This window comes from Larkinella knui (genome assembly GCF_003858645.1).
Taxonomy (GTDB): domain Bacteria; phylum Bacteroidota; class Bacteroidia; order Cytophagales; family Spirosomataceae; genus Larkinella; species Larkinella knui.
In genome coordinates this window covers 115,344-230,686 of sequence record NZ_RQJP01000005.1, presented here as the reverse complement: position 1 = coordinate 230,686, position 115,343 = coordinate 115,344, and the positions used below count along the sequence as shown (strand labels likewise).

Below are 115,343 nucleotides of genomic sequence, written 5' to 3'. Positions count from 1 at the left end.
CGTACTGTTTATTGCCTTTGGGCGTGTCGGCCATTTTGCCCTGGCTGTAATGAACGTCTTTCAGGACCTCCATCGGGAAGCTGATCGAGTAGCCCTCTGCGCCCATTTTTTTCAGTTCCGGATTGGCGTATCGGTTGGCAAGCTGCGTGAGTTTCCTGCTAAAAACCGGCAGATTGGGCCAATCCCGGAAAAGGACGTAGGTGTAGCACGGAAAATCATCTTCCACCCATGAGCGGCTCCCAGTAAACACTTTGGACAACAAGGCGCTCACCGGCAGATCGGTATTGCTCGGCGCATCGGCCATGACGCCGGTAATCTGGTAAAGCTGCTTGTTGAATTCGAGGGTTTTCCCGAGCACATCCGTTTTGCCAAAATACGTTTTGGCCAGCCGTTCGGTCAGAACCGCACTGTTCGGATTCGCCAGCGCCGAAGCCGGATTTCCCGCCAGAAAGGGGTGCGAGAAAACCGAGAAAACGTTGTTGTCGGCAAAGTAGACGTCCGGCTCTTTGAACACCTTGTCCTGATGCCGCACCACCGCCGAAGCAGGCAGCAAACGGACGGCGGTTTCGACTTCCGGATAATCGCGTTTCAGGGCCTCCGCCAGCGGAACCGGGCTGGAAGCTATCGATAAAACCGACTCCGGCGTTTTCATATCGGTCGTTATGCGCACAATCCGGTCGGCGTTGGTGTGAAACCCGTCGTACGAAAATTCATGATCGACATACAAAGCCATCAGCAGACAGGCCGCCAGCCCGATGGCCAGTCCACCGACGTTCAAACCGGTGTATAACTTGTTGCGCCAGAGGTTGCGCAGGGCGATTTTAAGGTAGTTGCTCAGCATGAATTATATATTGTTTGACTAACCCATTTAACATGGATAGGAACACGGATCGAGCGGATGGAACGGATCAGAACTGATTTTTCATCCAATTTTATCCGTGAAAATCCGGTCCATCCGCTCAATCCGTGTTCCTATTCCGACCGCAGACTCTTCACCGGATTCGCCAACGCGGCTTTGATGCTTTGAAACGAAACCGTTAACAAGGCCACCAAAACCGCCAACCCACCCGCCAGCGCGAACATCCACCACGAAAGGTCAATTTTGTAGGCAAAATCCTTTAACCACTGGCTCATGGCGTAACCCGCAATCGGCGACGCAATGACCATAGCAATCAGTACCAGTTTCAGGAAGTCTTTCGAAAGCAGCGCAACGATGCTGGCGACCGATGCGCCCAGCACTTTCCGAACGCCAATTTCCTTAGTCCGCTGAACCACCACCAGCGACACCAGACCGTATAAACCGAGTCCGCAAATCAGAATGGCAATCCCGGCAAACGTATTGACCAGCCGGAATAGCAGGTTCTCGGTTTCGTAAAATTGCGCCAGTTGCTCGTCCAGAAATTCATACTCAAAAACCGCATCGGGATACAATTTCTCCCAGACGTTCCGGATGCGCTGAACGGTTTGCTGCGGATTAGACCCCGAAATCCGGATGCCCAGCCGCTCGTACATTTTAAAATAGCTGGCAATAAAGCACGGCGCTATTTCGTCGCGCAACGACCGCAAATGAAAATCTTTCACCACGCCCACAATCGGCAGCGCAACCGGCGACAGGTAATACTGCATTTTGCGGCCCAGCACCTGCTGCGGATCACGGATATTCAGCTTCCGCAGCAGGGCTTCGTTGATCAGGTATTCCCGAATCGTATCGCTTTCCGAAATATTCCGGCCCGCAACGAGTTGTAAACCGTACGTATTGAGGTAACCGGCATCGGCCAGCCGCTCCCGAATCGGAAAAACCGTCCATTCGGCCTTGTCGCCAAACTTAAACGAACCCCCGTTCATAATCAGCGCCGATGGCGGGCGGTGGCTGGCACTGATCGATTTGATTTCGGGATACTGAAGCAGTTCATTTTTAAACGTTTCCCGCGCTGCTTTCTGCGGATTGGGCAGGTTTACCACCACGACGTTGTCTTTCCTGAAACCCACATCGGCGTTTTGAATATACCGAACCTGCGTGGCCACCACCAGCGAACCGATGATCAGAGCCTGGCAAATCACAAATTGCATGACAATCAACGACTGCCGGACGGAATAGCTACCCCCGGATTTGGCCGACAGTTTGCCTTTCAAAGCCGCCCACGGACTAAAACCCGACAAAACCGCAGCCGGATAACCGCCCGCCAGCAGAATGACGACGCCAATCAACAAGGCGATAAAACCGAGCGTCGGGCCGTCCAGACGCAGCGATAAACTGATACCGACCCACTGGTTGAAAACCGGCAGGCTCAATACGGCGATCAGCAGGGCTAAACTGGTGGCCGCCAGCACAATCAGGGCGGTTTCGAGCAAAAACTGCCGAACCAGTTGCGCCCGGGTGCTGCCGAGTGTTTTGCGAATCCCGACTTCTTTGCCCCGCCGAAGTGCCTGGGCCGTGGCCAGATTGACGAAATTGATGCAGGCCGTCAGCACCAGAAACAACCCCACCAGCCCCAGCGACCAGAGCAGCGACGGGCGGATGGCGGTGGCGCCACCCATCATCCGCCGAACATCGAAATGACTTTCCCGGAGCGGCTGGAAATGAAATTGGAGGACATTACTACCCAAATGCTTCTTGACCAGAGCGGGCATGGCGGCTTCCAGACTACCGGCCGATTCAGGGTCTTTGAGCGTCACAAAAAGCCGGTAATTGCTATTGAGCCAGCTCCAGTCCGCCTGGTTATAATCCGGGCTGAACACCTTGAGGGTTGCCAGAGAAATAAAAAAACGAATATCGGTGTCGGTGGTTTTGGGCGGGTCGGCCAGAACGCCGGTTACTTTGGCGTCGATCCCGGGTTTTAGATTCAGCGTTTGGCCCATTGGGTCGGCGTCGCCAAAGTATTTTTTGGCCCACGATTCGGTCAAAACCACACTATTGGTTTCCCGGAGGGCGGTTTTCGGATCACCGCGCAACCACGTATAATCCAGAATAGCAAACAGTTGCGGCTCGACAAACGCCGTACCTTTGTGTTCCATGAACCGAACCGGTTTTCCGTTTTTCAGATAACTGACGGTCAGTTCGCGGTTCATGATCAGAAAAGCCGCCTGCTCAACCTGCGAAAAATCCGTTCGTAAGACCTGCGCCATTGGAAGCGGGGCTTCGGGATAATACTCGACAGAGCCATCGTCGAGGTGCATGTCCGTTACCACCCGAAAAATCCGGTCAAATTTGGCGTGGTGCCGGTCGGTGCTCAGGTGGTAGTGGACGAACAAAAAAATGAGCAGCCCACCCGCCATTCCGACGGACAAACCGAGGATATTCAGCAGCGTGTAGCTCCGTTGCGACGTTAAATTTCGCCAGGCGATTTTGAAGTAGTTCTGTAGCATACATCCCGTTGGCAAGCCGGTTTTGGTTGCCCTAAAGGTACTCGCCATCCCGTTTCCGCCATCGTTCTACCTTATAAACAGCCTGTTAAAAAAAGTTAAGAGTGAAGAGTTGGCTGACGCAAGCTGAAACACGTGCGTCAGCCAACTCTTCACTTTTCATTTTTAACTCCATCGGAGCGAAACCGTTGCCAATGCAATGATAACCGCCATAGCGCATGGCATACCAAGCGATTCAACTAGCGAGGGCTGTACAGACGCCAACTACCCGGCCTGTTTGCTGATCGGCGCGGTGGGCACTGGCAAAATTGTTGTTTCGAAAGGTCGGTCGGGACGGTACCGAAACCGGTCATGAACACCCCGTCGATTCACGATTAGCGGGTCGGATTAACCGACAGGATTACTTGGGGCCGCTGAAGAAAATCGCCGACAGGTGACTATTTTTTAACCGGTTTTGACTCACTTTTGACTTTTATAGTTCCAATATTTTATTATTAATATTCTATTATTAACTTAACGTTGAAATTCAGACTTTACAATTGGCCTGAGGGTCGTCAAAGCTGAATTTGGAAGAAGTCAAATTTTACCAAATTTTGTCCCAATCAATGGCAATAGTATGTTGATATTCTCTACTTAATTGTTACTAATTGACGAATAAATTGGGGAAAATAGTTTTCCTTTGTCTTATTCAATCCTACTAAACCATCTCTATTAATTATGATAAACACCTACTTCCATTATTTGAGTTTTCCCCCGGTATAAGTAGTTCCCACTCAATTCCTGAATGCGGTTTCCGGCATTAACAGACGCCGGAGTCTTAGTGACAACTATGCTCTTCCTGCTGTCCACGCTTGCTGTACGTGAGAGTCTTTTTACGCTTTAATGCTTACCAACTCTATTTCTTACTTAATCTAATCCCTCTTATGTGTATGAAAAAGTCTACTCATGGGATACCTCCAGAAAATAGGTATCTATTGGTACTTTATCTAATGATTGCTACTGTCACCGGGGCATTTGCTCAAAGCTCGACCATAAAAGGGAAGGTCAGCGGGGGACAGGGAGACGCACTCCCTGGCGTGAGTATTGTGGTCAAAGGCACCACGCAGGGAACAACGACAACGGCGGATGGTACTTACACCCTCAACGTACCGAATAAGAATGCAACCCTGGTCTTTTCATTTATTGGCTACGTAAGTCAGGAAGTCGCGATTGGAGGCCGCTCGGTTGTTGACGTCAAGCTGGTGGACGACATCAGTACGCTCAACGAAGTGGTGGTCGTGGGCTATGGTGAGCAGAAAAAAGAAACCATTACGGGTTCTGTAGCCACCGTAAAAGGAACGGACTTGGTTAAATCACCAGCCATGAACATGAGTAACTCCATCGCGGGACGGATGCCGGGCGTTATTGCCACTAACTCCAGCGGTGAACCGGGTTATGATGGTTCTAAAATCCGGATTCGGGGTTCCAACACCCTGGGGAACAACGACGCCCTGATCGTAATTGACGGGGTTCCGGCGCGGGCCGGGGGTTTCGACCGGATCAACCCGGCCGATGTGGAAAGCATCTCCGTTTTGAAAGATGCCGCAGCCGCCATTTACGGTTCACGGGCTGCCAACGGGGTTATTCTGGTAACGACCAAACGCGGTAAAACCGGTAAGCCGGAATTATCCTACAGCTTCAACCAGGGCTTTTCGCAGCCAACGGTTATTCCAAAAATGGCAACCGCTGCGCAATATGCCCAGTTGAACAACGAGATCAATGTGTATAACCTGCCCGCTCAGTACTGGAAAGCCGCTTCGGATGCGTTCAATACCACGGGAACGTTTACCCGGCCGGATAACGGAGCCATCGCCAAAGCCGCCTTCACGCCCGACGATATCAAGAAGTTCAACGACGGTTCGGACCCCTGGGCGCACCCCAACACCGACTGGTTCGGCGACGCCCTGAAAAAATGGTCACCACAGGTGAAACATACGTTGCAATTGATTGGAGGAAGCGAAAACATCAAATACCTCGTATCGGCCAACTACCAGAATCAGGATGCCTATTACAAAAACTCCGCAACGGGTTACAAGCAGTATGACTTCCGCCTGAACCTGGATGCCAAAGTCAACAAGTACATCAATACCGTGGTTGGTGTGGTTGGTCGTCAGGAAAACCGGTTTTTCCCGACCGTTGGTGCGGGTGCTATTTTCCGGATGCTGATGCGGGGGTATCCCAACAAACCGGCTTTCTGGCCAAACGGGCTACCCGCTCCTGACATCGAAAACGGTCAGCAGCCGGTTCTGGTGACAACCAGCGCAACGGGTTACGACCGCGATACGCGCTACTACCTGCAAAGCAATGCCACCGTTAACATCACCAACCCGTGGATTGCTGGTCTGAAATTCAGCGGTAGCGTAGCTTTGGACAAATACATTCAGCAAGGCAAAACCTGGCAAACGCCCTGGTACGTCTATAGCTGGGATTACACATCGTACGATGCCAACAAACAGCCTATCCTGAACCGGGTAGCCAAAGGACCGGCTCAGGCAACCCTCAACCAGTATACGAACGACCAGTTCAACTCCCTGCTGTCGGGTATTTTGACGTACGACCGCGTATTTGGTGCGAACCACGGCATCACCTTGCTGGCGGGGATCACCAAAGAAGCCTCCAACTCGAACGGTTTCTCGGGCTATCGGAAGTATTTTGCTTCAACGGCCATCGACCAGTTATTCGCCGGTGGTAGTGCCGAAAAAAACAGCAACACCACCGCTGCCTGGGAACGGGCCCGGATGAGTTATTTCGGTCGGGCGGCTTATAACTACAAAGAAAAGTACCTCGCCGAGTTCCTGTGGCGGTACGATGGTTCCTACATGTTCCCGAAAGCAAGCCGGTGGGGTTTCTTCCCGGGCGTATCGGCGGGCTGGCGTATTTCCGAAGAAAACTTCTTCAAGAATGCCATTCCGGCCATCAACTCCCTCAAATTGCGGGCGTCATACGGTCAGTTGGGGAACGACCAGGTCTATTTTAATGATGCCCTGCGCGAATACGATTACCTGCCAACGTATGCCTATGGCGATGCGGCCAATGCAAACTGGGGTTATGTAACGGGCGGCCAGGTGGCCCAGACGCTGTATGAAAACGGCGTACCGAACACCACCCTGACCTGGGAAGTAGCTAAAAATGCGGACATTGGTCTGGAAGGATCGGCCTTGAACGGCAAGATTTTCTTCGAATTCGACGTATTCAAGAACAATCGCTCGAACATCCTGTGGCGCAAAAGTGCTTCCATTCCGCAAACCACCGGTATGACCCTGCCTGCTACCAACATCGGTAAAGTAAGCAATAAAGGGTACGAATTCCGGGTGGGTTACAACGGCCAGGCCGGTGAACTGAAATACAGCGTCAGCGTAAACGGCGGTTATGCCAAGAACACCATTACGTTCTGGGACGAAACACCGGGCGCTCCCGAATGGCAACGGTCGACGGGCAAGCCTATCCCGAGCAACGTCAACGATCCGAACCAAGCCAACGGTACACTGCTCTACCAATATGACGGTATCTTCGTTTCGCAGGCCGACATCGACAAAAACACCCTGGATTACAGCGGTGTCGGTGCCAGCTTGCTGCGCCCCGGCGACATGAAACTGAAGGACATCAACGGTGACGGCAAGATTAATGGCGACGACCGAGTTCGGGCCGACCGCAACAACCAACCCCGCTTCCAGGGCGGTTTCAACGGAACGCTGGCCTGGAAAGGCTTCGATTTCAGCATGCTGATCCAGGCATCGGCGGGTGGCCAGATCTTCCTCCAAACGGAGTCGGGCACCATCGGTAACTTCCTGGCGTGGAGCTACGATCACCGCTGGACAGTTGACAACCCAAGCTCGGTTGATCCCCGCATTGTTGACCGGAGCAACCAGTACTTCTCCAACGGTACGAGCTACTGGCTGAGAAAAACCGACTACATCCGTCTGAAGAACGTCGAAATTGGTTATTCGCTGCCTAGCACAATTGCCAGCAAAATCGGTCTGAATAACTTGCGGGTTTACGTAAACGGACTCAACCTGGCTACGTACGCTCCGGCGATGAAAGGTATTTTCGATCCGGAATCGACCAGCGGCAGCGCGCAGTATTATCCACAGGCACGGGTTCTTAACGCCGGTTTAACAGTTAGTTTCTAAACCAAACGCTCAATCAAGACATTATGAACTATATAGTAAAATGCCTGTCGTCCACCCTGCTGTTGGGCGCGACAATGGTAGCTTGCAATAGCGACTTTCTGGACACGAAACCGCTCGATAAAGTGTCGGGCGACGCGGTCTGGTCGGATCAAAACCTGGCAGAAGCTTTTGTGACGGGCGTCTACAATGGCCTGCGGGACGGCATTCTGGACCAGATGAGTTTGGATTGTCAGACCGACAACGCCCTCTACAGCTTTGGTAAACAGGACGTTACTGAAGCAAACGTAAGCCCTTCCAATTTAGGAACGGTTAAAAACACGATGGAATGGGGTGCCATGTATGCCCGCATCCGGGCGGCCAACATTGCCATTGCCAATCTGGCGAAACCCAAGTTCGACAATGCAACGGTTGCCGATCGGATGAAGGGTGAAATGTACTTCATGCGGGGTTATTTTTACAATCAGCTCCTGCGTTACTACGGTGGCATTCCGATCATCAAGTCGCCGTATACGCTGGACAACCCCGATTTCACCATCGCCCGGAATACGTACGAAGAGTGTGTGAATGCCATCGTGAGTGACCTGGATTCGGCCGCCATGCTGCTGAAAGGTAAAACCCTCACCAGTGGCCGTGCTACGCAGGGAGCTGCCCTGGCGCTGAAATCGCGGGTGCTGGTGTATGCCGCCAGTGATTTGCACGACATTCCGACCGCCAAAGCCAAGTCGACCGTTATTGCCGCAGCGACCAAACCCGAACTTCTGGGGTATGTCAGTGGCGACCGCGTTGCCCGCTGGACGAAAGCCCGCGATGCCGCCAAAGCTGTGATCGACCTGAACCAGTACGGCTATAAACTGAACCTGACGGCTCCTGTTTCGGCTGCGGAAGGCCAACAGAACTACATCAATGCGTATTTGTCGCGCAACGGTGGAGAAGCGGACGGTATTTTCCTGAAATACTACATCCGCGCTTCATTCGACGACTGGGGCTCGTGGTATCCGCGCAACAACATGCCGAACGGCTATCACGGCTGGACATCGAGTGAACCAACCCAAAATCTGGTAGACAACTACGAAATGATGGACGGTACGAAGTTCGACTGGAAAAACCCGGCCCACGCTTCGGCTCCCTACGAAAACCGTGATCCCCGTTTCTACGCTTCCATCCTCTACGACGGCGCTCAATGGAAACCCCGTACGCCCGATGGAGCCGGTATCGACCCGGCCGGTCAGATTCAAATGGGTGAATACGAAGTAGGTAGCTCAGCCGCTCCCACGAAGTATTCCGGTTTGGACACGCGGAACAGCTCGATCGAAAACTGGAACGGAACCTGGACGGGTTACGCCATCCGGAAGTTTATGGACCCGGACCCAACCCTGGTGGATCAGAACATCCGTCAGGAAGTACCTTCCATTCAGATTCGGTTTACGGAAGTGGTGTTCAATTATGCTGAAGCGCTGATTGCACTCGGACAGGAAGCCGAAGCCAAGACGTGGATCAACAAAATTCGCTTCCGGGCGGGTATGCCGGCCATTACCGAAACCGGTGCCGCGCTGGTGACCCGGTTCCAGAACGAAAAAAATATCGAAATGCTGTTTGAAGAACAGCGGTTCTATGACGTTCGACGCTGGATGACGGCCCCGGCTACCCAGGGAAAACAGGCCCAGATCATCATCATTTCGGGCAAACTCAAACCCGGCAAAACCGTCACGACGTATAAGTATAGCAAAGACAACTACAACTATACGTACAGTGTGCAGGATCTGGGGACTGGTAAGGAAAACCGGAAATGGCACGACAAGATTTACTTCCTGCCGATCAGTCGGGATGAAATCAACCGGAACAATAAACTGGTACAAAATCCCGGTTATTAAGTCGGTCTGTTGGTTTAGCGTAAAACTGGTGCCAGCACATAGCTATGTGCTGGCACCAGTTTTTGGTAATAATTCGCTCTTCTGCCATGAAACGAATACTCTTTATACTAGTAGGACTTGGATTCGTTACCCAGCATACCATTCTGGCCCAGGCCACCGAAGTGATTCGGATCAAGGCCGGAACGGGGGGAGAAAAGGCGGTTCCTATGGCAGCCCGGTATCGATACGAGCAGTTTCGCGACGGCAAAGTCGTGTACGTCAACGGAGTGATGTCCGCAGCCCGCTTCAACTACAACGTTTTGCTGGGCGAAATGCAGTTCATCGATTCGCGGGGTGACACGCTGGCGCTGACCGAAGAACCCCGGGTTAGAATGGTTGGTGTTGGAACAGACGTATTTTTGTATGATCCCCAAAAAGGGTATCTGGAAATCATTGCCGATTATTCAACCGTAAAACTGGTCGCGAAGCGGGGATTAAAAATGGCGAGAAATGAGCGAATGGGCGGGTATGAGCAATCGTCCGGTTCGTCGGCCATTACCCGGTATGACTTTTATTCGTCGGAAAATGCGTCGATGAATAAGCTCGACGGCCGGGGTGATCTGGTGGTAATAAAAGGCAAAGACTATTTTATTATTGACCGGAATAACCGTTCTTACCCGATGAATAAAGCGAATGTATTGAAAGCGTTTAGCAAACACCGTGAAGAGGTAACGGCCTTCCTGACGAGCGAATCCGTTGATTTCCACCAGGAGAACGACTTGAAAAAATTGCTCAAATACTGTAGTGAATTGCAATAAATAATCCTTCTGTGCCTTTATCTGCTGCTAATTTTATGACGTTCTATTTTCGTGCGGTCGGTGTTTGTTTTATTCTGACGATGGGCTGGTTTTTGAGTAGTTGCCGGGAAACGTCTTCGACCACTGAGCAGAAAGCACCCGACAACACGCCCCCGCTTTTTACCCTGCTTTCGCCCGAGCAAACCGGCGTTACGTTTACCAATACGTTGAACGAAGGACTGAATACCAACGTGTTGATGTACGAATATTTTTACAACGGTGGCGGGGTGGCCGTCGGCGATCTGAACGGCGACGGTTTGGAAGATCTTTACTTCAGCGGCAACATGGTGCCGAATCAGTTGTATCTGAACAAGGGCAGCAAAACCGCTGGCCCCATTCAGTTTACCGACGTAACGGCTGCTGCGGGCGTGGCCGGGCGCGAAGGCCCCTGGCGGACGGGCGTGGCGATGGCCGATGTCAACGGCGACGGGCGGCTCGATCTGTTTCTTTCGTATTCCGGAAGTTTGCCGGCTCCTAAACGAATTCCCCAATTATTCATCAACGACGGCCCCGATGCGCAGGGCATTCCCCATTTTTCCGACCAAACCGCGCTCTGGGGTCTGGATAAACCGGGTCAGACGACGAAAGGCACGTTTTTCGATTACGACCGCGATGGCGATCTGGACCTGTTGCTGCTCAATCATAATCCCCGGCTTTTGCCCATTCTTGATCCGGACGCGACGGCAGAACTGGTAAAACAGGTAAACCCGGAAATCGGCATCCGGTTGCTGCGCAATACCGGAAAACGGTTTGAAGACGTCACCGAAAAATCGGGGCTGTCCAGTTCCGTGCTGAGTTATGGCCTGGGCGTGGGCGTTTCGGACCTGAACGCCGATGGCTGGCCCGACCTGTATATTTCTAATGACTACAACGTTCCCGACTTTCTGTACATCAACAACCGCAACAAGACATTCACGAACCAGCTAAAGAATAGCATAGGCCATACGTCCCATTTCTCGATGGGAAACGATGTGGCCGACGTCAACAACGACGCCCGGCCCGACATCATGACCCTCGATATGTTGCCCGAAGACAACCGGCGGCAGAAACTTTTGCTGGCCCCCGATAATTACGAAAAATTTGATCTGGCCGTCAATTCGGGCTTTTATTATCAGTACATGCGGAATATGCTGCAACTCAATGTCGGCAATGAGAAAGGGGCCGTCGGAACGCCTGAGTTCAGCGAACTGGGGCAATTGTCGGGTATTTCGAACACCGACTGGAGCTGGGCACCGTTGCTGGCCGACTACGATAACGACGGCTGGAAAGACCTCTTTGTCACAAACGGCTATTTGCGCGATTATACCAACCAGGATTTTCTGAAGTACATGGGCGATTTTCTGCTAAACCGGAAAGTCATGCGTGAAGATCTGCTGCAACTGGTGTATAAAATACCGGCTTCCGACGTGACCAATTACGCCTTCAAAAACAACGGTGACCTGACGTTTTCGAATGTCAGCCGGGCGTGGGGCATGAATCTGCCGTCGAACAGCAACGGAGCGGTTTATGCCGACCTGGACAACGACGGCGATCTGGATCTGATCATCAACAACATCAACAAACCGGCTTTTATTTACCGGAACGAAACCAATACCCGTTCCAAAAACCATTATCTGCGCGTAAAACTGGAAGGTTCCGGCGCCAACCGGTTTGGGCTGGGCACCCAACTAACCTTGTCCCGGAAAGGCCAGCAACAGTACCTGGAGCAAATGCCGTCGCGGGGCTACCAGTCGACCGTATCGCCCATCCTGCATTTTGGGCTGGGCACCGACGCTACCATCGACACGCTGCGGATCGTCTGGCCAACCGGCAAACAGCAAGTGCTGACCAACGTAAAAGCCGATCAGCTGCTGGTGGTGTCGGAAAAAGAGGCAAAAACCACCCCAGGCCCTTCGTCCCCTGCTCCTACCCTGTTTACCGAAATCAAATCGCCGGTTGCTTATCAGTCCGCCAAAAACAGTATCAATGACTTTAAACGCCAGCCGTTGCTGGTCAATCCGCAGTCGTTTGCCGGACCCTGTCTGACCAAAGCCGATGTCAACGGCGACGGTCTGGAAGACGTGTTCGTGGGGGGCGGAAGCGGTCAGGCGGGGGGCGTTTTTCTCCAGCAACCGAACAAACAGTTTCTGCAAAAAGCCCAGCCCGCGCTGGAAACCGACAAAGCCAGTGACGATACCGACGCGGTTTTCTTCGATGCGAACGGCGACGGCTTTCCGGATTTGTACGTTTGCAGCGGTGGCTACGCGAATTTTCTGCCCGACGATGTGCTGCTGCAGGACCGGCTTTACCTGAACGACGGAAAGGGCAATTTCACCAAAAATCCGGCGGCATTACCCGTCATGCGCACCAGCAAAAGCTGCGTCCGGGTGGCCGACATCAATGGCGACAAAAAGCCGGATCTGTTCGTGGGGGGCCGGGTGATTCCGGGTCGGTATCCCGAAACGCCCCCGAGTTTCCTGCTGATCAACGACGGAAAGGGCAATTTCAAAGACCAGACGGCCGCTCTGGCCCCGGATCTCCAGCGCATCGGTATGGTGTCGGATGCGGCCTGGACCGATCTGAATAATGACAAAAAACCGGAGTTGGTCGTGGTGGGCGAGTGGATGCCGGTGGCGGTTTACGGGAATGTGAACGGCAAATGGACCGATCAGACGAAGACCTACTTTGAGAAAGAATACCGCGGCTGGTGGAACAAACTGCTGGTCGACGACCTGAACGGCGATGGCAAACCGGATCTGGTGGTGGGCAATCAGGGACTCAATACGCAGTGCAAAGCCAGCGATAAAGAACCGGCTGAACTGTTTTACAAGGATTTCGACGACAATGGCGCCGTCGACCCGATTCTGTGTTTTTACATTCAGGGCAAAACGTATCCGTACGTAACCCGCGACGAATTGCTGGATCAGATCAGTTTAATGCGACCGCGTTTCCCGGATTACAGCAGCTACGCCGATGCCACGATGCAGACCATTTTCACCGAAGACGAACGGAAAGACGTCAATCGACTGGAGGCCAATTTCCTGAAAACCGCCTATTTTGAAAGCTCCGCTCAGGGGAAATTCAAGGAAAAAGCGTTGCCGGTGGAAGTGCAGATTTCGCCGGTTTTTGCCCTGACGGCGTTCGATTATGACCACGACGGGCAGAAAGACCTGCTCCTCGGCGGCAACATCAACCGGGCGCGGTTGCGGTTTGGGAAGTACGACGCGAACTACGGTATTCTGTTGAAAGGCAACGGCAAAGGCCAGTTCGCGTATGTTCCGCAATCTCAATCCGGTTTCCTGCTCAAAGGCGACGTCCGAAGTATGTTGCCGCTTGGAAATACGGTTTTGTTCGGGGTGAATCAGCAAGGTGTTAGGGCCTATCTTTATAAATGAGTTATAACACAGGGTTTATCAGAGGAAATCAGAGCTTATCAGAGAAACACTTTGGTTAACTCTGATGCTCTCTGATAAACCCTGTGTAACAACCTCTTATAGTCAATGAAAAAAATCTTTTTCTCTTTTTTACTGATACTTGTTGTAAGCGCTTGCAAGACTGAAAAGACGCCGGAGCTCAGCAACCGGGAGATTACCAGGGTTATTACCGAGATGACCGAAGTCATGATTCACGACGTGACCAACCCTCCCCTGGCGGCCCGGTTTTTCACCTATGCCTGTCTGGCCGGCTACGAAGTGATTGCTCAGAACGACAAAGCCTACCGGAGTATGCACGGCGTTTTGAACGACTATCCGGCGATTGAAAAACCGCAGGATGCCAGCGGCTATGCCACCCACCTGAGCGCGATTCTGGCGATGCTCAAAACCGCCCAGAAGATTCAACCGTCGGGCAACCGGCTGGAAGCACTGGAAAAGCAGTTGGTCGATTCCTGCCGGACCGCGGGGTTTTCCGACGACGTCATTACCCGTTCGACAAACTATGCGGTGGAGATCAGTAAACAGATTTTGAAATACGCCAAAGCCGATCGATACAACCGGATCAGCAATTATCCCCGGTATACGCCCTCCGAAAAACCGGGGAGCTGGTATCCGACCCCGCCGGGTTATTTTGCCCCGGTCGAGCCGTATTTCAATACCGTCAGGCCGTTTACGCTGGATTCGGCGGCTCAGTTTAAGCCTGCGCCCCCAGCCGCCTATTCTACCGATACGAAGTCGGCTTTTTACCGGATGCTCCTTCAGAATCAGCAGGAAGGTGGAGCGACGCTCGCCGAAGAGCACCGGCAAATCGCGGCTTTCTGGGATTGCAATCCGTTTGCGCTCGAAAACAACGGCCACATGCTGGTGGGTTTAAAGAAAATTTCGCCCGGTGCCCACTGGATGGGCATTACCGGAATTGCCTGCGCCAAAGCAAAGAAAAGCTTCGCTGAATCGCTGAAAATTTATACGGCGGTAGCGATCGGCCTAACCGACGGTTTCATCTGTTGCTGGGACGAAAAATACCGCAGTAACCGCATCCGCCCCGAAACCGCCATCCGCAAGCTCATCGATCCGGACTGGAAACCGTTTCTGCAAACACCTCCCTTCCCCGAATACCTGAGCGGCCATTCCACCATCTCGTCGGCTTCGGAAGTGATTTTGACCCATTATTTCGGTGATCATTTTGTGTACACCGACACGGTTGAAGAGCGCTACGGCCTGAAAGCCCGATCGTTCCATTCCTTCCGCGAAGCCGCCATCGAAGCCGGTCTTTCGCGGTTCTACGGCGGTATTCACTTCATGGACGCCATCGACCAGGGCCGCGCGCAGGGTTTGAAAGTGGGCGAATGGGTGGTTAAGAAGGTGGAAAAATAGAACCGCCCTGTTTTTCTGCTTAGCCCCTTACTCCACCTTTACATTCTGTACGCTATTTCTGCCCGGCGGAAAGGTGTGCCGCCATTTTTCGCCATAAACCGACTTGTAGACAATCGTTATCTTCACTTTACTCAGACTCTCACGAATCGCCCGCTCGGCTTTTTTATTGCGCAATTCAATGAGAGCCACCCGTTCACCCTGCGGGATAACTTGTTCTTTCCAGAGATCGCTGACCATGCTCGTGCTGTCGACAACGTGAGCCTGCTTTAAAATGGCATTTTCAAAATCGGAGACGGATGCGTATGCTTTCCCGGCATAATTAAATGAAGCTTCTTCAATAAAAGCGGGACCAAGCCCATTGTTTCCAATCATAATGGCATACCCATAATTCCCGTCTTCCATTTTAGAGGTATTGTAGCTATCCAGAATCGGCATTACGGATGCATATTGCTGTGTACGTTGCAGATACGCCTGGTAAAACGTGATGCCGATGGCGCAAAAACTGGAAACAACCGCCAGAATACTCAAATAAGTATCCAGCGATACGACGACTTTACGGGTCCGGTTAGCCATAAATGACAAAGAATACTAGTTTAATCCTTTCATTTTAAGTACCAAATTAGTTAATTCCAGTCGGACCATCCCACTAATTCTATCCCAATTTCCTTTCCCATATGAAGTCAACTGTAGTGGTTTTGCTTTTACTAGGCAGCCTTAAATCGTTTTCCCAGGAAATTAAAAACCCGTCCCCAAAACCGGATAGTAGCATTCAACTCGATTTCGAAAGTGCGAAAGCAATTACCAATCTGTTTACCAGAACGAAAACAAGCGACGCCGAACTGGAACAGATTGCCAACCTGTATGGCAGCCAGCAGTTGATTAAAAAGGTTTCCAGTTACGATAAAACCGGAACGGAAACCGTCTTCAAACAAACGCTGCGGGACATGGTGGAAAGCAAAACCGTAAAAGGCAATGATCCTTTCGACTGGAAAGCCGTTAAAACGAAACTGCCTGAAATCCGGCAATTAATCCGGCAGCTGGAGACAAAACCGTCACTCGTATCGGATGTAAAAGCCCTGATTGCGCCCTATTCGCCCGCTGATCTAAAGGTAACGGCCCGGGCTTGCTTTTTGGTCGGCGGAGGATCCCTGGGATTCACCATTGGTGGCGACGATACCTTTAATGTGGCTTTGCAGAAAATCGGTAATGATTATGACGGATTGATCTACCTCGTTGCGCACGAACTTTATCACACCATTCAGCAGGTGGGCGAGCGAAACCGGACAAAACAAAAAACCGCAACCGCCCCCCCAAAGCCGATTATCAATACATACATCCTGCTGGCCAATCTTTGGGCGGAAGGATCGGCGAATCGGGTCGGTGATTTTACAAAAATCAGGAATCCAGGCAAATTTTCGGAATCGCAACAGAAAGACTATGCGCGGAACGGCGCACGCGCACGGCAGAATTTCGCCTTGTTCGAGAGTCTGCTATTTTCCGCTTTTCACGATTCCACCGCCAACATTAGCGAACTTTACAACATTGGTTTTACCGTCGCTTTTGACGAAACCTGTTACTTTACAGGATACCGGATGGCCACCGTAATCGAAGAATACCGGGGAAAAGAAGTTCTGGCCGGTTTAATAAACAAAGACCCCATCGAATTCTGCCAACTATATATCGCTATTTATAAGCAATTTCCAGACAAGAATATAATTCGGTTCAGCGGCTCAACCGAGGCTATTTTAACAAAAATGGACGCCTGGAAAAATAAATTTTAACGCGATTATAGGCAATGTCCGACTTATCAGCGGGCAAATTCCCGCCGATACCGGCAAATCAACCGGAACCGGATACGTCCATAGAGTAGGCTTCGGCCCGCAGTCTGGCTAACGACTTCCGATACCGGAATCAGGCTCCCAGATATAAAGCCACCAAGGTATCGAGTTGCTCCTGCTGGGTAAATCGATCCGATGAAGAAGGCAGTTCCCAACTCAGCTTAGCACCGGTAAAGGTTTCTACCGTTCCGGCAATTCGCTGCAACATCTGCTCGAGTTCCCCCGGAGTCATCTTTGATAGGGTGGCCGGATTGGCCGTAAATTGCTCAATAATTCTTTTTTCAAGTAATGCGGTCATAGGAGTAGTTCGTTAGTGTGGTTAACCAGGGTGTTGAGTAAATCAGAAAACATTCCGTCATTCATGTACTGTTTATAGACAGGAAATGTTTACCGGAGGTTGTCAAGAAAACCAAAAAATGAGGGTATGAAGATAAATTTTTAATTCAGTGGCAAGCGTGATGCATTAACGCGCCAATCAGCCGTCCTGTAGTAAGACGTTGCGAATCGAAAAAGTAACGGATCGGAGAAAAATAAATTGCCGGAACAGACGATTTCGTTCCGGCAACTCGCTATCGGATTTAATGTAGAGCGAAACCGTGGTTTATGAACCAGGGTTTGAAGCGGTTTTTCCGATTATACAGTACGAAAACCGGCAGAGTTATTCACACTGGTTCCGACAAAAAGACGCCAGAGGCTACAATTTAATTAGTCGTTTACGCGCTTATATTTTTCAATGATAACGCGGTCGATACCCAGTTTTTCAAGCTTTTCAACGCCTTTCTGAACCAGCGTATCATTTACAATTTTCACCACAAACTGAAACGTATTATTTTCCCATTCCTTGTCGATAAAGTATTCCAGATGCTCGGTATACGTACTATCGACTAACGTATATTTTCCGCCCCCTGCCGTAAAGGCAGCAGCCGAAGAGTCCTTTCCCTGGTTTACCGGATGACTTAAGAAAGCAAAATGAGTGGCGTTAATAATTTTAATCATTTTCTGTTTCGGATTAAACGTAGAAAAAGTGGTGTCTTTTTCCGTTGCTGTTGCCGAAATCAATTGCCAGGTGCCCACAATCGGCACCGAAGCCGGTTTTGAATTACACCCATACACCATCAAAACAACGACTAGTAAAATCCGTAAACGGTCGTATTTTCCATTCTTAATTTTTTGATTCATAGCCGGCGGGTAACGGTTTAATGGGTAGCTAATGTAGTCTGTTTATTCCGTAAAACTACTAGCAACAAAGGACTAACCAAGTAGCAATACGCACAAATTCTGATACCAATAACGGCCTGATCAACGCATCCCGCGTCGTTCGTCCGAATGCTCCCTACGTTCGGCTGTCGTCGATCGGGCAGCAGGTCCGGTGACCGCTAAAATCCGGTCGCTTCGCCCAGACCACGACGGCTTGCCGCGGCCTCACTTCTTCAGCAGGAACAGTTGCAAATACCGCTCTTTTCCTTTTGTAACAAACCGGTTATACGCCAGCTTATCGCCTTTATTCGACCAGACAATACCGTTCCAGGGCTTTGCGTCATCCGGCGCGCGGGGCGTCAACCGCTGGAAATCGCCCGTCGCTACCTCCGTCACAAACACGCTGTTATCGGCGGCATAGGCAATCCAGCGGCCGTCGGGGCTAAAATTGAACGTCGTCTGAATCGGGAAAGGCTGCCGGGTCAATTGCCGGATGGCGCCACCGTTGGGCGAAACACCAAAAATCTGAATCGTTCCGGTCGGATCTTTCGCCAGAAAACCGATCACCGAACCGTCCGGTGGCGTCCGCAACCAGTGGCGGGGTCCTTCTGCGCCCTGCTCCGTAAACGTGATCCGGCGCTGACGCACGCCTTTGGGCGGGTTCGGACGGGTGGTTTCGGTACCCTCCAAAGGCTGACCGTCAGCAGCTTGGGTCAGGTCGTCGGGCAGGTCGGCCACGAAGATTTCCGTAACGGTTTTGCCCGCCTTGTTTCGTACGTTACCCTGAAAAGCAATGGCCCGCTTCTGCCGGCTTCCGTCCGGTTTCAGGTAACCATTGCTGCCAATCCACCCCTCGTCGAAGGCCTTGTCAATCTCGTCACTCCCCGGTTTGGGCGATTCCGTCGCTTTGGTCACCACCACCGAAAACAGTTCGCCCGGGTTATTTTCCAGGGAACCGTCGTCGGCCACGGTCACCTTACCCAACGGGGCCATTACGCCCACCACGCGCAGGTCTTTCACCGCCGGATTGGTTTTGCTCAACACCCTGAGCGGATAATCATTGTACGTAAAGCTAATCCACTGACCGTCCGCGCTCCACATGTGCGCGTGCGTACCGCCCCGCAATGCCCCCGGCGTAAAGGGCGGTTTGACGTTTCGGGCATCCAGAAAAATCGGTTTTCCGGGTTGGTCGATATCAATAGCGACGCCCGTCCGACGGTCAAAATCGTACGGTTTCTGCTGGTTGGCATTGCGAATTCCGTGAATGAACAGGACCCGGTTTTGCGTGGGCGAAAAGGTGGCCGCGCCCACGCCGGGGCCAAACTCGGTCTGGTGCTCAGTCTGATAAAGCGGCCGGATTTCGCCGGTTTCGACGTTCACCATTTCAATGGAGCCCGTGCCGCCAATGCCGCCGTCCTGGTTTCGGGTGTCATACACCAGCCACTCGTCGGAAGGAGAAAAAGCCTGGTTGTTGTGAATCGTATGCCCTTTGGCATCAAACGTAAGTTGGTGTTCGGTAAAATTAAAATTCATTCGTGTGTGAGGTTTAGGAGCGCAGGCCTGTATGCCCACGCCAAAAAGTAGCCAGCCGATCCGGGATTTCATTTGGGTTTGTTATTGGAGATAATTTCGCTTGTATTCGAGTGGGGTTACGCCTTTGATCCGCTTGAAATGCCGGTAAAAATTCGACAGATTATTAAAGCCGCTTTCAAAACAGATGGACTCGGCGCTCAGTTTATTTTCGACCAGCGCCCGGCACGCGTGACTAACGCGAATTTCCGTCAGAAATTCATGGTAGGTTTTGTGCGTCATCAGTTTGAAATACCGGCAAAATGAGGTCACACTGAGATTGGCAATGGACGCAATTTCTTCCAGACCAATTTCTTTAGCATAATTCGACAAGGTATAACTGCAAACCTTATTGAGTCGCACCGTTTCCAATTCGTTCGATTGGTAAAAAGCCCGCTCCGATGTAATAGTCTCCATATCAGCGGATTGCGACAACAATTCCAAAATCGACAGCAGCACAATCAGGCGTTGCAGCGAGTGGGCTTCAACGGCTCGGTGCAACAGATCCGCCACTTTTTCGCTTGTTTCTCCCTTGATCAACAGACCCCGCAACGCCTTTTCATACAGCCGCCGGATGGGCTGGGTTTCGGCCAGATTCAGAAAATCGCGACCCAGACAGTCGGGCCGGAACTGCATCACGATCACCTCGACCGGCAAAGCGGGGTCTTCCTGGAAATACGCTTCGTTACACCGCCAGGTATGCGGCAGGTTTTCGCCCACCAGCAACATTTCGCCGGCCGAAAAATTACTGACATTGTCACCAATAAATCGAACGCCCTCGCCCCGGATGATGTAATGCAATTCAAGTTCGGGGTGGTAGTGCCAGATGTTCCCAAAATTGGATTTAACTTCGTGCCGGACGCTAAACGAATCCTGCGCGTTGACGGGTACTTTATGAAATTGCGGCTTCATCCATCAGGAAATGAGACATGATAAAATCGTATAGTAACTAGAAAAATCCAAACAACACAATTGCCGTCGAATGTATTATTTTTGCCAGTAAAATGAAATAAAATACTAGCGCAGTCATATAACCGCGTTTGCAAGCTAATCAAGAAGTATTTATTTTCGTTCACGAACTGAAAAAATTCTTATAAATTATCGTACTTCTCACGCAAGCAATGGCGCGGGAATCCTGATCTGAACCAATGAAAACTCTTCCCGTTGTTGATTTGCTGGTAATTGTAGCCTATCTGGTCGGGATGATTGCCGTTGGCATTTATTTTTCCCGCAACAACAAGAGCGCCGAGCAGTTCACCAAGGCATCAGGCAAGATTCCGGGCTGGGCCATCGGCATGTCGATTTACGCGACCTTTCTCAGCAGTAATACGTTTTTGGGCGTACCGGGCAAAGCCTTCGGCAGCAACTGGAATTCGTTCGTTTTTAGTCTCGCCATGCCGCTGTCGGCCTGGGTTGCCGCCCGGTATTTCGTTCCGTTCTACCGCAATACCGGCGAAGTGTCGGCGTATACGCACCTCGAACACCGCTTCGGGGCCTGGGCCCGGACCTACGCCGTTAGCTGTTTTCTGCTGACTCAACTCGCCCGCATGGGCTCGATTTTCTTCGGAATTGCCCTGAGCTTGCAGGCGCTGACCGGTTACCCGATGGCCACGATCATGATCGTAGTCGGTATTTGCATCATCCTCTACACCGTCATGGGCGGTATGGAAGCCGTTATCTGGACGGAAGTGGTGCAGGGCGTCATCAAAACCGCCGGGGCGTTGATCATTCTCTGGCTGGTCGTCGACGGAATGCCGGGCGGGGTGGACAAAATCATTGAAATTGGTAAGGTCAACGACAAATTCAGCCTGGGCAGTTTTGCCCCTGATTTCTCGCAATCGACGTTCTGGGTGATTTTTCTGTACGGTTTCTTCATGAACCTGAACAACTTCGGGATGGACCAGAATTACGTCCAGCGGTATCACACCACCACTTCGATCAAAGAAGCAACGCGCTCCATCTGGCTGTGTGTTTACCTCTACGTACCGGTTTCGCTGATGTTTTTTGTGCTCGGTTCGTGCCTCTACGCCTATTATATGACCAATCCGGAGTTGCTCGACTCCATCCGGATGCAGGTCGCCGGAGAACGCTTGCCCGACGGCAGCCCCGAAGCCATCCGGCAACTGGCGGCCACGCTGAGCCCGGCCGAATTTGGCGATAAAGTGATGCCGCATTTCATGGTCAACAAGGTTCCGGCGGGTTTGGTCGGCCTGATCGTTGCCGCCATTTTGTCGGCCGCCATGAGCACCATCAGTTCGAGCATGAACGCATCGGCCACGGTTTTCTCGGTGGATATTTACCAGCGGTATCTGAAACCCGATCTGTCGGGTGCCCAATCCCTGCGGCTGTTGTACGTAGCCACCACGGTTTTCGGTGTGCTGGGCATGATGGCCGGTATTGCCATGATTGGCGTCAAAAGCGTGCTGGATATCTGGTGGCAACTGTCCGGTATTTTTGCCGGAGGCATGCTGGGCCTGTTTTTACTGGGCATGATTTCCCGGCAAACCCAGAATACCGAAGCGCTGACGGCCACCCTTGTCGGCGTCCTGGTCATTATCTGGATGACGTTTTCACCCCAGATTCCGGATGAATATGCAGCTCTGCGCAGTCCGTTTCACCTGAATATGATTATGGTCGTGGGAACGCTGACGATCTTTCTGGTCGGCCTGCTGCTCACGAAACTCAAAGGAAAAAAGCTTGAACCTGTTCCTGAACTCAACCCAAAAGATACCGTCCTTAAACTGTAGATTATTCCTAAACCCTAACTTGTTACTGTTCCTCAACCCTAACCCTTTCTTAAGTTGCTACATCGCGTCGATCAGAGAAACAAAGAGCAATTTTGACAAACTCGATGTTCTCTGATTGACCCGGTGTACTTGTTGTTCGAAATCTTCACGTACTCACCATGCCATCCTCTATTTCCTCCGTTGGATCGTTACCTCGTGGTTTCATCCCCGTCATGCTCACTCCTTTTCAGGAATCCGGTGCCGTCGATACGGCAACGCTGGCGCAACTGACCGAATTCTACATCGAAGCCGGAGCCGCCGGGCTGTTTGCCAACTGCCTGTCCAGCGAAATGTATGAACTAACGGAAGCGGAGCGGCTGGCGGTTACGAAACTCGTTGTCGATCAGACGGCCGGACGCGTGCCGGTGGTGGCCACCGGAACCTTCGGCGGACCCATCGCCCGGCAAGCCGACTTTGTGAAACGCATCTACGATACCGGTGTTCAGGCGGTTATTGTTATCACCAGCCTGATTGCCGATGCCGATGAATCCGATGCGGTTTTTCTGGAACGGATGCACGAGCTGATTCGATTGACCGACAACATTCCACTGGGTTTCTACGAATGCCCGGTTCCTTACAAGCGACTGATTAGTAGTGATATACTAAAAGAATTGATTCCCACCGGACGGGTTATTTACCACAAAGATACCTGTCTGGATGAAGCTGAAGTAGCCCGCCGGATTGCCGCTGGTGCCGGGTATCAGTTCGGGTTATACGACGCCTACATGGTCAATGCCGTGTCATCCTTGCGGGCCGGAGCGGCTGGTTTGTCGTGTATTCAGGGCAACGAGTTTCCGGAATTGATCGTCTGGCTGGCGAATAACTACAACAATCCGGACCGCCAGGACGACCTCAACCGCGTGCAGCAATTCTTCGTGGATTGCATGGATCTCGTTCATTCCGCCTACCCGACCATCGCCAAATACACGCTGCAAAAACGCGGATTGCCCATTTCGCTGTATACGCGCCGGGATGTTGATCCGCTAACACCCGCTTTGCAGCACGACATGGATGCGCTGATCGAAACCGCCAACCAGCTTCAGCTGGAGCTGGGAATCGAGCCGGTTCAGGTTGGAAAGCTAATCAGTGAATAGCCCAATTTTAACCCCGGAGGGGTTTCCTGTCAATAGTACAACAACCAAACAATCACCTAAGCCCCAGCGGGGCGTTCTAAAGCCAGGACGCCCCGCTGGGGCTTAGGGACATCCTTCAATATTTTTCCCTGGTAACAGGTGGCTCCTCCGGAGCCAAACAGCCCGGAATCCTTGTTCTTTTTTCAAATTGACACAAAGCTTTTCCGGAGCCAGATAGCCCGGAATTCTTGTGTTCTTTTCAATTAACAGGACGCTCCTTCGGAGCCAGAATAGCTCATACTTATACCATTGACAGGACGCTCGTCCGAAGCCGGGCCATCCTTACTCTTCGTTTCTTTATGAACTACATCAACTTGCTTTTCATCTTTTTATTCGTTTCAAAAACCGCCTTCGCTCAGGAAAGCAACACCATCGGCATGAAGCTGGTCTCCATTCCGACGGGGCGCTATTACATGGGCTCGGAGGGCGAAGGTGAAAATGCCGACGAAGCACCGGTGCACCGCGTCGCCATCAGCAAACCGTTCCGAATGGCGGTTACGGAGGTGACCAATGCGCAATACGAAGCGTTTGACCCCGACCACAAAAAGCTGCGCGGGAAAGCCGGTTTTTCCAAAGACGATGACGAAGCCGTCGTGTTCGTAAGTTATCCCGAAGCCGTAGCGTTCTGCGACTGGTTGAGTAAAAAAGAAGGAAAGCCGTATCGACTGCCCACCGAAGCCGAGTGGGAATACGCCTGCCACGCCGGAACCGTTACCGATTTTTCGACCGGGCGGTTTTTACCCAAAAGCTACCAGAAAAGCCAGAAAACCGACCGTGATCCGGTCGTTGTGTCGCTGAAAGTGGGTCAAACGCCTGCCAATCAATGGGGCATCCAGGACTTGCACGGCAATGTCGAAGAATGGTGTTCGGACTGGTATGGCCCATACGAAGCCGCCGACCAGCGCGATCCGGTGGGCCGGGCATCCGGTTGGTTCCGGGTCACGCGTGGCGGAAGTCACGGCACACCGATGACCTATTTACGGGCCACCAACCGCCTGGGCATGATTCCCGAAGACAAACACTGGCTCGTCGGTTTCCGGGTTGTTCAGGCCGAACAGCCCGCCAGTCAGCCGCTACCGGCCATTCCTGCCAAAGCCAATGCCCAGAATGTTTCTCAAAAACCGTTTTCGTGGAAAACCGTGTCGTCTTCGCAGCCGGTTTTCAGAGAGCCGATTCGGTATGCCAACAAGCCGGATTGTGATGCGGGCGTTCCGTATTATTCGCACAACCACCAACCGGCCATTAGCTGGTGTTCCAACGGCGATTTGCTGGCGATCTGGTTCTCGACCGAAAAGGAATCCGGGCGGGAAATGACCGTGGTAGCCAGCCGGTTGCGCGCGGGACAGTCGCGTTGGGATGCGCCCTCCGAGTTCTTCAAAGTGCCGGATCGCAACATGACGGGAAGTTCGCTCTTCCACGACGGAAAGGGAACTCTCTTCCACATGAACGGCGTCGAAGCCAGTGGCGACTGGCAGAACCTGGCGATGGTTTTACGCACCAGCCGCGACAACGGTGCCACCTGGTCGGCCCCGCAACTGGTGGCACCAGAACACGAAAGGCGGCATCAGGTCATTGCCGGACTGTTTCAAACTAAAGAAGGCTGGTTGGTTCAGGCGTGCGATGCCGACGCCAGTTCGTCGGGTGGCACGGCGGTTCACGTCAGCAAAGATGGCGGCAAAACCTGGGTCGCCCCGTATACGGACCCGCAAAAACCGGACTTTAAAACCGGCGCTTCCGGCGGACTGATTGCCGGGATTCACGCGGGTGTTACGCAGTTGAAAGACGGCAGTTTGATGGCCTTTGGTCGCAACGACAACGTCTCCGGCGCGGACGGTATTCCCAAAATGCCGATCAGTCTTTCGAAAGATATGGGCAAAACCTGGACGTATTCGCCCTCGGAATTTCCGCCGATCGGGGGCGGCCAACGGCTCATTCTCCGCCGGCTGAACGAAGGTCCGCTCCTGTTGGTCGCGTTTACGCATCATCCCGAAGAAACCGACGAAACCCGGAAAGGCATGCTGTTTACCGACGCCAGCGGAAAACCGTACAAAGGCTACGGCATGTATGCGGCTCTTTCGTTTGATGAAGGGAAAACCTGGCCCGTAAAAAAGCTATTGACCGACGGAAAATACCGGTATTTGAACGGTGGAGCCTGGACCGGCGCGTTTGAAATGGATGCCACCAACGCCGAACCGCGCGGCTATTTGGCCCTCACCCAAACCCCTGATAATCTGATTCATCTCATCAGCAGCAGCATTCATTACCGGTTTAATCTGGCGTGGTTGCAGGAAAAAATGGTGCGGGAAACGGCCAAGCCCTAAAAAACAGTCCACGGTTTCAACCGTGGGTTCACAGGGACAAAACGCAATGGCAAAAACCGTTTCAACGGTTTCGGGATATCAAAACCGTTGAAACGGTTCCCAGTCCCGTCCCATGATCCTATTAACCCACGGTTGAAACCGTGGGCTGGGATTCGCCGATACCGTAATCGCTTTTACTACGGTCACAAAACCGGATTCTATCCGTATTTTTGCGGGATGAAACCGCTTCGCATTGCCACCGCCCAATTTGAACACCACAATGGCGACAAAGCCTACAATCTGTCCATTATTCGCCAGTTAGCCGCGCAGGCATCCCAACAGGGAGCCGATGTCATTGCTTTTCACGAATGTTCCATCACGGGTTATACGCACGCCCGGCACCTGTCGCGTGAACAGATGCTGGAGCAGGCCGAACGATTACCGGACAGTGACAGCATTCGGGCATTGACCGAAATCGCCCGTGAACACCACATCGTCATTTTAGCCGGTTTGTTTGAAAAAGACGAACAGGACCGGCTTTACAAGCCTTATGTGTGCGTCGATGAAAACGGGCTGATTGCTAAATACCGCAAACTCCATCCGTTTATCAATCCGCACCTGTTGCCGGGGGATCAGTACGTCGTTTTTGAAATCAAAGGCTGGAAATGCGGGATTCTGATCTGTTACGATAACAACATCATCGAGAACGTTCGGGCCACCACCCTGCTGGGAGCCGATATTATTTTTATGCCCCACGTCACGATGTGTACGCCCTCAACGCGCCCCGGAGCCGGTTTTGTCGATCCGGCGCTCTGGGAAAACCGGGAGCAGGACCCCACTTCGCTGCGGCTGGAATTTGACGGCATGAAAGGCCGGGCGTGGCTGATGAAGTGGCTTCCGGCCCGGGCCTACGACAACGGGATCTACGTGGTTTTCTCCAATCCAATCGGCATGGACGACGACCAGCTCAAAAACGGCTGCTCGATGATTATCGACCCGTTCGGTGATGTGGTGGCCGAATGCCGCACGTTGGGAAATGAGCTGGCCATTGCCCTTTGTACTCCCGAAAAATTGAAAATGGCGGGCGGGTACCGCTATAAACAGGCGCGCAGGCCGGAGTTGTACCGCGACATTATCGGACAGGAACACCAATCCGAGCAGAAAGTGGTTTGGTTAAATCCTGAAGCCGATTCGTAACCGGGGTGCTACTTAACCAGCCAGTCGTACGAAAACCGGGTGTAGACAATTCTGGCGTACTTATCCTTTTCGTATAGCAGGCCAATGTTGCCATCTTTCTGAATCACCAGATCGGAATAAGCCGCCGGACCGCCGTAAATTTCCTTCCCCGCCGACCAGCTTTTGCCGTCGTCGGTACTCACCCGAACGGTTAACTTCGTCCGGCTGGTCTGGCTGTTGGGATTCGAAAACAGCAGAACGTGCTGGCCCCGGCGGGGTTGGTAGTCGATCATGCTGGCCTGACAAACCGGGTCGGGTAAATCCGCGGCCACCCGCACCGGTTCCCAGCTTTCCCCGGCATTCCTGGAAACCGTCAGCAACCGGTTTTTGACGTCCCCCGACTGATTCCGGCTGTTCATCAGCAAACCGCCGTCCGAGGTTTCGGCGGCAATGCTTTCGTTGCTGCCGGGATACGCCACATCCGGGGTTAATTTCCAGGTTTTCCCATGATCGTCGGAATAAAAACCATGCGCCCGGCAATCGCGAAACTGCGGCTGGGCCGGACCGGCGGTGTGGTTGGCTGCGACAAAAATCCGGCCCTTGTAACGCCCTTTCTGTACCTGCAACGCGTGGCCCGGCGTGTTGGCATACCACCGCCAGTCTTCCGCAAACGCATACGCCGGGTTCACATCGGGTTGGTGGGGCCTGGAAACCTGCGTGGTAATGTTCACCGCATCGGTCCAGGTTTGTCCGGCATCGGTGCTGGTTCTGTACCAGATTTCGCGAATGGCGACTCCGGTCCGCAAGTCGCTTTCCGAGACAACCCCGGTGTTGTAGATCAGAAACAGTTTTCCCTGCGGCAAGCGGCTTTCGGTCTGATCAAAAACCGGGGCGGGGTTTCCGGCCTGAAAATTTCCATTGTCGGCAGCCACCTGAAGCGGGCTCCACGTCTGGCCGTTGTCATTACTGATGCGCAGGACAATGTCGATGTCGCCAAAATCGTCGCAATCTTTCCGCCGGGCTTCCGCAAAAGCCAGCAGATTGCCGTTGGGGGCTTTCACAATGGCCGGAATCCGGAAGCACTGATAACCGCCGTCGCCATTCTGAAAAACCGTCGTTTCGGCAGCGGGCGGATTGGAAGCGGTGATCCCGCCAGAAAAAATCAGTTGACAGAGCAAAACGCTGACGGAAAGGAGCACTGTTTGGAACATATTCTGAAGGGTTAGGAAAGGAATTGTTTCGTTTTTCAATGAACCGGATATCCCAGATTGCGCTTGATTTCTTTGAGAACAAAGGTGCTGTTCAGGGTGCCAATGTTCTCAATTTCAGACAGTTTGTACTTCACAAAGTTGTGATACTCGTCTAAACTGCCGACGTGGATTTTCAGCAGAAAATCGACCTGGCCGGCCATGTGGTAACACTCCTGCACTTCGGCCAGCTTCTTGATTTCTTCTTCAAACTTATTGATGAAGGCCTTGTCGTGATACCGCATCGACACCTGGCAAAACGTAGTGATGGGCTGACCCAACAGGTTTTTGTCCAGAACAGCGACGTATTGTTTGATAAACCCAATTCCCTCCAATCGCTTGATCCGCTCATAAACCGGCGAGAGTGTCAAGCCCAGTTGAGCGGCCAGTTCCTTGGTGGTCAGCTTCGCATCTTCCTGCAAAAGCCGCAGGATTTTCTTGTCGATTTCATCCAGTTGTTCCATGCCGAAAATTTTTCTTTATCCCGCTAAATCCGCTGTTGCGCTTCAGTGATTTTATTTGCTTAAAAGCAGTATCTCAACAATATTAACTGATTTATTGAAATAGTATCCAAAAATAATCTGTATAAATATATTTGTACCGTAAATAAGATCGAGCCTGACCCGGTTAGGCCCGACCGTATGGTTTCTTCAGGTTACACTTCCAACGACTTTAAAAATGAAACGCGAAACCATCTTAGTCATCGGGGCCAACGGCCAGATTGGGACGGCACTGCTGCCCCGGCTGCACGCGATTTACGGACTCCGGAACGTCATCGGGGCCGACCTGCGACGGCCCGATCGGGAGCAGGGGCAGTTTGAATGGTTGGATGCCACCCAAGCGGACGAACTGGCGGCCCTGGTCCGGCGTCACCGGGTCACCCAGATTTACCATTTAGCGGCCATTCTCTCGGCCAAAGGCGAATCCGACCCGATCTGGGCCTGGAACCTGAACATGCAAACGCTCCTCAACGTCCTGGAAGTAGCGCGCATCCACCAGATCCGGAAAGTGTTCGTTCCGAGTTCGATTGCGGCTTTTGGCGACGATGCGCCCAAGTATGAGACGCCCCAGACGGCCGTTCTGGACCCGGCCACGGTGTACGGAATCAGCAAGGTTGCCGCCGAAAACTGGTCCCTGTATTACCACAAACGCTACGGTCTGGATGTTCGCTCGCTGCGGTTTCCGGGCCTGATCAGCTACCAGTCCATGCCGGGTGGCGGCACCACCGACTACGCCGTGGCCATCTTCCACGCGGCCGTTCAGGGAAAATCCTACGATTGTTTTCTGGCCGAAAACACGCTGCTTCCGATGATGTACATGGATGATGCCCTGCGGGCCACGCTGGAGCTGATGGAAGCGCCCGAAAGCCGGATCAGCGTCCGGACTTCCTACAATCTGACCGGTATGAGTTTTACGCCCGCTGACTTGACGGCATCCATCCAAACGTATTTTCCCGAATTTACGACCCGGTATTTGCCGGATTTCCGGCAGGCCATCGCCGATTCGTGGCCCAAAACCATCGACGATACGGTGGCCCGGCGGGATTGGGGCTGGAAACCGGATTATGATCTGACGCGAATGACGCAGGAAATGATCACGCGACTTTCGGCTGTTTATCAACCACTTATCCATACTTCTTAACGTCATGTATAGTATCAAAGATGAACTCCGGCAGGAACTCGACACCATTCGGGAGGCCGGTTTGTATAAATCCGAACGCATTATTGTTTCGCCCCAATCGTCGGTTATTGCGATTCACGGCGGTCGTCAGGTCCTGAACTTTTGCGCCAATAATTACCTCGGGTTGTCGTCGCATCCGGCGGTGATCGAAGCCGCCCACCAGACGCTCGACAGCCACGGTTTCGGCCTGTCGTCGGTGCGGTTCATCTGCGGCACGCAGGACATTCACAAAGAGCTGGAACGGAAAACGGCGGAGTTTGTCGGCGCAGAAGACTGCATTCTGTACGCGGCCGCTTTTGACGCCAATGGCGGGGTTTTCGAACCGCTGCTGGGCGAGGAAGACGCCATCATTTCGGACGAACTCAACCACGCGTCCATCATCGACGGCATCCGGTTGTGCAAAGCCAAACGGTTCCGGTATAAGCACAACGACATGGCGGATCTGGAAACACAACTCCGGGCGGCATCGTCGAGCCGACGAAAGCTGATCGTGACCGACGGCGCGTTTTCGATGGATGGAACAATTGCCCAACTGGACAAAATCTGTGATCTGGCCGATCGATACAACGCAATGGTGATGGTGGACGAATGCCACGCCAGCGGTTTTCTGGGCAAAACCGGTCGCGGAACGCCGGAATACCGGAATGTATTCGGGCGAATCGACATCATTACCGGCACCTACGGCAAAGCCCTTGGTGGCGCGTCGGGTGGTTTTACGGCCGCCCGGAAAGAAATCGTGGACCTGCTCCGCCAGCGTTCCCGGCCTTATCTGTTTTCCAATACGCTCGCTCCGGCCATCGTCGGCGCGTCGCTGAAAGTGCTGGAAATCTTGCAATCGTCCACGGCCCTGCGCGACAAGCTGGAGGTCAATACCCGGTATTTCCGGGAGGCCATGACGGCGGCCGGTTTCGACATTCTGCCCGGCGAACACCCCATTGTTCCGATCATGCTGTACGACGCTCCGCTGGCGCAGACGTTTGCGGCCCGGCTGCTGGAGGAAGGAATTTACGTCATCGGCTTCTTCTACCCGGTGGTGCCCCAGGGCAAAGCCCGGATTCGGGTGCAGATTTCGGCGGGTCACGAACCGGAACACCTGGAAAAAGCGGTTCGGGCGTTCACCAAAATCGGTCGCGAACTGGGCGTTATTCCGGCAGAAAAAACCCTAACAGCGACACAATCCTAACACCAAAAAGCCTGAAGGGCTTTCATCATTAACCCCGGGTATCGCCCGGGGCCGTGGATGCGAATCCAATGCATTCCGACGCGGGACCGGGTATCGCCCGGGGCCGCGGATGTGGATACAATGCGTATTGGATGGTCTCCGCCTATGCATTCCAACACGGGACCGGGTATCCCGACACGGCACCGGTATCGCCCGGGGTCGTGGATGCGAATCCAATGCATTCCGACGCGACCCCGGGCGATACCCGGGGCTAATGATGAAAGCCTTTCAGGCTTTTGATTAGTGCGTACCAAGCCATTCCAGAATGTAATCGGCATCTTCTTTCCAGGTCCGCGGGCCCAGCACGAAGTGGTTGCGGCCCGAAAATTCCTTGTAATCCAATACCGAACCATTGGGCTTATACGCATTAAAATTCCGGTAGTTCGGGGTCGGCCAGATCCCTGTCGTTCGGCTGGCGGTTTCTTAACGAGGGTTATAAAACTTTTGCTTTCAAAATAAGTTTTCCATTCGTTCCAACCACTGCCGGCGACGAAGGCTCCGGTAATGAACAGGACGGTTTTGGTACTGCTGGCTTTCCTGAGCGTTCGTTTAGAAGTTGTCTACTGCTTATTAAAACAGGACAACATTCGGCAGGATTATGGCCAATCCGTTTAACCTGGCTTAAGAAAACAAAACCGGTCGAAAAAACCGCCCCGGCAGAGCCGCGTAAAAAGCTTTTTCAGAATGTGTGACTTATTCCATTTTTCTCCGTCCAACCGTATGTAAAACCGAAAGACCGGCCTTTGTACCATCGATCCTACTTATTGCCATGAGAAAACCAACACTTGCCCTGATTGTTCTGGCCCTTATTTTCGTTCTGGCTTTTATCGCTGCCAGCGGCATACTGAGTATTCTTAGCGGTCTGGTTGCTGCGGGCCTGGTCATAACTGCCGGAATTGTTCAATCGGCAGAATGGGTAGACGAAAACTACAACCTGATTCCGGACCCGGATGCGTCCACGAGTGCCAGAATCAAGACCCGCGCCTTTGTTTCCAATACCCAATTATTCCATTAATGGGAAAACGGGATGGCATTGCGCCGATCGGGAATGGACAAAGCAAAAGCCTCCTCATCCATTCCGGCAAACTGCTTCAGCGCATGCCCCAATAAGTCAATTTCCGTCATTTGCCTTTCGACTCTTTTTCTTTCATCAATTCCGCCTTCTGATCATCGCGCAGGGTCGGATAGTTGATGCCCAGTTGCTCCAGATACGTTTTGTATTTCGTTGGGTCGTAGTAGTATTTCTTCAGTTCCGGCTTGAATTTGGCCATAATCTCCCTGTTCAGATAAACCGCCGGGTATTCTTTGGGCGAGATCAGGGGCGTGTATTTGATTTCTTTCGTTTGCTCTTTGGTATAATATTCCCAGGCATTTTTGATGATTTCGGGTTTCATCAGCATGTCCAGCAACGTCATAGCCTCGGCTTTGGCACCGGCCACCACGCCCTTGTGCGCAATCGGTGTCGCCATCGAAATGGCGTTGGCCCAGTGGTGGCCCGGCAGACCCGGAATGTTGGACGGATACCGCAACACGACCGTCGGCAGCGACCAGGAAATATCGGCGATGTCGTCGGAACCGGCCCCACCCGTCGAAATCAGGCCTTGTCCGCCCATCATGGTTGTCGGAGCACCCGCCGGCAAGCCGAGCGTATCGAGTTTCATCGCCAGTCCTTCCACTTTGGGAGCCTGCAATTCTTTTTGTGATGCCTTCGCCAGCATCTGATCCTCTTCCGACCAGGTGGGCAAGCCAACTTTCTTCATATTCTGGTACATGGCTTCGGCAATCGGTTTGTTAAAGTGTCCCGGCCAGGCCGAACCCAGAATTTCGTACGTAAACTTCGTATCGGTCATCAGCGCAGCGCCTTCGGCCATTTTAACGCCCGTATCGAACAGTTTCTTGATTTTCGGATACGACCGTTCGCGGAAATAATACCAGACGGCGGCTTTCGACGGTACGACGTTGGGCTGATCTCCGCCGTCGGAAATGACGTAATGCGAGCGTTGCGTCAGTTCGAGGTGCTCGCGCCGGAAATTCCAGCCGATGTTCATCAACTCGACGGCATCCAGCGCACTTTTACCCCGCCAGGGCGCTCCGGCCGCGTGGGCAGCCTGGCCTTCAAACGAAAATTTGACCGACACCAGACCGGTATTGCCCGCATCCCCGTGGGAGACGCCGAGGTTGTTGCCCACGTGCGTAAAAATGCAGGCATCCACGTCTTTGAAATAGCCGTCGCGCACGTAAAACGCCTTCGCCCCCACCAACTCCTCGGCAACGCCCGGCCAGAGCATCAGCGTGCCCGACAGTTTTTCCCGCTCCATGATCTGCTTCACCGTCAGAGCGGCCACGATATTCAGCGCCTGGCCGGAGTTGTGGCCTTCGCCGTGGCCGGGGGCTCCCTCAACCAGCGGATCATGGTAGGCCACTCCCGGTTTCTGGTTGGCTTTCGGAATGCAGTCCACGTCGGACCCGATGGCAATGACGGGTTTGCCGCTGCCCCAGGTGGCGATCCAGGCCGTGGGCATATTGGCGATTCCTTTTTGCACCTTAAAGCCTTCTTTTTCCAGCAAAGTCGTCAGATACCTGAACGTTTCCTCCTCCTGAAAACCCAGTTCGGAGAAACTGAAAAGCATGTCGTTGATTTGCTGCGCCTGGTCTTTGCGCCTGTCGATTTCGGCAACAGCCTCCTGTTTCAGCCGCTCCAGTTTATCGGGCGACTTGGTTTTTTTCGATTGTGCAAAAAGGAGTACCGGTACAATTGTCAGCAGTAAAAAGATTTTTGTAAAGTTTTTCATGGAATAGCCAAATTTTATTTAACAATCAGTCGATAAGAGTGTTTAAATATACGGAACAAACCCCTAAAGGCACGTTTATTTGTTCATTCGCTTTCATTTCCCGGTATTGGCAGAATTGTTACCTTTGCGGCTGATTTCCTGTATCGTTCCGATGACTTACCTGGAATTTTATAAAAAGCTACAGACTCTACCTCCTCCTTATCAGGCTGAGGTAGGCGACTTTATTGACTTTCTAAAAGCAAAGCAGAAGAAGGTCGATCAACTCGGAAAACGTCCGGTTTTTGGTAGTGCGAAAGGGCAATTCAAGATGTCTCCCGACTTTGATAAACCGCTGGACGACTTCGCTGATTATATGTAATGGATTTACTGCTGGATACACACACCCTAATTTGGTTTCTCAATGGCAACACCAAAGAGTTATCGTCTACGGCCCGATCTAAGATTGAAGATATTCGGAATAGTTCATTCGTCAGCGTGGTCAGTTTGTGGGAAATGGCGATCAAAATCCGGCTTGGCACCCTTACTTTCAAACCGGGTTACGACAATTTATTAGCCTTGATTGATCAAAACGGTTTTGAATTGTTACCAATCACATTTCAGCATACCCAGGCATTATTAACATGAGATGCATCACCGTGACCCATTCGATCGATTATTGATTGCTCAAAGTCTGGTGGAAGACCTGATTCTTGTGACCAGGGACAGCAATATTCCTCCTTATCCAATCCGCTGGCTTTGGTAGCATCCGTTTTATTCAGACCATCTCCTCAGTTCCCCATTCTATTCCTCCGCTTTCGTTTCCCGGTATTGGCAGAATTGTTACCTTTGCGGCTGATTTCCTGTATCGTTTCACTTGATTGATAGAAAACAAATGGAGAAAATTAAAGTGGCAAATCCGGTTGTCGAACTGGATGGCGACGAAATGACCCGCATTATCTGGAAGTTTATCAAAGACAAGCTCATCCTCCCTTACATCGACGTTGACATTAAATACTACGATTTGGGCGTTGAATACCGCGATGAGACCAACGACCAGGTGACGATCGATGCCGCCAATGCCATCAAAGAATACGGTGTCGGTATCAAATGCGCCACCATCACGCCCGACGAAGACCGTGTTAAAGAATTCAATCTGAAACAAATGTGGAAATCGCCGAACGGCACCATCCGGAACATTCTGGACGGTACGGTTTTCCGCGAACCGATTGTGATCAAAAATGTGCCGCGTCTGGTTACTAACTGGACCGCCCCGATCATCGTCGGCCGTCACGCGTTCGGTGACCAATACCGCGCGACGGATTTCCTCGTACCGGGCAAAGGCAAGCTGACGATGAAATTTGAAGGCGAAGACGGAACCGTGCAGGAATACGAAGTGTACCAGTTCCAGGGTCCGGGTGTGGCGATGGGCATGTACAACGTCGACGAATCCATCCGCGGTTTTGCCCATGCGTGTTTCAACATGGCGTTGCAGAAAAACTGGCCGCTGTACCTGTCGACCAAAAACACGATTCTGAAAAAATACGACGGTCGTTTCAAGGATATTTTCCAGGAGATTTACGACGCCGAATTCAAAGCCAAAGGCGTTCACTACGAACACCGCCTGATCGACGACATGGTGGCTTCGGCCCTGAAATGGGAAGGCAACTTTGTCTGGGCGTGTAAGAACTACGACGGTGACGTTCAGTCGGATACCGTTGCGCAGGGTTTTGGCTCACTCGGTTTGATGACGTCCGTGCTGGTTACGCCCGACGGCAAAACGATGGAAGCGGAAGCGGCCCACGGTACGGTAACGCGCCACTACCGCGAACACCAGAAAGGCAACCCAACCTCGACCAACCCGATTGCTTCGATTTTTGCCTGGACGCGCGGTCTGGCTTTCCGGGGTAAACTGGACGGCAACCAGGCGCTGATCGACTTCAGTCTGGCCCTGGAAGAAGTGTGCGTCGAAACCGTTGAAAGCGGTAAAATGACGAAAGATCTGGCGTTGTCGGCTTTCCCGAGCGGCACCAAACTCGTCGCTGGCGAACACTACCTCAACACCGAAGATTTCCTGGAAGCACTGGATCAGAATCTGAAGGTGAAGCTGGGTTAATTGGTAAGGTAATAGATAGGCGATCCCCGCCTGGCTTACACCTGACAGGTTTCAGAAACCTGTCAGGTGTAAGCCAGGCGGGGATCGCCTATCTATTTTATTCTGCTCCGTGTTGCCAACGCCCGGTTTTGTAAATTTCGATCGAGTTGGTCTACACAATCCCGGCGCCCTTGGCATACTCCACATGAAAAGAAATACCGTTACCTGTTTACTGCTTTGGCTATTGCTGGCAATGCTGGCCAATTCCGGTTATGCCCAGAAAAAAACCGTTGCCAAAAAACCGCCTGTGCTGAGTGACCGCCAGCTTTGGCTGGCGGAAATGGATAAAATGGTCCGGCCGGTTCTGCGCAGCCTGGCCCACGATAGTCTCCGCATCGTGATGCCCCAGATCACCTCCCAACGGGTCGACAATAAGGCGCAACGCATTCAGGTACAATACCTCGAAGTGCTGGGTCGGGTCCTGAGCGGCATCGCGCCCTGGCTGCAACTCGAAGGCGGAACGGCGGAGGAGGTGGCGCTGCGCAACCAATACCGCCAGTGGACGCTGAAAGGGCTTTCGAATGCGCTGGATTCGACGGCCAACGATTACATGCGTTTCGATGTGGCTGCCCAACAACTGGTCGACGCGTCGTTTCTGGCTTTTGCGTTGGTACGGGCACCGTGGCTGTGGGAAAATCTCGACCCAAAAACCCGGGATCGGCTGGTCCGTTCCTTCAAAGTGACCCGCCGGTTTCGACCGGGATTCTCGAACTGGCTGCTTTTTTCGGCCATGACCGAAACGTTCTTCTGCCGATACGGCTACGAATGGGACCCGATGCGGGTCGATTATGCCCTCCAGCAACTGGAACAGTGGTATGTGGGCGATGGCCTGTATTCCGACGGGACGCACTTCGCGTTCGATTATTACAACAGCTATGTGATGCATCCGTATCTGGCCACGATTTCCGGGCTCATCAGCAGCAAAACCGGTTCGTACAAGGACATGACGCTGAAAATAAAGAAACGGAACGAGCGGTTTGCCGTCATTCAGGAACGGCTGATCAACCCGGATGGCACATTTCCCGCAACCGGCCGTTCGATTATTTACCGCGGAGCAGCCTTTCATCATCTGGCAGACATGGCCTGGCGGAAAGCCTTGCCGGAACAACTGAAACCGGCTCAGGTCCGCGGTGCCCTGACGGCGGTTTTGAGAAAAACGCTCGAAAGCCCGTCGACCTACCGCAACGGCTGGCTGACCCTCGGCCTGTATGGTTCGCAGCCCGACATTGCCGACGTCTACAACAACCAGGGTAGCCCTTACCTCTGCACCGCGCTTTTTCTGCCGCTCGGATTGCCCGATTCGGACCCGTTCTGGGCCGATGCGCCGGTCAAATGGAGTTCACAGCGAATCTGGAGTGGCGAAGACTTCCCGAACGACCACAGCGTTGATTTAAGGTAACTTTTTTAATAAAAACACGTTCGCGAAATCTTTCGGGCATTCTTGTATTTACAACTATAGATTTGTTTTTTCGTAAAAACTCAATTCCTGGAAGCATGGCAAGAAGTGATTTATGGACAAGAGAGCAAACTATCTTAGCCTTTAACCTTTATTATAGAATTCCTTACGGTACAATTCATGGAAGAAATCCTAAGCTTCTTGAACTTGCAAAACTCATTGGCAGGAAACCTGGAGGATTAGGTAGAAAAATGCAAAACTTGGCAAGTTTCGATCCAGTACAACAAGTACGTGGCATCAAAGGGCTAACTCATGTCAGTAAACTCGATGAAGAAATTTTCAACGAATTTGTAAATAATTGGGAAGATTTAGCATTTGAAAGCGAACGTATACTTGCGGAAAAACAACATATTTCTCTTGAGAAAAAAGTAGAAATTGAAGAACACAAATGGCAAAGTAGAAGCGGAAGCAATGTCATGCGTTCTGTTAAGGTAAGGGTTGGCCAGAGCTTTTTTAGAGATATAGTTCTAAATAATTTTGATTCAAAATGTGCAATTAGTGGTATCAACATTCCCTCAATGCTTAGGGCTAGTCATATTGTTCCCTGGTCAAAAAACGAGCACGCCCGTGTGAATCCCGAGAATGGTTTATGTTTATCAGCCTTATATGATGTGGCTTTTGACCAAGGCTTTATTGGAGTAGATACTGAATACAAAATTGTATTGGCCCAAAAACTCAAGAAACAGAAAAAAGAAATTTATTTCCAAGAACATTTTGGCAAACTTGAGGGCTTAGAAATTAGACCTCCAAGTAAATTTTTCCCTCGCAAAGAGTTCTTGGAATATCACTTAGACAAAATTTTTGATAAATGAAATACGGCACGTTAACGAATCTCATTTACGCAGAAGAGAAGGGCATTGAACCAAAAATGGTGATGTAACTACCTTACTTCACTGGTCCGACCGTCATGCTTATACAATTGGATTCCTAAGGAATCTCTCACCAAATTATAACCTCCTCCAACCTTTTCCCTCCCAAATGCGTCTTACTCTTAAAACCAGTACACCCATGAAGACGCTAACCCTGATTTTCTGCCTGCCGCTGCTCATGGCCGCAGCCTGCCAAAACGCTCCGTGGGACCACGAAGTGGCCGTCAGTGCGGATTGCCCGGCCTATGCCGAATGGAAAAAAGCCGCCGAACTGCGTGAGGTGGCGGGGACGGTCATCAACGAAGCAGAGACGTCGCAAACCAGTACGTGGCTCTACATTCGGACCAGCGATAGTACCCGCTATTTTGCCTGCAACCTGCCCGATCAGGCCCGGAAAACCGGCACGAAAGTCGTTTTCAACGCCGACGAGTTTGCGCCACCGCCGAACGTGCGACTGGCGGGTGTTCCGGTTAAACTGACGAAACTGCGGCTGGTGCCCTGAAATCAGTTAGGAATTGAGTTGCGAAACAACGCGCTGGTCGGCCTGCCGGATTAGTTTCCGAACACTCCGTAACCCCCTCAGCATGAGCCTGACCCGGAAATACAGCACAATGGGTTTCGGAAAATGTTTGCGGGCAAATAACAGGCTGCAATGGTGGTAACTTAAATTAAAAAATTTCTCTTCGATTCCCGAATCGACCCCGCCCTGATTGCTGGCGTGGTGAACGAGCGCGGCTGCGGCTACATACCCCATACGGCAACCCGCCCGGTAGGCCCGTAGTCCAAAATCGGCATCTTCGTGAACGGCGACACCCGAAAACCGTTCGTCGAACGGGCCAATTTTATCGAAAACGGAGCGCGATACCGAAAAATTAGCCCCCGTTATTACATTAACCGGTCCGTCGGTGGGGCAGTCGTCACCACCTTTAAACTTCAGATACCACGTCAGCCACGAAGGACTCAACTGGGGTGAAACGTGCGTTTCGATAATCCGTCCCTGAACGACTTCCAAACCGTTCTGATGGGCCTGAAAATGGGCCTGAATAAACGTGGATTCGAACTCGGTGTCGTCATCGATAAACAGAATGACTTCGCCCCGCGCGTGTTGCAGCCCCAGATTTCGGGCCGCCGTCAATGATGGTTTTTCGCTTTGAATGAGTCGGAAGCGGTTTTGATTGGCTTCCAGAAACTGCCGGGTTTCGGGTTCGTGCCGGCGGGTCTGATCAACCACAATAATTTCGTAGTCGTGGAAATCTTGCCGAAAAGCACACTGCAGACATTGAATCAGCAAGGCTTCCCGGTTGTAGGTCGGGATGATCAGGGATACAAGCACAAAAGTACGGTGTCAGTACGCTAAAGACGGTTTTATAATTTCTCCCGAATGAGCTTCAATACGTCGTCGGGTTTGGAAGGCAGCGGTGCATCACGTTTGATGAATTTTCCGTCGCGGCCCACCAGTCCGGCAGCGGGGATGGTCTCGGCCCGCAACGGACCCAGCACCGTATTGAACTGGTCTTCTTCAACGTAGAGGTGCAGGCCCTTCGGCTTGTTTTTGGCCACCCACTCCCGCCAGAGCGCCATCGACGTCTGGTTGGTACACACGTAGGCAAACAGGACATCACGGCTGCCGATTCGCTCCTGAAGCGCCCGGGCCGCCAATACTTCCTGCCGCGAAGGTTCCACATCGGTCGACCAGGCCAGAACATACATCAAACGCCCGCGCGCCTGCTCCCTGATCTGGTCAAAAATCTCTTTGCCGTATCCACTATACTGAATCAGCGTAACATCCGGCAACACTTCAACGGCTTCGTTGACCTGCTTTTCACCAAATTTTTTAGCGACCTCGCGCACCGTTACGCTGTCTTTCACCTCCAGCCGATACAATTCGTCCAGCGAAAGCCGGTAGTGCGGGTCGCCGACCTGCGGCATAATGTGCTGAAACAGCAGTTCCTGGCTCTTCAATTCCGTCGTGGGCAGGTTGGTCGCCAGAAAATTAGCCTTCAGGTAATCCAGCCCGGTGCTGTCCACCACTTTCCGGTATTGCGATATCGTCGTTTCGTACACCAGCAGCTTGGCCAGGGTATCCTGATGACGCTGTAAAATCCGTTGCAACATGGGCATATCCCGGCTTACCCCGGCTTTTCCGGCCTTCAGTTCATCCACCCGCTTCCGTTCTGTCTCCGACAGATCCCGGATGTACCGATCCACCAGCGTGGCAAACGTACCCACCGGAATGCCGCGTCCGGCCTGATCGGCAATCCGCGAACCGGCGTAGGCAGCAAACCGCTCCATGGCGGCCGTCCGTTGAACGGTCAGAAAAATATCGTCGGCGGACCGAAGGCTCGAACTGTTCGACAGACTTGTTTCCAGACGCGTATCCTGCTCGGCCAGCGCCCGGTCATAGAGATACGTGGACACTTCGTATTTGATCGTCGATTTGATGTACTGATCCAACAGGGGCAAAACGTCGTTGGTCTGGCGGTATTTTTCGTAGGTAGCAATAAACTCGTTGGTCAGAATCTTCCGGCTGTCTTCTGCCGACCGGCCTTCAACCCGTTTCGCTAACTGGCGGTTATCGACTTTGGGTTTATTTTTAAATTCAAACGCCTTATACCGGGTCAGTTGGTTGTTCACCTGCGCATTGGTGCCGCTAAACCGGAAAGGCGCTTCCGACAGAAACAGCGAGTCGGCATCGAGCGCGATTTCGATCGTTCCGGCCGAAGCCAGAAACGCGGTGGAAATCTGGCCGAAATTAAAATACAGTTCTTCGTAGGGATACACCAGCGGCAGCGTGACCCGGAACGAACCGTCGGGTTCCAGCGGAGCCGGGCGCGCCATTTCGCGACTGGCTTGCAGGATGTTATTGCGCGAAATGATGACGTTGGGACTCTGGCGATACAACTGAAGCGTCAGGTTTTTAATCCGGCCGCTAACAGTAACGGAATCGGATTTTAGCTGGCCGTATGCCGTGGGAAGTTGGCCGAAAAAAAAGGTCAGGAGAAGGCCTAAAGCCGGAATTAAGGTATGGCGAAGCGTTAGCATGAAGGCAATAGCTGAAGTCGATCAATTTGGTAAAGATACAAGTTAAAATGCCAACTGCACACTACCAAACGATACCGGCTTGCCGGGCTATTTGACCTTGATTCCGTGATACGTTTCAACTTCCCTGTAATCCTTCCGCAACGGATGGCCCTGCCAGTCGGTGGGGAGCAGAATCCGGCGCAGGTCGGGATGGCCCTCGAAATGGATACCGACCAGGTCGTAGATTTCGCGCTCGTGCCAGTCGGCCGTCCGCCAGACGTGGCTAACCGTCGGAACAACCGGCAGCGGTTCTCCTTCGGCGTTGCGGGGCACCACGACTTTCAGCATCAAATTATGTTCGTACGGAATCGAAGTCAGGTTATAAACCACCTCCATCGTGTTGGCTTGCAGGCCGTTATCGATCCCGGTCATGTTGGCCAGAAAATCGAAAAAAAACCTGTCATCATCCCGCAAAAACCGGCAAACGTCGGCAATTTGCGCCGACTCCACCACCAGAAAAGGCTGCGGGTTTGCGGTATTGGTTTGCAGGATAACACCGGTGCTAAAGTGGCCGGCCAGCCGTTCGGCGATTTCGGAAAAAGTCATTCCGCAAGTTAGCGAATTGAGTCTATTATGATTTCTTCCGCATCAAATTTAGAGCCCCAGCCGCACTCGACAACTTTTTTGTTGCCCGTTAACCGGTAGGTAATGACCGCCGATTTTTCCATAGATTGACCGACAAAGCTTTCAATTTTGGCCGCCGATTCGGCGTCGGGCGCGTATTTAATCTGCTTCTGCAAATCACCATAATGAAGCGTCACGTGCGTCCGGCAACCGTCTGCGGCCAGATTATCGGCGTGTAACATGGCTTCCGCTTCCAGTTCGGGGCCGGCATCTTTCTCGTCTTTTCCACAGGCGAAAAGACAAAATACCGTCAGAATGATCAGGATCGTTTTCATAGAGTTCTTCGTTTACCCGTATGACCCTTTTATCCTTTACTTGGTTGGAGCGCGTGCTGATTTTTGAAAACTAAAGTGATCCAGTTTCCGCCAGTTCATTCGCTTCCAGTGCTAGCAACGCCGTCGGCGCGGGTTCTTCGGTCAGTCGGCTGTTGCGGATTTTCTCCTGAAGTTTCAGGAAACCGCCAATCAGGGCTTCGGGACGCGGTGGACAGCCGGGCACGTAGACATCGACGGGAATGATCCGGTCGACACCCTTGACCACGTGATAACCATGCTGCCAGTAAGGCCCTCCGCAGTTGGAACACGAGCCCATCGAGATTACGTAGCGCGGTTCGGGCATTTGTTCATAAAGCCGCCGGATGCGGTCGGCCATCTTGAAGGTTACCGTTCCGGAAACAATCATGACGTCGGACTGCCGGGGCGAAGGCCGGGGGAAAATCCCGAACCGCTCCAGATCGTAGCCCGAAGCGAACGTCTGCATCATTTCGATGGCGCAGCAGGCCAGCCCGAACCCCATCGGCCACAGCGACGAGAGCCGCGCCCAGTTCAGGAGATCTTCGGCGGTGGTCAGCAGTACCCCGCCTTCGCCGGATTTAAATCGTTGGTCGAGTAACCCGCTCATTTTTTAAGAGTTGACGGTTTAGGGTTTTCAGTTTACGATAAGTTACCAGGCACTTAACCGTAAACTGAAAACCCTGAACCGTCAACCAATTACCTATTTTTATATTTCTGATTCACTTTTTCGTACAAAGACGCCGGCACCGGCGTGTTCATTTCCGGCACTTTGGGTTCCGGTTTCACCCAATCCAGATACCCTTTTGCCCAGACATACGCCAGACCGAGGGCCAGCAGGGCCACAAATACCAGCATTTCGGTCAATGAAAGCCAGCCCCACAACCCGTTTGTCTCGTCAATTAACACTTTCTGGCCAAAAACCGTTGCCCACGGAAACAGAAAAACCAGTTCCACATCGAACAGGACAAAAATGATGGCCACCACATAAAACCGAACATTGAACTGCACGTTGGCATTGCCGACCGGTTCTTCGCCTGATTCATAGGTGGTCAGTTTTTCGAGGTTGGGGCGGTTGGGCCGAAGCAGGCTCCCAACAAACAAAACCAGCCCAACAAACGTCAGGCCGGTTATGATGAACAATAAGATGATACCAAAGTCGGATAGCATCTCCATTTATTTCATATACGTTCCAAAAACAATGTCCCAGAACGGGGATGAAACGCCGTAATTTTTCTCGTGGCTTTTATAATGGTGGACGGAGTGATTGATCCACAGCCACTTAAAGAAATTTTTGGGCGGAGCGTAGGCATGAACGATAAAGTGGACGAACAAATAGCCCGAATAGCCCACCAAAAAGCCGGGAAAAAACGCGTACGAGGCCTCACCCAGCAACAGAAACATGACGCCAAACAAGGCAGCGCCCACAACGATAGCCGCGGCCGGTGGCATGGCCAGCCGGGTTTTATCTTTCGGGTACTCGTGGTGAATCCCGTGGAAGGTGTATTGCATTTTAGCCTTCGTCGGCGTGTCGGTATCCATGTGAAAAACACCCCGGTGAACGGCGTATTCGACCAGCGTAAAAACCAGCGTACCGGCAAAAAACAGCAAAACGATCCAGCCAGCCGACATATCCGTGTACGCAAAGGCGTACCAGGCAAAAAGCGTAGAAGTCACCAGATAGATTGAAATCGGAACGGCGATGTGGGTACGCGATAATCGTTCGAGAAGGGGGTTCTCGAACAACGTTTTGGTCCCACTATTTTTGGGTCTGATTTTGGTGATAGTTTGTTCCATAGAGGTAAAAATTAAATGCCGCCGGAACGTTGGGGAACGCACCAGGCGAGGTTGTATACGTATTATGCGCAAATGTAAACTACTTTTCAACAGTTAGTCAAGCAAGTTGACCGATTCCTACTTTGTAACCAACTGATCTTCTACTTTCTGTTTGATGGCGTCAAAATTCCCTTTCGGAAGTTTGGGTTTGATAATCAGCCGCAGCGATTGATCGTCGCTGAGGTAATTCCAGGCCCAGTTGATCAGAATGAGCAGGCGGTTTTTCACCCCGACAATAGCCATCAGGTGAATAAAAAGCCACACCATCCAGGCAAAAACACCCTGAAAACTCCAGAAAGGCAGATCAACAACGGCTTTTCCCCGCCCAATGGTTGCCATGGTACCCAGGTCTTTATACGTAAACGGCTCCACCGGCTGATTTTTTACCATACGAATGAAGTTTCGAGCCAGGTGTTTGCCCTGCTGAATCGCCGGCTGGGCAATTTGCGGGTGACCATGCGGGTATTTTTCTTCCGTCATCAGGGCAATGTCACCAATGGCATAAATATCCGTAAAGCCCTCCACCTGACTAAACCGGTTGACCATCAGACGATTACCCTTGCCGATGGCTTCCGTCGGCAAACCGTTGAGCGGATTGGCTTTTACACCGGCCGCCCAAACCAGGTTGTTGGTCCGGATGGTGGCACCGTCGGCCATATAAACATATCGCCCGTCGAAATCCTTCACCCGGGTATTTAGTTTCACGACTACCCCGAGCTTTTCGAGGTATTCCTGCGATTTTACGTGCGAATTCTCGGACATCGGCCCCAGCAGTTCCGCCCCGGATTCGATCAGGTAGATTTGCATCATCTTGAAATCCAGTTCGGGGTAATCGCTGGGCAACACGGTTTTTCGCATTTCGGCAAAGGTTCCGCATAACTCGACACCCGTAGGCCCTCCGCCCACTACGACCACATTTAAAAAACCCTCTTTTTCGTCTACGCTATCCACCGAGAGGGCGTCTTCGAAGTTCTGGAGTATCCGGTTTCGGAGCGTAATGGCTTCCGAAACCGACTTCATCGGCAAAGCGCGCTCGATGATGTTCTGCATACCGAAAAAGTTGGTATCGGCTCCGGTAGCCACCACCAGGTAGTCGTATTCAATGGGCCCTAAGTCAGTATCGATGGTCCTGGTCTCGGGGTGAACGGCCGTGACGGTTGTGACGCGGATATGAACATTCTGGCAGTTCTGAAAAACCGCCCGAAGCGGAAACAAAATAGAGCTGGCTTCCAGGCCGGAGGTCGCCACCTGGTAATACAGGGGCTGAAATTCGTGGAAGTTATTTTTATTGATCAGAACCACCTGAAACTCTTTCCGACTGGAGAGTTTGCGTGCGAGTTGCAACCCTCCGAACCCCGCCCCCACAATTACTACGCGTTTTCGGTCGGTACGTGGAATATTTGGGTTCATGTTCTCTAGCGTTAAACCTTTGCTGGAATAACTCCAATCGTTTCCGTAAGGTTTCAACCCGACGCCCTGACCATCATGATTTTACTTCTACGGCCTTACTTTCGCTCATCACCTTTGCTTTCCCCCGCTCAAACGTCAGGTCGATCCGTCCCAGGTAAATACCGGCGAAACCGACCTGGTTGATCAAAACCGGCAAACCGTCCTGGCTCAGAACGTTTACGGGAGCATCCAGAAAGGTGTGTGTATGACCACCGATAATCAAATCGATGTTGCGGGTTTTGGACGCCAGCACGCGGTCGGAAACGTTGGTATCATTGTACTGATAACCCAGATGCGACAGGCAGATGACGTAATCGCATTTTTTATTGTTCCGCAAATCCGCAGCCACCGCGTTGGCCGTTTCCACCGGCTCGGTATATACGGTCTCCTTGTACAACTCTTTCGGAATCAGGCCTTCCGGTTTAATTCCCAACCCAAATACGCCAATCTTCAACCCGTCTTTTTTGAAAATCCGGTACGGTTCCGTCCGGCCATTCATCGCCGTATTTTTAAAGTCGTAATTGGCAATCAAAAACGGAAAATTGGCTTTTCCGAACTGCGTCACCATGTTGTCCATACCGCCGTCGAAGTCGTGGTTGCCGATGGTGCTGGCGTCGTAACGCATCCGGTTCATGGCCTGCACTTCAGGTTCGCCTTTGTACAGATTGAAGTAGGGCGTTCCCTGAAACAGATCACCGGCGTCGAACAGCAGCACATTGGGCTGCTCGTTCCGAATCTGATCGATCAGCGTGGCCCGGCGGACAATACCACCCCGCCCGGCGTTGCGGCTCCCGTCCATCGGAAACGGGTCCAGGCGGCTGTGAACGTCGTTGGTATGCAGGATGGTCAGCTTGGTGAGTTTCGGTTTCGCCAGTGCCTCCGGTGCTAGCCCACCGATCACGGCGGCCGTACCGAATAGTTTCAGAAACTGGCGTCTATTGGATTGTAATGCGTCCATCGATGGTCGGATTTATGGGCTGGCCGGATTGGCCAAGCTGGCGAAAATAATCAATGAAAACATCCCGAAGGGCGACGTTGAAATCTTTCCGGGCCACGGCATCTTTCAGAAAAGCCGTTTTCCCGCCCCGATCGGCAATGTAGTCGCTCATCAAAACCGTATAAGTCTGATTGGGATCAAACGTCTTTCCGTTCGTAAATGTCAGGTTTGTAATGACGTTATCCTTAATCACAACCCGGACTCCGCCCACCACCAGTGACTTTTCATCGGCCTCGCTGCCCACGAAATATTCAAAAAACTGCCGCAGCATCGAGCCTTTCAGCGTCAGCATAACGAGCTGGTTGTCAAAGGGCATCACTTCATAAATGTTACCAATCCGGATCGGACCTTTGGGCAGCCCCGTCCGGATACCGCCGTAGTTCAGGTGCGAACAATCGGCCGCTTGCCCCAGCTTCTGCTGCGCATACTGCAACATGGCGTCGGTCAGCATGTTGTTGATGGCCGATTCGGGTTTAGCCCGGTCCAGCGGCACCGCCGATTGCACCAGCACCTCGTTCATGGTTTGATCCATTTTCTGCTTGTAGGGTTGCAGAAAGCGGGCCATACCGCTGTCGGCCGGAGCCGCCAGGGAGTCGATCACGACGCGCTTATACGCCTGGTCGGTCAGGTGATAGCCCGTTTGGCAAGCCGTTGTCAGCAACGCCAGAACCGGCAGAATGAACGTTTTTTGGATTCGCATGATGGTTATTCCTGAGTTTTTGGCCCGGTTTCTACCAAGGGCCGGGCGCCAAAATATTGCAATTCATACGCAAAATTCAACCAGCCCTGCGACCGGCGAATGAGCATGGTTTGCCACTCCCGCGTTGTAAACAACGTATGCCACGGTCCGTAGGCAAACCGGTATTTCAGGGGCATATTGAACCCCGGAGCATCGGCAATCCAGCGGTGTTGAATTTCGATAAAATCGCCCTTCTCGGTTACTTTGTATTCGAGCACGGGCGGGGCGGCATGGTTCAGGAACTGATCAAAGATCGGCCGCAGATCGATGTTGGTTTCCCGACACAGAATATCGATAATCTGTTTGGTGGTTACGATGGAATGTTTTCGCTCCAGCGCGACCTGGCGCAGGGCCATGAACCAGACATTGTCGTCGTCTACCACACACCGCAGCGAATGCAGCAACCACGTTCCCTTGTAATAAATGTCCGTATCCTTGTGCTGGAAATTAACACCCCGGGGGCCGATTAACGGATATTTGTTTTTAATCAGGGGTTTTTGCGTCATCAAATACTTGATGGCCTGCGGAGGGCCGTGCGTATTTTCGACGTAAATGGATTCCATGTAGGTAGCAAAGGCTTCGTGAATCCACATTTCGGCCGGATCGGAACAGCTCAGGCTATTGCCAAAATACTCATGGGCACTCTCGTGAATGAGGATAAAATCGAAGCCGAACGGATTGTTCTGGTATTTATTCCCGTAGCCGATGGCGCTTTGGTGCTCCATGCCCCAATACGGCGTTTCGACCAGCGAGTAGCCATCCCGCCAGTAAGGATAGTGACCGAAATACCACTCGTAACAATCCAGCATCCCAATCACCTGCTCGAAGTGCGCTTTGGCTTTTTCTTCGTTATAGCGCAGCACATGGTAGTTCAGGTCGAGGTATTGATAATCCCGGCTGCGGTATTGGCTCTGAATCGAGACATAATCCCCCAGGTTAAAGGTAACGTTGTAGGTATTGATCGAATACGAAACCGCCCAGACAAACTCGGTCTGGTTATCGCCAACCTCCCGCTCTTCCAGAAGCCGTCCGTTCGAGACGGCTTTCAGACCGCGGGGGACGCGGAACGTCATCTGCATCGATTCGGGTTCATCGGACAAATGGTCTTTGCAGGGCCACCACGAACTGGCGCCCAGCCCCTCGCACGAAACCCCCACCCAGTCGTTGCCGGTGCTGTCTTTGCTCCAGGAAAAACCGCCATCCCAGGGCGGATTCACCGCTTCCCGGGGCTTTCCATGGTAGGCGACTTTTATTTCTTCTACATTATCCACTTCCTGCGCAGCCCGCATCGTCACAAAAATGGCGTTGCCTTCGCGCGTGTAGCGCAATGCTTGCCCGCCCTGCGTGATCGCATCGATGCTCAGGTTTTCAAACAAATCAATTTGCATGCGTTTAAAAGGCGTCCTCACCCGATACCGGATGGTATTGCTCCCCGCAATGGATTTTGTAGCCGGATCGACCGTTAAATTGAGGTCATAAAAGACGACATTATAGCACGTTCTTTCGGGACGAAGCGAACCGCGCAGCGAATCCTGCCGGGTAAAGCGTTCGGGTTCAGAAGTTTGCTGCGGTTGTTGAGCAAGAAGAGGAATGAAACATAAAAAGGCCGCGACGGCCATTACCCATTTTTTCATGAATGCGTGTCCAAATTCTACACAATAATAAGCAATTATAGCCCGCCAACCAGTATCAGCAAGGCGTCAGTGCGATGATTTATAACCGGTTTGGTCTTATCTTGGGTCAGCAAACGCACTCCAATTCGTGGTATGAAAAAACCAGGCATTTCCGAATTCGGCGAATCAGACCGGTTTCACCTTGTGGAATCGTTTTCGATCGACGATATGAAACAGTTTTTGCTGCGCGAATTGGGCCTAACTCCACCGGTGGAAAAAAAGCCCTTTCGCCTGACGGTTAAATCGGTACTGGTCTTCGGGATTATGGCCGGATTGGGTGGGATTGTGGGCTTTTTTCTGGCCAAAAATGCCGGAACAATATCCTGGTGGCACTTTCCGGTCGCCATCGGCGGTTTGTTTCTGTTGATGCCCATTCATGAAGGCATCCACGCCCTGGTTTTCAAAGCGCTGGGCGCGCCCGATGTCGGCTTTGGCTATTCCATCAAAAGCCTGATTATTTACGCCTACGCGCAGCGATTCGTCATGTCGTTACGGGAAAATGCACTTGTGGCCGTTATGCCCTTTCTGGTTATTACAACGGGTCTGGTGTCGGCCTGGGTCATCTGGCCATCGCTGGGTTTAATCTGGGGCACCATTCTTCTGTTCCACACCCTGGGCTGTCTCGGCGATTATGTCCTGGTGCGGTATGCGGTAAAAAACCGGCACCGGATGATGTATACCTACGACGACCTCGATGAACGAAAATCGTACTTTTACGAACGTACCCACGAACCGCCGGGCGGCCCCGTTTAGTCCGTGATTACGACAGGTTTACCTCCCAAACCAACCCGCCCGAAAGCATTTCGGCACAGGAACCATCAAACCGTCTGCGAAAACAGCTGCGTCCGGGGCTGGGCATGGGCAAGCCGCGCATCGAACGCCATGCAGATATTCCGCAGGAACGGCCGACCTTCCGGAAGCACCCGCAATCCTTCCGCGTTGAAATCGATCAACCCATCAAACCGGAACGACTCCAGGCGGTCGCACAAAACCGCCCACTCGTCCTCCGTCCAGCTATCCCAGGTCCAGCGGGTTTCGCCCTGGCACATGATGTTCAGAATCTGCCGGCGCAGAAACTGATCTTCGTCACTGAGCACATGGCCGCGCAACAGCGGCAATTCGCCCGCCCGAACCCGGTTCAGGTAGGTATCCAGGTCTTTTTCGTTCTGGGCAAACGCCGACCACACATCGCCAATGGACGAGGTTCCGAGGCCGATCAGGACGCGGGTTTGGGTGGTGGTGTAGCCCATAAAATTCCGGTGCAGCGTCCCGGTTTGCAGGGCTTTGTATAAGGCATCGTGCGGGAGGGCGAAATGGTCGATGCCGATTTCGACATACCCCGCCTGTTCCAGCAACGCCCGCCCGGTTTCGTAAAGCACCCGTTTCTGTTCGCCCGACGGCAGATCTTCGTCCCGAAAACCACGCTGGCCGTTGCCTTTGATCCAGGGCACATGCGCGTACGAATAAAAGGCTATGCGGTCGGGCCGCAACATCAGCGTTTTATAGAAGGTATCGGTAATCGAATCCGGCGTCTGAAACGGCAGTCCAAACACGATGTCGTGGCTAATGGATCGGTAACCCATCTGGCGGGCCCAGTTCGTCACCTGCCGAACGTTTTCGAACGGCTGAAGCCGGTGAATGGCTTTCTGGACCACCGGAGCATAATCCTGAACGCCAAAGCTAACCCGCCGGAAACCGAACTTGTAGAGTACCTGCAGGTGTTGGCGGGTGGTATTGTTGGGGTGCCCCTCCCAGCCGTAATCCGGAGATTCGATGGGCGTGGCCCGCTCAAAGATGCCCGTCAGCAGCCGTTCCAGCTGGTCGGGCGAAAAAAAGCTGGGTGTTCCTCCGCCCAAATGCAGTTCCGCAAGGCGCGGACGTTCCGGCAGAAGGTCGCAGTATAACATCCATTCGGCCAAAACCGCATCGATGTACGGACCTTCGACGCCGTGGTTGCGGGTGATGCGTTTGTTACAGCCACAGAACGTACAGAGGCTCTCGCAATACGGCAGGTGAATGTACAGACTCAAACCGGTTGGGCCGTTTGTGGCCGAAACCGCCCGTTGCAGATTTTGCAGCCAGGCGGTTTGGCTGAACGTGGCGGGGTCCCAGAACGGCACCGTCGGGTAACTGGTGTAGCGCGGGCCGGGAACGTCGTATTTCTGAATCAGAGACGGCATACGGTTTGGGTGATTGGAGCCACAAAATTGGCAGCGTTCCCAACGGCGAACCCTGACCGGGATCAGCGCAACGGCTGACGCTCGTCAGGGTTTAACCCGGTATTCATGCCCAATTTGCCAAAAAATTAAGGTATGCCTACAGCAACCATTTCGGCCACCACCTGCTACCACTGCGGCACCGACTGTGCAGAACATCCCATCCGGTATGACGAGAAACCGTTCTGCTGTGAAGGCTGCAAAACGGTATATACCATTCTGAACCAGAACCAGCTTTGCCAGTATTATTCCATCGATCCGGAAGGAGCCGGAATCCGGCCGGGTAACAGCCTGAAAACGGAAAATGCCCCGCAAAACCGGCTCGACTTTCTGGATCATCCCGCTATCGTCGCCCAACTGCTGGAGTTTTCCAGTGCGTCGGTGGCCCGGGTTACGTTTTACGTTCCGACCATCCATTGCAGTTCGTGTCTGTGGCTGCTCGAACACCTCTACCGCATTCATCCCGGTATTCAGCAATCGCGGGTGGATTTTCTCAAAAAGCAGGTTCACCTGACCTACCAACCCGATCAGCTCACGCTTCGGCAGGTGGTCGAACTGCTCGCTTCGATTGGCTACGAGCCGCTGATCAGTCTCAACGATGTGGTTAAAGAACAGCAAAAACCGTCGTACCGCCCGTTGCTTTACCGGCTGGCGCTGGCGGGTTTTTGCTCGGGCAACATCATGCTGTTCAGCTTTCCCGAATACCTCGGCCTCGACGATCCGTCGTTTAAACACCTTTTCGGCCTGCTCAATATCGGGCTGGCGATTCCGGTGGTTTTTTACTCGGCATCGGGCTACTTTGAATCGGTCTGGACGAGCCTGAAAAAAGGCATCATCAACATCGACTTCCCCATTCTGCTGGGTATTCTGGTAGCATTTTTCCGGGGCACCTACGAAGTTCTGTTCCTCAACGGTGCCGGTTATTTCGATTCGCTGACGGGTCTGATTTTCTTTCTGTTGTGCGGCAAATGGTTCCAGCAGCGCACCCACGAATTTCTGTCGTTCGAGCGGGATTACAAATCGTATTTTCCGCTGGCGGTAACGGTTTTAAAACCGGAGGGTGAAACCGCCATTCCCGTAGCGGAACTCCGCAAAGGCGACCGCATCCGGGTTCGCAACCAGGAGCTGATTCCCGCCGACGGATTGCTGTATCAAGGGCAGGCTCTGATCGATTACAGTTTCGTCACGGGCGAATCGGAGCCGGAAGCCAAAGAACCGGGGACGCTGCTGTATGCGGGCGGCAAGCAGATCGGCGAAGCCATTGAACTCGAAGTGGTGCGGGACGTATCGCAAAGCTACCTGACCCAACTCTGGAATAACGACGCTTTTCGCAAAGGCGATACCTCCCGGATGCGGACGTTTGCCGATGCGGTTGGGAAGTATTTTACGCTGACCGTCATTACGTTAGCAACGCTGGTGGGATTCTATTGGTACAGCCACGACCCGGCACGGGCCCTCAACGCTTTTACGGCGGTTCTGATCATTGCCTGCCCCTGTGCTCTGTCGCTATCGTATCCGTTCGCGCTGGGAAACGGCCTCCGGAAGTTGAGCCAGCAGAAGCTATACCTCAAAAACGCGGAAGTTATCGAGCAAATGGCCGATTGCGATACCGTCGTTTTTGATAAAACCGGTACGCTGACGGAGACTACGGGCGAAAGTACGAAAGAGCGAAAGAGCGAAAGGGGGGCTTCGGAAGGACAATTGGGAGTTGTAGAGGATTTTTCGGTAGCCTTGACGGATTTTGAACGGGCGCTGGTGGTCTCGCTGGCGCGGCAGTCGGCTCACCCCCTCAGCCGAAAACTGGCGGCTCATCTGGACGGGGTTCAGCCGCTGGAGGTCGAAGATTTTACGGAAATACCGGGGTATGGCTTGCACGGATTCGTGGAAGGGTGGGAAGTGAAGATGGGTTCCCGCGCGTATGTCAATCCCATTAATCCGGGGACGGCGCAGGCACCAGCCGTTCCAAAAACGGCAAACGAGTCCGCAGGGGCGAGTGTCCATATCACCATTGAGCAGCACTACCGGGGCTGTTTCCGGTTTCCGAACCAGTACCGCCCCGGTCTGGATGCGATGCTCGACGCGCTCCAATCGACGCACAACCTGTATCTGCTTTCGGGTGATACCGACGCGGCCCGGCCCGAACTGGCCCGCTGGTTTAGCCCGGACCACATGACGTTCAATTGTCAGCCGCAGCAAAAGCTCGACATCGTGCGCCAGTTGCAAGACCAGGGCCACCGCGTGTTGATGGTCGGCGACGGGTTGAACGATGCGGGGGCGCTGAAACAGGCCCACGTCGGCATTGCCGTGACCGAAAACACCATTCAGTTTACCCCCGCCAGCGACGCCATTCTGGAAGCCGCTTCGTTGTCCAAATTGCCCGCTTTGCTGGCTTACAGCCGCTTCGGTATGCGCCTGATCCGGTTCAGTTTTGCGGTTTCGCTGCTGTATAACTTCATTGGTTTGTCCTACGCCCTGACGGGGAATCTGTCGCCCGTCGTGGCTGCCATCCTGATGCCCGTCAGCTCCGCGACGATGCTGCTGATTGGGACGCTGGGAATGCGGTGGAAGAAAATCGGGGGTTAATGCAAGAATCGGCAAGGAAATCATGCCGGACAGAAACGATTAAAATGAAACCTGAACCTGCACAAAACTATTTGCGGAATTGCTTTCTGTTGATGCTACCGATTTTGGTTTGGAACCTCGCTTTAGCAAACCAGTTGCCTACTGCGTTTCGGCCCGAGGTATTCTGGAACGACATTCCGATCTGGTTGGCTTACGGAGAAAATGGCTCTCGGACGTTGGTTTTCGCCTTGACTTTGATTATGCCGCTGCGGTTTTCGGACCGGACGCGTAAAAATGGACGTTATTTGTATCTGGCCGGTTTGCTCATCTATGCTGCCTCCTGGATAGCGTTGATTTATTTTCCAGATAGTCCGTGGAGTACAAGTTTACCGGGATTCATGGCACCGGCGTACACGCCCTTTTTCTGGCTGGCAGGTATTGGGTTGATCGGCCATTCTTTTTATTTCAACCTGCCTTTTCGCCCTTGGTTCTTTTTCAGCGTTTCGCTCCTTTTTCTAAGCTTTCACTGCTTTCATACCGCCACTATTTATTACCGGATTCATTGAGTTGGCTATAAAAAATTCCAGCCCGCGGCTTTGGCTATGAGCTGGAATTGGCCTGAATCATACCCGGTTTTTACATATAGGCTTCGTCGCGCCCGCGCCGGAGCTTCACGATTCCGACTTTATTCATCAACAGAATGAGCGGGTAAGCAGGGTCGAATTCGTGCCAGCGGAAACCGCCGAAGTTGGCCCGCCCGCCATACCGGTGGTGGTTGTTGTGGTAGGATTCGCCCATCATCAGAAAATCGAACGGCAGCAGATTTTTGGCGGTATCGTCCACTTTAAAGTTGATATACCCGTAGCGGTGCGCACACCAGTTGATGATGGCACCATGTACCGGCCCCATAAAAAAGTGGAACGGCAGCAGCAGAAACAGCCAGGGTGACGTCGCAAACTGGATGTAAAACAGGACGTAGAACGTTCCCCAGGCCACCCGAACCGGCCAGCGATCCCCGAACCATTCCATCCACGGCCAGTTGGGCACGCCCTTTTTGAACTTCGCCGGAATGGTGTCACGGTTATTGAGGATGTCGTTGTAAAACTGCCGGGTCTTCCACATCATATCCATCATGCTCTTGGAATACTTCGGCGAGTGCGGATCTTCCTCGGTGTCGGCGTAGGCGTGGTGCAGCCGGTGCATAATACCGTACGCGCGTGGACTCAGAAACGACGAACCCTGGCTAATGAAGGTCACAACGTAGAAAACCTTCTCCCAGCCCTTGCTCATGGTAAACATCTGGTGGGCGGCATAGCGGTGGAGAAAGAGGGTTTGCATCAGCACCGACAGGTACCAATGCGCGAGAAAAAAGGTGAGAATGATCATTAAGAAACAAGAATCTGGTGTAATAGCCCCAAAAGTAGTTCCCGTGTTTTATCGCCAGTCTAACACCGGTCAGCCGGCCGAATGAGTTTTGTCAGCCGGCAGCGCCACCTGAATTCTATCAGCCACCGGCCTGACGAACCTCATACGTTACCCACCGGATTAGCCGCACTTTTGACCCGGCAAACGCTCACGAATATGAACATTATCTTCTTTATGATTGGTATTAGTCTGCTGCTGGCGCTGGGGTTCTTCGGAGCTTTCCTGTGGTCGATGAAAACCGGCCAGCAGGATGATTTGTACACGCCTTCCATGCGCATGCTACTCGACGATGAACCAACAACTCCCTCTATCGATACCAGCCCGTTACCAAAATGAACGTTTCACAAAAACCGCCTACTATCTCGCTTGATCCGGTCCGTCCGGGACGAAACGCTGCTCCTGTCATCGAGCATTTCGAATACGACAACCGCATCGTCCGCAATTTTGCCGTTGCCACCATCATCTGGGGGATCGTCGGCATGCTGGTCGGGGTGCTGATTGCCAGCCAGTTGTTTGCACCGGCGGCCAACCTCGGCAACCAGTATACGACCTTCGGACGGATCCGGCCGCTGCACACCAACGCGGTTATTTTCGCGTTTGTCGGCAATGCCATCTTTATGGGTGTTTATTACTCGCTGCAACGGCTTTGCAAAGCCCGGATGTTCAGCGATTTGCTCAGCAAGATTCACTTCTGGGGCTGGCAGTCCATTATCGTAGCCGCAGCCATTACGCTGCCGCTGGGTCTGACCACCTCCCACGAATACGCCGAACTCGAATGGCCCATCGACATTGCCATTACGCTGATCTGGGTGGTTTTCGGGATCAATATGTTCGGTACGATCATAAAACGCCGGGAGCGCCACCTCTACGTCGCCATCTGGTTTTACATCGCCACGTTCGTCACGGTTGCGGTTCTGCACATCGTTAACTCGTACGAAATGCCGGTGAGTCTGTTCAAAAGTTATTACGTCTACGCCGGGGTGCAGGATGCGCTCGTGCAGTGGTGGTATGGTCACAATGCCGTGGCATTTTTCCTGACCACACCGTTTCTGGGCCTGATGTATTACTTTCTGCCCAAGATGGCAAACCGCCCGGTGTACTCCTACAAACTGTCGATTCTGCACTTCTGGGCGCTGATTTTCATCTACATCTGGGCCGGTCCGCACCACTTGCTCTATTCGTCATTGCCCGACTGGGCGCAGTCGCTGGGGGTGGTTTTTTCCATCATGCTCATTGCACCCTCCTGGGGCGGAATGATCAACGGGCTGCTGACGCTGCGGGGAGCCTGGGACAAGGTTCGGGAAGATACCATTCTGAAATTCATGGTGGTGGGGGTTACGGCCTACGGGATGGCGACGTTCGAAGGGCCGCTGCTGTCGCTCAAGAACGTCAACGCCATCGCCCACTTTACCGACTGGGTTGTCGCCCACGTCCACGTTGGCGCACTCGGCTGGAACGGTTTTCTGACGTTCGCCATCCTGTACTGGCTGATTCCGCGCATCTACAAAACGCCGTTGTATTCCAAAAAACTGCTGAGTACGCACTTCTGGCTCGGCACGCTGGGCATCCTGTTCTACGCCGTTCCGATGTATATTTCGGGCTTCACGCAGGGCATGATGTGGAAGGAGTTTACGCCCGAAGGCACGTTGAAATACCCCAATTTCCTGGAAACCACGCTCCAATTGCTGCCCATGCACCAGATGCGGGCGGTGGGGGGTACTTTCTACCTGCTGGGCGCGATTCTGATGGCGTATAACCTCTTCAAAACGATGGCCGCCGGGAAACTGGTAGTCAACGAAGCTGCCGAAGCACCGGCCCTGGAGCAAGCCTATGTTCCCACGGGAAGCGACACCTACTGGCACCGCTGGTTTGAGCGTAAGCCCATTCCACTGCTGATTGGCTCGCTGGTGGTCATTCTGATCGGTTCGATGGTGGAGTTGATTCCGACGTTTATGGTCGAATCCAATGTTCCCACGATTTCGTCCGTGCAGCCCTATACCGCATTGGAAGTACAAGGCCGCGATCTCTACATCCGGGAGGGTTGCGTCAACTGCCACAGCCAGATGGTGCGGCCTTTCCGCAGCGAAACCGAACGCTACGGCGAGTATTCCAAGGCGGGCGAATTTGTGTATGACCACCCGTTCCTGTGGGGCAGCAAACGGACGGGTCCGGATCTGCACCGCGAAGGCGGCAAATACCCTGATTCCTGGCATTACCACCACATGCGCGACCCAACATCGATGTCGCCGGGATCCATCATGCCATCGTATCCCTGGCTGCTGGATCAGAAACTCGACATTTCGAACACGTCGGACAAACTGAAGGCCCTGGAAAAAGTAGGCGTTCCCTACGACGACGCAACGATCAGCTATGCCAACGAAGACCTGCAAAAACAGGCCAAACAGGTAAGCGATCGGCTGGCGAAAGACGGCATCAAAGTCGATCCCGACCGTGAGATCGTCGCCCTGATTGCCTACCTCCAGCGGCTCGGCACGGACATCAAGAAAATGGAAAACGCAACCAAATGAGGAATGAGTTAAGAGTGAAGAGTTAAAAGTTAAAAATAGGCTGACGCACATGAATTCTTAACTCTTCATTCTTAACTCGTCACTCCCAAGATTATGTTCAAGCAATTTATCTCCAAAATCCCCGGTGCGGACGTCTACATGGTCGGCTCCTTCGTCACCTTCCTCGCCTTTTTTATCCTGGTTGGGCTGTATCTGGTGTGGGTTGATAAAACCCACATCCGTCAGATGAGCCGGATGCCACTCGATGAAACGTCAACCGATTAACCTCCTCTTTCCATGAATGTATTCATTTTATACACTGCCGGGCTGCTGGGCCAGGAACCGGCGAAATCCATCTGGGACATCTCGTCAGGTCAGGATTTGGTGCTGGTCATGCTAGCTCTTTTTCTACTGGTTGGCATGATCACGGTTGGGGTAGTGGCGCTGAACCTGGTATTCGTTCTGAAAAAAATAATAGGTCCCGAACCGGTGGCAAAACCGGTCGATACGCGTTCCTGGTGGCAGCGGATGGCGGGTTTGCACGCGTTGAATCAGGAAAAAGACCTGATGATGGAACACGCTTACGATGGCATTGCCGAACTCGACAACCCGACCCCGCCCTGGTTCATGGGCCTGTTTTACGGCACCATCGTTTTTGGGGTCATTTACCTGCTCATCTTCCACGTCTTCGGAACGGGTGAAATTATGATCCAGGAGTATACCCAGGAAATGGCCATTGCCGACAAACAGCGGGAGGAATACATCAAAAAAGTGGCCGGTTCCATCAACGAAAATACCGTTACGCAACTAAAAGATGCGAAAGGAATCGATGCGGGCAAAGCAATTTTCACGCAAAACTGCGTCGCCTGCCACGGTGCCAATGCCGAGGGGAAAGTGGGGCCGAACCTGACCGACGCCTACTGGCTGCACGGCGGTAATGTAAAGGCGGTTTTCCACGTCATTACGGAAGGTGTTCCCGAAAAAGGCATGGTTTCCTGGAAAAAACAGTTAAATCCGCTTCAGGTGCAGCAAGTTGCCAGTTATATCCTGTCGCTGCAAGGCTCGAACCCCGCCGGAGCGAAAGAACCGCAGGGCGAAAAAGAGGGAATGGGCCAATCCGTTGCGACTCGCTAACTCAACACATTCATGAAATCCGACGTAGCACTTTCCCCTTCCGACTTTCGCGATACCCTGCCCACCGCCGATGCTTCGGGCGGACGGCGGTGGCTCTATCCGCGCGAAACCACGGGCCGGTTTACCCGCTGGCGGACGGTTGTGGCCGTGGTGCTACTGGTTGCCTTGTTTGCCGGGCCGTTTGTCTGGATCGACGGACATCCACTGTTCCTGTTCAATATACTCGAACGGCGGTTTATATTTTTCGGCGTGCCATTCTGGCCGCAGGATTTTTACCTGGTTGCGTTTGGCCTAATTGCCTTTATCGTATTTGTGGCCCTGTTCACAGTCGTGTATGGCCGGGTGTGGTGCGGCTGGGCCTGTCCGCAAACGATTTTCATGGAGATGGTTTTCCGGAAAATCGAAGGCTGGATCGAAGGAGACTACAACGCCCGGAAACGGCTGGACGCCAGCCCCTGGACAACCGAGAAAGTGGTCAAAAAAGGCCTGAAACACGGCGTTTTCTTTCTGATATCGTTCGCCATCAGCAACACCTTTCTGGCCTACATCATTGGCCGCGACCAATGGCTGACGCTCATCACCGACAACCCGGCGCAGCACCTCGCAGGTTTGGCAACCATCGTCGTCTTTACTTGTGTCTTCTACCTCGTTTTTGCCTGGTTACGCGAAATCGTCTGCACCACAATCTGTCCGTACGGTCGGTTGCAGGGCGTTTTGCTGGACAAGAATTCGCTGATTGTCGCCTATGATTACATCCGGGGCGAACCGCGCGGGAAACGAGTGAAGAATGAAGAGGTAAGAGGTAAGAGTTTAAGAGCGGACCAACCTTCCCTCTTCGCTCCTACTGCGCCAAAGGGCGATTGCATCGACTGCAAACTTTGTGCGCAGGTTTGTCCGATGGGCATCGACATTCGCAACGGGACCCAGTTGGAGTGCATCAACTGCACCGCCTGCATCGATGTTTGCGACAGTGTCATGGACAAAATCGAACGACCGCGCGGACTGATCCGGATTGATTCCCAGGCCAACATCGAACAGGGAAAACCGTTCCGGTTTACGGCCCGGATTCTGGCCTACAGCGGTGTCCTGCTCGTTTTGTTGGGAGTGATCGGTTATCTGCTTGTTAGTCGCCCGGTGGTGGACGTCACGGTTTTACGAGCACCGGGGCAGTTGTTCCAGCGTGAGACAGGCGGCCAGGTATCGAATCTGTATCTAGTGGAGGTGGTCAATAAAACGTACCGGACGCTGCCGATTCGATTCCGGTTGAACCGGGTTGACGCCAGACTTCGCTTCGTACAACCGCTGGCATCCGTTCCGGCCGGAGAGTTGACCAAGGGAATGTTTTTTATCGATTTACCCGAAAAAACCATCCGGCAAAACAGCACTCCGCTTCGCATCGACGTGCTGGCCGGTAATGAAGTGGTCGATCAGATCGAAACCACATTTTTGGGACCGGTCAAATAATTGAGTGAATTAGTGATTGAGCGAAGTAGATTCCTTATTCACCCTGGACCGGTTTTGCCTTTCACTCAATCACTAATTCACTCAATCACTCCATAAAACCATGAACTGGGGAAAAGCTATCATACTCATTTACATCGTCTTTGCCGGATTTATTGGCACGATGGTTTACTGGATGTGCCGCCAACGCGTGGATCTGGTGCGCGACGATTATTATCAAACCGAAATGGCTTATCAGCAGCAGATCAATCGGGTCGCCCGAACGGCGAAACTGGTGGAGTCACCGGCCATTCACTTCGATGCAAGCCAGCAGTCTATTGGGCTAACGCGATCAGAAACCGGGTCATCCGGCGGCAAGCTGACGTTTTACCGCCCTTCAGATCGACGGCAGGATCGGAGTGTTTCGTTGCAGCCCGGACAAACAACGGTTTCGACCGCCAAACTCGCATCCGGTTTCTGGCGCGTGCAACTGAACTGGTCGGAAAACGGACAGGAATTTTACACGGAACAAACCATAACCATTCCGTAAGGTGCAAAACGTCTGGATCATCGCAGCCCTGACAACGGGTTTAGTCGGAAGCCTGCACTGCGTCGGCATGTGCGGACCGCTGGCGATGGCCTTGCCCGTCGGCCGATTGCCCCGTTCGCAACGCGGACTGGCGATGGGGTTGTATCATTTGGGAAGAATTACTGCGTATTCGGGGTTAGGGTTGCTGGTCGGCACCGTCGGCCAGGGCTTCTTGCTGGCGGGTTTACAACGGTCGGTTTCCATCACCGCCGGGCTGTTTTTACTGGCCTGGGTTTTGTTTCAACACGGAAAGCTTGCGGGCCTGACCCGGACTGGGGGAAGAAGCTGGGTTACCAAAGCAATGTCCCGGTTTTTACAAAGCCCTACCCTGCAGGCCTTTACCGGGTTGGGCTTCCTGAACGGTTTATTGCCCTGCGGTTTTCTGTATGTGGCTCTGACGGGTGCCATTACAACCGGCAGCGCGGCAACGGGCGCATTGTACATGGCGTTATTCGGCCTGGGAACGGTTCCGGCTTTGCTGCTGGTGCGGTTTGTGCCAACATTTTTTCCAGTGAACCTGCGACGCCGGTTTTCGGTATTGATGCCGGTCATCACCATTGCGCTGGCCTTTCTCTTATTGGTTCGGGGCTTTTATCCTTCCACCGTCATTGACCACACGGGCCACGAAGTCCCCATTTGCCACACGAAGTGAGTTAAGAGTTAAAAAACTAAAAAGACGCGTTCAACGGCGAAATCTTGTTTTAACGGTTAGACGTTGTTGGAATGAAAGCCCGAGGCCTGTCCTGTTAACAGGCAATAGCCGACATCTTCAGGCCGCTCCTCCGGAGCTACCCCTACAGATGTCGGCTATTGCCTATTGACAGACCGCCCTTCCAGGGCTCTCCCCGGTTAACTCCTAATACCGGTACAGATCCGATTTGTAGGGGCCTTCGGTGGTTACGCCGATGTATTCCGCCTGCTCCTGATCCAGTTTTTCCAGTTTCGCGCCCACGTGATCGAGGTGCAAAGCCGCTACTTTTTCGTCCAGGTGTTTCGGCAGAATGTAGACCTTGTTTTCGTATTTATCCGAATTGGCCCACAGTTCGAGTTGCGCCAGCGTCTGGTTCGAGAACGAGCACGACATGACGAACGACGGGTGGCCCATCGCCACACCCAGGTTCACCAGACGGCCTTCGGCCAGCACGATGATTTCCTTGCCGTCGATTTCGTACAGATCGACTTGCGGTTTGATTTGGCTTTTGGAATGACCGTAGTTGGCATTCAACCACGCCATATCGATTTCGTTGTCGAAGTGGCCGATGTTACACACCACCGCCTTGTCACGCATCGTCTTGAAGTGACGGTCTTTCACGATATTGATGTTGCCCGTTGCGGTTACGAAAATGTTGGCGCGGGTCGCGGCCTCATCCATCGTCACCACCTCGTAGCCATCCATCGCAGCCTGCAGCGCACAGATCGGGTCAATTTCCGTCACCAGCACGCGGCAACCAGCACCCCGCAATGATTCGGCAGAGCCTTTTCCTACGTCGCCATACCCCGCGACAACGGCCACTTTACCGGCCAGCATCAAATCCGTTCCGCGACGGATGGCATCGACCAGCGACTCGCGGCAACCGTATTTGTTATCGAATTTCGATTTGGTAACCGAGTCGTTGACGTTGATGGCGGGCAAATGCAGCGTCCCGTTTTTCATGCGCTCATACAAGCGGTGAACGCCCGTCGTCGTTTCTTCCGACAAGCCTTTGATTCCGGCAATCAGTTCGGGGTAGACGTCGAAAACCATGTTGGTCAGGTCGCCACCGTCGTCCAGAATCATATTCAGCGGTTTCCGCTCTTCGCCAAAAAACAGCGTCTGCTCGATACACCAGTTGAATTCTTCCTCGTTCATGCCTTTCCAGGCATACACCGAAATACCGGCGGCAGCAATCGCGGCTGCGGCATGGTCCTGCGTCGAGAAGATGTTACACGATGACCAAGTCACTTCGGCACCCAGTTCAACCAGGGTTTCGATCAGAACGGCGGTCTGGATCGTCATGTGCAGACAACCGGCAATGTAGGCACCCGCCAGTGGTTTCGACGGTCCGAACTCTTTGCGGAGGGACATCAAACCCGGCATTTCGGCTTCGGCCAACCGGATTTCCTTGCGGCCCCATTCGGCCAGCGCGATGTCTTTAACTTTGTACGGAACGTAGGTGGATGTTTCTGTAGACATAAAATGGGAGTAATTAATGCTTGATGAATAGAGTGGTATTCGGTTTACGGTTTTCAGTGGCTGGCGCATTTTATGTTAGCGCGCGAAGACTAACGCGTCAGCCACCGTAAACTGGAAACCGTAAACCGAATACCATTTATTTTAACGTAGCCACCGCATCTTTAATGCGCTGAACGGCTTCGGCCAGGGCTTCGTCGGAGGCTGCGGTCGAAATCCGGAGGCAGTTGGGCGCGCCAAAACCCGATCCGGCTACCGTCGAAACGTAGGCGGTATTGAGAATCCAGGTGGCAAAATCATCCGAATCGTTGATGGTCGTTGTTCCGTCCGATTTGCCGTAATAATAGCTGATGTCCGGGAACGCGTAGAAAGCACCTTCCGGCACGTTGACCTTAAAACCGGGAATGTCTTTCAGCAACTTCACCACCAGATCCCGGCGACGTTCGTAGGCTTTCGACATTTCGTAGGTCGGTTCCATGGGGCCGGTCAGGGCAGCAATCGTGGCGCGTTGTGAGATCGAGCTGGTTCCGGACGTGACCTGTCCCTGCAATTTCTCAACCCCGTCGGCAATCCACTTGGCGGCTCCGATGTAACCAATCCGCCAGCCCGTCATCGCAAAACCTTTCGCTACGCCGTTAACGGTAACCACGCGGTCTTTGATTTCCGGAATGGAACCAATGCTGAAATGGCCCTTATCCGTAAAATTGATGTGTTCGTAGATTTCGTCGGCCAGCACAATGACGTTTTCGTGCCGGGCCACCACGGCGGCAATCGCGCGGAGTTCCTCTTCGCTATACACCGAACCGGTCGGGTTGTTGGGCGACGCGTACATCACGATTTTGGTGCGATCCGTAATCGCGGCTTCCACCTGATCCGCCGTTACTTTAAAGTCATTTTCAAAGGCACCGTCGAGGATAACCGACTTCCCTTCGGCCAGTTTCACCATTTCGGAGTAGCTCACCCAGTATGGAGCCAGAATGATCACTTCGTCGCCAGGGTTGACCAGCACCTGAATCACATTCGCCAGCGAGTGTTTCGCACCCGTCGAGACCACGATGTTTTCCGGTTTCCAGTCGAGGTTGTTTTCCCGTTTGAACTTATCTGCAATGGCTTTCCGCAGATCGGCATACCCCGCTACGGGCGAATAACCGTGGTAGCCTTCGTCGATGGCTTGCTTGGCGGCTTCGCAAATGTGTTTCGGCGTCTTGAAATCAGGTTCTCCAACGCTGAGACTGATTACTTTGTGGCCCAATGCGGCCAGTTCGCGGGCTTTTTTGGTCATCGCCAATGTCGACGATTCCTCCAGCGCGATAATGCGGTCTGCCAATAAACTGGCAGTTTCTACCGATGCAGACATGAGATTATGATATGATTAATTCAAGACTCGGGTCTTTTTAACCCGAATGCAAAATTACTAACTATCTCATGATAAGTGCGTATAATTTAAATATTTATACGGAATGGCGAAAAAATTGAAGGGTTCACCGCCGGTTTCTAGCCGATAATCTGAAACGCATCGGCGTCGCGGTCGGCCGGAAACCGCTCCCGATACGCCCGCAACTCGTCCAGCGACAAGGTCGTCTGGTAAATGGTTTCGGTTTGGTTTTGCCGGAAAAGGATCTCTCCTTTCGGGTCGATTACCGATGAATCGCCCGCGTATCGGTGCCCGTTGCCATCTTCGCCAACGCGGTTGACACCAGCTACATACGACAGATTTTCGATGGCGCGGGCTTGCAGCAGGGCGTTCCAGGCGGTGCTGCGGGAGGCTGGCCAGTTGGCAACGTAGAGCAACAGATCGTATTCCAAACCGGTATTTCGGCTCCAGACCGGAAACCGGAGATCGTAGCAAATCAGGGGACAGATGTTCCAGCCGCGCCAGGATTTTACCAGTCGTTTGGTGCCCCCGGCATACGTCTGATCTTCCCCCGCCATTCGAAACAGATGCCGCTTGTCGTAGACATCGAACGACCCGCCGGGCTCCATCCAGATCAGGCGGTTGTAGAACTGGCCCTTTTCCTGCACAATGTAGCTTCCCGTCACCACGGCGTCGGTCTGGGCCGCCATCTGTTTGAGCCAGCGGAACGTGGTCAGATTCATCGGTTCGGCCAGGGCTTTGGCGTTCATTGTAAAACCGGTCGTAAACATTTCCGGCAACACAATGAGGTCGGTTTTTTCGGGCAGCGCGAAGATTTTTTCTTCCAGCATCGCCCGGTTGGCCGTCGGATCTTCCCAGTGGAGGCTGGTTTGGAGCAGGGTCAGGTGAAGCATTGCTTCTTATTTCGGGAACTTCATTTTATAATCCGCTTTCACGTTGCCCCGCGTGATGTCGGCCAGTTTTTTCTTCATCAGCTGGCGCTTCAGCGGAGGCAGGTAATCGGTAAACAGCTTGCCTTCCAGATGGTCGTATTCGTGCTGAATGATGCGGGCGGCCATGCCGTCGTATTCTTCGATGTGTTCGTTCCAGTCGGTATCGAAATACTGAATTTTGACGAATTCCGGCCGAAAAACTTCCCCCCGAATCTGTGGAATACTCAGACAGCCTTCTTCAAAACCCCATTCGTCGCCGTCTTCTTCCAGAATCTGCGGATTGATAAACACCTTCTTGAAACCCATCAGGCTGGGGTCTTTCTCTTCTTCCGGTTCGTCTTCGTTCAGGGCCGTTCCGTCGACAACGAACATGCGGATACTTTTGCCGATCTGCGGAGCAGCCAGCCCGATGCCCGATGCGTTATACATCGTCTCGAACAGGTCTTCACTGAGTTTTTTAACATCGGTACTCCCTTTCTCGATGTTCTGCGCCCGTTTCCGCAAAACGGAATCACCGTAAGCTATTATTGGGTAAATCATCACCTTTTGGATTCCATAAAGGATTGTAAAATAATCACTGCACTCACTTTGTCGATGTTGCCCTTGACACGCCGGTCTTTCTTGCTGACGCCACTGGCAATCATGGATTGTAACGCCATCGACGACGTAAACCGCTCGTCGTGCCAATGCACCGGAATATCCGGAAAAGTGGCTTTCAGCCTTCCCACAAAGCCTTTCACCCGGGGCGTGTTGTCGGTATCCGTACCGTCCAGGCGCGTGGGCAAGCCCACCACAAATGCTTCGACCGGTTCGCTGGCTACATACCGCTTCAGGTAATCCAACAGCTGGTGCGTCGGAACGGTTTCCAGTGCCGTCGCGATGATCTGCAACGGGTCGGTAACCGACAAACCGGTGCGCTTTGTTCCGTAATCGATAGCCAGTAATCGCGGCAAAGTAACTTTTGTTAAATGAATTGCAAATATACGGAAATCCGAACGGGGGTACTTATATTCACCGCAAATCCTTATCCGACCTGATGCCAACGATGAATTTTTGTCCCCAATGCGGCAGTTCATTAACGCCCGGTTTTGCCGGAGGGCGCGAACGACTCGTGTGTTCGGCCGCGTGTGGTTACATCTACTGGAACAATCCGCTGCCGGTGGTGGGCGCCATTGTCGAGTACGAAAACGATACCGTGATCCTGATCCAGAACCGGGGCTGGCCCGCTGAATGGTATGGGTTAGTGACCGGTTTTCTGGAACCGGGCGAAGAACCCGATCAGGCGGTTTTACGGGAAATCAAGGAAGAAATTGGTCTGGAAGCCGAAATTGTGGAACGGCTGGGCGTATACACCTTTTACCAGCGCAACGAGGTCATCATTGCCTACCACGTCCGGGCGTGGGGCACGATTCAGATCGACGAAGAAGAGCTTCAGGACTACAAACTGGTGCCGGTTAAGGAGCTGAAACCGTGGCCGTTCGGAACCGGCCCGGCCGTGAGAGACTGGCTAAGAAAGCAATCCGAACCGGGCTGACGCGGATGAAAGGAGTAAAAGGGTTTGACTGCGGTAGCCAATCATGATTACTCCTTTCATCCGCGTCAGCCCGGTTCAGATTGCGTTATACCGCACAATATCAATTCCTATTCCGTTCGGATCAACAATGGCAAAATGGCGGTCGCCCCAGGGCTCGTCGCGGAGTTCGATTTCAATCGGCACGTTCAGCGACCGGATGTGTTCGTATTCCGCATCGACGTCATCCACTTCAATCGTCAGGTAGACGCCTTTTCCGGCAAACGGTTTCTGGAAAACCGGCTGTTGCGACGGGTGGTTGGGCAACAGAAAACTCAGTTCAGCCTGCTGGTTGGGCGTGTGTAACAGCAGATAAAAGTCATTTTCGAATGTAATGCCGAAGTTCAGCACGGTTTGGTAAAACGCCTTGGTTTCGGCCAGTTTGTCGGTAATAATGCCTGCGTTCAGTTTCATAACGATGCGGTTTTAAAGAATTCCCATATAGATCTGAGTCACATTGTTCGCCGGATTTTCAAAATCCATATGGACATACACTTCCCGATTTACCGCACTTAGCTGATGCCCGGCCTGCACTAAACCACCGGCCAAAGGTCCGTACGTGGCCGCCAGATTGCCCCAATTGCCGAGGTGTTCGACCGAGCCGCTGTTGAACGAAGCCAGCTTTTTAAACGCCAGTCCTTCCGCCGGTTCGCCCTGCATCGACTGAACGGGCAGCACAATGTCCAGGTCGAAAACCGTGTCCGGCTTCCCGTCAACACCGGTATATTGCCAGCAAATGGGGCCCGTAATTTCCAGATCGAGCCGGACGGCTTCCCGGTACAATTGCCGGGCGACAGTCCGGACAAATGGCGTCAACCCCGCCAGGGTGGTTTGGGTTGAAAAGGCCAGGGTGGTGAGAGGTTTCGCTTCTTTGAGTTGCATAACAGAAGGGTGTTTGATTGCCTATGCCCCAAAGTAAGCACCCGGTTATGACAGCCGTATGTCAGCAGTCTGAACCGAAATTACACCGATTAACGGATTACCGGTGATTAGCTGCCGCACGCTTCCCGGTCAGACATCTCAGTTAATCCGTCAATCGGTGTAATCCCGGTTCAAGATAATGCGCCTGTACTTCCTGCGCCAGTTCTTTCATGGTTTCGTGGAGCGTATCGGGCGTTTCTATCTCAACCCATTTGCCAAACATCAGCAGCCACCGGCCCAATCCTTTGGCATATTGCGTCATAAACTTCATTCGAAGCCACGGCCCTTCCACCTCGTCTTCCGATACATACCCGTAGTGGTACTTCACTTCCTGAATATGCCGCACCACTTTTTTGTCAAATCGCACCACCACTTCCTCCAGATGCTGCGTTTGCTGGATTTTTTCGAGGTACGCCGTCAGCGAAAGGCGGTTTTGGCTGGAATAGGTATGACCGGTATAATCCAGCCGCCGGATTCGGTCGACGCGAAAATCGCGGTAATCCTGACGGAGACGGCAAAAAGCGATCAGGTGCCAGCCCGCGCCGTAGTGATACAAACCCACCGGCTCGACCTCCCGATCGGTCGTTTCGTCTTTGTAGGCCGACCGGTAGTCCAGTTGCAAAACCTGTTGCTGACCAATGGCCCGCTGAATATCAACCAGTAAAGCATCCGAAAACGGGGGCGTGGTGGGCCGTTTGGCCACCTGAACGCGCGGTTCCAGATCTTCCAGATGCTCCTGATCCTTGCGCTTCAGCACGGATTTAATTTTGTACAAAGCCGACTCAAACTCCGACCGGATCGACTCGTCCGCAAACTTCTCAATCACTTTGGCCCCAAAAAGCAACGCGCTGGCTTCCTCGCGGGTGAGCATCACCGGCGGCAGGTGATAATCTTCCAGAAAATAACCGATACCGGCTTCGGCCCCGATGGGCACGCCCGCTTCTTCCAGCGACCGGATGTCGCGGTAAATCGTCCGCAAACTGGTACCGAAACGCTTGGCCAGTTCCTGTGCTTTAACAACGCGTTTGGTCTGGAGGTGAATCAGAATGGCGGTCAGGCGGTCGATGCGGTTCATCTCTGGGCGTCGGTTTTTCGGCAAAGGTAATCCGTCTGCGGGTTTGGGGGCAATCGGGGCGCGTTGTTTCGGCTAAACATTTTTTCAGAGCCGCGTGGGGGTAGAAAGCCCGATGGCGGTCATAGAGGCAGATTCGGGAAAAAGCCCGGTTTTATCAACTCCACAGCAACAACAGTAAACACCCGTAAACGATACGATTGTCATGAAAAAGTTACTTTTATTTGCCGCCTTCCTGTTTTGTATTGCCTCACAAGCCCATTCGCAAGATCCGGATTCCCTGCGGACGGATCTGAACCAGGCCCGGCATGGCCGGTATGTAATCCGCCCCGCCCAAATCGGATTTGTTCCGCCATTGAGCACAAACGGAATCGATAACGCCCGCTACAGCAACCGGTTTTCATTAAATATCCTCGGCGGGTATGCAGCCGCTCTCGACGGTGTTGAATTCAGTGGCTTGTTCAGCCTGGAAAAAGATTACGTAAAAGGGGCGCAGTTTTCGGGAATTCTCAACGCAACCAGACATGAGGTGGATGGCGCGCAGTTTGCCGGAATTCTCAACGTCGCGGGCGGACCACTCTACGGAACGCAGTTCGGCGGAATTGCCAACGTGGTTGGAAAAAGTGTCAAAGGTGCCCAGTTTGCCGGAATCGCCAATATTTCCGGTGGGCAACTGACCGGCGTACAGGCTGGCGGCATTGCCAACGTCACCAAGGAAAATGTCAAAGGCGCTCAAATTGCCGGTATTGCCAACATTGCCGAATCGGTCGAAGGGCTGCAAATTGCCGGAATCGCCAACGTAGCCAAACGGGTCAAAGGCACGCAGATTGGTCTGATCAACGTGGCCGAAACCGTCGACGGTGCACAGATCGGTTTGCTAAGCCTGTCCAAAAACGGCTACCACCGGTTTGAAGTCTGGACGGGCGACGCCCTCCACGCCAACATCGGCTTCAAGATGGGCGGCAACCGCAAGTTTTACAACATCTTCGCCATCGGTGCCGCCTGGCCCAAAGGTGACAACGTTCGCTGGAATAGCGTGCGGTGGGGCTATGGATACGGGATTGGAACCAACCACTTTATTGGCAAACGCAACCAGATCAGCATCGAAGCCATGTCCTACCAGATTCAGGAAGAAGGCAACCACTGGGACGAACTCAACTTGCTGAACCAGGCCCGCGTAAGCTTTATTTTCCCGCTTCACAACCGCCTGGCGCTCACCGTAACGCCCACGTTCAACGTGCAGGTCACGCAAATGCAAACCAATGAAGGTATCGGGACGCAATGGGTTAAATGGGATGTTTACGACCGGACGTTCAGCCGACGGTGGTCGGACGAACAAACCCGGGTTCGGATGTGGCCGGGCCTGAATGTCGGTATTCAATTTTAACGCGCACTGTTGTAGCAAACCACCCATTAGTAGGGATTCGTCGAATCGGTTGGAAGCCAGGAAAGTGCTTTCAACCGATTTTTAGTTTAAACCGGTTAGCCACAGCCGATTTATCTTACCGGGCAAGTTGTCAGAAAAATGCCATGCATTGCAAGTTTGCGGGGATAAAGTAAAAAAATTAAAGGAAGTTTATCAATTTTACAACACCGTGAACGTCACCGTTCAGCGCATTGTAGTATATTTAAATACCCTATTCTGTTTAAACCGGACCCACCATCCGGGTCAGCCCATGGATAACAAGTTTATTGAAAAGGCTTCCGGTGCCATTGCCGACAAATACCGGTTGCAAATTTTACAAGCCCTTTCCGAAAAAGGCACATTGAACAATTCGGACATTCAGGAAATGACCGGGCTATCGCAGCCTTGCGTTTCTCATCACGTTAAGACGTTGATCGACAGCGGCCTGGTAAACTCTCACAAGGAAGGCCGAAACCAAAACCTGAGTTTAAATAAAGAAGGATTAAAAGACCTGTCCGGCTTCCTGAACAAACTGACTTAAAAAAATTTCACCAATGCATCCAAACTTTTAAATGTATAGATGTGTTACTCAGCCGAACCAAGACATTAATCGATATGAGTAATTTACTGTTTTCTCCAGTTCAACTCGGCTCTTTAACGCTAACCAACCGCATTGCCATGGCTCCGATGACGCGCAGCCGGGCCTATAATAACATCCCCAACGAACTGATTGCCCAGTATTATGGGCAGCGGGCGTCGGCGGGTTTAATCATTTCGGAAGGGGTTGCACCTTCTCCTAACGGTCTGGGCTACGCCCGGATTCCGGGTCTTTTTAGTGCCGAACAGGTGGCGGGCTGGAAACTGACAACGCAGGCTGTTCACGAAAAAGGCGGGCACATTTTCGCACAATTGATGCATACCGGCCGCATTGGCCATCCGCTTAATCTGCCCGCGGGTGCCGAAGTGATCGCTCCTTCGGCGATTGCCGCAGAAGGCCCCATGTGGACCGATCAGGAAGGTATGCAGGCCAATGCCCAGCCCCGCGAACTGACCACCGACGAAGTGAAGCAAACGATTCAGGAATTTGTTCAGGCGGCTCAAAACGCCGTGGAAGCCGGTTTTGACGGGATTGAATTACACGGTGCGAACGGGTATCTGATCGAGCAGTTTCTCAACCCCAACAGCAACCAGCGCACCGACGAATACGGTGGCAGCGTCGAAAACCGCGCCCGTTTTGTTCTCGAAATCGCGGAACAGGCGGCACAGGCCATCGGCAAGGAGCGCGTTGGCATCCGGTTTTCGCCTTACGGTGTTTTCAACGACATGCCGAATTACCCGGAAATCAATGAAACCTACACCTATCTGGCCGAAAAACTGAACGACCTCGGCATCGTCTACCTCCACGTTGTCAATACGGCAGCGCCGGAAGGAGCAGAAACCACCCTGCCATTGATTAAAACCATTCGGAGCAAATTCAGCAATACGCTGATTCTGAACAACAAATACACGGCTGAACTGGCCGAAAAAGACTTACAAAAGGGACTCGCCGATCTGATCGCTTTTGGTTCTCCGTTCATTGCCAACCCGGATCTGGTCGAACGCTTCAGCACCGGTGCCGAACTGGCCCAAGCTGATCCGGCGACGTTTTATGCCGGTGGCGAAAAAGGCTTCATCGATTACCCCGCGCTGGTCGAAGCCCAGGCGTGATGTAGACAAGATCAAATAGACAAGAGACTCTATCCTCTCTTGTCTATCTGATCTATTATTTCACCTGCTGATCGGCAAAGTTGATAAATTGTTCCCAGTCATACCGCTTGACATCGTGTTCACCCGCCCGGATGTGGTAGTGGACCGTCTCGCCAACGGGCGTATGAATCGGTGGCCAATGGTCTGTTCCGATTCCTTTTTTGCCGTACAATTTGTAAACCGGATCGGTTTGCCGGGCACTCAGAAACTCCCCTTTGGGGTCGGCCCACTGGTCGCCCTGCGCACTGGCAACATAAAGCGGGCGGGGAGCAATCAACGCCAATAATTCATGCTGATCGAACGGCAAGGCTTCCGGTCGGCCGTTGTAAGTTCGGTATTGAAGACAAAACCAGTAAGGAAAACTCGTGTTGACGCGCTCAATGGTTTCGCCGAACACGCGTTTCGACAAAGCCGCTCCGCCTTCGCCCGACTCATTGGCAATAATGGCGGCAAAGCGCAAATCCTGCGCTCCGGCCCACAAAGCGGCTTTTCCCTGCCGCGAATGGCCCAACGCAATGGCGCGTTTGGCATCCACCAGGCCATCGGTTTCCAGATAATCCAGCATCCGACTCATTCCCCACGCCCAGACACCAAGCGCCTGCCAACCGTCGTTTTTCTGATCCGTTGGCGGTCCCAGCACCGAGCGAATCCCGGTTTTCCAGCCTTCCGGATGGTCGGGTTCAAGATCGCCGTAATAGGCCGTCGCCACACTGTAGCCCTTCGAAATGATCAGTTCCAGCGGCCAGCGGGACATCTGAACTCCCCGGGCGGCTTCCGTCGCCCGGTTATTGACCACTTTTCCGTCGCTCCGGTTAGGAAGCCAGCGGGTAGATAACGTAATACCGGGTTCGGTGGTAATGCTGTGATTCCCCATGTAATTTAGGCCCACAAAAACCGGCGGTCGTTTCGTCTTTTTGGGTACATACAGCAAAATATCCAGCGACGGCAGATTCGGGTAGTCCGTCCAGTGAACAGAAATCTGTTTACGGATCGCCGTTCCGCCCAGGGCCGCTGAATCCACCGCTGTAACTTCGTAGCGGGTTGCTAACCTTCGTTCGGGCGTTACTCCGTAAACTTGGGTAGCGAACTGTTTTAACAACACGGGCCGTCGCTCGCTTTCCCACTGGCGGGCCGTCGTTATACGCTTCCCGGCCGCCGTAACCAGCGGGTCGGGCAAGGTGTAAGGCGGTATTTTGCTTTCGTCGTAATTGGGTTCGAATTTCTGTCCAAAAAGTGCGGACTGAGGCAATAAAAGTCCTGACAGAATAACAAATTTGACCAGATGAGTCCGCATGGCGTTCAAAACCGTTAGAAAACCGGCAACTTTATAAAGGCTGAGCGGGCGCTGTTTTACTTTGCTGATCGAGATTTCCAATCCTGACCCGCACGACCCGCCTGCTTCCGCCCCACTATCCTCGCTTTCTCGTTCGTTATGCCTCCTATCCCGCCAGTTATGGACTCCGGCTGGCCGATGGCATACCGGTCCCCTACCTTTGTTGCACTTATTCAAAACAACAAAGAACCAATGAACCTCACTAAATTCGGCGCCCTGGCGCTCTGCAGTATCCTGATTAGTTTGTCGTCTTGTGAAAACCAGCAACTGGCGCCTTCCGCTCCTCTCCAGTCCAATACCGGTCAAGCAGCGGAATCCAGCCGACTGGCGGTGGATGACATTATTGTAAGCGTACCCAAAAAACATACCCTGGTTAAACAAGGCAACGCAACGCTGGCGTATGACGCCAACGGAAAACTCATAAAAGTCACGGAAGGCAATCGCACCACTACATATACCTACAGCGCCGGAAAAATCGCCGTGTTAACCTTGGTGGCCGGTACGAAAACTCAGGCGGGTAATTATTATTTAGACGCCAATGGCCGTTGCACGAATTCGGACGTGGCAGATTATACCGTCGAGTACGGCATTCCCAATACAAAGCTGAACTGGTTCATCTACGAATACGATGCCAAAGGCCGGCTAGCGAAACGATCCAACTCCATTTATCCAAATATCCGGATCGAATTTACCTACAATGCCGACGGTAATCTGGCCCAGGTGCAGGAGTATAACAACCCCAATGATGTGATTCAAACGAATATTTATGAATACCAATATGCGGGATCAGCCATGATTGTGGACAATAACCGGCTTAATCCGGTCGGCTTATTCAATGTCGACCCGTACCTGCGTATTTATGGAAAAACCAGCCGACACCTCATGCAACGCCTGAAAACGATTCACTCGGTGTATGGCGGCACCACGACCGATTACCGGTTCAGTTACGTTCTTAACGACGACGCTTTCGTAACGACCAGCAAAATGTACAGCCTCTCGAATGGTGCCCTGCTCAAAACGACGCCCTACGAATATGTGGTGTCTAACCTGACCATCCTGCCCTAAGCCACCGGGAAGCCGTTTATTCTAAATCAAAAAGCCTCCCAATTCGGGAGGCTTTTTGATTTAATGCCGGACGGTATCAACTTTGATCGCTCCTCCCCGCCGAAGCGAGTCCTTGCGTAAGTTCTTCAAATCCGGATCGCCCGTAGGCCGCCGGTCGTCGATCTGTCCCCGGCGCATCCGGTCTTCCATTCCGGTTTTACTCGTTTTCTGCTTCGTAGTATCCTGCGATACCGTGCCCGGGTTTACTTTCGGGCCATGACCGGAAGTCAATCCCGCAAAACCAGAAACAGAAATACCGATCAAACTGGCAATTAGTAGCTTTTTCATGACATTTATAGAGAAAAAAGCAGACATCGATTGATGTCTGCTTTTCATAGATTACCTAACTGATTCTCTATTAATTATCTTTTAGCGTATCACGCTGCATGGTCGAGTTGTTGCGGTTCCGGTTTTTCCGGCTCTTGCGATCGTTCTTCGTATCATTACCCGTACCGCTGGTGTTCATGTTCGTACCGGTCGACGAATTCATATTCGTACCGGTCGAGCCGGTTGTTCCTGTGCCCGTCGTACCGGTAGTTCCCGTTGTCGTTGAGCTTTGGCCCGTGTCGGTCTGATTAGACGTGGGGTCGGTCGAACGGCGTTCGCGGTTCGTTTGTCCGGCCTGTCCTTGTGGAAAAGTAGTTGAACCCGTTGTGCCGGTCGTACCGGATTGCTGCATTTGTGGATTGGCCGTTGAACCGGTCGGGTTTTGAGTCCCTAAAGTCGATTGACCTTGTGGATAACTGGTGGTTCCAGTAGATCCCGTCGTACCCGTAGACTGACCATTGACGCCCTGTGTTGTTTGTGGGCTGGTCGTCTGTGTTTGAGGATCCACCGTTGTACCGGATGTAGTTCCGGTTCCTGCAGTGCTACCTGTCGTACCGGTTCCTGTTGATCCGGTGGTGTTTTGTGCTTTGGCGTTGAGGGCAACCGCCACTAACATAGCCCCCATCATCACTAGCTTTTTCATCGTTGAGTTTTGTTTTATGATGGTCGTTTGAACCAAATCAATTATAAAACAAACTCCCTTCATACTAAAGTTGTTCAGGAAAATTTAAAATTTTTGAGCCAGCGGGACGATGATTCTTTCATATTTAAGGGTGCCAGTGCAGCCCGATGACCAATCCATAGCTATAGGGACGGACGCTGAAACACCGTGAGTTATCGTTGATTGCGGTCAGATTATAAACGATTCCCGGTTCTACCTGAAGCCGCAGATTCTCGGTCAGCCGCCGTTCGATGCTGTACGAAGCCTGCAAAAAAGGTTGCCAGCGTTGTTTGGAGCGGCCGCTGATTAAATAGCCGACACTGCCACCGGCCGCTATAGAATGCCGCAAACCGGCCGACTGATCCGGATTGAAATACAAACGGCCTTCCGCGCTCAGGGCGACATATTGCCAGGTCGTTTTGACGTGATGTTCTTCCGATTTGTAGAGCGGAGTAAGTTTGATCGTTTGCTGATCGATCCACTCTACTTTCGAAGAATCCGACCGCAAGGCCCGGGTCGAATACGTCAATTGCTGCTGCAACTGCTGATATACGGCGCCAACCCGTAAGCCCAGAGAGCGGCTCAGCGGCCACTCAGCACCGGCCTGCACCCGCCAACCGGTTCGGGCCGAAAAAGACGTTGCCGTTCGAATTTTCTCCATCACCACCTCATCGTGCCGCACGGGTGTTACCTGCCGGTAAGTATACAAGGGCATCACACTGGCAAAATAAGACGGACGAACGGCAACCCGTTCGGGTTCGATCGTGGATGTCTGATTGTTCGAAGCGGTTGACGGAATGGCGGGCAATGGTCCTGCCGGGAAGGAAAGCCGGGTGGTTTTACCCGCCATAAAACGGAACACCAGTTCTGGTTTTCCTACTTTCTCTTCCGCCGTACGCGTGATTGCTTCCAGGGATTGATTGGTCGTAAAGTTTACTTCATCCGGTAGTTGTTTGGTTCGGTGTTCCGTTTCTATTTTCGCCTGATCGGTTGCGGTCGGTCTATCACGTCGTACGGGATTGTCGTCGGGCAAATCCGGTTTTCGCCGGCGTTTTTGAGCCATCCCGCCCTCCGAAAGCGGTTCGTCGGTCACCGGCATTGCGGTCCGTGCCGGTGATTTCATTCCGGGTTTGAAAACGACTTCGGTCTGCGGTAGTTGCTGACTACCCCGCGGCTCCGAACGGTCTGTTTTAGCGTCTGTTGGCTCAGCAGTCAGCCGCCCGCGCTCCGGTGACATTGCAGCTTGAGCGGTCTTCGTTTTGGAAACGAGTTTGGCAACCGCCGGTGATTTAACAAACGAGCCCGTCGATAGCTCCCGGTATTGCCAGATTCCGATCGCCAAAAAACCCAGCATACTCAGCAAGGCCGTGCTCCAGCCGAGCCGTCGTCTGAAAGTACCACCCGGTTTTTCAATCGCCGGGGGCTTGGTGCCCATAAAAATACGTTCGAGGGCGTTTTCAGCCGGTTCAGACTCGTAGTTTTCGAGTCGCTGCCGGAAGAGCCGTTCCCATTCGTCTTCAGTAGTTGCCATAGCTGACGATGCCCATTTTCTTCAATTTTTGTTTTAAAACTTCTTTTGCCCGGGCCAGTTGCGACTTCGAAGTTCCTTCCGAAATCCCCATCATCCGGGCAATCTCCAGATGGCTATAGCCATCGATTACGTACAGGTTGAATACCATTCGGTACCCATCAGCCAGATCCTGCACCAGAATGAGTAATTCTTCGGTTGAGATGCGGGCCAGAATGTCATGATGCTCGGTGTTGCTGGTTTCCGAGGCTTCTTCGTAGTCGGTTTCCGATTGTTCGTGATGGTGCTTGTGATACCAGTTTATGGCGGTGTTGACCATCACCCGTTTCATCCAGTTCAGCAACCGCTCGGGCTGCTCAATGGTATGAATTTGCTGAAAGATGCGAATAAACCCTTCCTGAAACATGTCTTCCGCTTCCGGGCGCGAATGGGCGTAGCGACGGCAAAGGCCCATCATCCGGCTTTTGTGACGTTCGTACAAAGCCGTTTGAGCCCGCGCATCGTGGCGTTGGCATGCCCGCAACAATTCTATTTCAGACAAAGGATTTCTAAAGGATCGACGGTGTTTGTACGAATTACGGTTTTTCCCTAAACCGATCAAACAGGTAATTCGTAATTTATTTAATGGCAAGACTCACCGTCGCCGACGACTTGTTGTTTTTCACGTCTGTTAGTTCATAGGTAAACTGAAACTCTCCTTTAAAACCCACTGGTGGCCGATAGAGGATCACGCCGTTCCCCATCACCTGTAAATCGGACCGGGATGGATTATCCGTAATCATCATACTTTGCAAAGGCGCACAAACCTGATCATTGCCCAATGCATAAATAAAAACAATCCGTTTTTTAGGATCTGTTGGCAGAATAGCCGCCGAAACCTGTCCTTTATCGTGATTGGCCACCAACGTACAGGCCGCATCCGGACTGTTGATCGTGATCCGGGCCGTAGCTTCGAGACAGTCGCCATTATCACAGCGCTGGTACGTGAACTGATCCTCACCCGTATACCCGTTTGTCGGATAATAGGTAACAATATTGTATTTCGAGACCTTCGCAATTCCTTTGGCGGGCGCTTTGGTAATGGTAACCGGCAGATCGAACCGCGACCGGCAAAGCTGGTCGTTAGCCAGCACGGGAATGCGTAATGAATCGGTAATGAACCACTGTTTCCAATACACTTCTTCGTCCTTCAGCAGTATTTTGCAATCTTTATACGGGTCGCCGACCCCAATTTTCACCGGCGACAAAAATGTGCCGTTTCGCCGGGGAAATACCGCGGTAACTTTGTAAAAGAAATAATCGAACCCGTTGAACCCCGCATTGGGCGTATAAAGAATTTTTCCATTTTCAACGGTTACCTTTCCGTTGTCCGGCTGCTGTTCCACTTTCAGGCTGGCCAGGTCGACGGTGGCATTACAAAACTGGTCATTTTTCAGAACGTCCATGGTAATGGACTGGTTTTCCGGAACCCGGTACCAATCCGGAATCGGCCCGGCGTTGCAGGGAATATCGCTGCTGTCGGCGGCCATATTGATCCGAAAGGACCGGGCCAGTTTCGATTCTTTGCCCGCCCCAACCACAAACTGATCTTCACCGACAACAAACGTCGAGTGTGGCGTATAAACTAACAAGCCGCTGCCATTAAACCTGGCCATTCCAAGCCGGGGCGTCTGGGTAATGTGCAGCGTTGTGATGGCACTCAGGCCGGAAATGGATTTAAGATCAATGGCCACCTGCTGATCAGGGAGCGTGTAATATTCGATTTCTTCCGTGTCCACATCGTACGACCCGGGTGCCACATCCTGGGCAATCCGATCGCAAGCCACTGTGCTCAGAAGCAACACCGTAAATACCGTACTATAGAATCTGGATTTAATCATACCATCGTCGAGACAACCCTCTAAAAGTCATGACAAGGCTGATAACGAAAGGGTTGCACAAAACTAGTTAAAAGTTAAGAGTTAAAAATTAAAAGTAATTCCCGTCAGCCAACCAGGCAGTGACGCGTCTCAACTTTTAATTTTTAACTCTTAATTCTTAACTCCTTACAGGTTTTGCCGCTTCAATTCCTGCACGGCGTAGCTGGCGGCCCGGGCGGTCATGGCCATGTAGGTGAGGGATGGATTGACACACGAGGCCGAAACCATGAAAGCACCGTCGGTACAGAAGACGTTTTTCACCGAGTGAACCTGGTTGAATTTGTTCAGCACCGATTGTTTCGGGTCGTTGCCCATCCGGGCGGTTCCCATTTCGTGGATACCCAGCCCCGGCCACGACCCGTTGTCGTTTTTGGTTACGTTTTTCAGCCCCGCCGTTTCCAGCATTTCGGCCGCATCGTTGCCCATGTCTTTCCGCATCTTCATTTCGTTCTCCTTGAACTCCGCATCGAAGCGCAAAACCGGCAGACCGTATTTATCGGTTTTCGACTTGTCGATCACCACTTTATTTTCAAAATAGGGCAGGCATTCGCCAAAACCGCCGAGGTTCATCACCCACGGCCCCGGCTTAGTCATTTCGTCTTTGAATGAGGCTCCAAATCCTTCAGTGGCCGTACCGCGCCCCCAGTTCATGCGGGAAGCCCCGCCCTGGTAGCCAAAACCGCGCAGATAATCACGCTTTTCCTGACCAGGCAGGTTGCGGAACCGGGGCACATAAATCCCGTTGGCCCGGCGACCATAGTAATACTTATCCCCGAACCCTTCGTAGGTGCCACTGGCTCCCACCCGGAAATGGTGGTCCATCACGTAGTGCCCCAAAACGCCACTTTCGTTGCCCAAACCGTTCGGGAAGCGATTGGACGTGGAGTTCATCAGGATATAGGTCGACGCCATCGACGACGCACACAGAAATATAATTTTGGCGTTGAACGTCAGTTCTTCTTTCGTCAACTGATCGAGCACCCGGACGCCCGTTGCTTTTTTCTTCGCTTCATCATAAATCACCGATGTAACGATCGAATGCGGCCGAAGCGTCAGGTTCTTGGTTTTCATAGCCGCCGGCAGCGTGGCCGACTGCGTGCTGAAGTAAGCCCCGAACGGACAACCGCGGCTACACAAATTCCGGTATTGGCACTGCGCCCGGCCCAGCGCGCTTTGTTGCGGAGTAGCCTTGGTGATGTGCGCAACCCGGCCGATGGTGATCGTCCGCTCCTTAAATTTCTTTTCAACCTCGCCTTTCACGTGTTTTTCGAGGCAATACATCTCCATCGGCGGCTGAAACTGACCGTCGGGCAACTGCGGCAAGCCATCACGCGAGCCACTGACGCCGATGAATTTTTCGACATAATCGTACCAGGGCGAAATGTCTTTGTACCGGATTGGCCAGTCGGCACCGACACCTTCTTTGATGTTGGCTTCGAAATCCAGATCGCCCAGCCGGTAGCTCTGACGGCCCCACATCAGCGAACGCCCCCCCGTGTGGTAGCCCCGCATCCAGTCGAAACGCTTGTCTTCCAGGTAAGGATTCTCCTTATCGTTGACAAACAGGTAACTGGTTGCTTCCGAAACCGTGTAACCCGTCCGGGCCTGAACGGCCTGTTCTTCCGCAATTTCGGACGTAACCCGGCCCCGGTGCGGAAACTGCCAGGGGTCGGTCATGGCCGTTTTGTAGCCTTCGATGTGCTTGATGTCTTCGCCCCGTTCGAGCATGAGCACTTTCAAACCCTTCTCCGTCAGCTCTTTCGCTGCCCATCCGCCACTGATACCCGATCCAACCACAATGGCGTCGTAGGTAGTGGCTTTTATACTATCTATGTTAAGGTTCATTTGAGTCGAATAAAAAATGTACAAGGAATGGCAACTAGGTAGCCCAGGCTTTCTGGCCGGGTTTCAAATCAATGCAACCCTGGAACCGGCCCGGAACGGCAATGTACGTCAGGGCCTGGGTTGCGCCGATTTCCGAAGTAAAATAGCCATTGAGTGTCAATGATTTCAGGGTGTTGAAGAAGGGCGTATACCGCTTTTCAGCCGGCATGGAAGCCATGGCTTTGCGCTCATCGGCAGCTTCGGCCTGGAGTTTCGTCATGATCTCGATGCGCTGCTTTGGATCGAGCTCCACGAAGTTTTTACTATACGCTTCCTGGCTCAGTTTGTTGGTATGCGCCAATCCGTCCAGAAATTGCTTCTGGTCTTTTTGCGGATAACAATCTTTCAGTATTATATCAATGATTTCATTGACCTTGGCGGCTTTCGCACCGGGGGTGCTGGTCGTGGGGATAATGACTTCAGTCATTTCAGCCACCATCGTGTCCTGGTCGGCCGTAAACAACAGAGGCTTTCCGCTAAAGGCCCGCCTGGTGGCCGATGCTTCGAGCGTATCCGCGAGTGCAGGCAGCGCCAGGGTGGTTCCCATCAAAGCCGCAACCCGCATCAAGGCATCTCTTCTGTTCATAGAATTAGGTACGTAAAAGAAGTAGTGAGATTCAAAAAACTAACGGAATAATCCATGACAAATATATACAATCGATCGGCTAATTGTATGGCGTTTGGAATGTTTCACATTAAAAATGAGAACCGAAAACCGCTGCGGGCCCTACAAAGCGGAAATGAAGGTCGCGGCCGGGAAAATAACCGTATGAATCTCCTGAAAAACAACTCTAAATGAAAACGTCAGCCCGTTTTCTTTTTTCGTTTCCAGAACTAGACCGTGCGATACGGTACTTGAAAACCGCTATTTTCATCCTGTGTCCCGTTTTCAACTTCTTTATTCTTAGGCTTTAAATGCCTTCCATCGAGTCCATTGCGCCATTTATCCCTTTTTTTCGGCTTTAGGCACCGACGGTACAATATCCGCTGTTTTCATCCGACTTCCCTAGTGTATGAGAAACGTGGCACTGTCTGTACCCATCAATCCGGAAGGAACTGAAAATTCAGCTCCGAACCCGCGGCAACCCGACGGGGCGGCCCGGATGGTTCAGCGTGAACGCCCCCGGCTGCTGGATTTTATCCGTCGACGGCTCCCGACGCGCGAGGATGCCGAAGATTTGCTGCAGGATGTGTTGATGGACTGGGCCGAAATTGACCGGCGAACCCAATTGCCATCGCCCGCCGATCAACTGACGCAACCGATCGAGCATGTGGCGGGCTGGCTGTTTGCCGTCGCCCGGCGGAAAATCGTCGACTGGTACCGAAAAAAGCGCCCGGTTTCGCTGGAAGAGCAATCAGCTGGCTACGCCGACGACGATGGAGAACCTCTGCTGATGGCCAGTTTGCTGCCGGCCAACGACCTGACCGCCGATGAAGTACTGATGCGGGAAGCGATGATGGAAGCCGTCATGGAAGCCGTGTCGGAACTGCCCGCCGAACAACGCGAGGTGTTTGTCCGCCATGAACTGGACGGGCAGAGTTTTCGGGAGATGGCCGACGAAACCGGTATTCCGATCAATACCCTCCTGTCGCGGAAACGGTACGCGGTTTTGTACCTCCGGGAGCGTTTACGGAGCTTATACGACGAATGGATCACTAATTAAACACAACAACGATGGAACCCCTGTGGATTTTAAAAGGACTGGGCTTTCTAGCCCTCGGAATTGCTCTCTTTATGCTGGTAACGCTGGTCGTCATGCGGCTTTGGAACTGGCTGGTACCCTCGGTTTTTAACGGACCGAAAATTCGATTTGTTCAGGCGCTTGGCCTGCTTTTTCTGACCCGGTTACTGGTTGGCGGCTTCGGCGGTGCCCACGGCGGCCACTGGCGCGGACACCCCGGTTTCGATCGCCACCGTGCCGCCGTCTGCCAACCGGATGAGCGGGCGTCACATCCGTCGAAAACCGGGCAATTGTCGGAACAATAACCGTTTCTGCCCCAAAATCCCCTAAACGGGACCTGGACACGGAACTATCCAAACACGCAAAGTCCTATTTAGAGGATTTAGGGGCAAAACGAAAACATTACAACCAATTAACACCATGAAACGATTTTGGATTAAAAGAGTATTGGGGATGCTGGCATTTGCCGCGCTGTTTGTAACGGCGGCTGGCTGGGCCGTCTCGGGGCTTTGGAACTGGCTGGTGCCGGTTCTGTTTGCCGGGCCAACCATCACCTTCGTTCAGGCCCTGGGTCTGCTGCTGTTAACCCGGCTGCTGGTCGGTTTTCGCGGAGGCTGGGGGGGGCGCCGATTCGGTGGCGGGGGTTGGGGCGGTGGCCACTTTGGTCACCCGCGACACGCCTACTGGCGCGAGAAACTGTCGAACCGCTGGCAGGACATGACGGCCGAAGAGCGCCAGCAGTTCAAGCAAAAAATGAAGGAACAATGGCGGGGCGGCTGTGGCCCACGCGGTTTCGGCCGGGGCTGGGAGCAGGAATCCCGGCAAGCGGAGCCCGGTAATCCGGCGGGACCCACAACCACGCAACTTTGAGGGTTTGTATTTTTCGGTCGGCAGGGCGTTTCCTGCCGACTTTTTTATGATGCAATGGGCCTAAAGCCGTCATGCGGTGTCCCGATTATCAACCCTCTTTTCGGTAGGAATTCTTAGCTGCGATCGGTTCGCTGGCGGAAGAGCGCAATCAAAATGCTAGCGCCAAAGAGGAACTGGCTAACTAGCAGAGCGCTCATACTCAAGAGGAACCCTACCGGTTCACCCAACGGGTCATTTTTGTAGAGCGGCCCGACTACCAGGAGTAGCGGGATAAAAGTCCCTAAAAGATGAATGACGGCAAGCAGGTAATTCGGCGTTTTATGGTTCAACCTGATTAGCCAGTAAGCTACCCCAGTTATGAACAGTAGTGCTGATCCTGCCAGAACAAAGTAGGTGCTATCAATCAAAAAATACGTATCGTAAAGTTGTACGGTTAACGTATGCTGGCCGGAAAACAAGCCCGTTAGAAGAACGATTGGAATCGCTAACCAACTATTTAAATACGGCTTTTTGAGTAAAAAATTCATTGCAACCGGGATCAACAAGAAGGTGTTACGTAATTGGTTTCGGCTTCAAAATGGCCCTCGACGAATCCATCCGGCTTTTTTCAGCAGTTGAACCAACAACCCAATCACGAGCAGATTTCGCCCGTTCAGCAACAGCACGCCAAAAACCGTTGGATCAACGAGCCGGGGGTAAAATACCGGATATACCAGATTGGTCAGTAAAAAAATAACGCCCACGACGGCGATTTGTTGGACACGCAAAAAGAGCACAAACGGAAGTAACCAGATCAGGTACTGGGGTGAAAATACTTTGTTGGTGATGATAAAAATCAGTAAGGTCGCCAACAAACAGACGAGCAGACTTTCAGCGGAAACCGCCCCGCTCCGCCGATAGTCGCGTTGGAGCCGAAAAGCGAAAAGCGCCAGTAATCCGCCGAAAATCGCTAGAAATAGCCACGGCAACACCTTCAAAACCGGGTCAACACCCGCGGCCAGTAGATGAAAAGCGCCGTAATTAAATTCGGTGCTGACCTGAGTCAAATCCGGCAAATGCACCATCATTAGCAATCCCGCTGCACTGCTTTCGATTTGAAGACCCCGCAATTGATGGTACGTCAGAAATGAGAATACCCGATTGTCAGACAGGATCATCATCGGCACGACCACAAGTAAAATGGAAAGTCCGGTTCCGGCCAAGAGCGCCAGCGATGCCCGGTATTGTCTTCCGACTACATAATAAACCAGCATAACCGGAACCAGAATAACAGGATACAATTTGGCTGTAATTGCCAGACCCAGCCAGATTCCGGCCCTTAGCGGTTGCCCGAGCAACACCGCTGAAAAAGCGAGTAACGTAAGCAAGGCCGGGAATAAATCGTATCGCCAGAGCAGAAAATCCCGGCTCAAAATGATAAACAGCAAATAAACACTCAGCAGTTGCCAGCGCGATAACGCATTTGGCCAGCGCCGGGCCACCTGTAGCAACACCACGGCAAACGCCAGCATCAATAACAGGGAATCCAGCGTATAGAGAAACGCATAGGTCCGGTAATCCAGGTCCGTTTCCAACGAGACCAGGTGAGGCATTACCAGCGGAACCAGCGCCAGCGGTGGGTATTCTACCGTAAAATCACGGTACGGTATTTTCCCCTCCGAAAGCTGTGTGGCAATCGAATGATACACTTTCATATCGCCCTGTGCAGAAGCCGATTTTCGTTGCCACATCAGAAAACTGTACACCAGCAACGAGAAGGCCATTGCCGCAACGGCCCATTTGAAAGAACTTTCTTTAATCGTCACCTCGATAGCGGGTTAAGTACAGCATAACCCTGCAGAGCAATCGTTATCCTTTGTCGAACTGCAATAAAACGAATTTGATTTGATATTGCCAGACGGACGCTCAATCGGTGCCATTATCTCAGTTAGAGATTCCTTCATTGTAGTTAAACAGCGCGTAATGAGCTCCTTCCCGATCACCGGGCACATCCTCTTTCTGATTCTGGGCGGCTGCTTCGGAAACCGGAGTGGTGAACGGCATTTTACCCGTCGCCTTGAATTTACCGGTTACAATGTCCAGCAGGGCGTCCGGCGTGGTACCAAACGTGGCCAGAACCGCTTTAAAATGCCCCATCGTCGACGGGTTATAGATTTCATCGATTACCCACGGATTGCTGTAGTTAACGGCCAGAATAGTCGGTTTCTTGGCCGTTAACTGATTGATATAGGCCACATCCACACCGTTTTTTGACAAAGAAAGGTATAACGGTGAGCCGTCGGAACCGAACAAAGATTTGGGTGCGGGCTTAATCCAGACCAGGACCACATCGGCCTCCTCGGGGGTCTTGACAAACTCCACGGGGTAGCTGGCATCGCCCCCCGTAAATACATCACCCGGCCCGGTAGCGCCATTCCGTTTCTGGTATGATTCGAAGTAGACTTTCGTTTTGGCCCTGAGCGGCACGGTTTTGGTTTCATTCCGCAGCAAAACAATGGATTTTCGCAGGGCCAGATCGGCGCGTGCCTGAAATTTGGCGTTTCCGACCAGTCGTTCGGCGGCCGCTTCATCCACATACGGATTTTCGAACAGGCCGAGCGCAAATTTCTCCATCAGCAACCGCAAAACGGAATCGTCCACCAGCTTCATCGCCACCATCCCACTCCTGACGGTTTCCAGCAAATTGGCCGGATCAGCCGTACCCGAGTACAGGTTGACGCCCGCTTCCAGCGTTCGTTTGTAGCGTTCGTTGATCGATAGGTCCTCGGCTCCCCACGGCATCATTTCAATGGGGCCGGTATCGGAATTGATGATGCCCTTGAAGCCCAGCTGCGTCCGGAGCAGATCATGAAGAACCGCCCGGTTGTAGGCATACGCAATAGGCGGGTATTTGGTGCCGACTGGCAGCGAGTAATACGGCATGATGGCCGACGTTCCGGCGGCAATGGCGGCTTTGAAAGGAATCAGGTTATTTTCCAGCATACCGCCGGGAAAAACCTCCTGCTTTCCCCACTCAAAGTGCGGGTCCTGCCCTCCTTTGCCCGCTCCCCCACCCGGAAAATGCTTGGTTGTTAAAGCCACCGACGTCGGCCCCAACTGAGGCCCCTGAAATCCCAAAATCACCTGCGTCATCATTTGCGCAGTCCAGTCCGCATTCTCCCCAAAAGTGCCATCGACGCGCTGCCAGCGGGGTTCGGTTGCCAAATCGGCCATGTACATGTAGCCTTTTCGCAACCCCACGGCGGCCCATTCCTGACGGGCAATATCGGCGAATTCCCGAACGAGTTTCAGATCCCGCATGGCCGACAAACCCAGTTCGCCGGGCCAGGTCGAGAAGACGGTTTTTCCAACGCTGGTGCCAATCGCCGGGGCATTCGTAATGTGGTTGCGCGGATTGGAGGCCACGATGGCCGGTATGCCCAGCCCGTCGCTTTCACAAAGTGCCTGTAACTTGTTCGCCCATTCGGCCGTCATTCTCGCGCTGACATTGGCCCGCAGAATAAAGTGACGAAGGTGAAATTGCGTGACGGCTTTGGTCGTACCGGCGGCATTCATGATGGGCGCAGGCAGCGGTTTTCGCGTAAACATATTCATGCCCGCCACCAGGTCTTCTTCGTTGAAATCGCTTGTTATGGGCTCCTTGGTTTTTGGAGTATCAAACGACCAGTCGTTTTTCAGGCGGGTGGTGCTGATGAGCATGAATCCGACTTTTTGCTCGACTGACATTTTAGCCAGCAAATCGTTGCTTCGTTCTTCGGCCGACAGCCGCCAGTCTTCGTAGCGATCAAGCTGGCCATTTCTGTTGAGATCCTTGAATTTCAACCCACCGATTTCCAGTAATTTTGCCGTTCGGACCTGCAGGATGGGTTGTTTTACCGATGCTTTCGATTGGCCATACACCGGGCTGTTGGCCCGAAACAAAAGGATCAGTACAATACCCGGCCACCACAGGCCGGTCGTTTTTCCAACGGCAGAACTACTCGTCTTACTGGCTGAGAACGCATCCATTTCCTGGGTCCGGTTTTATGGTCTACGTAAGGTGCGCAGGACGTGAATCTACTGGTTGGCCAAATCCATAGCGAATGGGAAACGAGAAAACCGCCCTTTTCTAAATCCGGATAGCCGTAAAATCAGGTATATCGGTTAACTTGATTGAATCATCACCACGCAATTGCTTTGAAGGTATCCTTAAAACAAATTTTATTGGTGTCGTTTCTCCTGCTGACGGCCTGGATTGTCGTGGATTTTACGGTCGACCAACCCGCCGACCACCGGCAGTTCGACGCCCGGGAAGTGGCGCGGCTGGAAGCGGACATGTGGCGATCTTACTACGACCGGCGTCCGGCAAAGCTGTTTTTTCAACTGGCGGACGTGATGCGGTCGCAGTATGGCGCCCCGTTCTGGCGGTCGTTTGCCATTGCGTACCGGGCTGGAAAAGCCGCCTTCGTTTTTAAAGACGGCCGAAATCGGGCGGAGTATAAAAAGGTGCTACCGCAGTTGGAACAGTATTTCGGGTATCTCAACAATCTGAGCAAAACGCCGTTCGACGTTCAGAAAGCGGCCCGGATTGAACTGGAGTGGTGGATTGTGCGTCGGGAGCGAAACCGGCATCCACCCGCCGAATGGGAACGACTACTGGCCGAGGAAGCCGGATTACTGTATCATCTGCCCGCTGAAGGTTTTCAACCCTACGCAAAATACCGGACCGAAGCCATGCTCTACCGGGATGCGCGAAATGCTCACATGGAGGAATCCGATTGGCTGCATGTCCGGCAATTGCTCGACCAGTCGTGGACGGCTTTCCACCAGGCGGTGCAATGAGGTGCCGGTTAGATCGTTTTTTTTACAATCAGTTTGCTGATGGCCTTTCCGTTGATCGAGATTATTTCTTTGGCATCCATCGCCGGTTCGAGATCGATGGCCCGGAAGTTGACGCTGATGCCGCCTTTCGGCCTGACCAGCGCAACGTACCTTTTGTCATCGCCTGAGCCAACCTCCCGAAACTCTTTGATGGTGGCGTATTTATAAGCGTATCCTTCTTCCAGACCGGCGGTTTTCTGGCCAAACTTGTCGAAAGAACTATAGATATTCTGATAGCCGCCAGAAGGCAAACCGCCCTCGCCAAACCGAACCGAATCGCCCGCCCTCAACACAATACCGCGCTTCGTTGTAACCGGTCCGGTGATGCGTTTTCCGGCGGCCGGTAATTGCGCCAGACCATTCAGCGAAATACTGGCTAAAGCAAAAAACAGGATCCATTTCATAGCGAATCAAAAGGATTTTTAGGTTTACGGTATTCGGTTTACGGTGAATGTACCCACGGACTTTAGTCCGTGTTTTTTATACGAACACTTAGAAGTTCTAAACGTGGTGCACGGACTAAAGTCCGTGGGTACGTCCACCATAAACCGAATCTAAATCTGCGCGGCCAGAACCGCGATGCCTTCTTCAAAGCTTTTGGGTTCGTAGCCCAACACGCGACGCGGTTTATCCAGCACAAAACCCGTGCGCGGGGGGCGCTTCGCCGGTTGCGAAAACGTCGACGAATCGGCCTGCGTAATCAGCGACTTATCGAGCTGGAAGTAGTCGGCAGTTTTGATGGCCATTTCGTAGGGATTCAGAAAATCTTTCCCGGAAATGTTATATATTCCCTCCGCTTCCTGATCGGCGATCAACCAGCAGCCCAGCGCCAGATCTTCGGCCAGCGTTGGTGTACGCCATTGATCCGTCACAACTTTGATCGTCTTTCCTTCTTCCAGCGATTTTTTCACCCACAGAATAATGTTACTCCGGCTCATATCGTGGGCAATGCCGTAGACCAGAACCGTCCGGGCAATGGCCCACTGAATACCCGAGTGAATAACGACTTTTTCGGCGGCATATTTGCTCCAGCCGTAGAAACTGATTGGATTAGCTTCGGCCTCTTCGGTGTAAGGTCCAGCGGCTCCGTCGAAGATAAAATCCGTCGAAACGTGCAGCAGAAACACATCGTTACTGCGGCAGGCTTCCACCAGATACTCAACGGCTTTCACATTCTGTGCCCAGCAGGCTTCTTTCTCCGACTCGCACTGATCCACATTGGTCATGGCCGCGGTGTGGATAATCACATCCGGTTTGGCTTCCCCAACCACATCGAGCACCTGCTGACGGTCGGTGATGTCCATAGGCTGGTACAAATACCGGTCGGACTCCGGTAACCGATTGGCACCACGCGCTGTGGCAATAAGTTCAACATCAGGCTTCTGTGTCAGCAAATCGACCAATTTCTGTCCGAGCAATCCGTTGGACCCGGTGATAAGAATACGTTTTTTCATAACTTGTTGGAATGCGGAGCTATCGTCATTTCGGATACGAATAGCCAAACTGTTTGGTAATCTTTTTCTTCTTCATCCACTCGCCCGAAACCGTCATTCGAAGGTCTTTCAGGGGGCGGTTGAGCGGATTGGCGGGCTGTTTGGCAATGCTGTCCACCACGGCTAACCCATCAATAACCTCGCCAAAAACCGTGTAATTCCCGTCCAGATGGGGCGATCCGCCCAACGTTTTATAGACCTGCTTTTGCGCATCGGTCGGCTGGCGTCCTTTCATCTGGGCAATGCGCTCGGTCTGTTTCTGGAACGTTTCATCGTCCCAAACCCGGCCCTGAACTACGTAAAACTGGCAACCGCTCGACGCTTTTTCGGGATTATTGTCGCGGGCTGCGGCCAGGGCACCTTTCTTGTGAAATAATTCCGGGACAAATTCCGCCGGGATCGTATACTTTACGTCACCATTCCCCAGCATTTGCTCTGGTTTGGCCGTCCGGGATTCCGGGTCACCGCCCTGAATCATAAAATTCTGAATGATGCGGTGAAACAGCAAACCGTCGTAAAACTTCTCCCTGGTCAGTTTGATAAAATTGGCCTTGTGTTTGGGTGTCTGGTTGTACAGAATCACCCGCATGGCGCCAAAATCGGTGTTGATGGTCACCAGATAATCCTTTCGTTTGGAAGGCTTTTTACCCAGCACCGAACCGGTTATGAACAGGCACATCAGCAGGACAATAATCCGCATGGTAAGTGTGTTAATGGCTCTCACTTCTCTGGTTTCTTCTCTTTTATCGGAACTACAATTTCAACGCAAAATGGTGGCTGACAATGTTAAACCGCTTGTTCAAATACAGCCGGTGGGCATCATACCGCTGCGGATTTTGGCCCGAATCGAGCGTAACGGCCACACAGCCGGCCTTGCGGGCTTCGTCGATCACAAAGTCGAGCAACTGGCTGGCGTAGCCTTTCCCGCGCTGATCGGGCAGGGTCGACAGATCATCAATGTAGAGTGTTTTTCCGCTGAAAAGCAGATTCATGTAGCGGTAGCCGATGGCCGCGGGGGCTACGGTTTCGGACGGTTTCTCATCCGACGTATCAACGAATGCCACGACGTAGCGATCCTCTTTCTGCAACAGGATGATTTGATTCAGTGCCTGTTCTTCGGTCAAATGCGGACGCAAGGTCACCAGAGCGGGCAGACAACGGCGAAGATCAGCTTCGGTTTGGGCAATTTTAATCATGGGAAACGGTGGCAGAGGGCTTGGGCCGACAAGTTACAAGTTTTGACGAACTGCCCGCAAAATTTCATCCCCGCCTTTGGCTAAAATGCTTTCGGCGAGATCATGTCCAATCTGTTCGGCGTCTTTCATCGGGCCGCTAAATTCTTCCCGCAACAGTTCGTTGCCGTCCAGGCTTACCACGCCCCCGGTCAAGGTCAATTCGTCGTCCTGCAAGGTGGCCAGCCCGAAAACCGGGATGCTGCACCCGCCTTCCAGCCGCCGTAAAAAGGCCCGTTCGGCTTTCAGACAGGCTTCGGTGGGCGCGTGGTTGGTCAGCTGACGGACGGTATTCAGTTTGTCGATGGGTAAGGTCGCAGCCGCTTCGATGGCCACGCTTCCCTGACCAACCGCGGGGGTAAAATCCTGCGTCGGAAGGTATTCGGCAATGAGGTCGTCGTACTCCATGCGGTGAACGCCCGCATAGGCCAGCAGCAAGGCGTCGCACTGACCCTCTTCCAGTTTCCGCAGCCGGGTTTGCAGATTACCGCGCATGTCGACGGTAGTAATGTGCGGACAAAAGTGCTTCAACATCGCCACCCGGCGTGTCGAGGAGGTGCCGACGACAAACTCCCGGCTCCCCGTCAACGACAGGCTTTTATCGTGGCTCACCAGCACGTCGTTGACCCGTTCGCGCTCCGTAAAGGCAATAATGGACAGGTCGGCGGGGAGCGACGACTGCAAATCTTTGGCACTATGAACGGCAATGTCGATGGCTCCGACGCGGAGTTGATCTTCCAGTTCCTGCGTAAAAACGCCTTTGCTGCCGATTTTTGCCAGCGAGCGATCCAGAATCTGGTCGCCTTTGGTTTCGATCAGGACCAGTTCCGACTCGACTTCAGCCGCTTTCAGCAGATCCTGAATGTAATAGGCCTGCCAAAGCGCCAGCTTACTACTCCGCGTTCCAATTCTTATTTTCATGGTAGCAAATGTACCAAAGTGACGGAAGTTAACGGAATGATACCGGTAAAATGTCGACTGCTAACGATAAAAGTTGAACCAGCAGGCGAATTCTTCCCTGTCTCCATTGTTCTGTTATTCCGTTATCGCTCGCGTGTCGCGAGTGAGGTTTATCCAAAGGGCCTCCGGCCCGTTCCTTCCTGTCCGCTAATGACCAACGCTCCAATAACCCATCCCCGGGCCGGAGGCCCTTTGAATAAACCTCACTCGCGACACGCGAGCGACAACGGGGCAATAACGGGAGCAACTGGGACACGCAAGTGACAGCGGAGGAAGTGACTGTTGAAGGGAATAAAAGTCTAAACTGACTAAAAAGGTCTCTATGTCGGAATTCCTGAAAGCAACTGTTGAAGACGCACCGTACTTTATTACATTGACAACAGTGGGATGGGTTGATATCTTTACCCGATCCATTTACAGTTACGAAATCGTAAAAAATCTACAGTTTTGCCAGCAGAACCGGGGTCTCGAAATTTATGCTTACGTAATCATGTCAAGTCACTTGCATCTCATTGTGCGTCGTCAAAAGCAACATGGGCTGTTGAATGAATTGCTACGGGATTTTAAAAGTGTCACGGCAAAAAAGATACTGAAAATGATAAACGAGTCCCCAGAAGAAAGCCGTAAAAGTTGGCTCATGCACTTGTTTACGTATTACGCTAAATATGAAAAGCAAAATAGCGCGTTAATGTTCTGGCAGAAGACAACTCACCCGGTTCAGCTGTGGTCGAACAAAATGATTGATCAGAAGCTGAATTATATTCACATGAATCCCGTCAAAGCAGGTATTGTGCCGGAGCCACAGGATTACATCTTTAGCAGTGCCTGTCCCGAATCGCCTTTGCGTGTCTTGGACGCGTTTTAGGAGCCTCCGTTATTCCGTTATCGCTCGCGTGTCGCGAGTGATTTCTATTCAAAGGGCCTCCGGCCCGTTCCTTCCTGTCCGCTAATGACCAACACCCCAATAACCAACACCGGGCCGGAGGCCCTTTGAATAGAAATCACTCGCGACACGCGAGCGACAACGAGGGGCCTCCGGCCCGAACCATAAGCTTCTAGAATGAAAGATTCTTGTCAACAAACCGGGCGCGGGCCGGAGGCCCTTTTGATAAACCTCACTCGCGATACGCGAGCGATAACGGGGAGTCTCACGAACTAGAAATAGTTAATCTACTGCATTTTTCCCCCATAAATTGAAAAGGTAATGCCTCCAAAGGAATGGCCTTCATTGATATTTCCGAATGCCGTTAGCCCTAAACTACACCATTGAAGCGGAAAAATATATCTTACTTCAATGGGAACACCCAATTTCGCATAAGTAACCTTTTCATACATACCCCCCGAAATTACTCCATGAGGGTCTGGATCACTTAGCTTTTTTCCTCGATCAACACCCCAAACACGACTCAATCCCGTCGAAACGATGAAACCGTTAAGTCTAACGCCATACAAGGCACCTAACTCCGAACATTTTATTCCTGGAGAATCATCTTGAAATAACTCAGCATTAATAACATAACGCCCTGAAATTACACTTAGAGCACGTTTAGGTTGGAAACTTGCTGATGTCATAATCCCCGGGTATTTACCTATTTTCTTCTGGTCATTTCCGGTAGTTACATTCGATCGGGACGTAACTACTTCACCATAAGCTAACGAAAAGCCTGCACTTACCCAGTAGCGATTGTACTCTTTTTTAGCCGTCATAGCTTTATCCTGGGCATACGTAAACGTATTTAGCAACGCGAGTAACCCAAGGCCAAATAGTGCTCTACCAACGATTTTACAACCATTTTTTAGGACCATAAATAGAGAAAATTGCGAACCGGATTGAGATTATTTAAAAATTAACACGCTTCTAGTTAAAAGAGAGAGCCGCACTATAAAACCAAGAAATATCTACATGGTATGAAACTTCTCAGGAAACTAACAGCTCCGTTGTCGCTCGCGTGTCGCGAGTGAAGTTTATCCAAAGGGCCTCCGGCCCGAACCATGAGTTTCGGGAATGAAAACTTCTTATCGACAAACCGGGCGCGGGCCCGAGGCCCTTTGAATAAACCTCACTCGCGACACGCGAGCGACAACGAGTATCATTTATCTTCCTCAAACCCCCACCGTATCATTTTCATCCGTGGGAATCTTCTCTTCGATGAACGCAACGATCTGGCTGGCGATGTCGATACCGGTCGTTTTTTCGATGCCTTCCAGACCCGGCGACGAATTGACTTCCAGCACTAGCGGCCCCCGTTGGGATTGGAGCATATCAACGCCCGCAACCCGCAGGCCCAGCGCTTTGGCGGCATTGATCGCCGTCCATTCTTCGTCGGCCGAGAGCGTAACGGCCTGACCCGAGCCGCCCCGGTGCAGGTTGGAACGAAATTCGCCCTCTTTGCCCTGGCGTTTCATGGCCCCGACCACCCGCCCGCCCACGACAAACGCCCGGAGGTCGGCACCTTTGGCTTCGGCAATGAATTCCTGAATCAACACATTGGCTTTCAATCCGTAAAAAGCCTCAATCGTCGATTTGGCGGCTTTGGTGGTTTCGGCCAGCACAACGCCCATTCCCTGCGTGCCTTCGAGCAATTTGATGACCACCGGCGGTCCGCCCACCAGCGTAATCAGCTGGTCGACGTCTTTGGGATGTTTGGCAAATACGGTTTTGGGCAACCCCACGCCCGCTTTCGACAACACCTGCAAACTCCGCAATTTATTGCGCGACCGCGTAATGGCCTGCGAACGGGCGGTTGTAAAGACCTTCATCATCTCGAACTGACGAACCACCGCACAGCCGTAATCGGTGACGGAAGCCCCGATACGCGGCACAATGGCGTCGATTTGCTCCAGGGGCTGGCCTTTATAAAGCACCTCCGGCTTTCCGCCTTCGATCATCACCTGACACCGCAAATGGTCGATCACAACCGGCTCGTGTCCGTGTTGCTCGGCAGCTTTCACCAACCGCCGTGTCGAATACAAGTCGGGATTGGTAGACAAAATAGCAATACGCATATCCGTAAATAAGGAAAGTCGTTTGGTGTAGAATCTGGGAAGAACAGGCCCGGGTCCGCTAAAATCAGGAGGTCGGGGTCCGTTGTTTTAGGTGATACGAAACGTTTTGCAGTGATACGTCAACAACAAATTTGTTCCGCAATAGTTTGCGGCCCAGCAAGACCGGGAAACGCATGGTTCCGCGGTTTGCCAGCGAAAATTCGGCCCGGATGAGTCGTCCCATAATCAGAACGCGGGTTTTGATAACGAACCGCTTTTCGGATTGACCGAATGAATTTTTGATGGTTTTATACTGAAATAAATCGGTTACAAACTGCTTCTTTTTCTGGCCGCGTTCGCCAATCAGCGTAAACCGCAACCGAAAACTGTCGCCGTTGGGGATCAGTTTTACATCCGTACAATGCAGGGCGGACGTATAAGCACCGGTGTCGATTTTGGCTTCGATGTCGGTCCAGCCCAGATCCGGAAAATCCACGCGGTCCGCAAAACCGATAATCTCTTTGGGGCGTTCGGCCAAAGCCGTCTGCGTCGGTTTTTTCATTTGCCGTTGCGAATCAAGCTGCTGAACAGGAGCGATAAATCCATCATGACCATCTTGGCGCGGACGTTCCGTTCGATGTGGTATACCGCTTCGTTCAGGTTGCTAACCATGTGTTCAAGGTGTTCGGATTCGAGTACTTTGCCGAAGTTTTCCACAAACGTACGCTCTTCGGCGGGGAGTCGCAACAGCTCGTTGACGCCGTGTTTCCACAAAAACAAATCCCGGCAGAGGGTCAGGCTGTAGTCCAGCAAAGCCCGTTGTTTTTCTTTCCCGAGCGCATCGAATACATCCGCCTGCTTCACCAGCGCGATCAGATCCTGTCGATAACAAAACCGCATCCACTCGGCAAACCACGCGTGCCGGTCCGACCCCGGTTCGCCGTCTTTCTGCTCCGGTTCTTCGTCCGACAACCGGATGGCTTCCGACAGATTTCCGTCCGCCAGATACGCTACTTCCCGGGCGCGTTTCTCGGGCAGATTCAGGTGCTGGCGCAAATGTGTGGCCACTTCCTCATCCGTAAAAGCCTGCACAGCCACGCGCTGGGTCCGCGACAGAATCGTAATCAGCAGTTTATCGGACTGGTTGGTCACCAGCAGAAAAAGCGTTTGGGCGGGCGGTTCTTCCAGCAGTTTCAGCAGCGCATTGGCCGTTGCGGTATGCAGGTTTTCGGCACACCAGATCAGCACGATTTTGTATTCCCCTTCGTAGGCTTTCAGCGACAGTTTGCCCATCAGCTCGCGCGCTTCCTCGACCGGAATATTGCCCTGTTTGATGCTGATGGCCGCCAGCCACTCATCCAGCACGCGATACGGATGCTGACCAATGAACTTGCGCCAGTCGGCCATAAACGTTTCGCTGGTGACTTTGCTGCCCGCCACCGGAAAAATAACCGACAGATCCGGGTGCACCAGTTTATTCATTTTTGTGCAGGAAGCACACCGCCCGCACGAGTCGGCCAGACCATCCGGAAAGTCCTGCCGGTTTTCGCAGTTGATGAATGTCGCAAAGGCCAGCGCCAGCGCCAGGTTTGCGCTGCCCGGCGGACCGTCGAAAAGCTGGGCGTGGGCCAGGTGGTTGGTCTGAACGGCCCGAATCAGCGCCCGCTTGGTGTCCTCATGTCCGATAATTTCGCTGAATTGCATGGTGTTTTTACATCGTAAAGCGCCGTTCGCCTACCAGGCGTCCGACCGAAGCCGGAGTTAAAAAAAACCTTTCAGGGGGCTCAGGGCCGTTTGCCGGTGTACTTCCCGCAAAATAGCTTCCTCCGCATCGTCAAAGGCCAGTCCCCGGCGGCCGATGGTTTCGCGGGCGACCTGCAAGGCTTTTTCAAGCCGGTATTTAGTAAATCCTTCGGCTCCTCCGCCCCACGAAAACGACGGGATGTGTTTGGGTTGAAAACCGGCTCCGAACACATTGACATTTACGCCCACCACCGTACCGGTATTGAACATGGTGCTGATGCCAACCTTGGTGTAATCGCCCATCATCAGCCCGCAAAAAAGCCGACCGGTATTTTCGAGCTGGTTGGTCGCATAGCTATACAGGCTTACGTTGGTGTAATCATTTTTGAGGTTGGAATTGTTGGTATTCGCTCCCAGATTACACCACTCGCCAATGATCGAATTGCCCAGAAAACCGTCGTGGCCCTTGTTGCTGTAGCCCAAAAAAACCGAATTCCCGACCTCACCGCCTACTTTGCAATACGGTCCTATGGTGGTATTGCTGCGCATTTTTCCGCCCCAGTTGACCGTGGCGTTATCACAAAGCGCAAAAGGCCCGAGCATGACGGCACCTTCCTGAATCAGCGCATTTTTACCAATATAAATCGGCCCGTTCTCCGCGTTCAGAACGGCCGCCCGCATGACCGCACCTTCTTCCACAAAAATGTTTTCCGGCGCGTAACACCGGGTGTAAGGGTCGGTGATGGGCTGCGAGGTCCGGCCCGCCGTCAGGAGTTCGAAATCGGCCCGAATCTGATCGCCGTTGTGAACAAAAATATCCGGCAGACTTCTCAGAATAGTCAATGGCTCTGCGAATACATCGAGTGTCCCGGCAGTAGCCGCCGAAGGAAATGACTCCAGCGGTTTTTCGGTGCGAAAGGCCAGCAACAAACCATCCGGCGTTACCAATCCGGACTCCGGTTTTAATCCATTCAACCCATTAATTAAGGCATTTGTGGGACAAACTGCACCGTTTACGAAAAAATTGTCGCGAACTGTCCGACAGGGATACTTTATTTGCAAGTACAACTCAGTCAGAAACGAAGGCGTTGTTTTGAGCCGCATGGCCCATTTTTCAGTAATGGTGCAGATGCCGATCCGAATTTCACTCACAGGCCGGGTAAAGGTAAAGGGCAAGAGGGCTGTGCGGAGGGTCGGATCGTCAAATAAAATCAGGTTCGTCATAAACTACTCGACAGTCAGAATGCAAATATCCGAGTTTAATCGGGAAAGTGGCAGACTGAATTTTATCAAATAGTTTAATTTTTTGAAGTACCGCTTTAAACCATTGACCCTTCTAAATGGTCAGTGTATCTAGAAATTGCCTATTTCCACCCATACTACTTATGAAAAACATTCTTATACTGGCTTTAATTGGCTCCATGCTGAATTGCGACAACAAAAAGATAGGCGTTCCCCAACTGCCTAACTGTGGCAATTTCATGGCTTTAAAGAATAAACAGGAATGGTCAGCGGCTTCAACAGCTACGTTTTTCAGTCGTGACAGCATCAACGTCATGGTGGAAGAATGCGGTACTTTTCGTACAGACGGTGAGGTCGAGTGGTTAAGCATCAACCATCTGCCGGCCAAACCCGGCACCTATTCGCTGCGGCCCATTCAATGGAACGATCTGAACGGCACCCCGCTTTCGGCCTGGATTTATACCCGCATTGGCGACAAAACAACCGGCGATCGCTACAATTTGTATGGCTCGAAAACCGAAAAAAATGAAGTAACCATCGACACCTACAACCCCACCAGCCGCACGGTGGAAGGGCATCTGAATGCGACATTCGTGATCGACCCCGAAAGCGATGTAACCAGCCGATCACAATCCGATACCATCCGGATTCGGGATGCTTTTTTTTCAGTGGTCGTCAACGGTGCAATTTAGTCGGTTTTTTATCGGTTTTGGTCGTAGCTTTGGGCAACCGATTTATCCCTTTTTATGCACCGCTACGGCCTGATTGGGTATCCGCTGACCCACTCGTTTTCCCAGAAATATTTTACGGAAAAGTTTGAAAAAGAAGGCATTGCCGACAGTCGCTACGACCTGTTCGAACTGCCTGATCCGACGGCTTTTCCCGACTTGATCGCTTCAACACCCGGCCTGATTGGCCTGAACGTTACGATTCCGCACAAGCAAGCCATTGTTCCGTTTCTGGATGAACTGGACCCGGCTTCGGCGGGGCGCATCGGCGCGGTCAACACGATCCGGATTTTGCCGGATGGTCGAAAAATCGGCTACAATACGGATTATTACGGCTTTCGGTTGTCGCTGGAAGCGTGGTTAAAGTCGCTGGATACGATGCCTGAAACGCTGCAGGCGCTGGTGCTCGGAAACGGCGGAGCGGCCAAAGCCGTGACCACCGCCCTGAGCGATCTGCAAATCCGGTACCGGCTCATTTCGCGGCAGCAAACCGCCGAAGCCCTGGCATACGAAAGCATCAGCCCGGAGATTCTGGATGAATACCGCCTGATTATCAACACCTCCCCCGTTGGCACCTATCCGAATGTAGAGGCTAGCCCGGCCCTTCCCTATGGCATGTTGAACCACCGTCATTTGCTGTACGATCTGGTCTACAACCCGGCGGAAACCCGGTTTCTGCAACAGGGCCGCGCCCACGGGGCCGCTACGCACAACGGCTTGCCAATGCTTTATCTGCAAGCCGAAAAAGCCTGGGAAATCTGGAATCTGTAGTCAACAAACATCCCGGTCATGCAGGAACTTACCTTCACAAATGCGACGGTTTTCACCGGAAATGCCGTTTTGGCGGGGGCCTCGGTACGGATTTCGAACGGATTGATTCAGGAACTGGTCGCCGGCATAATCGATGAGCCTGACGCCATCGACTTGCAGGGGCAATGGCTCATCCCCGGTTTTGTCGATCTGCAGTTGTACGGCGGCTCCGACTTCTTTCTGAACGCATCGCCCACCGCCGAAACCGTCGCGCACATTTACGAAACGCATCTGAAAAACGGGACGACATCGGTTCTGCCCACGCTGTATTCCACCTCGCCGGAAACCATTCTGAAAGCCATTGAAGCGATCCGTCTCGTACGGCAAACAAACCCGAACGGGGTGCTGGGGCTGCATGTGGAAGGACCGTATATCAATACCGTAAAGCGGGGCGCGCACAGTGCCAATTACGTTCGTTTGCCTACGGATGCCGAACTGGCCGAACTGCTGGAAAAAGGCCGCGACAGCATCCGGATGCTGACCATTGCCCCCGAAATTTTTAGTCCGGAGCAACTTTCTCAATTGATCGGGCAAACCCGCTCTTCTTCTACGCTGCTTTCTTTGGGTCACAGCGACGCGACGTACCGGGAAGCTACCGACGCGTTTAACCACGGAATTACGCTGGCAACGCACCTTTATAACGCCATGCGTCCGTTTGAAAGCCGCGAACCGGGTGTGGTCGGGGCGGTTTTTGACCATCCAACGGTGCGCGCCAGCATCGTAGCCGACGGTTTTCACTGCGACTGGGCGACCATCCGGATTGCCAAACGCTTGCTGGGCGAACGGTTATTTCTGATTTCGGACGCCATTTTTGCCAATCCGCCCCAGCCTGCGTACGCTTTTGAGGATTTTGTTCTTCACTACGAAAACGGGCGGTATACCAACCCGGCAGGCAACCTGGCCGGTTCATCGATCACGTTGCTGAATGCCGTTCAGAATTGCATCCGGCACGTGGGTCTGGAACCCGCCGAAGCTTTTCGGATGGCGTCAACGGTTCCGGCCGAAATCATCGGCTTTGGGGATTCGTTGGGGAAAATCCAGCCCGGTTTTGTGGCCAATCTGGCGGTTTTAACGGAAGACCTGACGGTTTCCCGGGTCATGGCCACCGGCCGCTTCGTTTAATACCGAACGCACCGGTTCCTTTTTCCCGGCTGTTTGTACATTTTCAATTGGCCAGGGTCGGTCTTTGGGTTTTCTTTTTAGCGAGGGTCAAAATCGTTGCAGCCAGACCGATCAGGAGCAGAGCCAGGCCCGCCAGATACACATACCCGCGCGATGCGTCAGGCACGACAACGGTTTTCTGACTGTTTAGCATTTCATAGATCGGGATAATTCCTTTGAACACGTAAGCCTGCGCCAGCGTTAGGAAACAGATGACCGTCAGCATGATAAAACTGTGCTTGACCGTAAAGCGAAACAATTCCGATTCTTTCCCGACCAAATCGCCGGCCGCTGCGGCCACTGCGATGGACTGCGGAGAGATCATTTTCCCCACCACTCCGCCCGACACGTTGGCGGCCACTGTCACCACCGGATCGACGCCAATCGACTGAGCGGTAGCGTATTGAAGTTTACTAAACAGGGCATTGGCCGACGTATCGGAGCCGGTAATGAACACGCCCAGCCAACCCAGAACCGGCGCAAAAAACGGGAATAAAAAACCGGTATTCGCCAGAACAGCCGCCAGAGTCAGCGTAATGCCCGAATCATTCACAATGTAGGCGAATCCCAATACCGCAGCGATGGTGAGCACCGGGAATTTTAGCTGGTTCAGCGTACTGACAAAAATACCGGCACCTTCCCGGTAGGTCAGCCCGATCAAGGGAATCACCACCAGACTGGCGATCAGGATGGCGGTTCCGGCCGCCGACAAATAGTTGAATTTAAAGATCTTAGCCAGTAAAAGACCGTTGGCGTCCTGGATGGTATTGTGAAGGCCCGGTATTTCGAACTGGATCATTCCCACCGAGTTAAGCACCTCTTTGATCGGCTGTAAGCCCCAGGCAATGACCATGATGGTCAGCACGAGAAACGGCGACCACGCCCGCAACATCTGCCCACCGGTATACGACACGTCGGTATTGAACGTGGGGGCCGGTTCGTTGGCAAACCGCCAGACGGTTTTCGGTTTCCAGAAGCGCAGGAAACCCATCAGGCAGATAATCGAGCCCAGACCGGCAATTACGTCGGGCAGCGACGGACCGAGGTAATTGGACGAAAACCATTGCAGAAAGGCGAACGAGAGGCCGGAGACCATCACCGCGGGCAGAACATCCTTCGCCTTTTTGAAACCGGCAATGATCGTTACGAGGTAAAAAGGCAAAATGACGGACAAAATCGGCAGCGTACGGCCCACCATCTGGGAAATCGGCAGTTCCGGAATGCCCGACACCTGCGAGGCCACGGTAATGGGAATTCCGATGGAGCCAAACGCCACCGGAGCGGTATTGGCAATCAGGCAGATCCCCGACGCATAGAGCGGATTGAAGCCCAGCCCGACCAGCATGGCGGCCGTAATGGCTACCGGTGCGCCAAAGCCCGCCGTACCTTCCAGAAAAGAGCCAAACGAAAACGCGATGAGCAGCGCCTGCAACCGCCGGTCGGAAGTGATGGACGCCATAAAGTGCTTGATGATCTCGAATTGGCCACTTTTGACGGTCAGGTTGAACAGAAAAACCGCCATGATCACCAGCCAGCAGATGGGAAACAACCCATACAAAGCCCCGTGTGCGAAGGACAATACCGCCAGTTTTATCGGCATTCCGTAGATAAAAATGGCAATCACCGCGGCAAGAACCGTGGCGAGTAAACTGGCCTGATAGCCCTTCATTTTCCGGATGATCAAGGCCCAGAAGATGAAAAGAATGGGAATGGCCGCGACGAGTACGGACAACGTTAGGTTCTGGAAGGGGTCAATAACCTGGGTCCATTTCATGGCATATCCGCGCGTTAAGGTTTAGGAAAACAAAGAGGGAATCGGTACGACGCTCTAAAGTATACGTTATCGACCAAACGATCAATGCCCGGTCTATCAATGCGATAAAGCAAAAACTGAAACTTTTTACTACTCCTTTTCGCAAGCCCGGCCCGATTTCGTGGTTCACTTCTTTTTCCAGCCCGCCAACCGCTATCTTTGCCCGCACCAACTGACGCTTCTTTGGTCTTTCCACGATGCTAAAAATCGCCGTCATTAGCGATATTCACGCCAACCTGCCCGCCCTCCAGGCGGTTTTGTCCGACATCGAAAACCGTCAGGCCGATCAGCTTTTCTGCCTGGGCGATCTGGTCGATTTCGCGCCCTGGCCCAACGAAGTCGTCGACCTGATCCGGCAAAACCGCATTCCGACCCTCATGGGAAACCACGACGAGCGAATTGCTTTCGATCTGCCGCTTGTTCCGTTATTGAAACACAGCGCAGCCGAAACCAGCGCCCGCGTTGCCGCCATCGACTACACCCGCCAGCAGATTACGCCGGAAAACAAGGCGTTTCTGGCGAGCCTGCCGCGTCAGTTCCGCCTGAACTTTTCGTTTCCCGATGCTTCAATTTCCGTCCTCCTGACCCACGCCAGCCCCCGGTCCATCGACGAGTACATTTACGAAAACCACGATCCCGATGATCTGATGGCGATGATGGACGACCAGAAGGCCGATGTGTTGATTATGGGACACACGCACCAGTCCTACCGTCGGACGCTTCCAAACCGCCCCGGTTTTCCGGCCAAAACCGCCATTAACTGCGGTTCGGTTGGCCGATCGAAAGAAGCGCAGCCACTGGCCACCTACCTGCTCATCACCACGTCAGGCGCTGGGGAACGGTTTGGCCCCGACTCGATCACCTATGAACTTATTCGGGTGGAATACCCCGTTGAACATACCATCGACGGAATCCGGCAGAGCGCGATACCGGACTTTTACGCCAATTTTCTGGCAAGGGCGCTGCCCGTCGAATAAGCCATGATCCGTCGCAGAAAGGGGCAAATTGATCTGATTCGCAGTTGCTTAGTAAATTGATTCGCTTCGGTGCTTTAGGAATCAAAAGAGTCTAAGCAACCCCGTTCCTACAACCCCTGCCTTATGACTGTCGGACTTTTTATTCCCTGTTACGTCAACCAGTTTTATCCCCAGGCCGCGATTGCCACCCTGCAATTGCTGCAAAAACTGGGGGTCGACGTGGTGTATCCGCCCCGGCAGACCTGCTGCGGACAGCCGATGGCGAACTCCGGTTTTGAACACCTCACGCAGGACTGCAACCGTCTTTTTCTGGAAAATTTTTCCGAATTCGATTACATCGTGGCCCCGTCGGCCAGTTGCGTTTTGCACGTCAAGCAACACCTGCATTCGCCCGACAACCCGGCTTTGGCGGATCGCACGCGCTCGAACGTATACGAACTGGTCGAGTTTCTGACGGATGTACTGAAAGTCGACCAGCTAACGGCCCGGTTTCCCCACAAAGTCGGCATCCACCAGAGTTGCCACGGGTTGCGGGGGCTTTATCTGGCGCAGATGAGCGAACTGAATGCCGCGCCGTTTTCCAAACCGGTGCAGTTATTAAACATGGTCGACGGCCTGGAACTCGTTGATTTGGACCGCCCCGACGAGTGCTGCGGTTTTGGCGGAACCTTCTGCGTGGCCGAAGAAGCCGTATCGGTCAAAATGGGAAAAGACCGGGTGACCGACCACATGAAAAACGGCGCCGAATACATCACCTCCGTGGACCTTTCCTGCCTCATGCACCTGGAAGGCATCCTGCACCGAAACCGGAGCGCCGTCAAAGCCGTACACATTGCTGAAATTTTAAACGCGACCCTGTGATGGAAAGAGGAACGAAAGATCATGCCGCTCTGGCCGAAGCGTTCAATCAGGACGAAGAGCACGTCAACTGGCACGACGGCGCACTCTGGTGGATTAGGCAAAAACGGGATATGGCCGCCAAAAATATCCCCGAGTGGGAACAGTTGCGCGAAGCGGCATCCCGCATTAAAAGCAACGTGCTTTCCAATCTGCACGATTATTTGCTGCAATTTGAAGACAATCTCACCAAAAACGGGGTGACGGTTCATTGGGCCGCCGATGCGGAAGAGCACAACCGGATTGTGTATTCGATCCTGAAAGCCCGGGAAATCACGCAGATGATCAAGAGCAAATCTATGCTCACGGAAGAATGCCACCTGAATGAATACCTGATCGAACGCGGCATCGACGTCATCAACTCGGATCTGGGCGAATATATTCAGCAACTGGACAATGAACCGCCCAGCCACATTGTGCTGCCGTGCATTCACAAACGAAAGGAAGAAATCGGCGAGATTTTTCACGAACACCTCGGCACCGAAAAAGGCGTTTCGGACCCCACCACCCTGACGCGGTTTGCCCGCTGGCACCTGCGCGATGCCTTCATCAGCCGCCGGGCGGCTCTGACCGGCGTTAATTTTGCCGTGGCCGAAACCGGGGAGTACGTCGTTTGTACCAACGAGGGAAATGCCGACATGGGCGCTCATTTGTCAGACATTCAGATTGCGTCGATGGGGATTGAAAAGATCATTCCCAAAAAGCAGCACCTCGGCATTTTTTTGCGGTTACTGGCCCGCAGTGCAACCGGCCAGCCGATCACGATTTATTCCAGTCATTTTAAAAAACCGCGGGCGGGTCAGGAGATGCATCTGATTCTGGTCGATCTCGGCCGAAGCCGCCAGCTGGGTCGGCCGGATTTCCGGGATTCCCTGAAATGTATTAAATGCGGTGCATGCATGAACACCTGCCCGGTTTACCGGAAAAGTGGTGGCCTGAGTTATCACAACACCATTTCCGGCCCGATTGGCGCGATTCTGGCCCCGAATCTGGACATGAAGAAGCACGCGGATCTGCCTTTTGCGTCGACGCTCTGCGGTTCCTGTTCCAATGTCTGCCCGGTAAAAATCAATATTCATGATCAGTTGTACCAGTGGCGGCAGGTGATCGTTCAGGAGGGTTACGCAGCCAATACCAAGGTTTTGGGCATGAAAGCGATGGCCTGGACCTTATCGTCGCCCGGTTCGTATTCGACCATCGGAAGGGCCGGGCGGTGGGTGTTGAACAACATCCCGTTTGCCATTAATAACAAGTTCAATCCGTGGTACAAACAGCGCGAAATGCCGGACGGGCCGAAGGAATCTTTCGGGGAATGGTATGCCAAAAACCAGCGCGAAAATGGCGCTGAAAAGTCGGAATTGCCCTTAACCAGAAAACCAGCATGAGCACTCGGGAAAGCATACTGGCCGCCGTTTTGAAAAACCAGCCGCCCGCCAGTCCGTTGCCCGACCTGTCTTTTTTCAAGGGCAACCGGCAGGACCTCGCTTCCACCTATCAGGCGGTTTTTACCAGCATCGGCGGTAGCGTTTTTGTCGTTGACAATCTGGCCGCGGTGAACGCCCGGCTGCTGGAGAATTTTGATTCCACGAAACGGCTGGTAACCACACTGCCGGACCTGGGCGAACCGTTTGATCTTCTTTCCAAAACCGCCGATCCGCGCACGTTCAACGATGTGGAGCTGGCGGTACTTGAAGCCCAACTGGCGGTTGCCGAAAACGGAGCGGTCTGGCTCCCGGAGCAACGCATGGGCCAGCGCATCATTCCGTACATCTGCCAACATCTGGCGGTAGTGGTCCGGGCCGAAACCATCGTTCCGACGCTGCACGAAGCGTATGCGCAAATCGGCGTGGGCGACTACGGGTTTGGCGCGTTCATCGGCGGGCCCTCCAAAACGGCGGATATCGAGCAGGCGCTGGTGATGGGTGCCCACGGACCGATTACGATGAGCGTGTTTATTTTGGATCGGAACACGGATTGAGCGGATCAGAACGGATTCTAATTTTATCTGCGAAAATCCGTTTAATCCGCTCGATCCGTGTTCCCTTAAATTAACGAACCCCAGCATATGACCCTTACGATTCGCGATAACCTGAAAGAAACGTATCCTGATGTCTATACCGCCGAAGCGCTCGCGGCCCTTTCGGCCCTGGCCCCTTTCAACCAACGCATCAAAACCGCCATGGCCGAGCGACTCAAACGGCGGACTGATCGGCAGCAGCATCAAAACCGCATCACTTTTCTCGATCCGGAAAGTCTGATCCCTGGTACCGGTGTTAAGGTGCAGGATGCCCGCGACGGTAATTTTGAAGGCTCGGTTATTCCGGCCGATCTCCAACGGCAGTGGATTCAGGGAACGGGACCGGCCGCCAAGCCCAATGCGCCCGTTGAAAACAGCATCCGAAACGTTGCTTACGCGCTGCTTTCGGGGGCCGATGGCTGGATGTTCGACGGGGAGGATGCGCTCGGGCAAATCACCACCATGTCCCTCGACAACCAGCGCAACCTCAAACTCGCCATTCACAAAGACCCGGTTTTTCTGAACGTGGCCGAACAGGTTGCCCAGGAAATGAACCGCTGGTCGAAGCCGTTTCTGGGTCGGGACATTGTGACGGATTGGGAAAACCAACTGAATTTTACCACCAAAATCTTCCGGGCGCGGGGCCTGCACCTCGACGACCGGCACATCCGCGACGCCGACGGTACGGCCCTGGCCGCTTCGATTGTCGATGCGACGTTGTATGTCGTGAACAATTATCAGGCGTTGCAAAAAGCCGGATCGTCCATCGTGCTGTACTTGCCCAAAATTCAAACCGCCGGGGAAGCCGCCGTCTGGAACGACCTGCTCAACGCGCTGGAAAGCCAGATTGGATTGTCTGCCGGAACCATCAAAGTCTACATGCTGGTCGAGCAACTGGAAGCGACGCACCAGTTGATGGAAATCCGGGCGGCTCTGGGCAGGCATTTCGTGGGCTACAATACCGGTCGCTGGGATTATATCAACAGCGTTTCGGATGCGATGGCGTGGGATAAGTCCTTCATCAATCCCAACATCGAAGCCATTACGATGACGTATGGCTACATGCGTAACTACGAAGACCGGGTTCGGCGGGCCGTCAATACGCCCGATCGCAACGGTCATTTTGCCCTGTGGCAGGGCGGCATGGAACCCAACATTCCGGTCGGTTCCGAAGCGGGGGTTTCGGCCAGCATGCAGAAAGCCGTGGCCGGAGCTGAACGGGAACAGCGCGAAGGAGCCAGCGGCAAATGGGTGGCGCACTGGAAAATGGTGCACATCGTCCGACCGGTTTGGGAAAAAGTGGGCAAGGCCAATCAGTTGGGGCGCGAATTTCCTCGGCTGACGTATACGCAGTCGGACGCCGACGGCCTGATTTTAATCGAACCGGCACCGACCGACATTCGGGGGGCGCGCAACCTGGTGAGTGTGGCCCTGCAATACGGCAACGCGTTCGGGCAGGGCATGCAGGCGGCCGCGCTGAAACCGGCGGATTTTTTCGGCAACGACGATATTCTGTACCTGATGGAAGACATGGCGACGGGCGAAATCCGGCTGAGTATTCTCTGGGAATGGATTCACAAAGGGGCGGTTTTGACGGAAGATGATCCCGAAACCAGCACCAAAGCCGGGACGGTTTTCTCACCAGAATTATACCAGAAGCTGGTTTCTGAAGAATACGAAAAGCTGTTGAAAGCCGCCAGTAAGGATGTCTACGAATCCTCAAAAACGACGACCTTGCCGATCGCGCTCGAGATCGCGAATGTTTATACGCTGAGCGACGTAAAACCGCCCTGGTTCATCGACCTGCTGAACATCAACCTCAACAACCTGGATCTGGATGTGGCGAAAAAGCGGATTCAACTGTATATGAACACACTGGCAGAGGACGGGAAACGAATCACCGAAAATTTAGACTTTGTAGCGACGAGTCCGTATGTTTAGGGGCGGTTTTAGAAAGCATTGGTCTGCCGTAAAAACCACCATCAGCAAACGACGATTCCATGAGTTCGCAGAAATTACGGGAAGATGCGCTGCATTATCACGCCAAAGGACGTCCGGGAAAAATTGAGGTTGTCCCGACCAAAGAAACGTTAAATCAACGGGATCTGTCGCTCGCCTACTCCCCCGGCGTTGCCGAACCGTGTCTGGAAATTGCCAGTTTTCCCGAGAAAATATACGATTACACAACCAAAGGCAATCTGGTGGCGGTGATCACCAACGGCACGGCGGTATTGGGTCTGGGTGATATTGGCCCCGGCGCGTCCAAACCGGTCATGGAAGGAAAATGTCTACTGTTTAAAATCTATGCGGACATCGACGCCTTCGATATTGAGCTGAATACCACCAACATCGACGAGTTTGTCCGGACCGTAAAAATCTTAGAACCCACCTTTGGCGGAGTCAATCTGGAAGACATTGCCGCTCCGGCCTGCTTCGAAATTGAGGAGCGGCTCCGCAAGGAACTGACGATTCCGGTCATGCACGACGACCAGCACGGCACGGCCATCACCAGCGCAGCGGCTTTGCTCAATGCGCTGACCATTTCCGGTAAAGAAATCAGTGAAATTAAGCTGGCCGTCAACGGCGCGGGCGCGGCTGCCATCGCCTGCCTGGATTTGTACGTGGCGCTGGGCGTAAAAAAAGAAAATATTACGGTTTTTGACAAAGACGGACTCCTGCACCCCGCCCGCACGAATCTGGTTCCGAATCAATACAAGTACGTCCGGGATCAACTCCCCGACGGCTGGGCGCTGGCCGACGCCATGCGGGGCGCCGATGTTTTTCTGGGGCTGTCGATTGGCAAAGTCGTTAGCCAGGAGATGGTTAAATCGATGGCGAAGGATTGCATCGTGTTCGCGATGGCGAACCCCACGCCGGAGATTTCGTATGAGGAAGCGGTGGAAGTCCGGCCCGACATCATCATGGCCACGGGCCGGTCTGACTATCCCAATCAGGTCAATAATGTGCTGGGCTTCCCCTATATTTTTCGGGGGGCGCTGGACGTTCGGGCCACGGCCATCAACGAAGCCATGAAGCTGGCGGCTGTTCGGGCGCTGGCGGATCTGGCGAAAAAGACGGTTCCGGAAATTGTCAACATGACCTACGGCCAACAGAATCTGTCGTTCGGCAGGCAGTATATTTTGCCCAAACCGACCGACCCCCGGCTGCTGACCACCGTTGCGCCCGCCGTGGCCAAAGCCGCGATGGAATCGGGCGTTGCCCGCAAGCTAATTACGGATTGGGAAGAATACCGGTCGCAATTGTCCCACCGCATCGGCCTGGACAACTCGCTGATTCGGGGCATTATCAACCAGGCGAAACGGGCACCCAAACGGGTTGTGTTCACGGATGGCGAAAATCTGACGGTGCTCCGGGCGGTTCAGGAAGTGATCGAACAGAAAATTGCCGTGCCGATTCTGTTGGGAAATGCGACCAAAATCAACCGCATGATCCGGGAAAATAAACTGGAAATCGAGCGGGTTACGATCCTGGATCCCCGGTCGCGGAAGCAGGAAAAAACCGTTCTGGAATACGCCGAAGTGCTGTATGAAAAACGCAAACGGAAAGGGCTGACCTTTGTCGATGCGAAGGGATTGATGCTCCACCGCAATTATTACGGCGCGGTGATGGTGGAGGTCGGGGCCGCCGATGTGTTGATTTCGGGTTTGACGCGCAATTATCCCCAAACATTGCGCCCGGCGTTACAGGTGATCGGACCGCAGGAAGGCATCAACAAAATTTTGGGGATGTATATCTTAATGAGTCGTTTTGGTCCGATTTTTCTGGCCGACACCACCGTCAACATCAGCCCGACGGCCGAGGAACTGGTGGAAATTGCCGAGATCACGGCCAACGAAGTTAAAAGGCTCAATGTCGAACCCCGCATTGCGTTTCTATCTTATTCGACGTTCGGCAGCGCCGGTGGAGAAGATGCCCTGAAAATGCAGAAAGCCGTCAAAATTCTTCAGCAAAAACGCCCGGATTTGATCGTCGACGGCGAAATGCAGGCTCACCTGCCATTCAGTTTAAACTTGTTGAAGGAATCCTATCCGTTCTCACCGCTGGCGAAATTGGGAGCCAACACGCTGATCTTCCCCAACCTGTCGTCGTCCAACATCGCGTATAACCTGCTGAAAGAAATCGCCCAGATCGAGAAAATCGGGCCGGTTTTGATGGGACTGAAAAAGCCCATTCACGTCCTGCAACTCGGGAGTACGGTGCGGGAAATTTTCAACATGGTGGCGGTGGCGGTGGTCGATCGGTGATGGAATTTACAACGGCCGATACGTCATCAGCCAGTCGTCGCCAACGCGTTCGGTGTCGGCCAACCGCCCCCGAATCAGGGGAGTTGCCAGCCCATCGCCCAGAATTTTCGGACTTTTAAACACGCGCGCTTCATCCCAAAGCCCCTGATTCAGAAAACTTTCCAGCAAAGCCGCGCCCCCTTCCACAATCACCGACTGGATTTTTTGCCGGAATACATCGGCGATGAGTTGCGGGAGAAAAGGAGTTTCAGGGTCTAGCGGAATGTAGTTTGCCCGGCCATCGGGTTCGTCTTTTGGCAAAACCGTATACACCAGCGTTTGCTGCGAACCGTCGAAAAGATGCAGCGAAGGCGGTAATTGCAAGTGCTTATCGATGACGATCCGAACGGGATTTCGGCCGCTCCAGAGCCGGGCGTTCAACTGCGGATTGTCGTGCCGGGCGGTATTGGTTCCCACCAGAATCGCGTCTTCCTCGGTTCGCCATTTGTGCACCAGTTGCCGCGACAATGTCCCGCTAATCGGCATGGGACGAAGATCAGCCGGGGCCATAAAACCGTCGGCGGTTTCGGCCCATTTCAGAATCAGATACGGGCGTTGCTGCTCGATGAATGTAAAAAACCGCCGGTTCAGTTGACGGCCCTGTTCGGCCAGAAGCCCCGTTTCGACTTCGATACCGGCCGCCCGTAGTTTCGCCAGTCCTTTACCCGCCACCAGCGGATTGGGGTCGTCATTGCAAACGATGACTTTTTTCACTCTTTTTGCAATCAATAAATCGGCACAGGGGGGCGTTTTTCCATAATGTGAACAGGGTTCCAGCGTGACATACACCGTCGATTCCGGCAGCAACGACTCATCGGCCACCGACCGCACAGCATTAACTTCGGCGTGGGGTCCGCCGTATTGCCGGTGCCAGCCTTCGCCAATGATGTGCTGGTGATGAACAATTACGCAGCCCACCATCGGATTCGGGCTGACGTGGCCCCGGCCCAGTTTCGCCAGTTCCAGGGCGCGGGACATGAATAGCGAGTCGTCGATCAACGGTTTTTAGTTACAGTTTATATACTTAAACGTAAAGAAATCAGGAAAATCCTTACAATCTGTTTCGCGAAGGTTTAGATTTACGCAAATTTTACGTCCGCATGAGTACAGCCAAGTCGTTATTTGATTCGCTGGTGGGGCAGTTGGAAGGCTACCGCCCGGAAGAAGCCCGCGCTATCGTGTTTTTATTGCTGGAACATTACCTCCTGCTCCGCCGAACCGACGTCGTAGCCGGTAAACCGATCCCAACCAATCCTCCTCAACCCGACTGGGCGGAACTCGTCCGGCGGCTCAACAGCCACGAACCCGTTCAGCACCTCATTGGCACAACCGAGTTTTGCGGACTGGAGTTTCAGGTGTCGCCGGCGGTTTTGATTCCCCGCCCCGAAACCGAAGAACTGATCCGGCTCATCGTCCGGGATTATGCCGAAACCACCGGCCAACTGAACCTGATCGACATCGGAACCGGCAGCGGCTGCATCGCCGTCACCCTGGCCCGGTTTCTGCCGCAGGCATCGGTAGTAGCCTGGGATCTGTCGGCCGAGGCCCTGGAAGTGGCCCGATTGAATGCCCGAACGTTGCTGGCGGACGTGGAATTTGAACAACGTGACATTCTAAATGTCGGCGAAGAAAACCGCCGGTTCGAGTGCGTGGTCAGCAATCCGCCTTACGTCACGCTGTCGGAAGCCGAACACATGGAAACGAATGTTTTACGATATGAGCCCCATCTGGCGTTATTTGTAGAAGACCAGGATCCGTTGCTGTTTTACAAGGCCGTCGCCGATTTTGGGCAGCAACACCTGATTACCGGTGGCGCCTGTTACGTCGAAATCAACGAGCGGTTTGGCCCCCAGACGCAACAGGTTTTCGAAGAACGTGGCTACCATAATGTGCAGATTTTCAAGGATATTCACGGCAAAGAACGATTTGTAAAAGCGGTTAAATGACATCAGCAGACATCACCTATCATTCCAAAATCCGTCAGGTATTCGACGAAATGAGCAAGGTCGTTGTGGGACAGCAGGCGCTCCTCAACCGGCTGCTGATCGGCCTGTTTACGGGCGGCCATATTTTACTGGAAGGCGTTCCCGGCCTGGCCAAAACACTGACAATCAATACACTGGCAAAGGCTTTACAGCTCGATTTTCAGCGAATTCAGTTCACGCCCGATCTGCTGCCGGCCGATCTGGTCGGCACGATGATTTTCAATCAGAAATCGGGCGAGTTCGAAGTGAAGCAGGGACCGGTTTTTGCCAACCTGATTCTGGCCGACGAAGTCAACCGTTCGCCCGCCAAAGTGCAATCGGCCCTGCTGGAAGCCATGCAGGAAAAACAGGTGACGATTGGCGAGGAAACGTTTATTCTTGACAAACCTTTTCTGGTACTGGCGACGCAAAACCCGGTGGAGCAGGAAGGCACGTATCCGCTGCCGGAAGCCCAGATTGACCGGTTTATGATGAAGGTTTTTGTGGGCTACCTCTCGAAAGACGAAGAACTGGAGGTCATGCGCCGGATGTCGAACCTGAATTTTGACTACGAAGTGCAGCCGGTTCTGGACAAGGAAGATATTTTCGCGATCAAGAACGAAATCAACAAAATTACCATCTCGGAAACCCTCGAACGGTACATCATCGAGCTGGTGTTTGCTACCCGCCGACCGCTCGACTACAACCTCCGCGACGAAGCCCGGTATATCCAGTACGGCGTGTCGCCCCGCGCCAGCATCAACCTCAACCGGGCCGCCAAAGCCCTCGCCTACTTCGACCAGCGCGATTATGTGTTGCCCGAAGACATCAAGGAAGTGGCGCCCGACGTGTTCAACCACCGGATTCTGCTCAACTACGAAGCCGAAGCCGACGGCGTGACCACCTTGCAGATCATCGATTCGATTCTGCGGAAAGTGGCGATTGGACGGTAGAAGCACCTTCTACCTAAAATTTTTGTTAATTAGGAGTAAAAACAAAAAACATGACAGCGATTCACCTAAAAGAACGCGTACGAAATGGCGGAATTTTCGTTCCTCTTTCGCCCGAACTGGACAACCAGGAGGTGGAAATTGATGTCATTGTGCGTCCGGTTCTTCCCCTGACTTCCTCAACGTCTTCTCAAACCGCCCAGGCTTTTTTTGATAAAGTAACGGTTCGCTCGACGGAAGACTTCGACGCTTATGACCAGTAAGCGAATTATGCTGGACAGTTCTCTATTGGTCGAAAAAGCAAAACGCACCCGCGTTGAATTATTTGACATATTGATGCAGCGCAATGAATACGAAAAATGCATTTGTTCACCGGTACTGAGTGAATTCACCTTTCACTTATTGGCTATTGAAGGCGGTAAAGCACCCCGAACGTTGAAAGAAAATCGCCTGATACCGGCTCTTTTAACGGCTAATCCTCCAGATATTTTATTGCATTTATTCACTCTTTTGCCTGACAGTTCACAGACCATTTCGATTTATATTGATTTAATGATTAAGTACAATTTACTCCCTAATGATGCGTTGATCTTGTCGGCCTGCCTTTTACACAACATCCCTTATTTAGCCAGCTACGATCAGACTGATTTTGAAAAAGCTTGTGCCGGAGAAGGAGTGATACTAATTTCTGACTTTTCGGATTTAAATTAACCCGCTTTATTATTCCCCTGAACCGCTTTCTAAATAGGCTCACCCAAAAAATATCCCTCAGTGTAGTACCATTTGTTGAGTTTAAGAAAAAACACGCCTTCCGGCCAGTTTCGCGTAGAAAACCGGTCAGAGCAATAGTTAAACCGATGGCGTGACCACCTTGCAGATTATCGATTCGATTCTGCGGAAAGTGGCGATTGGGCGGTAAAAACGCATTTTACACGTATCCTTACCATTGCTGAATGACTATACCGAGCTGCGTATCGGTTAACGCGAATTCTTTTGCTCCCCAGGGTCGAAGGGTGACTTTGTTGAGATTGGGATGCAGGAACTCCGGATGGGTAGAGGCTATCTGCTGGTAAACCGCTTCGATATCATCGGTTACCAATCTAAATTCAGGGTTATGTTCCCCGGCCAACTCCGCATTTTGAAAAAGGTTGATGCGCAAACCGTCTTTTTCAATGACGCAAAATGGCCTGCTGGTGTTTAGCTCATCATGCTCAATCCTGAATTCAAGACAATTGACAAATAATTTCAGGGCCTCCGTAATGTCGGTGTAAAATACATTCGGCACAAGTCTGGTAAATTTCATGGCAGTCGTGGTGTTGGGTTTACGGTAGAGTCAGAAGGCTGCCCGAAGGTGAGGAGATTCGTATCAGGGTCTAACACCGAAAATTCCTTTTGTCCCCACGCTTTTGCCTGTAAAGGCCCCGCCGGATGGATGCTCACGTTTCGATCCAGCAGCGACTGGTATAAGGAATCAATGGCATCCGTTCGGATATAGACCTGGCCGTAGTTTTCGGCGGGATCGAGGTCGCGGAACGCAAAAAAATGAATTTCGACCGCGTCTCTCCGTACCATCAGGTAGTCTGGAAAATCGGTCTGCCCAACTTCCTGAAAGCCCAGTTGGTTCAGGTAAAAGTCTTTGGTGACGCGCTTGTTTCGCATCGGTAATTTGGGGTGAATGGCGGTCAGCATTGGATCGGTAGAGTATCGATGAGGCAAACTTAAGA

108 protein-coding genes (1 of these 108 only partly in view) are annotated in these 115,343 nt (G+C 52.7%); 52 read left to right on the top strand and 56 right to left on the bottom strand.

Features of this window, described 5'->3' with window-relative positions; genetic code table 11:
* A protein-coding gene (locus tag EHT87_RS23375) for an ABC transporter permease (protein WP_124909100.1) crosses the window boundary here: on the bottom strand, positions 1-841 show its start. It extends 1,529 nt beyond the left edge of the window; 841 of the gene's 2,370 nt are visible here — the first part of the coding sequence; its start codon is at positions 839-841; the stop codon falls past the left edge of the window.
* A 131-nt stretch (positions 842-972) separates the two neighbouring features.
* On the bottom strand, positions 973-3,366 hold the full coding sequence (locus tag EHT87_RS23370; RefSeq protein WP_124909099.1) for an ABC transporter permease: 2,394 nt from the start codon (positions 3,364-3,366) through the stop codon (positions 973-975).
* Between the two features lie 986 nt (positions 3,367-4,352).
* Here EHT87_RS23370 and EHT87_RS23365 point away from each other — a divergent pair.
* The 5 genes from EHT87_RS23365 (at position 4,353) to EHT87_RS23345 (ending at position 15,026) form a co-directional block, all read left to right on the top strand.
* Positions 4,353-7,532, top strand: a complete 3,180-nt coding sequence (locus EHT87_RS23365) for a SusC/RagA family TonB-linked outer membrane protein (protein ID WP_229321300.1) — start codon at positions 4,353-4,355, stop codon at positions 7,530-7,532.
* 23 nt (positions 7,533-7,555) lie between these two features.
* On the top strand, positions 7,556-9,403 hold the full coding sequence (locus EHT87_RS23360; RefSeq protein ID WP_124909097.1) for a RagB/SusD family nutrient uptake outer membrane protein: 1,848 nt from the start codon (positions 7,556-7,558) through the stop codon (positions 9,401-9,403).
* Positions 9,404-9,489: 86 nt separating this feature from the next.
* Complete coding sequence (locus tag EHT87_RS23355) at positions 9,490-10,200, top strand: hypothetical protein (RefSeq protein ID WP_124909096.1); 711 nt, start codon at positions 9,490-9,492, stop codon at positions 10,198-10,200.
* 35 nt (positions 10,201-10,235) lie between these two features.
* Positions 10,236-13,613, top strand: coding sequence for a VCBS repeat-containing protein (locus tag EHT87_RS23350; protein ID WP_124909095.1), 3,378 nt, complete (start codon positions 10,236-10,238; stop codon positions 13,611-13,613).
* Between the two features lie 105 nt (positions 13,614-13,718).
* Positions 13,719-15,026 (top strand): vanadium-dependent haloperoxidase, encoded by a 1,308-nt coding sequence (locus tag EHT87_RS23345; protein ID WP_124909094.1) that lies wholly within the window; start codon positions 13,719-13,721, stop codon positions 15,024-15,026.
* Between the two features lie 27 nt (positions 15,027-15,053).
* Here the strand turns inward: EHT87_RS23345 and EHT87_RS23340 are convergent, their stop codons facing one another.
* Positions 15,054-15,599 (bottom strand): hypothetical protein, encoded by a 546-nt coding sequence (locus EHT87_RS23340; protein ID WP_124909093.1) that lies wholly within the window; start codon positions 15,597-15,599, stop codon positions 15,054-15,056.
* A 101-nt stretch (positions 15,600-15,700) separates the two neighbouring features.
* Between EHT87_RS23340 and EHT87_RS23335 the strand changes: the two genes are divergently transcribed.
* Complete coding sequence (locus EHT87_RS23335; protein WP_124909092.1) at positions 15,701-16,807, top strand: DUF5700 domain-containing putative Zn-dependent protease; 1,107 nt, start codon at positions 15,701-15,703, stop codon at positions 16,805-16,807.
* Positions 16,808-16,937: 130 nt separating this feature from the next.
* Here EHT87_RS23335 and EHT87_RS23330 read toward each other — a convergent pair whose 3' ends face one another.
* From EHT87_RS23330 to EHT87_RS23315, 4 genes are all read right to left on the bottom strand, one after another.
* Positions 16,938-17,162, bottom strand: a complete 225-nt coding sequence (locus tag EHT87_RS23330; protein ID WP_124909091.1) for a hypothetical protein — start codon at positions 17,160-17,162, stop codon at positions 16,938-16,940.
* 407 nt (positions 17,163-17,569) lie between these two features.
* On the bottom strand, positions 17,570-18,043 hold the full coding sequence (locus EHT87_RS23325) for a DUF4488 domain-containing protein (RefSeq protein ID WP_124909090.1): 474 nt from the start codon (positions 18,041-18,043) through the stop codon (positions 17,570-17,572).
* Between the two features lie 243 nt (positions 18,044-18,286).
* Positions 18,287-19,594, bottom strand: a complete 1,308-nt coding sequence (locus tag EHT87_RS23320; RefSeq protein ID WP_124909089.1) for a DUF3748 domain-containing protein — start codon at positions 19,592-19,594, stop codon at positions 18,287-18,289.
* Positions 19,595-19,675: 81 nt separating this feature from the next.
* Positions 19,676-20,542, bottom strand: coding sequence for an AraC family transcriptional regulator (locus EHT87_RS23315; protein ID WP_124909088.1), 867 nt, complete (start codon positions 20,540-20,542; stop codon positions 19,676-19,678).
* Positions 20,543-20,778: 236 nt separating this feature from the next.
* On the opposite strand from EHT87_RS23315, the gene EHT87_RS23310 reads away from it, so the two are divergent.
* The 4 genes from EHT87_RS23310 to EHT87_RS23295 all read left to right on the top strand — a co-directional run bounded on the left by EHT87_RS23310 (position 20,779) and on the right by EHT87_RS23295 (position 27,046).
* Positions 20,779-22,377, top strand: coding sequence for a sodium:solute symporter family protein (locus tag EHT87_RS23310; protein ID WP_124909087.1), 1,599 nt, complete (start codon positions 20,779-20,781; stop codon positions 22,375-22,377).
* Between the two features lie 158 nt (positions 22,378-22,535).
* On the top strand, positions 22,536-23,510 hold the full coding sequence (locus tag EHT87_RS23305) for a dihydrodipicolinate synthase family protein (RefSeq protein WP_124909086.1): 975 nt from the start codon (positions 22,536-22,538) through the stop codon (positions 23,508-23,510).
* Positions 23,511-23,848: 338 nt separating this feature from the next.
* Positions 23,849-25,870, top strand: coding sequence for an SUMF1/EgtB/PvdO family nonheme iron enzyme (locus EHT87_RS23300; protein WP_124909085.1), 2,022 nt, complete (start codon positions 23,849-23,851; stop codon positions 25,868-25,870).
* Positions 25,871-26,086: 216 nt separating this feature from the next.
* Positions 26,087-27,046 (top strand): nitrilase family protein, encoded by a 960-nt coding sequence (locus EHT87_RS23295; protein WP_124909084.1) that lies wholly within the window; start codon positions 26,087-26,089, stop codon positions 27,044-27,046.
* Positions 27,047-27,054: 8 nt separating this feature from the next.
* Here the strand turns inward: EHT87_RS23295 and EHT87_RS23290 are convergent, their stop codons facing one another.
* Both EHT87_RS23290 and EHT87_RS23285 read right to left on the bottom strand, forming a co-directional pair.
* The gene (locus tag EHT87_RS23290) at positions 27,055-28,236 is read right to left on the bottom strand and encodes a sialidase family protein (protein WP_124909083.1); all 1,182 of its coding nucleotides are present in this window, start codon (positions 28,234-28,236) and stop codon (positions 27,055-27,057) included.
* A 35-nt stretch (positions 28,237-28,271) separates the two neighbouring features.
* Positions 28,272-28,736, bottom strand: coding sequence for an Lrp/AsnC family transcriptional regulator (locus EHT87_RS23285; RefSeq protein WP_124909082.1), 465 nt, complete (start codon positions 28,734-28,736; stop codon positions 28,272-28,274).
* A gap of 214 nt (positions 28,737-28,950) precedes the next feature.
* Between EHT87_RS23285 and EHT87_RS23280 the strand changes: the two genes are divergently transcribed.
* The 3 genes from EHT87_RS23280 to EHT87_RS23265 all read left to right on the top strand — a co-directional run bounded on the left by EHT87_RS23280 (position 28,951) and on the right by EHT87_RS23265 (position 32,189).
* Entirely contained in the window at positions 28,951-29,913 is a 963-nt protein-coding gene (locus tag EHT87_RS23280; RefSeq protein WP_124909081.1) for an NAD-dependent epimerase/dehydratase family protein, read from the top strand.
* A 4-nt stretch (positions 29,914-29,917) separates the two neighbouring features.
* Positions 29,918-31,135 carry a glycine C-acetyltransferase gene (kbl, locus tag EHT87_RS23275; protein ID WP_124909080.1) on the top strand — a complete coding sequence of 406 codons (1,218 nt, stop codon included), beginning with the start codon at positions 29,918-29,920 and terminating at the stop codon, positions 31,133-31,135.
* Between the two features lie 808 nt (positions 31,136-31,943).
* On the top strand, positions 31,944-32,189 hold the full coding sequence (locus EHT87_RS23265) for a hypothetical protein (RefSeq protein ID WP_124909079.1): 246 nt from the start codon (positions 31,944-31,946) through the stop codon (positions 32,187-32,189).
* Positions 32,190-32,295: 106 nt separating this feature from the next.
* Here EHT87_RS23265 and EHT87_RS23260 read toward each other — a convergent pair whose 3' ends face one another.
* Complete coding sequence (locus tag EHT87_RS23260; RefSeq protein ID WP_124909078.1) at positions 32,296-33,966, bottom strand: amidohydrolase; 1,671 nt, start codon at positions 33,964-33,966, stop codon at positions 32,296-32,298.
* A 151-nt stretch (positions 33,967-34,117) separates the two neighbouring features.
* Between EHT87_RS23260 and vapB the strand changes: the two genes are divergently transcribed.
* The 6 genes from vapB (at position 34,118) to EHT87_RS23230 (ending at position 38,924) form a co-directional block, all read left to right on the top strand.
* Positions 34,118-34,324 (top strand): type II toxin-antitoxin system VapB family antitoxin, encoded by a 207-nt coding sequence (vapB, locus tag EHT87_RS23255; RefSeq protein WP_124909077.1) that lies wholly within the window; start codon positions 34,118-34,120, stop codon positions 34,322-34,324.
* Entirely contained in the window at positions 34,324-34,590 is a 267-nt protein-coding gene (locus tag EHT87_RS23250; protein WP_221622063.1) for a type II toxin-antitoxin system VapC family toxin, read from the top strand. The genes vapB and EHT87_RS23250 overlap by 1 nt, the downstream gene beginning before the upstream one ends.
* Positions 34,591-34,837: 247 nt before the next feature.
* Positions 34,838-36,058 (top strand): NADP-dependent isocitrate dehydrogenase, encoded by a 1,221-nt coding sequence (locus EHT87_RS23245; protein ID WP_124909076.1) that lies wholly within the window; start codon positions 34,838-34,840, stop codon positions 36,056-36,058.
* Positions 36,059-36,242: 184 nt separating this feature from the next.
* The gene (locus tag EHT87_RS23240; protein WP_124909075.1) at positions 36,243-37,496 is read left to right on the top strand and encodes a DUF2264 domain-containing protein; all 1,254 of its coding nucleotides are present in this window, start codon (positions 36,243-36,245) and stop codon (positions 37,494-37,496) included.
* 95 nt (positions 37,497-37,591) lie between these two features.
* Positions 37,592-38,365, top strand: coding sequence for an HNH endonuclease (locus EHT87_RS23235; RefSeq protein WP_124909074.1), 774 nt, complete (start codon positions 37,592-37,594; stop codon positions 38,363-38,365).
* Positions 38,366-38,561: 196 nt separating this feature from the next.
* Positions 38,562-38,924: a hypothetical protein gene (locus EHT87_RS23230; RefSeq protein WP_124909073.1), complete on the top strand. Its 363-nt coding sequence runs from the start codon at positions 38,562-38,564 to the stop codon at positions 38,922-38,924.
* A gap of 6 nt (positions 38,925-38,930) precedes the next feature.
* Here the strand turns inward: EHT87_RS23230 and EHT87_RS23225 are convergent, their stop codons facing one another.
* The 11 genes from EHT87_RS23225 to EHT87_RS23175 form a co-directional block, all read right to left on the bottom strand.
* Positions 38,931-39,755 carry a glycosyltransferase family 2 protein gene (locus tag EHT87_RS23225; RefSeq protein ID WP_124909072.1) on the bottom strand — a complete coding sequence of 275 codons (825 nt, stop codon included), beginning with the start codon at positions 39,753-39,755 and terminating at the stop codon, positions 38,931-38,933.
* A gap of 32 nt (positions 39,756-39,787) precedes the next feature.
* Positions 39,788-41,464: a TlpA family protein disulfide reductase gene (locus tag EHT87_RS23220; RefSeq protein WP_124909071.1), complete on the bottom strand. Its 1,677-nt coding sequence runs from the start codon at positions 41,462-41,464 to the stop codon at positions 39,788-39,790.
* An 87-nt stretch (positions 41,465-41,551) separates the two neighbouring features.
* A complete protein-coding gene (locus tag EHT87_RS23215; protein WP_124909070.1) occupies positions 41,552-42,049 on the bottom strand; it encodes an NADH-quinone oxidoreductase subunit C in 498 nt (165 codons plus the stop codon).
* An 8-nt stretch (positions 42,050-42,057) separates the two neighbouring features.
* Positions 42,058-42,402, bottom strand: a complete 345-nt coding sequence (locus tag EHT87_RS23210; RefSeq protein WP_124909069.1) for a hypothetical protein — start codon at positions 42,400-42,402, stop codon at positions 42,058-42,060.
* A 70-nt stretch (positions 42,403-42,472) separates the two neighbouring features.
* On the bottom strand, positions 42,473-43,027 hold the full coding sequence (gene nuoB / locus EHT87_RS23205; protein ID WP_124909068.1) for an NADH-quinone oxidoreductase subunit NuoB: 555 nt from the start codon (positions 43,025-43,027) through the stop codon (positions 42,473-42,475).
* A gap of 89 nt (positions 43,028-43,116) precedes the next feature.
* Positions 43,117-43,587 (bottom strand): NADH-quinone oxidoreductase subunit A, encoded by a 471-nt coding sequence (locus EHT87_RS23200; RefSeq protein ID WP_124909067.1) that lies wholly within the window; start codon positions 43,585-43,587, stop codon positions 43,117-43,119.
* A gap of 6 nt (positions 43,588-43,593) precedes the next feature.
* A complete protein-coding gene (locus EHT87_RS23195) occupies positions 43,594-44,214 on the bottom strand; it encodes a sterol desaturase family protein (RefSeq protein ID WP_124909066.1) in 621 nt (206 codons plus the stop codon).
* A gap of 117 nt (positions 44,215-44,331) precedes the next feature.
* On the bottom strand, positions 44,332-45,663 hold the full coding sequence (locus EHT87_RS23190) for an NAD(P)/FAD-dependent oxidoreductase (RefSeq protein ID WP_124909065.1): 1,332 nt from the start codon (positions 45,661-45,663) through the stop codon (positions 44,332-44,334).
* A 73-nt stretch (positions 45,664-45,736) separates the two neighbouring features.
* Positions 45,737-46,660, bottom strand: a complete 924-nt coding sequence (locus EHT87_RS23185) for a bifunctional metallophosphatase/5'-nucleotidase (protein WP_124909064.1) — start codon at positions 46,658-46,660, stop codon at positions 45,737-45,739.
* Complete coding sequence (locus tag EHT87_RS23180) at positions 46,638-47,399, bottom strand: 5'-nucleotidase C-terminal domain-containing protein (RefSeq protein WP_124909063.1); 762 nt, start codon at positions 47,397-47,399, stop codon at positions 46,638-46,640. The genes EHT87_RS23185 and EHT87_RS23180 overlap by 23 nt, the downstream gene beginning before the upstream one ends.
* 5 nt (positions 47,400-47,404) lie before the next feature.
* On the bottom strand, positions 47,405-49,072 hold the full coding sequence (locus EHT87_RS23175) for a M1 family metallopeptidase (protein WP_124909062.1): 1,668 nt from the start codon (positions 49,070-49,072) through the stop codon (positions 47,405-47,407).
* 132 nt (positions 49,073-49,204) lie between these two features.
* Between EHT87_RS23175 and EHT87_RS23170 the strand changes: the two genes are divergently transcribed.
* A complete protein-coding gene (locus EHT87_RS23170) occupies positions 49,205-49,864 on the top strand; it encodes a DUF3267 domain-containing protein (protein WP_124909061.1) in 660 nt (219 codons plus the stop codon).
* 65 nt (positions 49,865-49,929) lie between these two features.
* Here EHT87_RS23170 and hemN read toward each other — a convergent pair whose 3' ends face one another.
* Positions 49,930-51,291, bottom strand: a complete 1,362-nt coding sequence (gene hemN, locus EHT87_RS23165; protein WP_124909060.1) for an oxygen-independent coproporphyrinogen III oxidase — start codon at positions 51,289-51,291, stop codon at positions 49,930-49,932.
* Between the two features lie 132 nt (positions 51,292-51,423).
* Here hemN and EHT87_RS23160 point away from each other — a divergent pair, with 132 nt between their 5' ends.
* Both EHT87_RS23160 and EHT87_RS23155 read left to right on the top strand, forming a co-directional pair.
* On the top strand, positions 51,424-53,910 hold the full coding sequence (locus tag EHT87_RS23160) for a heavy metal translocating P-type ATPase (protein WP_124909059.1): 2,487 nt from the start codon (positions 51,424-51,426) through the stop codon (positions 53,908-53,910).
* Complete coding sequence (locus EHT87_RS23155) at positions 53,889-54,455, top strand: hypothetical protein (RefSeq protein WP_124909058.1); 567 nt, start codon at positions 53,889-53,891, stop codon at positions 54,453-54,455. Before EHT87_RS23160 ends, EHT87_RS23155 begins: the two co-directional genes overlap by 22 nt.
* 70 nt (positions 54,456-54,525) lie before the next feature.
* Here the strand turns inward: EHT87_RS23155 and EHT87_RS23150 are convergent, their stop codons facing one another.
* The gene (locus EHT87_RS23150; RefSeq protein ID WP_124909057.1) at positions 54,526-55,275 is read right to left on the bottom strand and encodes an acyl-CoA desaturase; all 750 of its coding nucleotides are present in this window, start codon (positions 55,273-55,275) and stop codon (positions 54,526-54,528) included.
* An 81-nt stretch (positions 55,276-55,356) separates the two neighbouring features.
* Here EHT87_RS23150 and ccoS point away from each other — a divergent pair, with 81 nt between their 5' ends.
* The 7 genes from ccoS to EHT87_RS23120 all read left to right on the top strand — a co-directional run bounded on the left by ccoS (position 55,357) and on the right by EHT87_RS23120 (position 61,636).
* On the top strand, positions 55,357-55,650 hold the full coding sequence (gene ccoS / locus EHT87_RS31880) for a cbb3-type cytochrome oxidase assembly protein CcoS (protein ID WP_374756038.1): 294 nt from the start codon (positions 55,357-55,359) through the stop codon (positions 55,648-55,650).
* On the top strand, positions 55,647-57,842 hold the full coding sequence (ccoN, locus tag EHT87_RS23140; protein WP_124909055.1) for a cytochrome-c oxidase, cbb3-type subunit I: 2,196 nt from the start codon (positions 55,647-55,649) through the stop codon (positions 57,840-57,842). Before ccoS ends, ccoN begins: the two co-directional genes overlap by 4 nt.
* 93 nt (positions 57,843-57,935) lie before the next feature.
* Entirely contained in the window at positions 57,936-58,106 is a 171-nt protein-coding gene (locus EHT87_RS31435; protein WP_185716331.1) for a hypothetical protein, read from the top strand.
* A 12-nt stretch (positions 58,107-58,118) separates the two neighbouring features.
* Positions 58,119-58,955 (top strand): cbb3-type cytochrome c oxidase N-terminal domain-containing protein, encoded by an 837-nt coding sequence (locus tag EHT87_RS23135; protein WP_124909054.1) that lies wholly within the window; start codon positions 58,119-58,121, stop codon positions 58,953-58,955.
* A 12-nt stretch (positions 58,956-58,967) separates the two neighbouring features.
* Positions 58,968-60,419, top strand: a complete 1,452-nt coding sequence (gene ccoG, locus EHT87_RS23130) for a cytochrome c oxidase accessory protein CcoG (RefSeq protein ID WP_124909053.1) — start codon at positions 58,968-58,970, stop codon at positions 60,417-60,419.
* A gap of 100 nt (positions 60,420-60,519) precedes the next feature.
* Positions 60,520-60,945, top strand: coding sequence for a FixH family protein (locus EHT87_RS23125; RefSeq protein WP_124909052.1), 426 nt, complete (start codon positions 60,520-60,522; stop codon positions 60,943-60,945).
* Between the two features lies 1 nt (position 60,946).
* Positions 60,947-61,636, top strand: coding sequence for a sulfite exporter TauE/SafE family protein (locus tag EHT87_RS23120; RefSeq protein ID WP_124909051.1), 690 nt, complete (start codon positions 60,947-60,949; stop codon positions 61,634-61,636).
* Between the two features lie 204 nt (positions 61,637-61,840).
* Here the strand turns inward: EHT87_RS23120 and ahcY are convergent, their stop codons facing one another.
* From ahcY to ruvX, 5 genes are all read right to left on the bottom strand, one after another.
* On the bottom strand, positions 61,841-63,157 hold the full coding sequence (gene ahcY, locus EHT87_RS23115) for an adenosylhomocysteinase (RefSeq protein ID WP_124909050.1): 1,317 nt from the start codon (positions 63,155-63,157) through the stop codon (positions 61,841-61,843).
* A 136-nt stretch (positions 63,158-63,293) separates the two neighbouring features.
* A complete protein-coding gene (locus EHT87_RS23110) occupies positions 63,294-64,511 on the bottom strand; it encodes a pyridoxal phosphate-dependent aminotransferase (RefSeq protein WP_124909049.1) in 1,218 nt (405 codons plus the stop codon).
* 137 nt (positions 64,512-64,648) lie between these two features.
* The gene (locus EHT87_RS23105) at positions 64,649-65,422 is read right to left on the bottom strand and encodes an amidohydrolase (protein ID WP_124909048.1); all 774 of its coding nucleotides are present in this window, start codon (positions 65,420-65,422) and stop codon (positions 64,649-64,651) included.
* 6 nt (positions 65,423-65,428) lie between these two features.
* A complete protein-coding gene (def, locus tag EHT87_RS23100; protein ID WP_124909047.1) occupies positions 65,429-66,001 on the bottom strand; it encodes a peptide deformylase in 573 nt (190 codons plus the stop codon).
* Positions 66,001-66,414, bottom strand: a complete 414-nt coding sequence (gene ruvX, locus EHT87_RS23095) for a Holliday junction resolvase RuvX (protein WP_124909046.1) — start codon at positions 66,412-66,414, stop codon at positions 66,001-66,003. The genes def and ruvX overlap by 1 nt, the downstream gene beginning before the upstream one ends.
* 92 nt (positions 66,415-66,506) lie before the next feature.
* Between ruvX and EHT87_RS23090 the strand changes: the two genes are divergently transcribed.
* The gene (locus tag EHT87_RS23090) at positions 66,507-66,995 is read left to right on the top strand and encodes an NUDIX domain-containing protein (RefSeq protein ID WP_229321294.1); all 489 of its coding nucleotides are present in this window, start codon (positions 66,507-66,509) and stop codon (positions 66,993-66,995) included.
* A 75-nt stretch (positions 66,996-67,070) separates the two neighbouring features.
* Here EHT87_RS23090 and EHT87_RS23085 read toward each other — a convergent pair whose 3' ends face one another.
* From EHT87_RS23085 to EHT87_RS23075, 3 genes are all read right to left on the bottom strand, one after another.
* Complete coding sequence (locus tag EHT87_RS23085) at positions 67,071-67,445, bottom strand: VOC family protein (protein WP_124909044.1); 375 nt, start codon at positions 67,443-67,445, stop codon at positions 67,071-67,073.
* Between the two features lie 12 nt (positions 67,446-67,457).
* Entirely contained in the window at positions 67,458-67,913 is a 456-nt protein-coding gene (locus EHT87_RS23080) for a GyrI-like domain-containing protein (RefSeq protein ID WP_124909043.1), read from the bottom strand.
* A 142-nt stretch (positions 67,914-68,055) separates the two neighbouring features.
* A complete protein-coding gene (locus EHT87_RS23075; RefSeq protein ID WP_124909042.1) occupies positions 68,056-69,027 on the bottom strand; it encodes a helix-turn-helix transcriptional regulator in 972 nt (323 codons plus the stop codon).
* Between the two features lie 202 nt (positions 69,028-69,229).
* Between EHT87_RS23075 and EHT87_RS23070 the strand changes: the two genes are divergently transcribed.
* From EHT87_RS23070 to EHT87_RS23060, 3 genes are all read left to right on the top strand, one after another.
* Positions 69,230-70,411 (top strand): hypothetical protein, encoded by a 1,182-nt coding sequence (locus tag EHT87_RS23070; protein ID WP_124909041.1) that lies wholly within the window; start codon positions 69,230-69,232, stop codon positions 70,409-70,411.
* A gap of 289 nt (positions 70,412-70,700) precedes the next feature.
* Positions 70,701-70,970, top strand: a complete 270-nt coding sequence (locus tag EHT87_RS23065) for an ArsR/SmtB family transcription factor (RefSeq protein ID WP_124909678.1) — start codon at positions 70,701-70,703, stop codon at positions 70,968-70,970.
* 74 nt (positions 70,971-71,044) lie between these two features.
* Positions 71,045-72,136, top strand: a complete 1,092-nt coding sequence (locus EHT87_RS23060; RefSeq protein WP_124909040.1) for an alkene reductase — start codon at positions 71,045-71,047, stop codon at positions 72,134-72,136.
* Between the two features lie 55 nt (positions 72,137-72,191).
* On the opposite strand, the gene EHT87_RS23055 is transcribed toward EHT87_RS23060, so the two are convergent.
* On the bottom strand, positions 72,192-73,550 hold the full coding sequence (locus EHT87_RS23055; RefSeq protein ID WP_229321292.1) for a glucuronyl esterase domain-containing protein: 1,359 nt from the start codon (positions 73,548-73,550) through the stop codon (positions 72,192-72,194).
* A gap of 150 nt (positions 73,551-73,700) precedes the next feature.
* Between EHT87_RS23055 and EHT87_RS23050 the strand changes: the two genes are divergently transcribed.
* On the top strand, positions 73,701-74,573 hold the full coding sequence (locus tag EHT87_RS23050; protein ID WP_185716330.1) for a DUF4595 domain-containing protein: 873 nt from the start codon (positions 73,701-73,703) through the stop codon (positions 74,571-74,573).
* Between the two features lie 60 nt (positions 74,574-74,633).
* On the opposite strand, the gene EHT87_RS23045 is transcribed toward EHT87_RS23050, so the two are convergent.
* The 7 genes from EHT87_RS23045 to EHT87_RS23015 form a co-directional block, all read right to left on the bottom strand.
* Positions 74,634-74,900 carry a hypothetical protein gene (locus EHT87_RS23045; protein ID WP_124909038.1) on the bottom strand — a complete coding sequence of 89 codons (267 nt, stop codon included), beginning with the start codon at positions 74,898-74,900 and terminating at the stop codon, positions 74,634-74,636.
* A 70-nt stretch (positions 74,901-74,970) separates the two neighbouring features.
* Positions 74,971-75,582 (bottom strand): hypothetical protein, encoded by a 612-nt coding sequence (locus tag EHT87_RS23040; protein WP_124909037.1) that lies wholly within the window; start codon positions 75,580-75,582, stop codon positions 74,971-74,973.
* 124 nt (positions 75,583-75,706) lie between these two features.
* Positions 75,707-77,131, bottom strand: a complete 1,425-nt coding sequence (locus EHT87_RS23035; RefSeq protein WP_124909036.1) for an outer membrane beta-barrel protein — start codon at positions 77,129-77,131, stop codon at positions 75,707-75,709.
* Positions 77,118-77,669, bottom strand: a complete 552-nt coding sequence (locus EHT87_RS23030; protein ID WP_124909035.1) for an RNA polymerase sigma factor — start codon at positions 77,667-77,669, stop codon at positions 77,118-77,120. The genes EHT87_RS23035 and EHT87_RS23030 overlap by 14 nt, the downstream gene beginning before the upstream one ends.
* 76 nt (positions 77,670-77,745) lie before the next feature.
* On the bottom strand, positions 77,746-79,008 hold the full coding sequence (locus EHT87_RS23025; RefSeq protein ID WP_124909034.1) for an Ig-like domain-containing protein: 1,263 nt from the start codon (positions 79,006-79,008) through the stop codon (positions 77,746-77,748).
* Positions 79,009-79,173: 165 nt separating this feature from the next.
* Complete coding sequence (locus EHT87_RS23020; RefSeq protein ID WP_124909033.1) at positions 79,174-80,892, bottom strand: GMC oxidoreductase; 1,719 nt, start codon at positions 80,890-80,892, stop codon at positions 79,174-79,176.
* Positions 80,893-80,926: 34 nt separating this feature from the next.
* Positions 80,927-81,517, bottom strand: a complete 591-nt coding sequence (locus EHT87_RS23015) for a gluconate 2-dehydrogenase subunit 3 family protein (protein ID WP_229321290.1) — start codon at positions 81,515-81,517, stop codon at positions 80,927-80,929.
* A gap of 427 nt (positions 81,518-81,944) precedes the next feature.
* On the opposite strand from EHT87_RS23015, the gene EHT87_RS23010 reads away from it, so the two are divergent.
* From EHT87_RS23010 to EHT87_RS23000, 3 genes are all read left to right on the top strand, one after another.
* On the top strand, positions 81,945-82,595 hold the full coding sequence (locus EHT87_RS23010; protein WP_124909032.1) for an RNA polymerase sigma factor: 651 nt from the start codon (positions 81,945-81,947) through the stop codon (positions 82,593-82,595).
* Between the two features lie 11 nt (positions 82,596-82,606).
* Positions 82,607-82,918, top strand: a complete 312-nt coding sequence (locus EHT87_RS23005; RefSeq protein ID WP_124909031.1) for a hypothetical protein — start codon at positions 82,607-82,609, stop codon at positions 82,916-82,918.
* 115 nt (positions 82,919-83,033) lie between these two features.
* Positions 83,034-83,483, top strand: a complete 450-nt coding sequence (locus tag EHT87_RS23000; RefSeq protein WP_185716329.1) for an HMG-box domain-containing protein — start codon at positions 83,034-83,036, stop codon at positions 83,481-83,483.
* 113 nt (positions 83,484-83,596) lie between these two features.
* Here the strand turns inward: EHT87_RS23000 and EHT87_RS22995 are convergent, their stop codons facing one another.
* The 3 genes from EHT87_RS22995 to EHT87_RS22985 form a co-directional block, all read right to left on the bottom strand.
* Entirely contained in the window at positions 83,597-84,010 is a 414-nt protein-coding gene (locus EHT87_RS22995; protein WP_124909030.1) for a hypothetical protein, read from the bottom strand.
* A 45-nt stretch (positions 84,011-84,055) separates the two neighbouring features.
* A complete protein-coding gene (locus tag EHT87_RS22990) occupies positions 84,056-85,288 on the bottom strand; it encodes a glycosyltransferase 87 family protein (RefSeq protein ID WP_124909029.1) in 1,233 nt (410 codons plus the stop codon).
* Between the two features lie 118 nt (positions 85,289-85,406).
* Positions 85,407-87,491: a glycoside hydrolase family 3 protein gene (locus EHT87_RS22985; protein ID WP_124909028.1), complete on the bottom strand. Its 2,085-nt coding sequence runs from the start codon at positions 87,489-87,491 to the stop codon at positions 85,407-85,409.
* Positions 87,492-87,689: 198 nt separating this feature from the next.
* Between EHT87_RS22985 and EHT87_RS22980 the strand changes: the two genes are divergently transcribed.
* Positions 87,690-88,304, top strand: a complete 615-nt coding sequence (locus EHT87_RS22980) for a hypothetical protein (RefSeq protein ID WP_229321288.1) — start codon at positions 87,690-87,692, stop codon at positions 88,302-88,304.
* An 8-nt stretch (positions 88,305-88,312) separates the two neighbouring features.
* Here the strand turns inward: EHT87_RS22980 and EHT87_RS22975 are convergent, their stop codons facing one another.
* From EHT87_RS22975 to hemC, 5 genes are all read right to left on the bottom strand, one after another.
* On the bottom strand, positions 88,313-88,747 hold the full coding sequence (locus tag EHT87_RS22975; RefSeq protein WP_124909026.1) for a hypothetical protein: 435 nt from the start codon (positions 88,745-88,747) through the stop codon (positions 88,313-88,315).
* Between the two features lie 150 nt (positions 88,748-88,897).
* Positions 88,898-89,797, bottom strand: a complete 900-nt coding sequence (locus tag EHT87_RS22970; protein ID WP_124909025.1) for an SDR family oxidoreductase — start codon at positions 89,795-89,797, stop codon at positions 88,898-88,900.
* A gap of 25 nt (positions 89,798-89,822) precedes the next feature.
* Complete coding sequence (locus tag EHT87_RS22965; protein ID WP_374756040.1) at positions 89,823-90,515, bottom strand: peptidylprolyl isomerase; 693 nt, start codon at positions 90,513-90,515, stop codon at positions 89,823-89,825.
* A 73-nt stretch (positions 90,516-90,588) separates the two neighbouring features.
* Positions 90,589-91,032 carry a GNAT family N-acetyltransferase gene (locus EHT87_RS22960; protein ID WP_124909023.1) on the bottom strand — a complete coding sequence of 148 codons (444 nt, stop codon included), beginning with the start codon at positions 91,030-91,032 and terminating at the stop codon, positions 90,589-90,591.
* A 33-nt stretch (positions 91,033-91,065) separates the two neighbouring features.
* Positions 91,066-91,989 (bottom strand): hydroxymethylbilane synthase, encoded by a 924-nt coding sequence (gene hemC, locus EHT87_RS22955; RefSeq protein WP_124909022.1) that lies wholly within the window; start codon positions 91,987-91,989, stop codon positions 91,066-91,068.
* Between the two features lie 361 nt (positions 91,990-92,350).
* On the opposite strand from hemC, the gene EHT87_RS22950 reads away from it, so the two are divergent.
* Positions 92,351-92,893, top strand: coding sequence for an REP-associated tyrosine transposase (locus EHT87_RS22950; RefSeq protein ID WP_124909021.1), 543 nt, complete (start codon positions 92,351-92,353; stop codon positions 92,891-92,893).
* A 305-nt stretch (positions 92,894-93,198) separates the two neighbouring features.
* Here the strand turns inward: EHT87_RS22950 and EHT87_RS22945 are convergent, their stop codons facing one another.
* The 5 genes from EHT87_RS22945 to EHT87_RS22925 all read right to left on the bottom strand — a co-directional run bounded on the left by EHT87_RS22945 (position 93,199) and on the right by EHT87_RS22925 (position 97,980).
* Positions 93,199-93,834, bottom strand: a complete 636-nt coding sequence (locus tag EHT87_RS22945) for a hypothetical protein (RefSeq protein ID WP_124909020.1) — start codon at positions 93,832-93,834, stop codon at positions 93,199-93,201.
* A gap of 297 nt (positions 93,835-94,131) precedes the next feature.
* Complete coding sequence (rimK, locus tag EHT87_RS22940; RefSeq protein ID WP_124909019.1) at positions 94,132-95,034, bottom strand: 30S ribosomal protein S6--L-glutamate ligase; 903 nt, start codon at positions 95,032-95,034, stop codon at positions 94,132-94,134.
* A 64-nt stretch (positions 95,035-95,098) separates the two neighbouring features.
* Positions 95,099-95,575, bottom strand: a complete 477-nt coding sequence (locus tag EHT87_RS22935) for an ATP-dependent zinc protease family protein (protein WP_124909018.1) — start codon at positions 95,573-95,575, stop codon at positions 95,099-95,101.
* Positions 95,572-96,717, bottom strand: a complete 1,146-nt coding sequence (locus EHT87_RS22930; RefSeq protein ID WP_124909017.1) for a DNA polymerase III subunit — start codon at positions 96,715-96,717, stop codon at positions 95,572-95,574. Before EHT87_RS22930 ends, EHT87_RS22935 begins: the two co-directional genes overlap by 4 nt.
* 57 nt (positions 96,718-96,774) lie before the next feature.
* The gene (locus EHT87_RS22925) at positions 96,775-97,980 is read right to left on the bottom strand and encodes a putative sugar nucleotidyl transferase (RefSeq protein WP_124909016.1); all 1,206 of its coding nucleotides are present in this window, start codon (positions 97,978-97,980) and stop codon (positions 96,775-96,777) included.
* Between the two features lie 161 nt (positions 97,981-98,141).
* Between EHT87_RS22925 and EHT87_RS22920 the strand changes: the two genes are divergently transcribed.
* From EHT87_RS22920 to nagA, 3 genes are read left to right on the top strand one after another with little or no spacing between them, the layout of a single operon-like run.
* Positions 98,142-98,690, top strand: coding sequence for a hypothetical protein (locus EHT87_RS22920; protein ID WP_124909015.1), 549 nt, complete (start codon positions 98,142-98,144; stop codon positions 98,688-98,690).
* Between the two features lie 54 nt (positions 98,691-98,744).
* The gene (locus EHT87_RS22915) at positions 98,745-99,497 is read left to right on the top strand and encodes a shikimate dehydrogenase family protein (RefSeq protein ID WP_124909014.1); all 753 of its coding nucleotides are present in this window, start codon (positions 98,745-98,747) and stop codon (positions 99,495-99,497) included.
* A gap of 18 nt (positions 99,498-99,515) precedes the next feature.
* On the top strand, positions 99,516-100,658 hold the full coding sequence (gene nagA, locus EHT87_RS22910; protein WP_124909013.1) for an N-acetylglucosamine-6-phosphate deacetylase: 1,143 nt from the start codon (positions 99,516-99,518) through the stop codon (positions 100,656-100,658).
* 43 nt (positions 100,659-100,701) lie between these two features.
* Here the strand turns inward: nagA and EHT87_RS22905 are convergent, their stop codons facing one another.
* On the bottom strand, positions 100,702-102,471 hold the full coding sequence (locus EHT87_RS22905; RefSeq protein ID WP_124909012.1) for an L-lactate permease: 1,770 nt from the start codon (positions 102,469-102,471) through the stop codon (positions 100,702-100,704).
* Between the two features lie 236 nt (positions 102,472-102,707).
* Here EHT87_RS22905 and EHT87_RS22900 point away from each other — a divergent pair, with 236 nt between their 5' ends.
* The 6 genes from EHT87_RS22900 (at position 102,708) to EHT87_RS22875 (ending at position 110,666) form a co-directional block, all read left to right on the top strand.
* Positions 102,708-103,487 carry a metallophosphoesterase family protein gene (locus EHT87_RS22900; RefSeq protein WP_124909011.1) on the top strand — a complete coding sequence of 260 codons (780 nt, stop codon included), beginning with the start codon at positions 102,708-102,710 and terminating at the stop codon, positions 103,485-103,487.
* 123 nt (positions 103,488-103,610) lie between these two features.
* Complete coding sequence (locus EHT87_RS22895) at positions 103,611-104,348, top strand: (Fe-S)-binding protein (protein ID WP_124909010.1); 738 nt, start codon at positions 103,611-103,613, stop codon at positions 104,346-104,348.
* Positions 104,348-105,769: a lactate utilization protein B gene (locus tag EHT87_RS22890; RefSeq protein ID WP_124909009.1), complete on the top strand. Its 1,422-nt coding sequence runs from the start codon at positions 104,348-104,350 to the stop codon at positions 105,767-105,769. The genes EHT87_RS22895 and EHT87_RS22890 overlap by 1 nt, the downstream gene beginning before the upstream one ends.
* Positions 105,766-106,362, top strand: a complete 597-nt coding sequence (locus EHT87_RS22885) for a LutC/YkgG family protein (RefSeq protein ID WP_124909008.1) — start codon at positions 105,766-105,768, stop codon at positions 106,360-106,362. Before EHT87_RS22890 ends, EHT87_RS22885 begins: the two co-directional genes overlap by 4 nt.
* A gap of 87 nt (positions 106,363-106,449) precedes the next feature.
* Positions 106,450-108,342 (top strand): aldolase/citrate lyase/malate synthase family protein, encoded by a 1,893-nt coding sequence (locus EHT87_RS22880; RefSeq protein WP_124909007.1) that lies wholly within the window; start codon positions 106,450-106,452, stop codon positions 108,340-108,342.
* A 59-nt stretch (positions 108,343-108,401) separates the two neighbouring features.
* A complete protein-coding gene (locus EHT87_RS22875; RefSeq protein WP_124909006.1) occupies positions 108,402-110,666 on the top strand; it encodes an NADP-dependent malic enzyme in 2,265 nt (754 codons plus the stop codon).
* A gap of 6 nt (positions 110,667-110,672) precedes the next feature.
* Here the strand turns inward: EHT87_RS22875 and ribD are convergent, their stop codons facing one another.
* Positions 110,673-111,683, bottom strand: a complete 1,011-nt coding sequence (gene ribD, locus EHT87_RS22870) for a bifunctional diaminohydroxyphosphoribosylaminopyrimidine deaminase/5-amino-6-(5-phosphoribosylamino)uracil reductase RibD (protein ID WP_124909005.1) — start codon at positions 111,681-111,683, stop codon at positions 110,673-110,675.
* 122 nt (positions 111,684-111,805) lie between these two features.
* Here ribD and prmC point away from each other — a divergent pair, with 122 nt between their 5' ends.
* From prmC to EHT87_RS22850, 4 genes are read left to right on the top strand one after another with little or no spacing between them, the layout of a single operon-like run.
* Positions 111,806-112,651, top strand: coding sequence for a peptide chain release factor N(5)-glutamine methyltransferase (prmC, locus tag EHT87_RS22865; RefSeq protein ID WP_124909004.1), 846 nt, complete (start codon positions 111,806-111,808; stop codon positions 112,649-112,651).
* Positions 112,648-113,622, top strand: a complete 975-nt coding sequence (locus tag EHT87_RS22860; RefSeq protein ID WP_124909003.1) for an AAA family ATPase — start codon at positions 112,648-112,650, stop codon at positions 113,620-113,622. The genes prmC and EHT87_RS22860 overlap by 4 nt, the downstream gene beginning before the upstream one ends.
* A 50-nt stretch (positions 113,623-113,672) precedes the next feature.
* On the top strand, positions 113,673-113,882 hold the full coding sequence (locus EHT87_RS22855; RefSeq protein WP_124909002.1) for a hypothetical protein: 210 nt from the start codon (positions 113,673-113,675) through the stop codon (positions 113,880-113,882).
* A 7-nt stretch (positions 113,883-113,889) separates the two neighbouring features.
* Complete coding sequence (locus tag EHT87_RS22850; protein ID WP_229321286.1) at positions 113,890-114,330, top strand: PIN domain-containing protein; 441 nt, start codon at positions 113,890-113,892, stop codon at positions 114,328-114,330.
* A 229-nt stretch (positions 114,331-114,559) separates the two neighbouring features.
* Here the strand turns inward: EHT87_RS22850 and EHT87_RS22845 are convergent, their stop codons facing one another.
* Together EHT87_RS22845 and EHT87_RS22840 are read right to left on the bottom strand one after the other, a co-directional pair.
* Complete coding sequence (locus EHT87_RS22845) at positions 114,560-114,922, bottom strand: VOC family protein (protein WP_124909000.1); 363 nt, start codon at positions 114,920-114,922, stop codon at positions 114,560-114,562.
* Positions 114,919-115,335, bottom strand: a complete 417-nt coding sequence (locus EHT87_RS22840; RefSeq protein ID WP_229321285.1) for a bleomycin resistance protein — start codon at positions 115,333-115,335, stop codon at positions 114,919-114,921. The genes EHT87_RS22845 and EHT87_RS22840 overlap by 4 nt, the downstream gene beginning before the upstream one ends.
* Between the last annotated feature and the right edge of the window lie 8 nt (positions 115,336-115,343).

Excerpts from the sequence above, each read along its gene's own strand:
- EHT87_RS23015 (WP_229321290.1), bottom strand. The coding sequence starts at position 81,517 with ATGAACAGAAGAGATGCCTTGATGCGGGTTGCGGCTTTGATGGGAACC.
- EHT87_RS23260 (WP_124909078.1), bottom strand. The coding sequence starts at position 33,966 with ATGAAAAACTTTACAAAAATCTTTTTACTGCTGACAATTGTACCGGTA.
- ccoS (WP_374756038.1), top strand. The coding sequence starts at position 55,357 with ATGAGTTTTGTCAGCCGGCAGCGCCACCTGAATTCTATCAGCCACCGG.
- EHT87_RS23080 (WP_124909043.1), bottom strand. The coding sequence starts at position 67,913 with ATGCAACTCAAAGAAGCGAAACCTCTCACCACCCTGGCCTTTTCAACC.
- EHT87_RS22930 (WP_124909017.1), bottom strand. The coding sequence starts at position 96,717 with ATGCAATTCAGCGAAATTATCGGACATGAGGACACCAAGCGGGCGCTG.
- EHT87_RS23160 (WP_124909059.1), top strand. The coding sequence starts at position 51,424 with ATGCCTACAGCAACCATTTCGGCCACCACCTGCTACCACTGCGGCACC.
- EHT87_RS23170 (WP_124909061.1), top strand. The coding sequence starts at position 49,205 with ATGAAAAAACCAGGCATTTCCGAATTCGGCGAATCAGACCGGTTTCAC.
- EHT87_RS22925 (WP_124909016.1), bottom strand. The coding sequence starts at position 97,980 with ATGACGAACCTGATTTTATTTGACGATCCGACCCTCCGCACAGCCCTC.
- EHT87_RS23220 (WP_124909071.1), bottom strand. The coding sequence starts at position 41,464 with ATGCTAACGCTTCGCCATACCTTAATTCCGGCTTTAGGCCTTCTCCTG.
- EHT87_RS31435 (WP_185716331.1), top strand. The coding sequence starts at position 57,936 with ATGTTCAAGCAATTTATCTCCAAAATCCCCGGTGCGGACGTCTACATG.
- EHT87_RS23355 (WP_124909096.1), top strand. The coding sequence starts at position 9,490 with ATGAAACGAATACTCTTTATACTAGTAGGACTTGGATTCGTTACCCAG.
- EHT87_RS23300 (WP_124909085.1), top strand. The coding sequence starts at position 23,849 with ATGAACTACATCAACTTGCTTTTCATCTTTTTATTCGTTTCAAAAACC.
- EHT87_RS23070 (WP_124909041.1), top strand. The coding sequence starts at position 69,230 with ATGAAAAAGTTACTTTTATTTGCCGCCTTCCTGTTTTGTATTGCCTCA.
- EHT87_RS23075 (WP_124909042.1), bottom strand. The coding sequence starts at position 69,027 with ATGAACCGCATCGACCGCCTGACCGCCATTCTGATTCACCTCCAGACC.
- EHT87_RS23175 (WP_124909062.1), bottom strand. The coding sequence starts at position 49,072 with ATGAAAAAATGGGTAATGGCCGTCGCGGCCTTTTTATGTTTCATTCCT.
- kbl (WP_124909080.1), top strand. The coding sequence starts at position 29,918 with ATGTATAGTATCAAAGATGAACTCCGGCAGGAACTCGACACCATTCGG.
- EHT87_RS23035 (WP_124909036.1), bottom strand. The coding sequence starts at position 77,131 with ATGGCAACTACTGAAGACGAATGGGAACGGCTCTTCCGGCAGCGACTC.
- EHT87_RS23280 (WP_124909081.1), top strand. The coding sequence starts at position 28,951 with ATGAAACGCGAAACCATCTTAGTCATCGGGGCCAACGGCCAGATTGGG.
- EHT87_RS23330 (WP_124909091.1), bottom strand. The coding sequence starts at position 17,162 with ATGACCGCATTACTTGAAAAAAGAATTATTGAGCAATTTACGGCCAAT.
- vapB (WP_124909077.1), top strand. The coding sequence starts at position 34,118 with ATGACTTACCTGGAATTTTATAAAAAGCTACAGACTCTACCTCCTCCT.
- EHT87_RS23025 (WP_124909034.1), bottom strand. The coding sequence starts at position 79,008 with ATGATTAAATCCAGATTCTATAGTACGGTATTTACGGTGTTGCTTCTG.
- EHT87_RS23360 (WP_124909097.1), top strand. The coding sequence starts at position 7,556 with ATGAACTATATAGTAAAATGCCTGTCGTCCACCCTGCTGTTGGGCGCG.
- EHT87_RS23365 (WP_229321300.1), top strand. The coding sequence starts at position 4,353 with ATGATTGCTACTGTCACCGGGGCATTTGCTCAAAGCTCGACCATAAAA.
- EHT87_RS23000 (WP_185716329.1), top strand. The coding sequence starts at position 83,034 with ATGAAACGATTTTGGATTAAAAGAGTATTGGGGATGCTGGCATTTGCC.
- EHT87_RS23150 (WP_124909057.1), bottom strand. The coding sequence starts at position 55,275 with ATGATCATTCTCACCTTTTTTCTCGCGCATTGGTACCTGTCGGTGCTG.
- EHT87_RS22960 (WP_124909023.1), bottom strand. The coding sequence starts at position 91,032 with ATGATTAAAATTGCCCAAACCGAAGCTGATCTTCGCCGTTGTCTGCCC.
- EHT87_RS22945 (WP_124909020.1), bottom strand. The coding sequence starts at position 93,834 with ATGGTCCTAAAAAATGGTTGTAAAATCGTTGGTAGAGCACTATTTGGC.
- EHT87_RS23265 (WP_124909079.1), top strand. The coding sequence starts at position 31,944 with ATGAGAAAACCAACACTTGCCCTGATTGTTCTGGCCCTTATTTTCGTT.
- EHT87_RS22880 (WP_124909007.1), top strand. The coding sequence starts at position 106,450 with ATGACCCTTACGATTCGCGATAACCTGAAAGAAACGTATCCTGATGTC.
- EHT87_RS23190 (WP_124909065.1), bottom strand. The coding sequence starts at position 45,663 with ATGAACCCAAATATTCCACGTACCGACCGAAAACGCGTAGTAATTGTG.
- EHT87_RS22900 (WP_124909011.1), top strand. The coding sequence starts at position 102,708 with ATGCTAAAAATCGCCGTCATTAGCGATATTCACGCCAACCTGCCCGCC.
- EHT87_RS23240 (WP_124909075.1), top strand. The coding sequence starts at position 36,243 with ATGAAAAGAAATACCGTTACCTGTTTACTGCTTTGGCTATTGCTGGCA.
- EHT87_RS23215 (WP_124909070.1), bottom strand. The coding sequence starts at position 42,049 with ATGACTTTTTCCGAAATCGCCGAACGGCTGGCCGGCCACTTTAGCACC.
- EHT87_RS23245 (WP_124909076.1), top strand. The coding sequence starts at position 34,838 with ATGGAGAAAATTAAAGTGGCAAATCCGGTTGTCGAACTGGATGGCGAC.
- EHT87_RS23045 (WP_124909038.1), bottom strand. The coding sequence starts at position 74,900 with ATGAAAAAGCTACTAATTGCCAGTTTGATCGGTATTTCTGTTTCTGGT.
- EHT87_RS22855 (WP_124909002.1), top strand. The coding sequence starts at position 113,673 with ATGACAGCGATTCACCTAAAAGAACGCGTACGAAATGGCGGAATTTTC.
- EHT87_RS23350 (WP_124909095.1), top strand. The coding sequence starts at position 10,236 with ATGACGTTCTATTTTCGTGCGGTCGGTGTTTGTTTTATTCTGACGATG.
- EHT87_RS23235 (WP_124909074.1), top strand. The coding sequence starts at position 37,592 with ATGGCAAGAAGTGATTTATGGACAAGAGAGCAAACTATCTTAGCCTTT.
- EHT87_RS23230 (WP_124909073.1), top strand. The coding sequence starts at position 38,562 with ATGAAGACGCTAACCCTGATTTTCTGCCTGCCGCTGCTCATGGCCGCA.
- prmC (WP_124909004.1), top strand. The coding sequence starts at position 111,806 with ATGAGTACAGCCAAGTCGTTATTTGATTCGCTGGTGGGGCAGTTGGAA.
- EHT87_RS23285 (WP_124909082.1), bottom strand. The coding sequence starts at position 28,736 with ATGGAACAACTGGATGAAATCGACAAGAAAATCCTGCGGCTTTTGCAG.
- EHT87_RS23185 (WP_124909064.1), bottom strand. The coding sequence starts at position 46,660 with ATGGACGCATTACAATCCAATAGACGCCAGTTTCTGAAACTATTCGGT.
- EHT87_RS23370 (WP_124909099.1), bottom strand. The coding sequence starts at position 3,366 with ATGCTACAGAACTACTTCAAAATCGCCTGGCGAAATTTAACGTCGCAA.
- EHT87_RS23320 (WP_124909089.1), bottom strand. The coding sequence starts at position 19,594 with ATGAATTTTAATTTTACCGAACACCAACTTACGTTTGATGCCAAAGGG.
- nagA (WP_124909013.1), top strand. The coding sequence starts at position 99,516 with ATGCAGGAACTTACCTTCACAAATGCGACGGTTTTCACCGGAAATGCC.
- EHT87_RS23010 (WP_124909032.1), top strand. The coding sequence starts at position 81,945 with ATGAGAAACGTGGCACTGTCTGTACCCATCAATCCGGAAGGAACTGAA.
- rimK (WP_124909019.1), bottom strand. The coding sequence starts at position 95,034 with ATGCGTATTGCTATTTTGTCTACCAATCCCGACTTGTATTCGACACGG.
- ahcY (WP_124909050.1), bottom strand. The coding sequence starts at position 63,157 with ATGTCTACAGAAACATCCACCTACGTTCCGTACAAAGTTAAAGACATC.
- hemC (WP_124909022.1), bottom strand. The coding sequence starts at position 91,989 with ATGAAAATAAGAATTGGAACGCGGAGTAGTAAGCTGGCGCTTTGGCAG.
- EHT87_RS23060 (WP_124909040.1), top strand. The coding sequence starts at position 71,045 with ATGAGTAATTTACTGTTTTCTCCAGTTCAACTCGGCTCTTTAACGCTA.
- EHT87_RS22935 (WP_124909018.1), bottom strand. The coding sequence starts at position 95,575 with ATGAAAAAACCGACGCAGACGGCTTTGGCCGAACGCCCCAAAGAGATT.
- EHT87_RS23050 (WP_185716330.1), top strand. The coding sequence starts at position 73,701 with ATGAACCTCACTAAATTCGGCGCCCTGGCGCTCTGCAGTATCCTGATT.
- EHT87_RS22905 (WP_124909012.1), bottom strand. The coding sequence starts at position 102,471 with ATGAAATGGACCCAGGTTATTGACCCCTTCCAGAACCTAACGTTGTCC.
- ribD (WP_124909005.1), bottom strand. The coding sequence starts at position 111,683 with ATGTCCCGCGCCCTGGAACTGGCGAAACTGGGCCGGGGCCACGTCAGC.
- EHT87_RS23210 (WP_124909069.1), bottom strand. The coding sequence starts at position 42,402 with ATGAAAACGATCCTGATCATTCTGACGGTATTTTGTCTTTTCGCCTGT.
- EHT87_RS23110 (WP_124909049.1), bottom strand. The coding sequence starts at position 64,511 with ATGTCTGCATCGGTAGAAACTGCCAGTTTATTGGCAGACCGCATTATC.
- EHT87_RS23340 (WP_124909093.1), bottom strand. The coding sequence starts at position 15,599 with ATGGCTAACCGGACCCGTAAAGTCGTCGTATCGCTGGATACTTATTTG.
- EHT87_RS22860 (WP_124909003.1), top strand. The coding sequence starts at position 112,648 with ATGACATCAGCAGACATCACCTATCATTCCAAAATCCGTCAGGTATTC.
- EHT87_RS23040 (WP_124909037.1), bottom strand. The coding sequence starts at position 75,582 with ATGAAAAAGCTAGTGATGATGGGGGCTATGTTAGTGGCGGTTGCCCTC.
- EHT87_RS22995 (WP_124909030.1), bottom strand. The coding sequence starts at position 84,010 with ATGAATTTTTTACTCAAAAAGCCGTATTTAAATAGTTGGTTAGCGATT.
- EHT87_RS23020 (WP_124909033.1), bottom strand. The coding sequence starts at position 80,892 with ATGAACCTTAACATAGATAGTATAAAAGCCACTACCTACGACGCCATT.
- EHT87_RS22965 (WP_374756040.1), bottom strand. The coding sequence starts at position 90,515 with ATGTGCCTGTTCATAACCGGTTCGGTGCTGGGTAAAAAGCCTTCCAAA.
- ccoG (WP_124909053.1), top strand. The coding sequence starts at position 58,968 with ATGAAATCCGACGTAGCACTTTCCCCTTCCGACTTTCGCGATACCCTG.
- EHT87_RS23135 (WP_124909054.1), top strand. The coding sequence starts at position 58,119 with ATGAATGTATTCATTTTATACACTGCCGGGCTGCTGGGCCAGGAACCG.
- nuoB (WP_124909068.1), bottom strand. The coding sequence starts at position 43,027 with ATGAGCGGGTTACTCGACCAACGATTTAAATCCGGCGAAGGCGGGGTA.
- EHT87_RS23105 (WP_124909048.1), bottom strand. The coding sequence starts at position 65,422 with ATGCTTCACCTGACCCTGCTCCAAACCAGCCTCCACTGGGAAGATCCG.
- EHT87_RS22920 (WP_124909015.1), top strand. The coding sequence starts at position 98,142 with ATGAAAAACATTCTTATACTGGCTTTAATTGGCTCCATGCTGAATTGC.
- def (WP_124909047.1), bottom strand. The coding sequence starts at position 66,001 with ATGATTTACCCAATAATAGCTTACGGTGATTCCGTTTTGCGGAAACGG.
- EHT87_RS23315 (WP_124909088.1), bottom strand. The coding sequence starts at position 20,542 with ATGAAGCCGCAATTTCATAAAGTACCCGTCAACGCGCAGGATTCGTTT.
- EHT87_RS22890 (WP_124909009.1), top strand. The coding sequence starts at position 104,348 with ATGGAAAGAGGAACGAAAGATCATGCCGCTCTGGCCGAAGCGTTCAAT.
- EHT87_RS23180 (WP_124909063.1), bottom strand. The coding sequence starts at position 47,399 with ATGCGAATCCAAAAAACGTTCATTCTGCCGGTTCTGGCGTTGCTGACA.
- ccoN (WP_124909055.1), top strand. The coding sequence starts at position 55,647 with ATGAACGTTTCACAAAAACCGCCTACTATCTCGCTTGATCCGGTCCGT.
- EHT87_RS23335 (WP_124909092.1), top strand. The coding sequence starts at position 15,701 with ATGAAGTCAACTGTAGTGGTTTTGCTTTTACTAGGCAGCCTTAAATCG.
- EHT87_RS23325 (WP_124909090.1), bottom strand. The coding sequence starts at position 18,043 with ATGAATCAAAAAATTAAGAATGGAAAATACGACCGTTTACGGATTTTA.
- EHT87_RS23345 (WP_124909094.1), top strand. The coding sequence starts at position 13,719 with ATGAAAAAAATCTTTTTCTCTTTTTTACTGATACTTGTTGTAAGCGCT.
- EHT87_RS22950 (WP_124909021.1), top strand. The coding sequence starts at position 92,351 with ATGTCGGAATTCCTGAAAGCAACTGTTGAAGACGCACCGTACTTTATT.
- EHT87_RS23310 (WP_124909087.1), top strand. The coding sequence starts at position 20,779 with ATGAAAACTCTTCCCGTTGTTGATTTGCTGGTAATTGTAGCCTATCTG.
- EHT87_RS23250 (WP_221622063.1), top strand. The coding sequence starts at position 34,324 with ATGGATTTACTGCTGGATACACACACCCTAATTTGGTTTCTCAATGGC.
- EHT87_RS23065 (WP_124909678.1), top strand. The coding sequence starts at position 70,701 with ATGGATAACAAGTTTATTGAAAAGGCTTCCGGTGCCATTGCCGACAAA.
- EHT87_RS22970 (WP_124909025.1), bottom strand. The coding sequence starts at position 89,797 with ATGAAAAAACGTATTCTTATCACCGGGTCCAACGGATTGCTCGGACAG.
- EHT87_RS23125 (WP_124909052.1), top strand. The coding sequence starts at position 60,520 with ATGAACTGGGGAAAAGCTATCATACTCATTTACATCGTCTTTGCCGGA.
- EHT87_RS23090 (WP_229321294.1), top strand. The coding sequence starts at position 66,507 with ATGAATTTTTGTCCCCAATGCGGCAGTTCATTAACGCCCGGTTTTGCC.
- EHT87_RS23295 (WP_124909084.1), top strand. The coding sequence starts at position 26,087 with ATGAAACCGCTTCGCATTGCCACCGCCCAATTTGAACACCACAATGGC.
- EHT87_RS22850 (WP_229321286.1), top strand. The coding sequence starts at position 113,890 with ATGCTGGACAGTTCTCTATTGGTCGAAAAAGCAAAACGCACCCGCGTT.
- EHT87_RS23305 (WP_124909086.1), top strand. The coding sequence starts at position 22,536 with ATGCCATCCTCTATTTCCTCCGTTGGATCGTTACCTCGTGGTTTCATC.
- EHT87_RS23005 (WP_124909031.1), top strand. The coding sequence starts at position 82,607 with ATGGAACCCCTGTGGATTTTAAAAGGACTGGGCTTTCTAGCCCTCGGA.
- EHT87_RS22885 (WP_124909008.1), top strand. The coding sequence starts at position 105,766 with ATGAGCACTCGGGAAAGCATACTGGCCGCCGTTTTGAAAAACCAGCCG.
- EHT87_RS22895 (WP_124909010.1), top strand. The coding sequence starts at position 103,611 with ATGACTGTCGGACTTTTTATTCCCTGTTACGTCAACCAGTTTTATCCC.
- EHT87_RS22845 (WP_124909000.1), bottom strand. The coding sequence starts at position 114,922 with ATGAAATTTACCAGACTTGTGCCGAATGTATTTTACACCGACATTACG.
- EHT87_RS23200 (WP_124909067.1), bottom strand. The coding sequence starts at position 43,587 with ATGCTATCCGACTTTGGTATCATCTTATTGTTCATCATAACCGGCCTG.
- EHT87_RS22985 (WP_124909028.1), bottom strand. The coding sequence starts at position 87,491 with ATGGATGCGTTCTCAGCCAGTAAGACGAGTAGTTCTGCCGTTGGAAAA.
- EHT87_RS22915 (WP_124909014.1), top strand. The coding sequence starts at position 98,745 with ATGCACCGCTACGGCCTGATTGGGTATCCGCTGACCCACTCGTTTTCC.
- EHT87_RS22975 (WP_124909026.1), bottom strand. The coding sequence starts at position 88,747 with ATGAAATGGATCCTGTTTTTTGCTTTAGCCAGTATTTCGCTGAATGGT.
- EHT87_RS23290 (WP_124909083.1), bottom strand. The coding sequence starts at position 28,236 with ATGTTCCAAACAGTGCTCCTTTCCGTCAGCGTTTTGCTCTGTCAACTG.
- EHT87_RS23195 (WP_124909066.1), bottom strand. The coding sequence starts at position 44,214 with ATGGAACAAACTATCACCAAAATCAGACCCAAAAATAGTGGGACCAAA.
- EHT87_RS23085 (WP_124909044.1), bottom strand. The coding sequence starts at position 67,445 with ATGAAACTGAACGCAGGCATTATTACCGACAAACTGGCCGAAACCAAG.
- hemN (WP_124909060.1), bottom strand. The coding sequence starts at position 51,291 with ATGCCGTCTCTGATTCAGAAATACGACGTTCCCGGCCCGCGCTACACC.
- EHT87_RS22875 (WP_124909006.1), top strand. The coding sequence starts at position 108,402 with ATGAGTTCGCAGAAATTACGGGAAGATGCGCTGCATTATCACGCCAAA.